The sequence below is a fragment of the Gemmatimonadaceae bacterium genome, from assembly GCA_036003045.1.
Lineage (GTDB): Bacteria > Gemmatimonadota > Gemmatimonadetes > Gemmatimonadales > Gemmatimonadaceae > JAQBQB01.
In genome coordinates this window covers 1-115,343 of sequence record DASYSS010000028.1, presented here as the reverse complement: position 1 = coordinate 115,343, position 115,343 = coordinate 1, and the positions used below count along the sequence as shown (strand labels likewise).

The 115,343-nt window shown below is 65.5% G+C and carries 96 protein-coding genes (1 of these 96 running past the window's edge); 43 read left to right on the top strand and 53 right to left on the bottom strand.

The features are described from left to right. From VGQ44_06530 to topA, 6 genes are all read left to right on the top strand, one after another. Positions 1-729 carry the final stretch of an AMIN domain-containing protein gene (locus VGQ44_06530; protein HEV8446454.1) on the top strand. 1,428 nt of this gene lie to the left of the window's left edge, so 729 of the gene's 2,157 nt are visible here — the last part of the coding sequence; its start codon lies beyond the left edge, outside the window; it ends in the stop codon at positions 727-729. 23 nt (positions 730-752) lie between these two features. Continuing rightward, a complete protein-coding gene (locus VGQ44_06525; GenBank protein HEV8446453.1) occupies positions 753-3,311 on the top strand; it encodes a hypothetical protein in 2,559 nt (852 codons plus the stop codon). A gap of 67 nt (positions 3,312-3,378) precedes the next feature. After that, positions 3,379-4,572 (top strand): chorismate synthase, encoded by a 1,194-nt coding sequence (gene aroC / locus VGQ44_06520; GenBank protein HEV8446452.1) that lies wholly within the window; start codon positions 3,379-3,381, stop codon positions 4,570-4,572. Positions 4,573-4,588: 16 nt separating this feature from the next. Then, positions 4,589-5,092, top strand: a complete 504-nt coding sequence (locus tag VGQ44_06515) for a shikimate kinase (protein ID HEV8446451.1) — start codon at positions 4,589-4,591, stop codon at positions 5,090-5,092. Between the two features lie 189 nt (positions 5,093-5,281). Further along, on the top strand, positions 5,282-5,518 hold the full coding sequence (locus VGQ44_06510) for a DUF494 family protein (protein HEV8446450.1): 237 nt from the start codon (positions 5,282-5,284) through the stop codon (positions 5,516-5,518). Between the two features lie 38 nt (positions 5,519-5,556). Next, positions 5,557-8,010 (top strand): type I DNA topoisomerase, encoded by a 2,454-nt coding sequence (gene topA, locus VGQ44_06505; protein HEV8446449.1) that lies wholly within the window; start codon positions 5,557-5,559, stop codon positions 8,008-8,010. Positions 8,011-8,025: 15 nt separating this feature from the next. On the opposite strand, the gene VGQ44_06500 is transcribed toward topA, so the two are convergent. The 6 genes from VGQ44_06500 to VGQ44_06475 form a co-directional block, all read right to left on the bottom strand. Continuing rightward, positions 8,026-9,285, bottom strand: a complete 1,260-nt coding sequence (locus tag VGQ44_06500) for a hypothetical protein (GenBank protein ID HEV8446448.1) — start codon at positions 9,283-9,285, stop codon at positions 8,026-8,028. A gap of 190 nt (positions 9,286-9,475) precedes the next feature. Next, positions 9,476-9,952, bottom strand: a complete 477-nt coding sequence (locus tag VGQ44_06495) for a DUF6702 family protein (protein ID HEV8446447.1) — start codon at positions 9,950-9,952, stop codon at positions 9,476-9,478. Further along, complete coding sequence (locus VGQ44_06490) at positions 9,946-10,563, bottom strand: HupE/UreJ family protein (GenBank protein ID HEV8446446.1); 618 nt, start codon at positions 10,561-10,563, stop codon at positions 9,946-9,948. Before VGQ44_06490 ends, VGQ44_06495 begins: the two co-directional genes overlap by 7 nt. Next, entirely contained in the window at positions 10,560-11,870 is a 1,311-nt protein-coding gene (locus tag VGQ44_06485; GenBank protein ID HEV8446445.1) for a tetratricopeptide repeat protein, read from the bottom strand. The genes VGQ44_06490 and VGQ44_06485 overlap by 4 nt, the downstream gene beginning before the upstream one ends. Positions 11,871-11,874: 4 nt before the next feature. Continuing rightward, positions 11,875-12,453 (bottom strand): DUF4331 family protein, encoded by a 579-nt coding sequence (locus VGQ44_06480; protein HEV8446444.1) that lies wholly within the window; start codon positions 12,451-12,453, stop codon positions 11,875-11,877. A gap of 54 nt (positions 12,454-12,507) precedes the next feature. Further along, complete coding sequence (locus VGQ44_06475) at positions 12,508-13,242, bottom strand: DUF4331 family protein (protein HEV8446443.1); 735 nt, start codon at positions 13,240-13,242, stop codon at positions 12,508-12,510. 259 nt (positions 13,243-13,501) lie between these two features. Between VGQ44_06475 and VGQ44_06470 the strand changes: the two genes are divergently transcribed. The 10 genes from VGQ44_06470 (at position 13,502) to bcp (ending at position 25,106) form a co-directional block, all read left to right on the top strand. Then, entirely contained in the window at positions 13,502-14,638 is a 1,137-nt protein-coding gene (locus VGQ44_06470) for a hypothetical protein (protein HEV8446442.1), read from the top strand. 70 nt (positions 14,639-14,708) lie between these two features. After that, positions 14,709-16,079, top strand: coding sequence for a methylenetetrahydrofolate--tRNA-(uracil(54)-C(5))-methyltransferase (FADH(2)-oxidizing) TrmFO (trmFO, locus tag VGQ44_06465; protein HEV8446441.1), 1,371 nt, complete (start codon positions 14,709-14,711; stop codon positions 16,077-16,079). Then, positions 16,076-17,011 (top strand): tyrosine recombinase XerC, encoded by a 936-nt coding sequence (locus tag VGQ44_06460; GenBank protein ID HEV8446440.1) that lies wholly within the window; start codon positions 16,076-16,078, stop codon positions 17,009-17,011. The genes trmFO and VGQ44_06460 overlap by 4 nt, the downstream gene beginning before the upstream one ends. Positions 17,012-17,083: 72 nt before the next feature. Then, positions 17,084-17,623, top strand: coding sequence for an ATP-dependent protease subunit HslV (gene hslV, locus VGQ44_06455; GenBank protein HEV8446439.1), 540 nt, complete (start codon positions 17,084-17,086; stop codon positions 17,621-17,623). Positions 17,624-17,626: 3 nt separating this feature from the next. Next, positions 17,627-19,165: an ATP-dependent protease ATPase subunit HslU gene (gene hslU / locus VGQ44_06450; GenBank protein ID HEV8446438.1), complete on the top strand. Its 1,539-nt coding sequence runs from the start codon at positions 17,627-17,629 to the stop codon at positions 19,163-19,165. 80 nt (positions 19,166-19,245) lie between these two features. Beyond that, the gene (locus VGQ44_06445) at positions 19,246-19,680 is read left to right on the top strand and encodes a hypothetical protein (GenBank protein ID HEV8446437.1); all 435 of its coding nucleotides are present in this window, start codon (positions 19,246-19,248) and stop codon (positions 19,678-19,680) included. Continuing rightward, positions 19,658-22,057, top strand: coding sequence for a protein kinase (locus tag VGQ44_06440; protein ID HEV8446436.1), 2,400 nt, complete (start codon positions 19,658-19,660; stop codon positions 22,055-22,057). Before VGQ44_06445 ends, VGQ44_06440 begins: the two co-directional genes overlap by 23 nt. Positions 22,058-22,114: 57 nt before the next feature. Further along, positions 22,115-23,656, top strand: coding sequence for a hypothetical protein (locus tag VGQ44_06435; GenBank protein HEV8446435.1), 1,542 nt, complete (start codon positions 22,115-22,117; stop codon positions 23,654-23,656). 44 nt (positions 23,657-23,700) lie between these two features. Next, the gene (gene argF, locus VGQ44_06430) at positions 23,701-24,624 is read left to right on the top strand and encodes an ornithine carbamoyltransferase (protein ID HEV8446434.1); all 924 of its coding nucleotides are present in this window, start codon (positions 23,701-23,703) and stop codon (positions 24,622-24,624) included. Continuing rightward, positions 24,621-25,106 carry a thioredoxin-dependent thiol peroxidase gene (gene bcp, locus VGQ44_06425; GenBank protein ID HEV8446433.1) on the top strand — a complete coding sequence of 162 codons (486 nt, stop codon included), beginning with the start codon at positions 24,621-24,623 and terminating at the stop codon, positions 25,104-25,106. Before argF ends, bcp begins: the two co-directional genes overlap by 4 nt. Positions 25,107-25,364: 258 nt before the next feature. On the opposite strand, the gene VGQ44_06420 is transcribed toward bcp, so the two are convergent. The 5 genes from VGQ44_06420 to VGQ44_06400 all read right to left on the bottom strand — a co-directional run bounded on the left by VGQ44_06420 (position 25,365) and on the right by VGQ44_06400 (position 31,671). Next, positions 25,365-25,955 carry a GNAT family protein gene (locus VGQ44_06420; protein HEV8446432.1) on the bottom strand — a complete coding sequence of 197 codons (591 nt, stop codon included), beginning with the start codon at positions 25,953-25,955 and terminating at the stop codon, positions 25,365-25,367. A 41-nt stretch (positions 25,956-25,996) separates the two neighbouring features. Further along, positions 25,997-26,368 (bottom strand): VOC family protein, encoded by a 372-nt coding sequence (locus VGQ44_06415; GenBank protein ID HEV8446431.1) that lies wholly within the window; start codon positions 26,366-26,368, stop codon positions 25,997-25,999. Positions 26,369-26,433: 65 nt separating this feature from the next. Continuing rightward, positions 26,434-27,018 (bottom strand): hypothetical protein, encoded by a 585-nt coding sequence (locus tag VGQ44_06410; protein HEV8446430.1) that lies wholly within the window; start codon positions 27,016-27,018, stop codon positions 26,434-26,436. Positions 27,019-27,119: 101 nt separating this feature from the next. Next, positions 27,120-28,556, bottom strand: a complete 1,437-nt coding sequence (locus VGQ44_06405) for a RagB/SusD family nutrient uptake outer membrane protein (GenBank protein HEV8446429.1) — start codon at positions 28,554-28,556, stop codon at positions 27,120-27,122. 28 nt (positions 28,557-28,584) lie between these two features. Continuing rightward, positions 28,585-31,671 (bottom strand): SusC/RagA family TonB-linked outer membrane protein, encoded by a 3,087-nt coding sequence (locus VGQ44_06400; GenBank protein ID HEV8446428.1) that lies wholly within the window; start codon positions 31,669-31,671, stop codon positions 28,585-28,587. A gap of 460 nt (positions 31,672-32,131) precedes the next feature. Between VGQ44_06400 and VGQ44_06395 the strand changes: the two genes are divergently transcribed. Next, on the top strand, positions 32,132-36,043 hold the full coding sequence (locus VGQ44_06395) for a hypothetical protein (GenBank protein HEV8446427.1): 3,912 nt from the start codon (positions 32,132-32,134) through the stop codon (positions 36,041-36,043). A 137-nt stretch (positions 36,044-36,180) separates the two neighbouring features. Next, positions 36,181-39,495, top strand: a complete 3,315-nt coding sequence (locus VGQ44_06390) for a S41 family peptidase (GenBank protein ID HEV8446426.1) — start codon at positions 36,181-36,183, stop codon at positions 39,493-39,495. A gap of 6 nt (positions 39,496-39,501) precedes the next feature. On the opposite strand, the gene VGQ44_06385 is transcribed toward VGQ44_06390, so the two are convergent. Both VGQ44_06385 and VGQ44_06380 read right to left on the bottom strand, forming a co-directional pair. Beyond that, on the bottom strand, positions 39,502-42,924 hold the full coding sequence (locus tag VGQ44_06385; protein HEV8446425.1) for an ATP-binding protein: 3,423 nt from the start codon (positions 42,922-42,924) through the stop codon (positions 39,502-39,504). A gap of 138 nt (positions 42,925-43,062) precedes the next feature. Beyond that, positions 43,063-43,536, bottom strand: coding sequence for a thioesterase family protein (locus tag VGQ44_06380; GenBank protein HEV8446424.1), 474 nt, complete (start codon positions 43,534-43,536; stop codon positions 43,063-43,065). Between the two features lie 169 nt (positions 43,537-43,705). Here VGQ44_06380 and VGQ44_06375 point away from each other — a divergent pair, with 169 nt between their 5' ends. Further along, positions 43,706-44,395, top strand: coding sequence for a hypothetical protein (locus VGQ44_06375; protein ID HEV8446423.1), 690 nt, complete (start codon positions 43,706-43,708; stop codon positions 44,393-44,395). 21 nt (positions 44,396-44,416) lie between these two features. Here VGQ44_06375 and VGQ44_06370 read toward each other — a convergent pair whose 3' ends face one another. The 11 genes from VGQ44_06370 to VGQ44_06320 form a co-directional block, all read right to left on the bottom strand. Then, on the bottom strand, positions 44,417-44,965 hold the full coding sequence (locus VGQ44_06370; protein HEV8446422.1) for a DUF4199 domain-containing protein: 549 nt from the start codon (positions 44,963-44,965) through the stop codon (positions 44,417-44,419). Between the two features lie 118 nt (positions 44,966-45,083). After that, positions 45,084-45,536 (bottom strand): response regulator transcription factor, encoded by a 453-nt coding sequence (locus tag VGQ44_06365; GenBank protein ID HEV8446421.1) that lies wholly within the window; start codon positions 45,534-45,536, stop codon positions 45,084-45,086. 9 nt (positions 45,537-45,545) lie between these two features. Then, complete coding sequence (locus tag VGQ44_06360; protein ID HEV8446420.1) at positions 45,546-47,000, bottom strand: methionine--tRNA ligase; 1,455 nt, start codon at positions 46,998-47,000, stop codon at positions 45,546-45,548. A gap of 178 nt (positions 47,001-47,178) precedes the next feature. Continuing rightward, positions 47,179-47,607, bottom strand: coding sequence for a VOC family protein (locus tag VGQ44_06355; GenBank protein ID HEV8446419.1), 429 nt, complete (start codon positions 47,605-47,607; stop codon positions 47,179-47,181). An 88-nt stretch (positions 47,608-47,695) separates the two neighbouring features. After that, complete coding sequence (locus VGQ44_06350) at positions 47,696-47,884, bottom strand: hypothetical protein (protein ID HEV8446418.1); 189 nt, start codon at positions 47,882-47,884, stop codon at positions 47,696-47,698. Between the two features lie 98 nt (positions 47,885-47,982). Beyond that, positions 47,983-48,615: a hypothetical protein gene (locus VGQ44_06345; protein HEV8446417.1), complete on the bottom strand. Its 633-nt coding sequence runs from the start codon at positions 48,613-48,615 to the stop codon at positions 47,983-47,985. Positions 48,616-48,715: 100 nt separating this feature from the next. Further along, on the bottom strand, positions 48,716-49,114 hold the full coding sequence (locus VGQ44_06340; protein HEV8446416.1) for a DUF3224 domain-containing protein: 399 nt from the start codon (positions 49,112-49,114) through the stop codon (positions 48,716-48,718). A 139-nt stretch (positions 49,115-49,253) separates the two neighbouring features. After that, the gene (locus tag VGQ44_06335) at positions 49,254-49,688 is read right to left on the bottom strand and encodes a hypothetical protein (protein ID HEV8446415.1); all 435 of its coding nucleotides are present in this window, start codon (positions 49,686-49,688) and stop codon (positions 49,254-49,256) included. A gap of 3 nt (positions 49,689-49,691) precedes the next feature. Next, the gene (locus VGQ44_06330) at positions 49,692-50,135 is read right to left on the bottom strand and encodes a hypothetical protein (protein HEV8446414.1); all 444 of its coding nucleotides are present in this window, start codon (positions 50,133-50,135) and stop codon (positions 49,692-49,694) included. Between the two features lie 230 nt (positions 50,136-50,365). After that, a complete protein-coding gene (locus tag VGQ44_06325; protein ID HEV8446413.1) occupies positions 50,366-51,352 on the bottom strand; it encodes a hypothetical protein in 987 nt (328 codons plus the stop codon). Continuing rightward, positions 51,349-51,831 carry a PH domain-containing protein gene (locus VGQ44_06320; protein HEV8446412.1) on the bottom strand — a complete coding sequence of 161 codons (483 nt, stop codon included), beginning with the start codon at positions 51,829-51,831 and terminating at the stop codon, positions 51,349-51,351. Before VGQ44_06320 ends, VGQ44_06325 begins: the two co-directional genes overlap by 4 nt. Before the next feature lie 269 nt (positions 51,832-52,100). Between VGQ44_06320 and VGQ44_06315 the strand changes: the two genes are divergently transcribed. Then, on the top strand, positions 52,101-53,621 hold the full coding sequence (locus VGQ44_06315; protein ID HEV8446411.1) for a hypothetical protein: 1,521 nt from the start codon (positions 52,101-52,103) through the stop codon (positions 53,619-53,621). A 187-nt stretch (positions 53,622-53,808) separates the two neighbouring features. Here the strand turns inward: VGQ44_06315 and VGQ44_06310 are convergent, their stop codons facing one another. The 4 genes from VGQ44_06310 to VGQ44_06295 form a co-directional block, all read right to left on the bottom strand. Further along, positions 53,809-54,081 carry a hypothetical protein gene (locus VGQ44_06310; GenBank protein ID HEV8446410.1) on the bottom strand — a complete coding sequence of 91 codons (273 nt, stop codon included), beginning with the start codon at positions 54,079-54,081 and terminating at the stop codon, positions 53,809-53,811. 317 nt (positions 54,082-54,398) lie between these two features. Further along, complete coding sequence (locus tag VGQ44_06305; protein ID HEV8446409.1) at positions 54,399-54,890, bottom strand: hypothetical protein; 492 nt, start codon at positions 54,888-54,890, stop codon at positions 54,399-54,401. Between the two features lie 348 nt (positions 54,891-55,238). Next, positions 55,239-55,670, bottom strand: coding sequence for a YdeI/OmpD-associated family protein (locus VGQ44_06300; GenBank protein HEV8446408.1), 432 nt, complete (start codon positions 55,668-55,670; stop codon positions 55,239-55,241). A 103-nt stretch (positions 55,671-55,773) separates the two neighbouring features. Continuing rightward, the gene (locus VGQ44_06295) at positions 55,774-56,418 is read right to left on the bottom strand and encodes a DinB family protein (GenBank protein ID HEV8446407.1); all 645 of its coding nucleotides are present in this window, start codon (positions 56,416-56,418) and stop codon (positions 55,774-55,776) included. Between the two features lie 324 nt (positions 56,419-56,742). Here VGQ44_06295 and VGQ44_06290 point away from each other — a divergent pair, with 324 nt between their 5' ends. After that, the gene (locus tag VGQ44_06290) at positions 56,743-59,352 is read left to right on the top strand and encodes an ADOP family duplicated permease (protein HEV8446406.1); all 2,610 of its coding nucleotides are present in this window, start codon (positions 56,743-56,745) and stop codon (positions 59,350-59,352) included. A gap of 63 nt (positions 59,353-59,415) precedes the next feature. Here the strand turns inward: VGQ44_06290 and VGQ44_06285 are convergent, their stop codons facing one another. The 3 genes from VGQ44_06285 to VGQ44_06275 all read right to left on the bottom strand — a co-directional run bounded on the left by VGQ44_06285 (position 59,416) and on the right by VGQ44_06275 (position 63,333). Next, complete coding sequence (locus VGQ44_06285) at positions 59,416-62,115, bottom strand: ADOP family duplicated permease (GenBank protein HEV8446405.1); 2,700 nt, start codon at positions 62,113-62,115, stop codon at positions 59,416-59,418. Between the two features lie 4 nt (positions 62,116-62,119). Then, a complete protein-coding gene (locus VGQ44_06280; protein HEV8446404.1) occupies positions 62,120-62,461 on the bottom strand; it encodes a PadR family transcriptional regulator in 342 nt (113 codons plus the stop codon). Positions 62,462-62,544: 83 nt separating this feature from the next. Next, entirely contained in the window at positions 62,545-63,333 is a 789-nt protein-coding gene (locus tag VGQ44_06275; protein ID HEV8446403.1) for an alpha/beta hydrolase, read from the bottom strand. Between the two features lie 196 nt (positions 63,334-63,529). Between VGQ44_06275 and VGQ44_06270 the strand changes: the two genes are divergently transcribed. Further along, positions 63,530-63,886: a nuclear transport factor 2 family protein gene (locus VGQ44_06270; GenBank protein ID HEV8446402.1), complete on the top strand. Its 357-nt coding sequence runs from the start codon at positions 63,530-63,532 to the stop codon at positions 63,884-63,886. Between the two features lie 50 nt (positions 63,887-63,936). Here VGQ44_06270 and VGQ44_06265 read toward each other — a convergent pair whose 3' ends face one another. Next, positions 63,937-66,384, bottom strand: a complete 2,448-nt coding sequence (locus VGQ44_06265) for an ABC transporter permease (GenBank protein ID HEV8446401.1) — start codon at positions 66,382-66,384, stop codon at positions 63,937-63,939. A gap of 206 nt (positions 66,385-66,590) precedes the next feature. Between VGQ44_06265 and VGQ44_06260 the strand changes: the two genes are divergently transcribed. From VGQ44_06260 to VGQ44_06240, 5 genes are all read left to right on the top strand, one after another. Next, positions 66,591-66,926 (top strand): PadR family transcriptional regulator, encoded by a 336-nt coding sequence (locus VGQ44_06260; GenBank protein HEV8446400.1) that lies wholly within the window; start codon positions 66,591-66,593, stop codon positions 66,924-66,926. 16 nt (positions 66,927-66,942) lie between these two features. Beyond that, positions 66,943-69,627, top strand: coding sequence for an ABC transporter permease (locus VGQ44_06255; protein ID HEV8446399.1), 2,685 nt, complete (start codon positions 66,943-66,945; stop codon positions 69,625-69,627). A 39-nt stretch (positions 69,628-69,666) separates the two neighbouring features. Beyond that, positions 69,667-70,341 (top strand): hypothetical protein, encoded by a 675-nt coding sequence (locus VGQ44_06250; protein ID HEV8446398.1) that lies wholly within the window; start codon positions 69,667-69,669, stop codon positions 70,339-70,341. A 71-nt stretch (positions 70,342-70,412) separates the two neighbouring features. Further along, on the top strand, positions 70,413-70,706 hold the full coding sequence (locus VGQ44_06245; protein ID HEV8446397.1) for a DUF6174 domain-containing protein: 294 nt from the start codon (positions 70,413-70,415) through the stop codon (positions 70,704-70,706). Positions 70,707-70,950: 244 nt separating this feature from the next. Further along, positions 70,951-72,414, top strand: coding sequence for an FAD-dependent monooxygenase (locus VGQ44_06240; protein ID HEV8446396.1), 1,464 nt, complete (start codon positions 70,951-70,953; stop codon positions 72,412-72,414). A 1-nt stretch (position 72,415) separates the two neighbouring features. On the opposite strand, the gene VGQ44_06235 is transcribed toward VGQ44_06240, so the two are convergent. The 7 genes from VGQ44_06235 to oxlT form a co-directional block, all read right to left on the bottom strand. Beyond that, positions 72,416-73,033, bottom strand: coding sequence for an NUDIX domain-containing protein (locus VGQ44_06235; protein ID HEV8446395.1), 618 nt, complete (start codon positions 73,031-73,033; stop codon positions 72,416-72,418). Next, a complete protein-coding gene (locus tag VGQ44_06230) occupies positions 72,921-73,655 on the bottom strand; it encodes a GNAT family N-acetyltransferase (protein HEV8446394.1) in 735 nt (244 codons plus the stop codon). Before VGQ44_06230 ends, VGQ44_06235 begins: the two co-directional genes overlap by 113 nt. Positions 73,656-73,658: 3 nt before the next feature. Continuing rightward, positions 73,659-74,048 (bottom strand): hypothetical protein, encoded by a 390-nt coding sequence (locus VGQ44_06225; protein HEV8446393.1) that lies wholly within the window; start codon positions 74,046-74,048, stop codon positions 73,659-73,661. A 236-nt stretch (positions 74,049-74,284) separates the two neighbouring features. Then, on the bottom strand, positions 74,285-75,460 hold the full coding sequence (locus VGQ44_06220) for an alanine--glyoxylate aminotransferase family protein (protein ID HEV8446392.1): 1,176 nt from the start codon (positions 75,458-75,460) through the stop codon (positions 74,285-74,287). Next, positions 75,460-76,980, bottom strand: coding sequence for an acyl--CoA ligase (locus tag VGQ44_06215; protein ID HEV8446391.1), 1,521 nt, complete (start codon positions 76,978-76,980; stop codon positions 75,460-75,462). The genes VGQ44_06220 and VGQ44_06215 overlap by 1 nt, the downstream gene beginning before the upstream one ends. Positions 76,981-77,011: 31 nt before the next feature. Continuing rightward, on the bottom strand, positions 77,012-78,019 hold the full coding sequence (locus VGQ44_06210) for a 2-dehydropantoate 2-reductase (GenBank protein ID HEV8446390.1): 1,008 nt from the start codon (positions 78,017-78,019) through the stop codon (positions 77,012-77,014). Between the two features lie 19 nt (positions 78,020-78,038). Beyond that, positions 78,039-79,331, bottom strand: a complete 1,293-nt coding sequence (gene oxlT, locus VGQ44_06205) for an oxalate/formate MFS antiporter (protein HEV8446389.1) — start codon at positions 79,329-79,331, stop codon at positions 78,039-78,041. 270 nt (positions 79,332-79,601) lie between these two features. Here oxlT and VGQ44_06200 point away from each other — a divergent pair, with 270 nt between their 5' ends. The 3 genes from VGQ44_06200 to VGQ44_06190 are packed head-to-tail and all read left to right on the top strand — an operon-like array spanning position 79,602 to position 82,653. Next, positions 79,602-80,249: a TetR/AcrR family transcriptional regulator gene (locus tag VGQ44_06200; GenBank protein HEV8446388.1), complete on the top strand. Its 648-nt coding sequence runs from the start codon at positions 79,602-79,604 to the stop codon at positions 80,247-80,249. Continuing rightward, a complete protein-coding gene (locus VGQ44_06195) occupies positions 80,246-81,838 on the top strand; it encodes a DHA2 family efflux MFS transporter permease subunit (GenBank protein HEV8446387.1) in 1,593 nt (530 codons plus the stop codon). The genes VGQ44_06200 and VGQ44_06195 overlap by 4 nt, the downstream gene beginning before the upstream one ends. A 56-nt stretch (positions 81,839-81,894) precedes the next feature. Further along, complete coding sequence (locus VGQ44_06190) at positions 81,895-82,653, top strand: dienelactone hydrolase family protein (protein HEV8446386.1); 759 nt, start codon at positions 81,895-81,897, stop codon at positions 82,651-82,653. Positions 82,654-82,675: 22 nt separating this feature from the next. Here the strand turns inward: VGQ44_06190 and VGQ44_06185 are convergent, their stop codons facing one another. From VGQ44_06185 to VGQ44_06170, 4 genes are all read right to left on the bottom strand, one after another. Further along, on the bottom strand, positions 82,676-83,110 hold the full coding sequence (locus VGQ44_06185; protein ID HEV8446385.1) for a hypothetical protein: 435 nt from the start codon (positions 83,108-83,110) through the stop codon (positions 82,676-82,678). A 61-nt stretch (positions 83,111-83,171) separates the two neighbouring features. Next, a complete protein-coding gene (locus VGQ44_06180; GenBank protein ID HEV8446384.1) occupies positions 83,172-83,858 on the bottom strand; it encodes a hypothetical protein in 687 nt (228 codons plus the stop codon). A 26-nt stretch (positions 83,859-83,884) separates the two neighbouring features. Beyond that, positions 83,885-84,328, bottom strand: coding sequence for a hypothetical protein (locus VGQ44_06175; protein ID HEV8446383.1), 444 nt, complete (start codon positions 84,326-84,328; stop codon positions 83,885-83,887). 33 nt (positions 84,329-84,361) lie between these two features. Beyond that, the gene (locus tag VGQ44_06170) at positions 84,362-84,775 is read right to left on the bottom strand and encodes a VOC family protein (GenBank protein HEV8446382.1); all 414 of its coding nucleotides are present in this window, start codon (positions 84,773-84,775) and stop codon (positions 84,362-84,364) included. A gap of 86 nt (positions 84,776-84,861) precedes the next feature. On the opposite strand from VGQ44_06170, the gene VGQ44_06165 reads away from it, so the two are divergent. Then, entirely contained in the window at positions 84,862-85,737 is an 876-nt protein-coding gene (locus VGQ44_06165) for a sigma-70 family RNA polymerase sigma factor (GenBank protein HEV8446381.1), read from the top strand. A gap of 53 nt (positions 85,738-85,790) precedes the next feature. On the opposite strand, the gene VGQ44_06160 is transcribed toward VGQ44_06165, so the two are convergent. Then, positions 85,791-86,198 (bottom strand): hypothetical protein, encoded by a 408-nt coding sequence (locus VGQ44_06160; GenBank protein ID HEV8446380.1) that lies wholly within the window; start codon positions 86,196-86,198, stop codon positions 85,791-85,793. 113 nt (positions 86,199-86,311) lie between these two features. Here VGQ44_06160 and VGQ44_06155 point away from each other — a divergent pair, with 113 nt between their 5' ends. From VGQ44_06155 to VGQ44_06125, 7 genes are all read left to right on the top strand, one after another. Further along, positions 86,312-87,040 carry a uracil-DNA glycosylase family protein gene (locus VGQ44_06155; protein HEV8446379.1) on the top strand — a complete coding sequence of 243 codons (729 nt, stop codon included), beginning with the start codon at positions 86,312-86,314 and terminating at the stop codon, positions 87,038-87,040. A gap of 475 nt (positions 87,041-87,515) precedes the next feature. After that, positions 87,516-88,463, top strand: a complete 948-nt coding sequence (locus tag VGQ44_06150) for a hypothetical protein (protein ID HEV8446378.1) — start codon at positions 87,516-87,518, stop codon at positions 88,461-88,463. A gap of 178 nt (positions 88,464-88,641) precedes the next feature. After that, positions 88,642-92,409, top strand: coding sequence for a TonB-dependent receptor (locus VGQ44_06145; protein ID HEV8446377.1), 3,768 nt, complete (start codon positions 88,642-88,644; stop codon positions 92,407-92,409). 11 nt (positions 92,410-92,420) lie between these two features. After that, positions 92,421-94,127: a hypothetical protein gene (locus VGQ44_06140; GenBank protein ID HEV8446376.1), complete on the top strand. Its 1,707-nt coding sequence runs from the start codon at positions 92,421-92,423 to the stop codon at positions 94,125-94,127. 154 nt (positions 94,128-94,281) lie between these two features. Continuing rightward, positions 94,282-95,313 (top strand): hypothetical protein, encoded by a 1,032-nt coding sequence (locus VGQ44_06135; protein HEV8446375.1) that lies wholly within the window; start codon positions 94,282-94,284, stop codon positions 95,311-95,313. A 330-nt stretch (positions 95,314-95,643) separates the two neighbouring features. Next, on the top strand, positions 95,644-96,594 hold the full coding sequence (locus VGQ44_06130; protein HEV8446374.1) for a polysaccharide deacetylase: 951 nt from the start codon (positions 95,644-95,646) through the stop codon (positions 96,592-96,594). 89 nt (positions 96,595-96,683) lie between these two features. Continuing rightward, complete coding sequence (locus tag VGQ44_06125) at positions 96,684-97,022, top strand: ClpX C4-type zinc finger protein (GenBank protein HEV8446373.1); 339 nt, start codon at positions 96,684-96,686, stop codon at positions 97,020-97,022. Between the two features lie 36 nt (positions 97,023-97,058). On the opposite strand, the gene VGQ44_06120 is transcribed toward VGQ44_06125, so the two are convergent. The 4 genes from VGQ44_06120 to VGQ44_06105 all read right to left on the bottom strand — a co-directional run bounded on the left by VGQ44_06120 (position 97,059) and on the right by VGQ44_06105 (position 100,669). After that, complete coding sequence (locus VGQ44_06120) at positions 97,059-97,682, bottom strand: hypothetical protein (protein HEV8446372.1); 624 nt, start codon at positions 97,680-97,682, stop codon at positions 97,059-97,061. Positions 97,683-97,701: 19 nt separating this feature from the next. Next, positions 97,702-98,142: a nuclear transport factor 2 family protein gene (locus VGQ44_06115; protein ID HEV8446371.1), complete on the bottom strand. Its 441-nt coding sequence runs from the start codon at positions 98,140-98,142 to the stop codon at positions 97,702-97,704. Positions 98,143-98,270: 128 nt separating this feature from the next. Next, complete coding sequence (locus VGQ44_06110; GenBank protein ID HEV8446370.1) at positions 98,271-100,001, bottom strand: amidohydrolase; 1,731 nt, start codon at positions 99,999-100,001, stop codon at positions 98,271-98,273. A gap of 143 nt (positions 100,002-100,144) precedes the next feature. Continuing rightward, positions 100,145-100,669, bottom strand: coding sequence for a DinB family protein (locus VGQ44_06105; protein ID HEV8446369.1), 525 nt, complete (start codon positions 100,667-100,669; stop codon positions 100,145-100,147). Positions 100,670-100,678: 9 nt separating this feature from the next. On the opposite strand from VGQ44_06105, the gene VGQ44_06100 reads away from it, so the two are divergent. Beyond that, positions 100,679-100,993: a response regulator gene (locus VGQ44_06100; protein HEV8446368.1), complete on the top strand. Its 315-nt coding sequence runs from the start codon at positions 100,679-100,681 to the stop codon at positions 100,991-100,993. A 123-nt stretch (positions 100,994-101,116) separates the two neighbouring features. On the opposite strand, the gene VGQ44_06095 is transcribed toward VGQ44_06100, so the two are convergent. The 4 genes from VGQ44_06095 to VGQ44_06080 form a co-directional block, all read right to left on the bottom strand. Continuing rightward, positions 101,117-101,692, bottom strand: coding sequence for a GNAT family N-acetyltransferase (locus VGQ44_06095; protein ID HEV8446367.1), 576 nt, complete (start codon positions 101,690-101,692; stop codon positions 101,117-101,119). A 16-nt stretch (positions 101,693-101,708) separates the two neighbouring features. Next, positions 101,709-101,885: a hypothetical protein gene (locus VGQ44_06090; protein ID HEV8446366.1), complete on the bottom strand. Its 177-nt coding sequence runs from the start codon at positions 101,883-101,885 to the stop codon at positions 101,709-101,711. Between the two features lie 389 nt (positions 101,886-102,274). Further along, a complete protein-coding gene (locus tag VGQ44_06085; GenBank protein ID HEV8446365.1) occupies positions 102,275-104,863 on the bottom strand; it encodes a zinc-dependent metalloprotease in 2,589 nt (862 codons plus the stop codon). Positions 104,864-105,142: 279 nt separating this feature from the next. Beyond that, positions 105,143-107,872, bottom strand: coding sequence for a DUF5916 domain-containing protein (locus VGQ44_06080; protein HEV8446364.1), 2,730 nt, complete (start codon positions 107,870-107,872; stop codon positions 105,143-105,145). Positions 107,873-108,119: 247 nt separating this feature from the next. On the opposite strand from VGQ44_06080, the gene gcvT reads away from it, so the two are divergent. Further along, a complete protein-coding gene (gcvT, locus tag VGQ44_06075) occupies positions 108,120-109,277 on the top strand; it encodes a glycine cleavage system aminomethyltransferase GcvT (protein HEV8446363.1) in 1,158 nt (385 codons plus the stop codon). A gap of 159 nt (positions 109,278-109,436) precedes the next feature. Here gcvT and VGQ44_06070 read toward each other — a convergent pair whose 3' ends face one another. Beyond that, positions 109,437-111,455, bottom strand: a complete 2,019-nt coding sequence (locus tag VGQ44_06070) for an alpha/beta fold hydrolase (GenBank protein HEV8446362.1) — start codon at positions 111,453-111,455, stop codon at positions 109,437-109,439. A gap of 216 nt (positions 111,456-111,671) precedes the next feature. On the opposite strand from VGQ44_06070, the gene VGQ44_06065 reads away from it, so the two are divergent. The 3 genes from VGQ44_06065 (at position 111,672) to VGQ44_06055 (ending at position 114,984) form a co-directional block, all read left to right on the top strand. Then, positions 111,672-112,169, top strand: a complete 498-nt coding sequence (locus VGQ44_06065; protein HEV8446361.1) for a MogA/MoaB family molybdenum cofactor biosynthesis protein — start codon at positions 111,672-111,674, stop codon at positions 112,167-112,169. Next, positions 112,166-113,749 (top strand): sigma-54 dependent transcriptional regulator, encoded by a 1,584-nt coding sequence (locus VGQ44_06060; protein HEV8446360.1) that lies wholly within the window; start codon positions 112,166-112,168, stop codon positions 113,747-113,749. The genes VGQ44_06065 and VGQ44_06060 overlap by 4 nt, the downstream gene beginning before the upstream one ends. A gap of 428 nt (positions 113,750-114,177) precedes the next feature. Continuing rightward, entirely contained in the window at positions 114,178-114,984 is an 807-nt protein-coding gene (locus VGQ44_06055; GenBank protein HEV8446359.1) for a hypothetical protein, read from the top strand. The last annotated feature ends 359 nt before the right edge of the window (positions 114,985-115,343 follow it).

Below are 115,343 nucleotides of genomic sequence, written 5' to 3'. Positions count from 1 at the left end.
ACGCAGCAGCAGTTCTTCAACGACATCGTGCCGCGCCTCGACTCGACCGGCAAGCCGCGCATCGACCCGGGCCAGATCCTGCTCGGCGGCAACACCGTGTCGGCGATCGCGAACGCGACCGCCCGCATCCCGAGCGCCGCGCTGCAGCTCGTCTATTCGACGGCGATGGGCAACTACAACTTCACGACCTTCCTCGAGGCGCTGCAGTCGAACACACTCCTCGACGTGCAGGCCGAGCCGAGCGCGACGGTCCTCAACAACCGCACGGCGAACCTCACAGCCGGTACGGAGGTTCCGATCCGCGTCATCGACGTCGCCGCCGGGGGCAACCAGACGGGCAACTTCCCTCGCGCCACGGTCCAGTTCCGGCAGACCGGCGTGATTCTCACGGTGACCCCCCAGATCACGGCGAACCACCAGATCCAGATGCGCGTTCACGTCGAGAACTCGGACGTGCAGTTCCAGTCCAACGACGTCGGCGCGGTGTTCCCGAAACAGAGTGTCGACAACGAAGTGCTCGTCGCCGACGGTGAGACGACGGTCATGGGCGGCCTCACGCAGACCAGTGTGAGCGTCAGCAAGACCGGCCTTCCCGTCCTCGTCGATCTGCCGATCATCGGCCGCCTCTTCGGCGTGACCAACCGGTCGGAAACGAAGCGTGATCTGCTCATCCTCATCACGCCCCACATCATCGATGACGGGCAGTCGCCCGACTCGAGCCGCCACTAGCCGAGCCCGGGGACTCTCCTGAAATGAACAGAGCAACTTTGGCCCGGCTGGCCGGGCTCGCCGCAGGTGTAGTCATCGTCGCGAGCTGCGACACGACGGCTCCCGGAGCCGGCGTCAGCGTAGCGCCGAACGGCAACGGTACGGGTACGAATTCGTCCGGCTCGAGCAGCAGCGGTAACGGGCCTTCGATCACGATCGACTCTCCGACGGTTGGAACGTTGATCAACGTCGGCGACTCGGTCTTCGTGCGCGTCCACCTACACAGCGAAAAGGGGCTGAAGTCCGCCTCGATGCAGGGCTTCACGGCGAAAGGCAGCGTCGACCTCGGCACGTTCACGCTGACGTCGCGCTACGGGTTGCTCACGGTTCCGAACGGTGGTGCGTTCCGCACCGGATTGAAGGACACGACGGTCCGCCGCTACCTCAAGCAGTCGAACCCCGCCGATACGACCGTCGATAGCCTCGTCGTCGTCATCGGCGCGACCGACGCCGCGGGCGCGGCCGATACGGCCATGCGCTCCGTGTTCATCGTCGCCGGTCCCAACGTTACGATCGTCGCGCCGAACAACGGCGACAGTATTCCGGCCGGCGTCGGCCTCAGCGTCTCGGCCCGCGCGCAGAGCGGCAACGGCGTCGGACGCATCGACATTCGCGTGCAGGGCGAATCGAACTGGCCGACGAAGCTCGACACGACGATCTCGCAAGTCTTCTCGAACAATCCGCGCGACGTCACGTTCTCGTCGACGGCGCGCATTCCGTCCAACGCTCCGATCCGCGGCAGGATCACGGTCTCCGCGACGTCGCTCGACGGCAACCGACAGCCGGGCTCCGGACCGCCGGTGGTCGCGTTCGTTCGCTCGGCGAACAGCGCGCAGCCGCGCGTCACGCAGGTCGTGCCGGCGAAGATCGAGGCCAGCGACTCGGTGACGGTGAATGCCACGGGCGACGCCATCACGCTGCTCGGCGTCATCGTGCGCGATTCCGCCGGCAACACGTTGCAGACGGATTCGCTCACGCTGTCGGCGCCGTTCAACGCGAACGCGAAGGGTAGCGTCGCGCTCAACCTGCCGCGCTCGCTGCAGGGCCAGCGCCTCGGCATCACGTCGTTCGCGGTCGATCAGGCGGGGCGTGTCGGCTACGCCGTACCGGTCAGCCGCGCGTCGGCCGAGGGCAACATCGCTACCGCGCTGATGGACACGACGTTGCTCGTCTACGGCCACACGTACGCGCTGCCTCAGCAGGGCACGATCGGCGACATCACGGTCGACGCCGCCCGGGGCAACGTCTTCTTGTCGAACACGAACTTCAACCAGCTCAACGTCTGGCAGACCTCGGCGACCGGCAAGGGCTTCTCGTCCGCGCCAATCGCCGTCGGTTCGCTGCCGTGGGGCATGGTGATATCGAACAATCCGGACACGCTGCTCGTCGCGAACTCCGGCGGAACGAACATCAGCCGCGTGTACATCGGTTCGACGGTGGCGTCCAACATGCGCGAGGACCTCGCGCACCGCATCCTCACGCGCAACACATACCTGTACAACATCAGCGTCACGCGCGACGCGCTGACCGGCAAGATTCGCCTGACCGCGAATGGTCCAATCAGCTACTCGGACCGCCCGCAGTACATCGCGCAGGCCAAGACCGGGCGCATCTACTACTCGACGCGTCCGACGCCAACGAACCCCGCGGGAACGCTCCGCTGGCTGGATCCGTCGCTCCCGGTTCCCGATCCGCGCCAAATCTGGCAGTATGGCAAGACGCCGGAATCGACCGTCGAGCAGTATGTGCTCATGAACGTGGACTCCATCGCCATTCTGCAGGCGCTGCCGAACGACACGGCGTCCGACAAGCTGACCGTCTGGGACCATCCGTATGGCCAATTGGCGGGCTCGATCGCCGTCCAGAACGCCGACCCGGTGCTCGCCGTGGCGGCGGCCGTCGCCGGCGGCAGCGACGCCGAGTTGATTTCGCATCTCGACGTGGGCTCGCTCGCGCTCCAGGACACGAACTTCGTCGCGGCCTCGGGCAACAAGCAGTGGATCGCATTCGGTGAAGGCCATACGGGGGGCGCGGGACGCGTCGTGATGGTGGCGGACAGCGCCGGCCTGGTGCCCAACTTCTTCTCGCCGGAGGTCACGATTTCGGATCTCACGGACAACGCGTCCGAGCAGAACTTCGGCATCGCGCTCGACAAGACCGGCCTCACGGTCGCGTCGCACGGTCTGCAGTCGTACTTCGCGATGGTCAGCAACCCGTTCCACCTCAGACTGCAAGGCAAGTATGACTCGTTCGATGACGGCGCCGGCATCGCGTTCCATCCAGGCGCGAACGGCGTGCTCACGCCCCAGGATCAGCGGCTGGCGTTCATCGGCTCGGCGAGCGGCAACATCGAAGTGGTGGACATCGCCTACTACATCCGTCGCGCGCGGCTACAGCTGAAGAACTCGATCTATGGGCCGCTCCGCGTCTCGCTGCCGATGCCGGGCGATCCGCCGGACGTGATTCTCAAGGTCTTCGCGATCAGCCAGCAAGGTCTCGTGGTGGTCGACTTGACGACCGCCGACATCAAGCCGGGTCCGTAAGGAAAAATTGAGTGGCCGCGCTCCGCGCGGCCACGCGGGAGGAAGGTAGGGCGCTAAGATTCACGGCATGACCCTACGCTTTACGACCGCGGGTGAATCGCATGGGCAGGCCCTCGTGAGCATTCTGGAAGGAATGCCGGCGGGCCTGCCTCTGCTTTCGGGGGACGTCGACACCGAGCTCGCGCGCCGCCAGCAGGGCTACGGTCGCGGGCGCAGAATGCAGATCGAGAAGGACGCCGTCGAGTTTCTCTCCGGCGTCCGCGCGGGCGAGACGATCGGTTCGCCAATCGCCATGCTGATTCGCAATCGTGACTGGAAGAACTGGGAAGAGATCATGAGTCCCGCGCCCGACGCCGAGCCGGGCGTCCCCCGCAAACGCGCCGTGACGCGCGTGCGGCCGGGCCATGCCGATCTCACGGGACTCCTCAAGTACGACCGCGACGACGCGAGAGACATCCTCGAGCGCGCGTCGGCGCGCGAAACGACGGCTCGTGTTGCCGCCGCGGCGATCTGCAAACGATTCCTGCGCGAGTTCGGCATTTGCATCGGCAGCCACGTCGCGCATCTCGGCGGCATCGATGCGAATCGCCCCGCGGAGATGCCGGGCGACATCAACGCCGTCGCCGACGAATCGCCATTGCGAACGCTCGACGCCGACGCCGAGAGGCGGATGATCGAGAGGATCGACGAGATCAAGCGCGCCGGTAACACGCTCGGCGGCATCTGCGAGGTCGTGGCCGACGGCGTTCCCGTGGGACTCGGCTCGCACGTGTCGTGGGACCGCAAGCTCGACGGCCGCATCGGCGCGGCGATCATGTCCATTCCCGCGGTGAAGGGCGTGGAGATCGGCATGGGCTTTCAGGCGTCGCGCGTCACCGGCGCCGAGGTCCACGACGAGATCGAGCCCGCGCCGGGGCGCACTCGCACCGGCAACGTCAGGCGTCGAACCAACCGCGCCGGCGGGCTCGAGGGCGGGATGACGACCGGCGAGCCGTTGGTCGTCCGCGTCGCGATGAAACCGATCAGCACCCTGATGCGCCCACTGGCGACCGTGGACGTCGCGAGCGGAGAGTCGGCGTCCGCCGTCGCCGAGCGAAGCGATGTGACGGCCGTTCCAGCGATGGGAGTGATCGCGGAAGCAATGTTGGCGTTCGTGATCGCTGATGCGTTCCTGGAGAAGTTCGGCGGTGATTCGCTCGGAGAGACGCGGCGCAACCATGACGCCTACCTTTCGCACGTCGCCGATCGCATCGGAAGCTGATCCGTCCAAGCCGCACGTGATCCTCGTCGGACTTCCCGGCGCGGGAAAATCCACGATCGGGTCAGCGGTCGCCGAGCGTTTGGGAAGGCCGTTTCTCGACCTCGACGTGGAGCTCGAGCGTCGAGAGGGACGCTCCGTCGGCCAGATCTTCGCCGAGGAGGGCGAGGGCTATTTTCGCCGAAAGGAACGCGAGCTGACTGAGGAGCTCCGGCTGGTCGGGAACATGATTTTGGCCCCGGGCGGAGGCTGGATTGGTGATGCTGGGGTCGTTTCGCTGCTGTGCCCCCCTGGACGACTCATATACCTTAGAGTACGTCCTGCGACAGCACTGGCTCGTTTAGGGCCTAATCGGTCGCTCAGACCACTCCTTTCCAGGCCTGAGCCGCTTGTCGAGCTCGAGCGTCTATACCGGGAGCGAAAGGCCGCCTATGAGGCGGCCGACGAGACGGTAGACACGGAACTACATGGCCTGCAAAGGGTTATAGAGCAAGTGGCAGAACTTGCCTCATCGTATAGGTGATTCTACGTTACCGCGACAGCAGGGCTGATCGTCGGTCCCTGAGGTTGGGTGAACGAAGGATTGATGGATTCCATGGGGGCGGGGAGCGGTGCTTGGGCATCGCGTGTCCTCCCCTTCGTGCTTTCGGGACTGCGCGCCGGCTGCGGCCGCGAGGGTCTCGGCTGGTGAGATAGCGGGGCAACGATTTCGATGAGTTTTCGCGTGCTGGGACCCCACGAGCGGGGGCGTTTCGCTCCCGAGGCGTGGGGACATCTGTTGGCGCTGAGCGGCTCGGGCGCGCTGAATGCGGCCGAGTTGGAGCACATCATAGAACGGGCACTCGTGCAGATCGACGGACGGATCGCGCTCGATGATCTTCGCTCCCTCATGGAGGGGGCCGGATACCTGTCGCGCGGTGACGGCGATCAAAACCAGACGGTCCACTGAACAGATTCGAGATGGCAACGAGAAAGCGTGCGCCAGGAGTGAAATCGACATCAAACGGGGCGGCGGGGAGCCGCCCTTCCGCGAAGCGTGCCGCCAAGCGTAAGGCGACCACGAAGGCGGCCGCGCGGCGCGGGAAAGCGGTCGTCGAGTACTTCGAGGGACCGGCTGCGGCGGGCGGCAGCTCGCTCGTGATCGTCGAGTCGCCGACGAAGGCCAAGACGATCGGCAAGTATCTTGGACGCGGCTACCGCGTTCGGGCGACGGTCGGCCACATCATGGACCTGCCCGAGAAGAAGCTCGGCATCGACGTCGAGAAGGGCTTCATGCCCGAGCTGGTGCCGATTCCCGGCAAGGAAAAAACGATCGCGGAGATCAAGAGCGCGGCGAAGGAAAGCCGCGAGGTGTTGATCGCGACCGACCCGGACCGCGAAGGCGAGGCGATCGCCGCGCACGTGGCGACGCAGATCAAACCGAAGCGGGGCGACGCGGCCGTGCCGATCAGGCGCGTCCTCTTTCACGAGATCACGAAGGACGCGGTCCGGCGGGCGATCGAGAACGCCGGAAAGATCGACGCCAAGAAAGTCGAGGCCCAGCAGGCCCGCCGCGTGCTCGACCGGCTCGTGGGCTACAAGGCGAGCCCGGTGCTCTGGAAGACCGTCAAGAAAGGACTCTCGGCTGGCCGCGTCCAAACCGTCGCGCTGCGACTGATTGTCGAGCGCGAGCGCGAGATTCGCGCGTTTACGCCGGTCGAGTATTGGACGATCGAAGCGTTGCTCGCCAAGGAAGGCCAGGAGTTCACCGCCAAGCTGCACCACATCGACGGCAAGAAGGCGGAGATTCCCAACGAGGCGGAAGCGCAGCGCATTCTCACCGACTTGAGCGGCCGCAAGACGTTCGACGTCACAGAGGTCAAACGGCGCGAACGCCGCAAGAATCCTTCGGCCCCGTTCACGACGTCGACGCTGCAGCAGGAAGCGGCGAAGAAGCTGTCGATGGGCTCGAAGCGGACGATGCGCGTCGCGCAGGATCTCTACGAGGGTATTGAAATCGGCGACGAAGGCGGCGTCGGTCTCGTCACGTACATGCGAACGGATTCGACGCGCGTGGCGGAGAGCGCGGCGCTTGCGGCGCGCGACTACATGCGGACGATGTTCGGCCAGGAGTACGCGCCGGACGCCCCGCGCCTCTACGGTGACTCGAAATCGAAGAACACGCAGGACGCCCACGAAGCGATTCGTCCGACCGATCCGACGCGCCGGCCCGACGCGGTGAAGCGATATCTGACGCCCGACCAGTTCAAGCTCTACAACCTGATCTGGCAGCGTTTCATGGCGTCGCAGATGGCCCCGGCGGTGTTCGACACGACGACCGTCGACTTCGACATCCTGTCGCCGACGCAGCCGGACATCGGCCGCCGCGGCTACCTGTTCCGCGCCACCGGCTCGATCGTGAAGTTCAACGGCTTCCTCGTTCTGTACCGTGAGGGACGCGAAGACGGGGAGCACCGGACGCTCGAGGACGAGCAGGCGCTCCCGGTCGTCGAAGTCGGCGAGCGCGTGCCGTGCAAGTCGATCACGCCGAGCCAGCACTTCACGGAGCCGCCGCCGCGATTCTCCGAGGCGAGCCTCGTCAAGGAGCTCGAGCGGCTCGGCATCGGCCGCCCGTCGACGTACGCGTCGATCATCTCCGTGCTCGCCGACCGGCGATACGTGGAGCTCAACCAGCGCCGGTTCTTCCCGACGGAGCTGGGCGAGAGCGTCGAGAAAGTCATGGTCAAGCAGTTCCCGGACATCTTCAACGTGGACTTCACGTCGGAGATGGAACAGGAGCTGGACAAGGTCGAAGAGGGCGACCTCGGCTGGCAGAAAGTGCTGAAGGATTTCTACTCCCCATTCGCGGCACGCCTCAACAAAGTGGACGCGCCATCGCTCATCGCTGAGGCCTACGACCTGTCGAAGGTGCACGAGCTGCGCTGCCCGGAGTGCGGCGGCAAGCTCGAGCCGCGCGGTGGTTTCTTCGGGCCGTTCCTCGCGTGCGAGAATCACCCGAAGAAGTGCAAGTACACACGGCCGATCAAAGGCGAGAAAGCCAAGCCGGTGATGACGGAGCACAAGTGCCACGTCTGCGGCGCGCCGATGGTGATCCGCACGGGGCGCAGCGGCCAGTTCCTCGGCTGCAGCACGTTCCCGAAGTGCCGCGGCACACGCTCTCTGCCCACGGGAGTGTTCTGTCCCAAGGACGGCGGTGAGCTCGTGGAGCGTCGCTCGCGCAAACGCGGCACCGCGTTCTACGCGTGCGCGAACGAGGACTGCGACTTCGTCGCGTGGAACAAGCCCGTGAACGAGAAGTGTCCCGAGTGCGGCTTCGTCGGCGCGGAGATGAAGTTCAACAAGACGCGCGGCGATTTCCGCAAATGCCTCAAGTGCGGCAACGAATGGGACGCGCCGACGACGGAAGACCAGCCGGAGAGCGCCGAGGCACTCGCCGGCTGACCGATCGTCCCGAGGTCAGTGCGGGACGGGCAGCCCGCCTTTGACGAGGACCGGTGTCGCTTCGGCGACGCCGTTTCCGTCTCCGAGCTCGCCGTGCGCGCCATCGCCCCAGCAGAGCAGTCGCGCCGTGGCATCGATTGCGCAGATGTGCTCGAGTCCAACGTCGAGCGCGACGACGTTCGAGATGCCGGCGATCTTCTCCGGGGTGTAGTCGCACACGAACGTCGTCGGATTGGGGTTGACGACACCGGCCGCCGTGAATGGTGTGCACGCGGAGGTCGCTGGGGCGCCGGCCAGCTGCCCCTTGGATCCGTAACCCCAGCAGTAGACATCTCCCGATGACGTGACGCCGCACGTCGTCGAATAGATGGAATTCACTCGGGAGCTGCGAATGGCGCTGAACATGATCCCTCCGACGACCGGCGTCGGCGCGAGTCGCTGCATGCCGGTTCCCTCGCCCAGTTGTCCGGACGCGTTGTTTCCCCAGCACAGTGCCGCACCGCCATCGGTCAGAGCGCACTCGTGGATCGGCCCGCTCGACAGGTTGTGAAGCTTGAGCGTCCCGGCGGCGGCGCGCGGCACGTTCGACGGGACCATGTCGCCGGTGCCGAGCTCTCCGTACGTGTTGTCGCCCCAGCACCAGGCGGCGCCGTCGGCGGTGAGGCCGCAGACACTCCAGAAGTTGGCGACCAGCGAGGCGAATCGGACGCCGGTCTTCACCGCGGTCGCGCCTGTTCTGCGCACCGTGTCGCCGACACCGAGCTGCCCTTGGGTATTGATCCCCCAGCAGTACGCCGCTCCCCCCGAGTCGAGCCCGCAGCCGAACTTGGCGCCGACCGTGATCGATTTGAACGGATGTGGCGCCGAGACGGACGCGGGAACGGTCCGATAGCTGAGCGGGACCCCTGGCTGCGTCGGGTCGTCGCCCCAACACCAAGCTCGGCCGCCTCGATCGAGCGCGCAGACCGAGAAGTATCCCGCCGCGATCGCGACGAACTGATGTCCGCCGGCCGTCGGCGTCGGCACCAGCTCCGGGTTGAACGACGAATCCCCGAGCTGCCCGCGGAGGTTGTCACCCCAGCAGTACGATTTGCCGTCCGTGGTCAGGACGCATGAGAACTGTTGCCCGGTCGCCAACGCCGTCGTGACCGCAGGTGTGGCGGGAAACGACGGCCCGGCAGAATCGCTGCCGCAGGCCACCGCGCCGGCGACGATGGCCCCGGCGGCGCTCAACGCCATTGTCCGATGGAGGAAGCGCGGCGATTGACGGCGCATGTGTGTTCCTGGGCGGAAGTGGCCTCAATCGTATGACTACCGACACCGCGTGGCAAGACGATATGCGTTCATCGTTTCCTAATGCGCGGCGCTTTCGGCACGACGCGTCGGATCTGACGTTCGACGTCCGACGCACGGTCGGACACCGGGCGCCACAGCGCCGTTCGCATCGATCGACTGCGCGGCGAGGTCAGTCCGCGAGCGGCTTCTCGGAGTCGCCGCGCGTGTACAGCATACTTCGCGTCTTTGCCCCATCGGTCACGCGTACAACGTTGATCTGGTCCGCGAACAGCTCGCACAACATCCGGTCACGAAGCGCGAGGCGATTCGTCGGCTCGGTGGGGATGGCCGCTTCAGCGCAGAGCCAGAGCAGATCGCCCTGGCGACGCGTCCCACAATCGCGCATGGCGAGCGGCTCCCGCGCGTGGGCCACGACCGCGATGGCCCGGCGCACGTAGGCTGAGGCACGCGTGTCCCACGATCCGCTCGTGCCCATTGCCCCGAGCGCGACGCCGAAGTCGTCCGCGAACACACGCACGACGATGCGCAGCGTACCTCGAGGCCGGTCGATCGTTACCTCCGCCATCGTCGTGTGCAGCGGATGGAAGCCGCCCGCCTCCCCCCGACTCGCCGCGAGCGCGGTCGCGAGAAGCAACGCGGCTACCACGGGCTTCGCTCCACGGCCCAGCGGGACGCGACGGCAACCACGAGCAGCGACACGCCCACGATCCGCACGCGCAGCGCCGGCCACCTCGTGCTCGGCACTTTCGAGAATGCGATCGCCGCGTCGATGCCGAGATCGATCGCTGCGAGTACGATCGCCGCCGCGCCGAGAATCACGATCTGGCCGAGCTCGATCCCGACGTTGAATCCAAACAACGGCAGAGCGATGCGCGTCACGAACATCGCGCCCAGGTAGTTGGCGAAGCCGGCGCCATGCACGAGACCGAACACGCCCGCGAACACGGGCCGATACCGGCTCTGGATGCCGGCGCGCCGTCGCGCGCTGGCGATGAGATTCTCGACGCCGGTCGCGACGATCGTCACCGGGATCAGGAATTCGATCACCGCGCTCGGGAAGTGCACGACCCCCGTGACCGCCAAGCCGAGCGTCACCGAGTGCCCGATCGTGAACGCATTGATGACCCACAGCGCCTGCCGCACGTCGCGCGGGCGATAGATCGCCGCGAGCGCAACGAGAAACAGAATGTGGTCCATCGCCGCGACGTCGACGATGTGGCGGAAACCGAGTTGGACGTACGTCGCGAGCTCGCTCATTGTCCCTCCGACCGCGACGCGGCGAAGCCCGGCTCCAGCGCTCGAGCTTGCGCGAACAACGCGTTGGCCGCGGCTTCGTTGCCGAGCGAGTGCTCGATGGCCGCAGCGTGGTGGAAGAGTTGCGCGTCCCGCGTTCCCTGAGCGAGCGCACGAGTCATCGCCTCCTTCGCTTCCGCGTCGCGGCCTTGCGCGTGCAGCGCCCAGGCGAGCAAATCGTATCCGTAGATGTCGCGTCGCGTCTGGAGCTCGACGAGCACTTTGCGATAGACGGTGCCGACGTGCCGGCGGTGGTCGAGCAAAAAGAGACTCCACGCGCGGTGGTAGGCTCCCGGCTGCTTGAGCACGGCGACGTCGAGCGCGCGAGCGTACTCGCGCGACTCGGCGCTGTCGCCGACCGCCGCGTAGGCGTCGCTCAAGACGCCGAGCGTCGCGGGATCGAGCGAGGTGGCGATCGCCTCCTCACCCGCGGCGATCGCGGCCTGCCATTCATGCCGCGTCGCGGCGAGCTTCGCCTGTGCGGCGAGGAGTCGATAGTCCCCCGGGTGAACGGCGAGACCCGCTCGGTATTCGGAGTCGGCCTCGCTGAATTTCCCGCTCCTCAGATCGAGGTCGCCGTTGCGCAGCCAAAACCACGCGACCTGTTCCCGTGGAAGGTGCGGCGTCGCCTGCGCGGTCTTGAGCGCCGTGCGCATGAGCCACCGGGCCTCGCCGGTGCGCCCCTCGATCTCCGCCCATCGAGCGAGCCGCGGCGCGATCGACAAATCATGAGCAAACCCGGCGAGACCATCGAATATCACCCGCGCCGAGTCGTACTGCCCAAGCTCCATCTGGATCTCGCCGACGGCGGCGCGAAGCGAGGGAACGTCCGGGTTCCGATCGCGCAGCGACCGAGCGATCGAAAGGGCTTCGTCGAACCGATGCTGCGCGAGCAGGCTCGCCGATAGGACCTGCGCCGCGGCGTCGTTGCGGGAATCACGGTTGCGAACGGACCGTCGAGCCGCGAATTCAGCGCGAAGTGCGTCGCTCGGGTCGCCGGTCTCACGGGAGCGTCGCAGGTAGAGGCCGGCGAGACGGGCCAGGTCCGTGGCGCCCGTCGGATCGCGGTCGGCGCGCTGCTTATAAAACTCTATATCCAGGTCGAGCACTTCACCTTCGGTAAGCCGCGGTGCGGGCGCCGAGATCGTGCCTCGCGTGTCGGGCGCGCTCCGCGAGCACCCGACCACCGCCGCGCCGGCTGCCAGCGCGGAGAAAACAACGCGGGCGGCCAGGAGCGGCCGGCACAAACGGCGCGACGGAAGTCGTGTCATGGCCCTACTTCGGATTCGCGAGGTACGGGAACGCAGTCTGGAACGTGCTGTGGGAGCCGACGTTGTCCGTGCAGAGCGGGAGCGTGAACGGCTTGCACACCGACTGCGTCGGATCGAGCAGGTCGCTGAAGATCCCCGTGAGCCCCACGTCGACGACGTCGTCGGTGAGCTTTCGGCCGCCCCATCCATTCGAGAGGGCCCAACTGAGCCATCCGGCCGTCGTCGTCGCCTTGTCCGTCTGCACGATCAGCATGTCCGGCAACAGGACCGACGCGAGCGTGTTCTGCAGCGTGGTCGCCTGCGGTCTGAACGCGGCGACGAATCCTTTCACCGTGCCGCCAAACGCGGCCGCGTCGCCATCCGGACCGATCGACCCGTGAAAGCCATGGTCCTTTTTCGCGAGGAAAACCTCGCTCACCAGCGGGTTGCCGAGCCGCTGAACCTGATTGAAAGTGCGGGGCGAGTTCGAGCTCGGACCCGTCGTGTCGTTGTCGTCGGAGCAGCCCACCGTCAGCGCGAGCGCCGACATCGCGGCCGCCAGCGCGAGAGCGCGACCTCGGCTCCGGAGCAAATGCATGGACATTGTGATTCGCCTCTATGAGCGTTGAGTTGTTGTCGTGAGTTGATTCGCCGTCGGTCAGCGGCTGATCGTGCCCCAGATGCCGAGCTTCGCGGATCCGCCCGCGGTCAGCATCGAGGTCGGGAGCTCGACGACGATCGACAACACGTTGAATCCTTTCGTGAAGTCCACCGCCGCGGCGGCGGTGCGGAACGATCCCGCTGTCGCCGTGTCTGGCAGCGCGGACAGCGTTCCGGTCGACGGCTTGCGGTCCGGGATGATGCGGAAGAACTGCTCGAGGTCGATGAAGAACGGCTCCTCGCGCGCGCCGGCGAACACCTGAATTCCGCTCGGCGAGCCGAGTACCTGATTCACCGCGCCGGACACCGCCGGGGACACATTGGCGATCTGGTTGTTCATCGCCCCCGGCAGCGGCGGCGCGACCGGGCCGCGCACTTCGACCGTCTGATTCGCGCCGGTGCCCTTGAAGACGATTTGAATGACCTTGTCTTCCTTGGCGTCGCCGGTGTTGTCGACCTTGAACTGGTAAAGAAGATTCGGATCGAACGAGGTGGACGGCGTCTGCGCCGGCGTGAGAAACGCCCAGCTGTTGAGGACCAGCGCGATCCGGTCGGGCGACGAGCCCGGAAATGCGTAGACGTCGGTCATGTCCATCGCCGGGTTCACCTCGACGAGTGGATTGTCCTGGTGGTCCGACGCGCGCGCGACGCCGATACGGGCACCGGCGAGAATTGCGACCGTTGCGACGGCCGCTGCCAGGCGCGCCCCTGGCGTATGGAAGGGAAACCGCATGGAGCCCTCCTAGTGGGAATTGAGCCGGGGCGCGCGGCCGAAATGCGACGGCCCCAAGCGTTGCACTCGGCCAGTCCGGGCCAAGTGCGGAGGGTACGCCGGCGGTGCGAAATCGGATCTCGGAGGACTGCCGTCGCGAAAGGCGACCGCCAACGCGCGACGGAGGTGACGTGTAGAGCGCGGCGGTGCATTTTGCAGGGAGGCGCGCGGGAAGGGGGCACAGCCGCCGGCGCCAAGCCTTCAAGAACACGAGACCGATATGAACGGACAGAGATGGACCACGCTCGCAGCGGCCTTAGTCATCGCCGCTCCGACGGTCGGGAACGCTCAGAGCACGATCCCCTCGCGGCTCACCGACAAGGAGATTTGGCAGCTCAACGCGGAATTCTCGGAGCCGGGCGGCTATTTCCGTTCCGACAACCTGTTGTCGAACGAAACCGGGTTCCAAGCCGTGATCCCGTATCTCCGCAGCGTGATCAAGCCGGGCAGCGTGTATCTTGGCGTCGGACCCGAGCAGAACTTCACGTACATCGTGTCATTGCAGCCGAAGATCGCGATCATCTTCGACATCCGCCGCGGCAACATGATCGAGCACCTGATGTACAAGGCGTTGCTCGAGACGTCGGCCGATCGCGCCGAGTTCCTGTCGAAGTTGTTCAGTCGGCCGCGTCCACCGGGATTAGACACGACCTCGACGCCCCAACGGCTGTTCGAGGCGTATATCGCGGCGACGCCCGACTCGACGCTCTACAAGAGGAACCTCGCCGCGATCAAGGCGCACCTCGCGTCGCGCGGCTTCACGATGGGCGACAGCGACGTCAAGTCGCTGGAGTACATCTATTCGCAGTTCTACGAGGCCGGGCCGCAGATCAACTACAACTTCTCGAACGGCGGAGGCGGCGGATTCGGACGCGGGAACATGCCCACGTACGCCACGCTTCAGGTGGCGACCGACACCACGGGAAAGAACTGGGCCTATCTCGCGACGGAAGCGAATTTCCGGTGGCTCAAGGATTTCGAGACGAAGAACCTGCTCATCCCGGTCGTCGGCAATTTCGCGGGTCCGAAGGCGATCCGCGCCGTCGCACAGTATCTCAAGGATCACCACGCGGTCGTGGGCGCGTTCTACACGTCCAACGTGGAGCAGTATCTCTTCCAGCAAAACGACGAGTGGTCGCTCTACTATAAGAACGTCGCGACGCTGCCGCTCGACTCGAACAGCACGTTCATTCGCTCGATCGGCGGAGGCTTCCGCGGCGGCTTCAACAACGCGTCTCCGCAGATGCGCTTCGGCGGGCGACTCGCGTCGGTGACGTCGGGAATTCAGGACCTGCTCAAGGCGTTCAACGACGGGAAGATTCAGTGGTACGGCGACGTGATCGGGATGTCAAAGTGAGGTGGCCGCGCCGGCGCTTTTGCCGTCCACCCGTCCACCCGTCCACCTGTCCAACGGTCCACCCGAGCGCATGAGCGATCCGGTTCACATCGTCGGCGGCGGACTCGCGGGGAGCGAGGCCGCGTGGCAGCTCGCCGAGCGCGGGCACGACGTGATTGTGCGCGAGATGCGTGGGGTGCGTGGAACCCCGGCTCACAAGACCGACCGGTTCGCCGAGCTCGTGTGCTCGAACACGTTCAAGAGCACCGAGACATCGAACGCGCACGGCCTGCTCAAAGCGGAGATGCGGCTCCTCGGCTCGGTCGTGCTATGGGCGGCCGACCAAGCACGCGTTCCGGGAGGGACCGCGCTCGCCGTGGACCGCGACGTTTTCTCGGCGGCGGTACACGAACGCGTAACGTCGCATCCGCGAATCAACGTCGTGCGCGAGGAGGTCGTGTCGCTGCCGAGCCCGGGCATCGTCGCCACGGGGCCGCTGACGTCCGATGCGTTGAGTGAGGCGATTCGCGCGCGACTCGGCGTCGAGTCGTTGGCGTTCTACGACTCGATCGCGCCGATCGTCGCGCAGGAGTCGATCGACGAGTCGGTCGTTTTCCGCGCGTCGCGCTACGGCAAGGAGACGATGGACGCCGGCGACGCCGAAGGCGGAGCGTACCTCAACTGTCCGTTCACGCGCGAACAGTACGAGGCGTTCATCGACGCGATCGTTGCCGCCGACCAGCATCACGGCCACGAATTCGACGAAGTGCCGTACTTCGAAGGCTGCATGCCGGTCGAGGAGATGGCGCGGCGTGGGCGCGAGACGCTTCGCTTCGGGCCGATGAAGCCTGTCGGTCTCCGCGATCCGCACACGGGACGCGAGCCCTATGCCGTCGCGCAGCTCAGGATGGAAGATCGCGGCGGGCGGATGTGGAACATCGTCGGATTCCAGACGCGGCTCCGCATACCGGAGCAGCAGCGTGTGTTCCGCATGCTCCCCGGCCTGGAGAACGCCGAGTTTCTCCGTTTTGGCTCGATTCACCGAAACGCGTACGTGAATTCGCCGGCGTCACTCACCGCGCATCTGTCGCTGCGAGACGACCCGGCGACGCTGTTCGCCGGGCAGCTGACCGGCGTCGAGGGATACACGGAGAGCACGGCGACCGGGATTCTCGCGGCGATCAACCTGTCGCGGATATTGGCTGGAGACGCCCCGGTACTGCCGCCGCCCACGACGATGATCGGGGCGTTATATCGCTACCTGCGCGAGGCGGACCCGAAGCACTTCCAGCCGATGAACGCCAACTTCGGTCTCCTCGACGAGTTGCCGGAGCGCGTGAAGGACAAGCGCGTGAAGCGCGAGCGATTCGCCGAGCGCGCGCTCGCCGCGATGGCCGAGTGGGGCGGGCGCGAGTCGGTGACGCTCGCCGCGCTCGCGGCGCCCGAGCGGGCGTCGGCGTGACGGAGCTAGACCCCCGTCGCATAGACGTCCGCGACTTTCTCGACCATCTCGCGAAAGAGCGGGACGTGTCGCCGAACACGGTGCGCGCGTACGACCGCGACCTCACCGAATTCGTCCGCTTTCTGAGCCTCTACTATTCGGGCGGCGAGTGGACGTGGCAGGGCGTCGACCGAATCGCGATGCGCGGCTTCCTCGGCCATCTCGCTCGGCGCAAGCTCTCGAAACGATCGATGGCGAGAACGCTGTCCGGCGTGCGGAGCTTCTACCGGTACCTGCACCGCAGCGAGGTCGTCGACACGAATCCCGCGCGGGCAGTCGGCGCGCCGCGGCTCGAGAAGTATTTGCCGGCGTATCTCGATCGGGCACAGATCGATCTGCTCTTTCAGATGGCCGAAGTGCGCGCGTGGGAAGGGCGCTTCGTGGACGTGCGCAACCTCGCGATCCTCGAGGTCTTTTATTCGACGGGCATGCGCTTGTCGGAGCTCCAAGGTTTGAGCCGCGGCGACCTGGACATGGTGATGCAGCAGGCGAAGGTGCGCGGCAAGGGGCGGAAAGAGCGGATCGTCCCCGTCGGCAATCACGCGATCCTCGCGCTGCGAAACTACGAGTCGAAGCGTGACGAGTTGTTGCGGTCGACGGGGCGCCAGGGAGACAGAAGCGCCGTGTTTCTTTCGCGAAACGGCCGGCGAATCGGCGTGCGGGCGGTCCAAAAGGTCGTGACCGGTTTCCTCAAGCAGATCGACGAAGACGCCGGACTGAGCGTTCACTCGCTGCGCCACACGTTTGCCACCCATTTGTTGGACGCGGGCGCGGATCTGCGGGCCGTGCAGGAGCTTCTGGGGCACGCATCTATCTCCACGACGCAGATTTACACGCACACGAGCGTCGAGCGCCTCAAGACGGTCTACCAGAAGGCTCACCCGCGCGCGTGAGCCGGCCGGGTCGGGAAAGCGGGAGCCCTCGCCGCCCGCGCTAGGTTACGTGGTATGAACGAGCAAGGCGGAATGCTGCCACCCATCCGCGCCACCACGATTCTGGCCGTGCGACGGGGAGGGAAGGTCGCGATCGGCGGGGATGGACAGGTCACGGTCGGCGAGACGGTCATGAAATCGCACGCGCAGAAGGTGCGTGTGCTCAAGGGCGGCAAAGTGGTCGCCGGCTTCGCGGGAGCGGCGGCCGACGCGATGACGTTGTTCGAGAAGTTCGAGGAGAAGCTCGAGCGCTATCCGGGGAATCTTCCGCGCGCGGCGGTGGAGCTCGCCAAGGATTGGCGAAGCGACCGCGTTTTGCGGCGGCTCGAGGCGATGCTGATCATCGCCGACAAGGACCACGGGTTCATCGTGTCCGGCACCGGCGAGTTGATCGAGCCGGACGACGGCATTCTCGCCATCGGGTCCGGCGGCTCGTACGCGCTGGCGGCGGCGCGCGCGCTGGCGGCGGCCACGGAGCTCGATGCGACGGAAGTCGTCAAGCGGGCGATGAACATCGCGGGCGAGATCTGCATTTATACGAATACAAACATTTCAGTTCTAGAAGCATCCTGATCGATGCCGTCCAGTCGCACTCAGCAGGCGCTCGCGCGCCTCGCCGACCTCACCCCCCGCCAGATCGCCGCGGAGCTGGACCGATACATCGTCGGCCAGGCCGACGCGAAGAAAGCGGTCGCCATCGCCCTCCGAAACCGCTGGCGGCGCCAGCGCGCCCCCGACGCGATTCGCGAAGAGATCTCGCCGAACAACATCATCCTCATCGGGCCCACGGGCGTCGGGAAGACGGAGATCGCGCGCCGCTTGGCCAAATTGGCGGGCGCGCCGTTCATCAAGGTCGAGGCCTCCAAATTCACCGAAGTCGGCTACGTCGGCCGCGACGTGGAGTCGATGGTGCGCGACCTGGTCGAGAGCGCGATCGACATGGTGCGCAGCGAGCGGGAGGCCGAGGTCGAGGACCTCGCCCACGAGCGCGTGGACGAGCGGCTCCTCGATCTGCTGCTGCCGCCGCCCGGCACCCAGGCGCCGGCCGCCGCCGCTTCGCAGGCCGCGGGTGCGACGCCTGGCGACGGCGTAGCGCAGGAAAAGCCTGAGCCTCCCCCGCGTCCGGCTCCATCCCCGTCGGCGTCGGCCGTGGACGACGCGCTCGGTGTGTTCCTCGTTTCGGGCGCCGGAACCGTCACGAAGGAAACGGTGGACGTCGCCCAGGAGCGCTACAAGCGGACGCGGGACAAGCTCAAGCAGCTCCTCATCGATGGACGCCTCGAGGACCGTGAAGTCGAAGTCGAAGTGACGCCGCAGGCGGCGCCGATGTTCGACGTGCTCGCCTCGCAGGGCGCGCCGGAAGGGATGGACAACTTCGCCGACATGCTCAAGGAGATGCTGCCGAAGCGCAAGAAGAAGCGCACGGTCAAGATCTCCGAGGCGCGGCGGATACTGTTCGAGCAAGAGCTCGAAAAGTTGATCGACTTGGAGGACGTCACCGCCGACGCGCTCGACCGCGTCGAGAAGCTGGGCATCATCTTCCTCGACGAGATCGACAAGATCGCGGGCGAACGGTCGCAAATGGGCGGGCCGGACGTCTCGCGGGAAGGCGTGCAGCGCGACCTGCTGCCGATCGTCGAGGGCTCCAACGTCCAGACGAAATACGGCATGGTGAAGACCGACCACGTCCTCTTCATCGCCGCCGGGGCGTTTCACGTCTCGAAGCCGAGCGACCTCATTCCCGAGCTGCAGGGCCGCTTCCCGATTCGCGTCGAGTTGAAGCCGCTCACCGAGAAAGATTTCGTGCGGATCATGACCGAGCCGGAGAACGCGTTGACGAAACAGTACGCGGCCCTCGTCGAAGCCGAGGGGGCGAAGCTGGATTTCGCCGAGAGCGGCATCGCCGAGATCGCCCGCATCGCCGCGCTGGTGAACGAGCGGATGGAGAACATCGGCGCGCGCCGTCTTCACACGGTCATGACGACGTTGCTCGAGGACGTGCTGTTCGAGCTTCCCGATCGCGGCAAGGACGCGATCTCGGTGGACGGCACAGTCGTGCGGGACCGCCTCAAGGCGATCGTCGAAGACGAAGATCTGCGAAAATACATCCTCTAATTTCCGCGTTCGGGCTGGCGGCCGGCATCGCCGCCAGCCATCTTCGGGCGTCTCTCCTCTCGCCCCCTTAGAGCCTCCGAGTGGCCGGCATCGCGCCGTGGGTCTCCGTCGAACCGAACGAGAATAAGGCCGCAATCTTAGGCGTGCTTCCGTTTCGCCAAGGGTCGGTGACGTTCCGGATTCCGCCGACCGTCGTTCCCGCCGGCGCCGGCGGAATTCTCGTCTTCGCGTGGACGATCCTGACCGGCGTGAACTCGCCGTTCGCCTACTGGCACTTCGAGTCGCGTGTGGGGGCCGAGCGACAGAACTGGTTTTCGATGCTCGTCGCGGGCGACCCCGCGGGCGGCAGCAAGACGAGCAACTCGCAGGCGTTCTGGCTGCCGATGCCGATCGACCGCAATCTCACCGTGACGCTCTTCATGAACGATCTGACCTCGCACACGAACCGGGGCCAGGTCGAGATCCACGGCTATTACCCCGGAACGAAGCGTCGTGATCGATCCGCCCGACGGTAGTCCGCCGCCGCCCGGATTCTCGCACGACCGCTACCAGATCGTGCGTGAGCTCGGCCACGGCGGGATGGCAACCGTATATCTCGCGCGAGACGCGCGATACCAGCGGGAAGTCGCCATCAAGGTTCTCAGTCCGGAAATCTCGCACGGCGTAGGGAGCGACCGGTTTCAGCGGGAAATCGCCGTCGCCGCGAAGCTGACGCATCCGCACATCGTGCCGTTGCTCGACTCGGGCGAGCACGACGGCGCCCTCTGGTTCACCATGCCGGTGCTCGACGGGCACTCGCTTCGCGACCGTCTCGATCGCGAGCACAGCCTCCCGATCGGCGACTCGGTGCGCATCGCCATCGAGGTCGCGGGCGCCCTCACGTACGCGCACGAGCACGGTGTCATTCATCGCGACATCAAACCGGAGAACATTCTGTTCAGCGGTGGGAGCGCGATCGTCACCGACTTCGGGTTGGCAAAGAGCACGGAGTCGGCCGGCGGCGAGTCGCTGACCAGAACCGGCATGGCCGTCGGCACGGCGCTCTACATGAGCCCCGAGCAATCCACCGGCGAACCGCTCGACGCGCGCACCGACGTCTACAGCCTTGGCTCCGTGTTGTACGAGATGCTCACCGGCGAGCCGCCGTACGTCGGCAGAACGCTGCAGGCTGTCATCGCGAAGCGTCTCTCGGATCCGGTGCCGAGCGCACGCCGGCTGCGGCCAACCGTATCGCCGGCACTCGACGCGATCATCGAGCGCGCGTTGGCCAGACACCCGGCCGACCGTTTCCCGTCGACGGCGGCGTTCGCGGAAGCGCTCTCACGCCTGGCGCCGTACGCGGGAGACGGCGCCTCGACCGATGTGGCGACGACGGTGCCGGTCGCGACGACGTCGCCGCCGGTCGCCGCGCGGGCGAGACGGCGCCGCCGCGTGCTGGCGATGGTCGCGGTCTTCGCGGCGGCGGTCGTCACCGCCCAGCTGGCCCGCGGCTATCGGTCGCGCGCCGCCGCCGCGTCACCGCCGCGTTCGATCGCCGTCCTTCCGTTCACCAACGAGAGCGCCGACAAGGACCAGGAATACTTCAGCGCCGGAATGACGGACGAGCTGATGGGCGCGCTCGCGGCGATCAAGCAGCTGCGCGTTGCCGCGCGTGCATCGTCGTACGCGGTCAAGAACCAGGGGACCGACATCAAGAAGATGGGGCGCGCGCTGGGCGTCGACGCCGTCCTGGAGGGCGCGGTTCGAAAGGCCGGCGACCACGTGCGCGTCTCGGTCGACCTCGTGAACGTCTCGAACGGCAGCATCATCTGGAACGAGACCTACGACAAGAACGTGAGCGACGTGTTCGCGATGCAGGAACAGATCGCCGAAGCCATCGTCGCCGCCGTGAAGATCCAGTTGACGGATCAGCGCGCAATCGTGCCCCGCTCGACCGGCGACGTCGACGCGTACGAGATGTATCTGCGCGGCCGCCACGCCGTGGACATGCGCACGCCCCATGCGCTGGACGACGCGACGAACTGGTTCCGCAAGGCCGTAGACCGCGATCCGCTCTACGCGCGCGCCTGGTCCGGCCTGGCCGACGACTATCTGCTGCAGGCGCTCAACCTCTATGCGGTGCCGAAGGAAGCGTTCGCGCAGGGCGAGGCCGCGGCGCGACGCGCGCTCGCCCTGGACTCGACGCTGGCCGACGCGCACACCTCGCTGGCGACGGTTCTCTTCTTGTCCCACCGCGACTTCGCGGGCGCCGCGGCCGAGTACGATCGCGCCGTCGCCCTCGACCCGTCGTATCCGTCGGCCCACTACTTCTATTCGTTGATGCTCATCGGCACCGACTCCGCACGAGCGGAATCGGAAGCGCGTCGGGCGCAGGAGCTGGACCCTCTCTCGCCCCCGATGGCCCAAGCCGTCGGGATCGTGCGCGTGGGGCTGGCCCACTACGCCGAAGCAATTCCGCCCCTCCGCGCCGCCGTGGCGCTCGATCCCGATTACTACTTTCCTCATGCGTGGCTGTCGATTGCGCTGGCACACAGCGGCGCCGGCGACGAGGCGGTCGCCGAAGCGAAGCGTGCGGTGCAGCTCAACCCCTCGAGCACGCTCGTGCTGGACTACCTCGGCGAGGTGTACGCCGAAACGGGCAACCGCGCCGCAGCGCTCGCCGTCGCCCAGCGCATCGATTCGATTTCCAAGAGCCGTCCGGTGTCCGGCGTCTACACCGCGCGTATCTACGACCGCCTCCACGACGGCGCGTCCGCGTTCCGGTGGCTCGACTACGCGCTCGCCAACGGAGAGGGACAGCTCTCCCAGCTCTTCTACTTCGACAGCTTCCCCTACATCTCGCAGGATCCGCGATTCAAACAGCTCGCGAGGCAGCTCGGGTTGAAGCGGTAGTCCCCCCCCCCACGTGGCCTCCAGGGCTGCGGACGGATCATCCTCAACGAGGGAGCGATGAAGAACAGACGCGCAGGAACCTCATCTGTCGTCCTACTCGCTTTGTCGGTTGCGATCACGATCGTCGCCGCGTGCGGCGGCAACCCACCGCGGTCGGCGGACGCCTCTCACAATCCGGGTGCGCCCGCCGACTCGTACCGGTACACTGCGCCGCCAGCCGTCCGGACGTATCCGTCCCCAAACGCGACGATTCAATCGTGGATCGCCGCGAACAACGATGTCGCCATCCGCGCACACGGCTGGGACATCTGGCAGTCGATCACGACGGCCACGCGGTTCAATCAGATGCCCGTCTGGCAGACGTGGTTCTCGGGATACGAGATCTTCGAGGAGACTACTCAGACGACCCTCTTCGCTCGGTCGAAGCGCGGAGTGGTCCAGTTCGGTGCGCGGAGAGACGTCCCCCGGTTGGCGCCGGTGCCCCGCGGGCGAATGGACAATCTTCCGTACGTCCACGCCGAGCGAGTGTTCGCGTTCAACCGCTTCACGCTGTCGACCGCCTCGTTCATCTATGAGAACAAGTTGAACAAGGCACAGACCCTCTCGGACACGAACGTTGCGTTCGAGAAGCGGAGGACGCCGACTGCTTCCCGCGCGATCCTCACGTCGCCCGACTCGACCGACCGGATGTCGTTCGTGCTCAAGCCGGTCTATCAGTTCATCTCGGGAACGGAGGTGACCGCGGTCCCCTACTGGTTCGGCGACAGCTCCAGAGCGACGACCGATTCGGCGAACCCGATCGCATCGACCTGGCGCCAGGCCGTCGCGGTCGACCCCACTGGGAAGCTGCAGCCGGGTGATTCGGTCTGGTTGCCCGTGAACAATGAGGGCTACAAGAAATGCCTGGTGGTGCCGCTGTCGGCGTTCTACTGGATCCGAATCACGAAAGAGGACTCGATCGCGTTCACCCAGTTCGGCGCGGCGAATGGCGACTTCATCGGCGTCGCGAACGACACGAGCTTCCAGGCGGTGATTCAGGCAGTTCGCCCGGGGAACATCGGCCTGTTGATGGCGATGCACGTCACAGGAAAGGAGATCCCGAACTGGACATGGCAATCGTACTGGTGGTCCATCAATCCGCAGGACCCGCACTTCGGAAGGGACCGGCCGTCGACGATCCCGGCGCCATGGAACCACTACAACATGACCGTCGCGTATTACATGATGCGGAACAACGGGGCTCAGAACATCGCGTACAATCCATATCTCGAGTCGAGCTTGTCCGGCTACCTCCCCAAGCCGGGCGGCAAACCGACCGATTCCGTCTTCTGGACCGGCGTGACGACGAATTGCATGTCCTGTCATCGCCGAGCGTCGGTGGGCTTCTACATGGACCCCAAGGGAGACACCGTCGCGGCCACCGGCGCGCCCTACGGCAATGACATGAACGTGAGCGCCGGCGACACCGTCGTCTTCACGCAGCCAGTCTCCGGCCTGCCGTATCGCATGCCGGTCCTCAAGACGGACTTTCTCTGGTCCGTCGCGATCCGCTGGGGCGGGAAAGTGGTGATCAGGTCCGACCGGGCGAAGACTCCATAGGAGGCCGAGCCCGGGGCGCTGGCGGTGCGCGTTAATTTCCGCGCATGTCCAGGCTGCCCACCGATTTTCTCGCCATTCCGGATTTCACCCGCGCGCAGCTCGACGGGCTGTTCGCGCTCGCCGAGTCGATGCGCGCGGGCAAATACAAGAAGCGTCCGCTCGAGGGAAAGACGCTCGCCATGATCTTCATGAAGGCGAGCACGCGCACCCGCGTCTCGTTCGAGGTCGGGACCTTCCAGCTCGGCGGGCACGCGCTCTTTCTCTCGCCGCGCGACGTGCAGCTCGGCCGCGGCGAGCCGATCGCGGACACCGCGCGCGTGCTGTCGCGATACGTCGACGGCATCATGATTCGGACGTTCGCGCACCAGGACATCGAGGAGCTGGCGAAATACGCGGATGTGCCCGTCATCAACGGGCTCACGGACATGCTGCACCCGTGCCAGGTGCTCGCCGATCTCCTCACGGTTCGCGCGGAATTCGGAGGGCAGATCGCCGACAAGAAGTACGCGTGGATCGGTGACGGAAACAACATGGCGAACTCGTGGATCAACGCGGCCTACCGCTTCGGGTTCGACCTCGACCTCGCGTGCCCGAAGGGCTACGAACCCGCCGACCATCTCCTCGCTCGGGCGCAGAAGGCGGCGAAGGTACGTGTTCTGCGTGATCCCACCGAAGCGGCGGAAGGCGCGCACGTCATCAGCACCGACGTCTGGGCGTCGATGGGGCAGGAGCAGGAGCAGAAGGAGCGCGAGCGAGCGTTCAAAGGATTCACGGTGAGCCCATCACTCATGAAAGCGGCCGACAAGAAGGCGATCTTCCTGCACTGCCTCCCCGCGCACCGTGGCGAAGAGGTTTCGGCCGACGTGATCGACGGTCCGCAGAGCCGCGTCTGGGACGAAGCCGAGAATCGCCTCCATGTACAGAAGGCGGTCATGGCCGCCCTGATGGGCGGAGAAGCGCTGGCATGAGCGCCGCGGGCGATCTCGAGGGCGGACGCGCCCCGGACTTCTCGGGAATCACGGACAGCGGGGAGACCCTCAAGCTCTCGTCCTTTCACGGACAGACGGTGGTCCTGTTCTTTTATCCCAAGGACGATACCCCTGGGTGAACGGTCGAGGCGTGTTCCTTTCGGGACACCCTCCCTCGGTTCGAGGGACTCGACGCGGTGGTGATCGGAGTGAGCCCCGACTCGCCGAAATCACATCAGAAGTTCAAGAAGAAGTACGACCTTCCCTACACGCTCATCGCCGACGTCGATCACGCGATCGCCGTGAAGTACGGCGCGTGGGGCGAGAAGTCGATGTTCGGGAAGAAGTACATGGGAATTTTGCGGACCACGTTCGTCATCGATGCGTCGGGCAGGGTCTCCCGGGTCTTCGAGAAGGTGAAACCCGAAGGACATGGGGAAGAAGTCGCGAAGTTCTTGGCCGTGGAAAAAGCTAGAACTTGAGCGAGACTTCCGGACACCGAGACTTCCCACGTCCGAGACGGCCAAACTCCGAACTGCCGAACTCCGAAACGTCCACACTCGAAACTTTCGAGACTCCGAGACTCCCGAACTCCGAAAAACTACGTTCGGCCTTAGCCGACTTCGGCTTTCGGCGGTGTCGGCCCTCGGCAGTTTCGCCCCTTCGGCCCTCGGCAGTTTCGGAGTTCGGCAGTTTCGGTCTGCAGGCAGTGTCGGCTTTCGGCAGTTCTCATCCCGCCGCTACCGTCGCGCCAACCGTAGCAACAAATGTCTCTTCACGTCGCTCCACTCCGGAGCGATGATGCTGTACTGGTGCGTATCCCTCGCCGTTCCGTCTCGGCGCGCCATGTGATGGCGGAGAACGCCGTCCTTCCGCGCGCCGAGCCGCTCGATCGCGCGCTGTGAAGCGAAGTTGAAGTTGTCGGTGCGCAGGCCGACGACGGCGCACTCGAGCGTCTCGAACGCGTGCGTCAGCAGAAGGAGCTTGCACGTCGTGTTGACGTGCGTGCGCTGAAAGCGCGCCGCGTACCACGTCCAGCCGATCTCCACGCGGTCGATCGGCGCGACGATGTCATGGTATCGTGTACTGCCGATGATGTCGCCGCTGTTCGTGTCGCGCACGGCCCACGGAAGCATGTGCCCTTCGCGCTGGCCGGAGAGTGCGGTTTCGATGTAGGCCGCCACCTGGTCGGGCGCCGGAACCGATGTGTACCAGATCTCCCAGAGATTTCCGTCGGCCGCCGCCGTCGCGAGACCTGCGCGGTGGTCCTGGTGGAGAGGTTCGAGACGAATGCCGTTGCCATCGAGGACGACGGGGCGGGGATGGATCACGTTACGACTTGTCCAATGAAGGAAAGAGCGGCGGACTCGCTTTACGGGCGTCCGGTCGGCTCTTGATATAATCCGAGCACGTTCCCGCCGGGGTCGCGGAATCTCGCGGTCAGTTCAGGAGCGTCGACGCCGAGGGGTTGCACGATCGTTCCGCCGTTCGCCTCGATCGTGCGGCACGTTTCCTCGACGCTGTCGACCATGATGTACACGAGCAGGCCCGGCGTCGTCGACGCGGCGCGTCCGACCACGAACGTCCCACTCACCGCGCCGGTCGCGTCGTCGAAGGCCTGCGTGCCGTTGCCCCGCGTGCGCATTCGCCATCCGAACACTCTCGCGTAGAACGAAGCCGATTGACCCACGTTCGAGGCCGGTATCTCGAGATAGCAAACCTTTCCGTGCGTTGCGCTCGCCATCCGTGCTCCATTCTCGAAGAAACGCCCGTCGGCTCACTCTGAAAACTACGAGGCCTTCAATCCCTCTAGTCCGTCGCTGGAGGTGATCCGATCCACCGTCCGGTGATCGCGTAGGCGAGGGGCAGGGTCGCCAGCCAGCCGATGGTTCCTACGATGAACGCACCCAACGCGGCGATCATGGCCGTGCCGACGACGATCGTCCAGACTCCGACCGCAGCCTCGAACGTGGGGTTCTGTGTTGCCGCGCGGGCGTTGGCGCGCGCCGCCGCTCCTGGGGCGATCCGGTCCAGCCACGCCGGCGCCGGCCGTGGGTGGGCACGCGATGAGTCCATCGCCTGCTGGAACTGCTTTACCGCGTTCCGGTCGATCTTCGCTGCCTGGAGACCAAAGAACCCGATCAGCACCACTCCGACCGCCACCACCGCCGAAATCCAACTCGAGGTCCGCGTGAATCGCTTGCCCCGTTCGCGAGCAATCGCGGCGCCGATGCCCATGCCGATCGCCGCGACCAGCGCGCCGCCGAGCGTGAGGGTGGCCGTCAGCAACAACGCAGCGACGCCGGCCACGCCGGCCACGACGCGTTTCGCGCTGAAACGCCGCGCCGCGGTGATCGTGGGCGCTGCTTCGGTCGAATAGTTGTCGAGGTCCATTGGCCGAGTCGGGGTTCGGTGACCGTCTGGTCCAAAAAAACGACGCCCTCATTTCCAAATGTGGAATGAGGGCGTCGTTTCGTCCAACCCATCGGGTTCCGTTACGATCCGATCCCGGCCGAACGGTCGATGCAGGCCGATGGCGCGCCTTTGGTGAAGAGCGGGTTGTTGTCAGCCTCTTCCTGCGGGATCGGGAGGTTGACGTCCGTCCCGAAGTTGGCGCCCGCTTTCGAGGTGTTGGTCGGCTCGTACGGCCCGGTTGGGAAGACCGCGTCGGCGCTGCGCCCGTACTGCCAGATCAGGCGGCGCATGTCGCCGAGGCGGTGGCCCGTGAGGAACAGGTTGAGCGCGCGCTCGGTAAACAGCAGGTTCTGGCGGCCCGCCACCGACGCCGGAACGTCCGCCGAGTTGAGCGGCGGCGGCGGATCCAGCGGCAGGCTGTTGGCCGCGCCATCGGCCGTGTAGGTCAATGCGTGCGCGCGCGCGTCGTTCAGGTTCGCCAGGAACCCGCCGGCGTCGTTCGCCGCCAGCGCCGCTTCGGCCTGGATGAGCCGCGCTTCGGTACCCAGGGCAAGCGGCGTCGGAGAGCTGCGGTCGCTGTATTTCGTCGTGAGGAACAGTTCCGTCTCACCGTCGAAGCCCGGGCCGGCGTCGATGATCGGCACGCGGGGATCGCCGAGCGAAACGAACGGCAGGCCGTTCGTGCCTTCCTGGTCGCCCACCGCGAACCGGGCTTCGAGATAGTTGAACGCGAAGAGGGCGTTGTTCTGCCGGCCGGTGTTCTCGTCGTGCTGAATGCTGTAGTTGAACGTCGACGGCACCTGCGCGACGGCGACCGCCGCCTGCGCCGGCTGGTTCAAGTCGAGCAGTGCGCGTCCCTTGCCGATCCTGGCCAAGTTGAGCGCCGTCGTACCACCGCTAGCCGTCGCCGAGGTAATGGCCGAATCGAATTTCGCGACCGCCGCGGTGAGGATCTGCCGGCCGGTCTGGGCGGCGCCGTACGTGAACGTGCCGTCGTCATTCACCTTGCTCGACGGGACGCCGTTGCAATAGGTCTCCGCGATCATGACGTACGTGAACGCGGCCAGCGCCTGAACCTCGGCGCCCTGCGGGTTCGTCGGATCGAACTGACGGAACCGGCTCGCGACCAGGTCAGCCGTCGCACGTGCGCGTTGGATGTCCTGAAAGGTCTGGAGCGTGGTGCCGTTGATTTGCTTCGTGGCACGGCGATCGACCTCGATGCGCGTGTTGAACGTTTCGGCGTCGACCAGCTCGTCCGCGAGCAGCCCGGACATCTGCGCGAGCCCCTCGTTGAGATCCAGTCCGGTGCCATAGCCGCCGGCATAGCCGACCTGAAAATCGCCGATGGCCGCGGCGTAGGCCGCGGGGAGCGCGGCCGGTCCGGAGATGTCCGAGGGTCGCACGACGTCGGGCGTCGGCGCGACGAGCAGGCTGTCCTGGTTGCACGCCGCCAAGATCGCCACGCCCGCCAACGCGCCGGCCGCGACGGTGCGTCCGAGGTATTTGGAATGCAGCATTGAAGTTATCATATGTGTCGAATGATCCTCAGAACGAAAGCGCGAGGCGCGCGGTGAAATACCGCACCTGCGGCATCGTCAGGAAGTCGGTGGTCGTGAAGTTCGCCTGCGCGCCGGCGTTGAGCTCGGGATCGAGGCCGGTATAGTTCGTCCACGTGTGCAGGTTGCGCCCGGCGAGCGTGAGCGTCGCGTTCGCGGCGCGCATCTGCGCCGCGAACCGCTGCGGCAGCGTGAGCGTCAGCGCGACTTCGCGCAGCTTCGTGAACGACGCGTCTTCGATGTACCCGCCGGTCGTGCCGAGCGTCGACGCCGCGTCCTGCGCGGCCGCCTGCTGGAACAGGTTGCCGGAGTTCGGCTGCTGCACCGGCGCGCCGTTCAAGAAGATCGCGTTCCGGTAGACGTTGGTGAGGTTGTAGATCTTCTGACCGCCGCGGTGGTCGAACGTCGCGGTGATGCGTGCGAACTTTCCAAGCGACAACGACGGGACGATGTTGAGCTCGACCGTCGGAAACGGAGTGCCGGCGTACGATGCCGAGTCGGCGATCGTGTATTCGCAGCCGGGGCTCCCCGGCCCGTTCGGGCAGGCGATCATGCCGTCGTGGTTCGCGTCGGTCACCGACGTGATCTGGCGAACGTAGTACGCGCCGAGCGGCAGGCCGGGTTTGAAGATCTGGGTGTCGTCGAAGCCGGTCGTGAACTGCGGTATGGGCACCCCGCTCTCGTCCACACCAAGCGCGTCGAGCCGGTTCGAGTTCCACGCGCCGTTGAGCCGCAGGTCGAAGTGGTAGTTGTTGCGGTCGAGCAGGTCCATGTCGAGCACCGCCTCGTGGCCCCAGTTGCTCACCCTTCCCAGGTTCTGGAAACGGTTCGTCGCCGATCCGAGGGATGGCGCGAGCACGACGTTCACCAGCTCATCGCGCGTGACCTTGTTGTAGTGCGTGTACTCGATGCTCACGCGATCGTGGAAGAGCGCGAGATCGAAGCCGGCTTCGGTCTCCGTCGACTTCTCGGGCTTGAGGTTCGGGTTGCCCGCGCCGCCGACCGTAAACGCCGGGACGTCGGTGCCGTTGAGGGTCACCGCCACCGGATTGTAGAACTGTTCCGCGGCGAGATAGCCTGGATTCTGTCCCGCCGAGCCCATCGCCGCGCGAAGCCGCAGCGACGAGATCATCGAGAACCGGTTGCGCGGGAAGAAGTCTTCGTCGCTCAGCACCCACGAACCGCTCACCGACGGATAGTAGACGCGACGGAAGTCGACGCCGAACGCGCTGTTGCGGTCCGTCCGCGCGGCCACCGTGAGGAAACGCTTGTCCGCCCAACCGATCTCCTCTCGGCCGAGGAAGCCGAGCGTCTTCACGTCACTGTTGGTCTCACTGACCGCGAAGCGCGCCGTCGTTCCGGCGAGCGACGACGTGCCGGCGAGCAGCTTCGCGCCGAACGCGTCGGTGCGCGTGAAGCCGACGTCGGAGTACTGCGTGCCGAGCGTGGAGACGAAGCGGAAGTTGTCGTAGTGATACGTCGCCGACGCGTTCGCGTTGGCCGTGTAGTTCGTCACGATCGCGCGCTCGATGCTACGATAGCCGTCCTCGCTGTTCTGGTCGACGTCGAGCACGGCGGGCGGAAGCGTCTCGTTGTCGTTGCGGTGATTGATGTCCGCGCCCAGCGTTCCGTTGACCGAGAGCCAGCCGAGCGGCGTCCAGTTGCTCGTCAGGCCGCCGATGAGGCGCTGCACCTGCTGCCGTGTGTTGATGTTGAAGAACGAGTTCGGATCGATGCCGGGGTTGAAGTAGCCGTGGCTCACCGAATCCGCCCCGCCGGAGCAGAGGCCCGGGTGCTGCTTGGCGCCGACCGGCGTGCAGTCGGCCGCGCGGCCGAGGAGCGACGCCGAGATTACGCCGAACGAGTTGTTGTCGTTCTGCGGGCGGCGCAGGTCGCTGTTGATGTAGCCGACGTTCAGGTTCATGTCGAGCGCCCGCGTCAGCTGCGTCCGGACGTTCGTGCGGAGATTCAAACGCTGCTCCGCGTTCACCGCGATCACGCTCTGTTCGCGCGAGTACTCGCCCGACACGTAATACGCCGCGGCGTCCGATCCGCCGGCGACGCTCGCTCCGGCCAGCCGGCGATCGCCGGTGCTCTCGATCCCCGCCGCCTTGAGCGGATCGTTCGAAACGGTGGAATCGACGCCGACGCACGCATTGCTGGCGCCGGAGGTGCGGCGCGACAGGTTGCAGTTGGTGACCAACGCTCCCGACGACGTGTGGCCGTACGCGCGCAGGTTGAGTGGATAGTCGTTGATGTCCGTCAGGTTGCCGCTCTCGGCGAACGCGTCCCATCGCGTTTGGCCGGCGCGGCCGTGCTTCGTGGTGATCTGGATGACGCCGTTCGACGCGGCCGTTCCGTACAACGCCGCGGCGGCGGGACCCTTGATCACTTCGATTGTCTCGATCTCCTCGGGGTTGATGTCGTTGAAGCGCGAGGGAAGCTGTCCGCCCGTGCCCTGCGCCGACGACTGCGACGAATTGTCCGCGCGAACGCCGTCGATGATGAGGAGCGGATCGTTCGAGAGCGAAATGGAGTTCGAGCCGCGGATACGGATGCGCGCGCCCGCGCCGATCTCGCCGGCGGCCTGTTGCACGACCACGCCGGCGACCCGCGAGCTGAGCGCGTCGGACAGCGTGCTGATCGCGGCTTTCGGGATCGCCGAGCTGTCGATCGTCGCGGTCGGCGCGCCGTTGGCGCGCTTGAGCTGCGTCTCACCCGTCGCGGTGATCGTCAGCGCGTCGAGTGTCGTCACGGCCGGAGACAACGTGAAATCGGCCGTCGTGGTGTTCTCCCCGGCGACGACCAAGGAACGAGATGCCGCGCCGTACCCGATGCGCTGGACGGCGAGCTGGACGGTGCCCGCGGGCACACCCGGGATGCGATATGCCCCCGAGTCGTTGGTCGCGGCGCCGCGCGTCGTGCCGACGATACGAATCTGGACGCCGGCGAGCGGGCGGTTCGTCGTGCGCTCGATCACGCGTCCCACGATGGTCCCGGTGCTCTGAGCGAGCGCGGGCGAGGCAAGAGCCAACGCCGCACCGGCAACGAGCAAACGTCGCACTACAAAACGCATGAGCGTTCTCCTGTTGAACCGTACCGTTGTAAGAAAAGTGCAATGATCACCGGCCACGCCGTGTCCGGACTATTACAACCTGCTGATACGATGCACTCGTCACTTCACGCGGCGGGAACTCACGCGTGCGTGAAAATCGTTTCATGGTGTTGGCAAGTGACGATCGGGCCTCGGCGTGTGCCGAGGAGGTCGCGAGGCGGAGCACGTGGGTGCGCTGCTGACGCCGCCGCGCGGTCCGCTCAAAATCAGGCGGCATTGCCGTTCCAAGAATTGACGGCTCAGTAACGGCCCTCAGCCGCACCGGACAATGACGCGAGCGAGACTTACGCCGCCGCCGGAGAGCGGGCGGGCCGGATCCTGGATAAATCCACACGCAAGGGCGGTGTAAACCGACTATCCAAAAGTGGCCGCGGCACGCACACTTTAGCGTTTAGTCGATACCCCACACCGAGGTCGTCCCATGCGCCGTGTCACTCGGCTCGCCCTCCTCGTTCTGTCGGTCTCGTTCACGCTCGGCATGCGCGCGTCGGCCCAGCCGCTCCAAACCGCCGACGAAATCATCGCGCGCTACCTGCAGCGGGTGGGCGGAGCGCAACGCCTCCGCGCCGTGCTGTCGGTGCGACGGTATGGCCACTTCTATGGCGGCGGAGGATTCGAGGCCGTCGTCGCGTACGAGAACGGCCGGCCGAACAAGGTGAGAGAGGAGTTCACCTTCGGCGGGCTCACCGGAGTTACCGCGTTCGACGGCAAGAGCGGTTGGAAAATCGAGCCGTGGGCCGGGAAAAAAGACGCCGAGCCGCTTGGCGAAGACGAAACGAAGGGCATCGTCGAGGACGCCGAGTTCGAGGACCCGCTCTTCGATTACAAGGCGCGTGGTAACACCGTTACGCTCGTCGGCACGGATCAGATCGAAGGGACCGACGTCTACAAGATGATGGTGGCGCTCGCCAGCAACGGCGACGTGCGTACGTACTATCTCGATGCCGAGTCGTGCGTCCCGATCAAATATGAAGTGAAACGAACGGTGCGCGGGGCCGAGCGCTGGTTCGAGGTGGAGCTCGGCGACTACAAGGAAGTGCAGGGCGTTCTCTTTCCGTTCTCCGTCGCCGTCGGCGCCAAGGGAAGCTCGAGCGCCGACAAGACGCAGATCTCATGGGAACGCATCACCGTGAATCCGGTCCTCGAGGAGCGCCGCTTCACCAAGCCGGCGCCGGGCGACAAGGTCGTCACGGCAGAGAACGTCGTGCAGTCGGGCACGGCGGGGCCGAGTCCGGCTTCGTTGCCGGCGCCGGCGCCGGCCGCGGCGACGGCTCACGCTCGAGACCTCACCGCGATCGCCGACTCGGAAACGATCTCCGGTCTCGGCGCGCGCAACATCGGCTCGGCCGCGATGTCGGGCCGGGTCACGTCGGTCGCGGCGGTGCACGAGGGCGATCGCCTCACCGTGTACGTCGGCGCGGCGAGCGGCGGTGTGTGGAAGTCGCAGAACGGCGGAACGACGTTCCAGCCGATGTTCGACAAACAGGACGTGCAGTCGATCGGCGCGCTCGCGATCGATCCGAAAGACCCGAAGGTCGTTTGGGCCGGCACCGGCGAAGCGTGGATGCGCAACTCCGTCTCGATCGGCGACGGCATCTACAGGTCCAGCGACGGCGGCGAGACGTGGACGAACATGGGTCTCAAGGAATCCGAGCACATCGCGAAGATCCTGATCGACCCGACGAACACGAGCACCGTGTACGCGTGCGTCCCCGGCAAAGCGTTCAGCGACAGCGACGACCGCGGCGTGTATCGCACGACCGACGGCGGCAACACGTGGGCGAAAGTGCTCGCCGGTGCGAACGCGTCGACCGGTTGCTCGCTGATGACGATGGACCCGTCGGCGCCGAAGACGCTGTATGCCGGGATGTGGGACTTCCGCCGCAAGGGCTGGACGTTCCGGTCAGGCGGCGACGGCCCGGAAAAGCCGAGCGCGAGCGGGCTATTCAAGAGTACTGATGGCGGCTCGACCTGGACGCAGCTCGACGAGAAGAGCGCGAAGGGGCTACCGGCGAAGCCCTGGGGACGGGTCGCCGTCACGGTGGCGCCATCCAAGCCGAACGTCGTCTACGCGTTCATCGAAGCGGTGCCGCCGTTGAACGGCCTGTATCGCTCGGAGGACGGCGGCGCGACCTGGGAATTGCGCGACCGGAGTCAGAACATGCTCTGGCGGCCGTTCTACTTTGCCAACCTCATCGTCGATCCCAAGAACGAGAACCGCGTCTACAAGCCCGACGGATCGCTCATCATGAGCACCGACGGCGGCAAGTCGTTCAGCAACATCGCCGGCAGTGCGCACGGCGACTTCCACGACGTCTGGGTCGATCCGCAGAACTCCGACCACCTGATCGTCGGCGACGACGGCGGTCTCTGGTACTCGTACGACGGCGGCGACCGATGGTGGAAGGCGGAGACGCTTCCGATCTCGCAGTTCTACCACGTGAGCGTCGACATGGACAAACCGTACAAGGTCTACGGCGGACTCCAGGACAACAGCTCGTGGGTCGGCGAGTCGCAGTTCCCCGGCGGCATCGCGAAGGGGCAGTGGGAGAACCTCTACGGCGGCGACGGATTCTGGATGTTCGCCGATCCGAGCGATCCGACGTACGTGTACGCCGAGTCGCAGGGGGGCTACATCGGGCGGATCAATCGCAAGACGCACGAGATCCGCGACATCAAGCCGCTGCCCAACTACAACGAGAAGAAGCTCCGCTTCAACTGGAACACGCCGATCCATATGAGTCCCACCAGGAGTGGGACCCTGTACATCGGCGCGCAGTTCCTGTTCCGGTCGCGGGACCACGGGCAGACCTGGCAGCGCATCTCGCCGGACCTCACCACCAACGATACGACGAAGCAACAGCAGGAGCAGTCGGGCGGCGTGACGGTGGACAACTCGAGCGCCGAGATGCACACGACGATCTTCGCGATCGGCGAGTCGCCCAAAGACTCCATGGTCGTCTGGGCCGGCACGGACGACGGCAATCTCCAGGTCACGCGCAACGGCGGAAAGACGTGGACGAACGTCGTCGGAAACATCAACGGGCTGCCGAAGAATGCGTGGGTCTCGAGCGTCGAGCCAGGACACTTCAGCGCGGGCACGATCTACGCGACGTTCGATCTTCATACGTTCGGCGACATGCGGCCGTACGCATATCGTTCGACCGACTTCGGCAAGACGTGGACGCCGCTCATTCGGCCGGGCTCACCCGTGCGCGGCTACGCGCACGTCGTGAAGGAAGATCTGGTCAATCCCCAACTGCTCTTCATCGGCACCGAGTTCGGGCTGTGGGTATCGGTGGACGGGGGAGAGAACTGGGCGCGGTTCAAGGGCGGCAACCTGCCGTCGGTGCCGGTTCGCGATCTCGCGATTCACCCGCGCGACGACGATGTCGTCATCGCCACGCACGGGCGCGGCATCTGGATCGTCGACAACATCACGCCGCTCCGCAAGCTGACGCCGCAGACGCTCGCGCACGGCGGCGCGTTCGTCGAGACGAAGCCGGTCGTACAGGTCCTTTCGACGTTCGGCGGTTGGGCGACCGGCGACGCCGAATTCATCGGGCCGAATCCGACTGGCGACGCCGTGATCACCTACTACCTCCAGAAGCGCCACATCTTCGGCGACATGAAGCTCCAGGTCTTCGACTCGACCGGCAAGCTCATTCAGACGCTGCCCACGGGAAAACGGCGCGGATTGAGTCGCACCGCCTGGTCCATGCGCATGACGCCGCCGCGGGTGCCAACGGCCGCGTCGGCGGCGTTCGTCATCGGACCGCGCTTCCTGCCCGGGCGATACACCGTCAAGCTCACCGAGGGCGACTCGACGTATTCGACGACCCTTCGGGTGACCGGCGATCCGCGAGCCGCCCACTCGCTGGCCGATCGAAAGGAAGGGTTCAAACTCGCAGTGACGCTCTACGATCTCTTGAACCAGATGACATCCGTCGTGGATCGCATGGACGACGTTCGCGGCTCGCTCGACCAACGTGGCGACGGCCTCGCGGCGATGGACACGCTCCTGCACGCGCTCCAGCGTGGATCGGCTCAGGTGGACACGATGCGCAAGAAAATCGTTGCTACCAAGGAAGGCGGCATGATCACCGGCGAAGAGCGCCTCCGCGAGAACCTGGCGGAGCTGTATGGGAGCGTCGTCGGCTACGAGGGGCTTCCCTCGGAGATGCAAGTCGAGCGCACGTCGGCGATCGGACGCGAGCTCGGCGATGTCTCGCACGATTTCGAGCGCTGGATTCAGATCGAATTGCCCAAGATCAACAAGATGCTCGAGGGCCGCGGACTGCCGAAGATCGAGCCGGCGCGCGTAGCGCCGTAGGCCGGTCACGGGTCACCGGATCTTTGCTCTGGCTTCTCGCAGTTGCCGGAGACCCGTGACCGGAGACCGGTGACCGACACGACTTTCTAACACGCCCACCGCTTGCGGGCGCGCACGACCAACTCCCTCTTCCTCACATGACATTCCCCACCTCGATCCGGCTGGCTTCGGCCGTCGTCCTCGCGGCGCTCTCCGCGGCGCCGGCACAAACGAAGCTCCTTCGCTTCCCCGACATCCACGGCGACCAAGTTGCGTTCACGCACGGCGGCGACATCTGGCTCGCCAACGTCAACGGCGGTCAGGCGACGCGACTCACGACGCATCCCGGCGTCGAGGTGTTCGCGAAATTCTCGCCCGACGGGAAATCGGTCGCGTTTACCGGCCAGTACGACGGCGACGAGCAGGTGTACGTCGTGCCGACGACCGGCGGCGTGCCGAAGCAGCTGACCTGGTATCCGACCGGCGCGCCACGCGCCGAGCGGTGGGGCTACGACAATCAGGTCTATGGTTGGACGAAGGATGGATCGCGCATCCTCTTCCGGAGCCAGCGCGCCTCGTGGACGCTGGGCCAGACGCGACTCTACACGGTGAGCCCCAAAGGCGGATCGGCCGTTCCACTCCCGATGCCGCTCGCCGGATCGGGCGCGTATTCGCCCGACGGGCATCGCATCGTCTACTCGAAGGTGTTCCGCGACTTCCGCCCGGAGAAGCGCTATGCCGGCGGGCAGGCGAATTACCTCGCCATCTTCGATTTTGCGAGCAACTCGGCCAAGACGATCAGCAAAGGGCCGCGGGCCGAGCGCGACGCGATCTGGATCGGCAACAAGATCTACTACAACTCGGACAAAGACGGGACGTTCAATCTCTACTCGTACGACGTCCCAACGGGCGCCGTCACGCAAATCACGCACAGCAAGACGTGGGACGTGCGTTGGCCGAGCGGTGATCCGGAGACCGGCAAGATCGTCTACGAAATGGCCGGCGAGCTGTCGATTTACGACACGAAGACCGGCAAAGACTGGCCGATCCACATCACGGTGACCGACGACGGGGTCAACACGCGGCCGTCGCGCGTTTCCGCATCCGGGCAAGTCGAGGCGTTCGGACTCAGCCCCAAGGGTGAGCGTGCGCTGTTCGCGGCGCGCGGCGACATCTTCACTGTGCCGATCGAGCATGGCTTCACGCGCAACCTCACGCACTCGAGCAGCGCGCACGACCGGTCGCCGACTTGGTCACCCGACGGCTCGAAGGTCGCCTACATCTCGGACCAGAGCGGTGAAGAGGAAATCTGGGTGGCGGCCGAGGATGGATCGAGCAAGCCTGTCCAACTCACCACCGGGGGCAAGGCGCAGCGGTTCGGGCCGAGCTGGTCGCCAGACAATTCTCGTATCGCGTTCAGCGACAAAGACGGCAAACTCTTTGTCGTTCGTGTCGCCGACAAGACCGTGACCGAGGTCGCGCACGATCGCGGCAGCCGAATCGGCGACTATGTCTGGGCCCCGATCGGCAACACCCTCGCCTGGAGCATGACCGACTCCGACGAGGTGAGCTCCTCCGTGTACGTATGGCAGGCGTCCGAGGGGAAGGCGCACCGCGTCACGCCGTCGACGTTCAACGAATTCAATCCGTCGTGGGATCCCGACGGCAACTATCTCTACTACCTCAGCAACCGGTTCTACGAGCCGCAGTTGTCTCAGGACGAGTTCAACTACGCCACCGTTCGTCAGACGGGAATTTTTGCGCTCGCGCTGCGAAAGAGCGTCAAGAATCCGTTCCCGATGGAAAACGACGAGGTGACGGTCGACACGTCCGCCGCTCGCCCGGCGGCCAACCCGCCACCGGCCGGTCCCGCTCCCACGCAGGCGGGCGCCCCGAAAGTGATGGATCCGCAAGAGATCCGAATCGATTTCGACGGCATCGAGGCGCGCGTCGCGCGCGTGCCGATCGAGGCGGACAACATCTCACGTCTCGTCGCGACGAAGACCGCGCTGCTGTACGTCGTCAACGGCGCGCCTTTCTACTCGCGGCCGAGCGAGCGACGGCCGGTGCTCACGAGCTACTCGCTCAAGGATCGGCGGGCGAGCGTCATTCTCGACAACGCCGGCAACTTCGCGATGTCGCGCGATCAGAAGAAGTTGATCGCCGCGTCGGGCGGCTTCGCCGTCTACGACGTGGCCGCCAACGCGCAGACGACGCGCAAGCCGGTGTCGCTCGACGGACTCCAGGTGGACCGCGTGCCGCGCGAGGAGTGGGAGCAGATCTTCGACGAAGTGTGGCGCCGCTATCGCGACTACTTCTACGCCAAGAACATGCACGGCTACGACTGGCAAGCGCTCCACGACCAGTACAAGCCGCTCGTCGCCTACGTCGATCATCGCGCGGACCTCAACTACGTGATCCAGGAGATGATCTCGGAGTTGAGCGTGCAGCACACGTACATCGCCGGCGGCGATTTCCAGATTCCCGCCCGCACGCCGGTCGCGCTCCCGGGCGCCGAGTTCACCGTCGATTCGGCGAGCGGCAAGTACAAGATCTCGAAGATCTATCAGGGCGAGAACGAAGAGGCGACCTATCGTTCACCACTCACCGAGATCGGCGTCGAAGCGAAGGTCGGAGAGTACGTGCTGGCGATCGACGGCGACGAGCTGCGCGGCGACGACGATCCGTACCGAATGCTCCGCGGCAAAGCTGACCGGCCGGTGACGCTCACGTTGGCGGCGTCGGCCAACGGCACGGGGAGCCACCGCACGACCTTCCGTCCGCTCGCCAGCGAGACGGACCTCGACTACCTCGACATGGTGCTCGCCAACCAGAAGCGCGTCTCGCAGTTGAGCGGCGGCAAGGTAGGCTACATCCACATCCCGGACATGGGCGCTCCTGGTTTGCGCGAGTTCATCAAATGGTACTACCCGCAGATCCGGAAGGAAGGACTGGTCGTGGACGTGCGCGCCAACGGCGGCGGCAACGTTTCGAGAATGCTCATCGAGCGTCTCCGGCGCGAGCTGCTCGGCATGAACTACTCTCGTACGAGCGAGATTCCCGCGACGTATCCCGACCAGGTCTTCGTCGGCCCGATGGCGGCGATCCTCGACGAGTATTCGTCGAGCGACGGCGACATCTTCCCGTATATGTTCCGCCAGGCCAAGCTCGGACCGCTCGTCGGCAAGCGGTCGTGGGGCGGCGTCGTCGGCATCAACGGCGGCGTGCCGCTCATCGACGGCGGTCAGATCAACGTCCCGACGTCGGCCCTGGCGAGCGCCGACGGCCAATGGGTGATCGAGGGCCACGGCGTCGATCCGGACATCGAGATCGAAAACGACGCGGCCTCGGTGTTGGCCGGAAAGGACAACCAGCTCGAGCGCGCCGTCCAGGAAGTCATGAAGCAGATGGCGACGGTGAAGCACACCCTGCCGCCGCGCCCCGCCGACAAAGTGAGACTGCGAACGCCCTGATCGCGTCTATGCCGCGGGCATGCTGAGCGTGAACGACGAACCCTGGCCGACGCGGCTGCGGACGCGCAGATCTCCGCCCATGCCGCGCGCCAGGTCGCGGCTGATCGCTAGGCCGAGTCCCGTGCCTTCGGTCGGGCGCGTGAGCCCGCGCTCGACCTGCACGAACGGCTCGAAGATCGCCTCCTGTTTGTCGCTCGGAATTCCGGGCCCAGTGTCCGACACGCGCAGGAAGAAGGTCTCAGCCGGCGCCTCGCCTTCGGCACGTGTCGGGGCGTCGACGACGATGCGGCCGCCCGCCGGCGTGAACTTCGCCGCATTCGACAGCAGGTTCAGGAGGATTTGCTGAACTTTGTCGGGATCGCCCCTCACGGCTGCTGCGTTTCGGACGCGATTCTCGAACGACAGGTTCTTTGCCATCAGCTGAGGCGCCATCATGGTGCCGACGTCGATCACGGCCGACGCGAGGGGTACCGGCTTGATGTCGTAGTCCACGCGCCGAGCCTCGATCTTCGCGAAGTTCAGCACGTCGGTGATGAGTGCGAGCAGATGCCGCTCGCTCATTTCGACTCGCCGCAGGACCTGCCGCTGTTCGTCGCTCAGCGGCCCGTGAACGCCCATCGTCAGCAGCTGCACGTACCCGGCGATGGCGTTCAACGGAGTACGAAGCTCGTGGCTCATCGCCGCCAGAAACTCGCTCTTCGCGCTGTTGGCACTCTCGGCCGCCGCGCGCGCGGCCTCGGCGTCACGCCGCGCGTGCACCTGCCCGGTGATGTCGAGGAAGTAGCAGACCACGCCGTACCGGCCGTCGCCCAGCGGAATCCGGCTGATTCGCCACTGATAGAACGCGGTCTCTCCGCTTTCCGATTGTTCGAGCCGCTCCTCCGGTGAGCCGAACGACTCTCCGGTTTCGAGCGTGTGCCGAAAGCGTCGGACCACTTCGTCGGCGCGGTCGTGCGCTCGCAACCGATGCATGACGTCGCCGAAATCCCGGCCGATCAAGTCCGGAATCCCTCCGAAGCTCTCTTGCGCCGTCGGATTCAGCGCGGCAAGACGAAACTCGTCGTCGACGAGATAGACGCCGATCGGCGCGTTGTTGAACAGCGTCTCGACCTGCGCGGTGCGCTGTCTGATGTCGCGTCGCGCCTGCCCGGCGTGAATCGTTCCCTTCACGCGCGCCGCGAGCTCCCGCGCCGAGAACGGTTTGACGAGATAGTCGTCGGCGCCGGCGGCCAATCCTTCGACTCGCGCTTCCTCACCGGCGCGCGCCGACAACAGAATGAATGGAACGTCGGAAGTCCGCTGGTCTGCGCGCAGCTCGTGCAGCAGCGCGAATCCATCGAGGCCGGGCATCATGACGTCGGCCAACACTAGATCGGGCGGCTTACGAAGAGCGGCGTCGCGCGCGGTGCGTCCGTCGGCCACCGCGTCGACCGTCCAACCCCGGGCTCGGAGCAGACGCGTGACGTAGTCGCGCATGTCCGCGTTGTCGTCGACGATGAGAACTCTTCCGTTTGTCTCGGCACGAGCGTCGTCCGGCGCGTCGCCGATCGCCGAATGGCCGTCCGTCTCAGTGGGCGGTTCGCGCTCGGGCAGCCACCGCAGCGCCTCTTCGACGAATGGCGTCGCGCCGATCGAGGCCGGTGGGCGGGGACGTTCCGCGCCCAACTTGTCCTGCGGCAAGTGTGAGGTGCCGAGCGGTATGCGCACCGTGAAGGCCGTTCCCCTGCCTTCGTCGCTGGCCGCGGTGATCGTCCCGCCATGCAGGTGGACCAACTCCTGAACCAGCGCCAATCCGATCCCGCTCCCCTCGTGCGTTCGCGATCGTGTGTTCGGCACGCGGTTGAATCGCGTGAAGACGTTCGCGATCTCGTTCGACGGAATACCGACCCCGGTGTCGCGCACCACGAGCTCGACGTGCGTCTCGTCGGCGTGCAGCGACACGGCGATTTCGCCGTCGAAAGTATGCTTGAACGCGTTCGAGATGAGGTTCAAGACGATCTTTTCCCACATCTCGCGATCCACGTACACGGGTTGTCCGACCGGCGGCGTGTCGATGAGGAGCGTGAGCCCCGCCGCGTCGACCGCCGACTGAAAGTTCGACGCGAGCTCCCTCGTCGATGCCGCGAGGTCGACGCCGTCGTACACGGCGTCGACGCGCCCTGCCTCGATCCGCGAGAAGTCGAGTAGCGTGTTCACGAGTCGTTGCAGGCGCAGCGCGTTGCGTTGGATCACCTCGATGCGGCGGCGGTCGCCCGCCGGCAGCTTCGGATCGGACAGCACTTCTTCCGCGGGACCGAGCAGCAGCGCGAGCGGTGTGCGAAACTCGTGGCTCACGTTCGAGAAGAAGGCGGTCTTGGCGCGGTCCAACTCGGCGAGCGCTTCCGCTCGCCGCTTCTCGTCCTCGTAGGCGCGCGCGTTTACGACGGCCGTCGAGACCTGCCTCGCGACGAGCTCGAAGAACGTCGCGTATTGCTCGTCGAATCCATGGCGCGGGCTCACGCCGGCGACGAGCACGCCGACCGGCCGGTGCGCGATGTTCGACGCGATCGGCGCCACGATGCCGGTGTGCGGCGGGTCGGACCATGGGCCCGGAGGTATGTCCCGGAAGCGAGCGCCGAGGTGCTCGACGATGTGCAGAGCCTCCGCCTCGAGTGCCTCGCGAATCGGCCAACCCATGGGGTCCGACGCCGCGTCGCCGAGGTCGATCGTCTCCGGACTGATCGCGCCGCCTGCCGCCGTTCCCATCGCGCCGGCAAGGCGGACGCGCTTGCCGTCTGGATCGAGCAGATAGATCAGTGCGAACGGAATGTCTCGCGAGTGCTTCGACAGCACGTCCGCCGCCGCCGCACACGCCTGTTCGACCGTGCGTGCTTCCATGATCGACTGCGTGCCGAGGTCTCGCAACGCGAGCACGCGTCGCTCGGCGATGACTTGTTCGGTCGTTTCGGTAACGGTGGCGATGACGCCGCCGATGCCTCGGTCGGCCGTCGGATCCGGAACCGGACTGTACGCGATCGTGAAGTGCGTCTCTTCGGCGAATCCGTGCCGCTTCACCTCGAGGAGAATGTCATCCATCCAAGTCGCCGGCCCACCCTGGAACGGCGTGTCGATGAGGGGACCGATGACGTCATAGATCTCCCACCAGCATTCGCGAACGGGCTGGCCCATCGACCGCGGATGTTTCGCGCCGAGAATCGGCCGATAGGCGTCGTTGTAAAGGCTGATGTAGTCCGGGCCCCACCAAAGGAGGATCGGAAAGCGATTGGCGAGGAGGAAGCGGACCATCGTCTTGAGAGTCGGCGACCATGCGTCGACTGGACCGAGGGGCGTGCTGGCCCAATCGATGGTGCGCATCAACGCGCCCATTTCTCCACCGTGCGCGAGAACCTCGGCGACGCCGGGATTGGGCGGCTCTGAGGGCGCTCTCACCCGTCTCGATTCCACATTGGCGAGCTCGTCCGCCGTCTGAGGTGCCACGCCTCTGTTTTCCCCTTCCGCACGCGTCGGGCCTGCATTCCCCTCGGTCGAGCCAAATAATTCTGCGGGCGGACTCGGCAAGTCGCGGGCCTATCCGGTCTTCGCAGTCGGCAAAGGGAGCTCGATGAATCCGGGGGCGCGCGGCAGGTGCTGTAGGGCCGCCAAAAGGATGGGCGGAGGCGTGACGAGCTTTCGCGTACGGAGGTCGAGCCACCCGCCGGTCGAGCGGACCGTCGCCGCCCGCTCACCCGCGGCCGACCAGATCTCGTTCTCGATCACGAAGCGGGCACCGTCTGGGCTCGACGCGAGCGCCGCATAGGTAACCGTCACGGTGTCGTGGAGGTTGACCTCCCGGAAATACTCCAGCTCTTCCTTGCGGATCACGGGCCCGATGGCGAGCCGTCGCAGCTCGGTCGGCGGAAAGCCGTGGTCGGCGAGAAACGCCAACCGCACGTCGGCGGCGAGGTCGAGGTAGGCGGTGTTCGCCATGTGACCGTTGAAGTCCATGGCGCGCCATCCGACGAGAAAATCCTTGGCGTAACGATCCTTGAATTCGGGAGGCATGGAGAAGAGACGGTATTGGCGGGTCGCGGCGGACGCGGCGCACGACGAACCCGCGAGGGCCGTCGGAAGAGACAATGTGCGTCGCACCTTGGACCAACGTCCACTCCGGTCGCCGCTGCCGCCCAGACTCGCCTGCTCGCGCCTCGTAGAGGAGCCGAGCGCGGCCCGCATGCCATTCGTCGTTGCCAGCATTGCACTCGCCTTCGCGCTGTTCCTCGGGATGCTTTGTTTTCTCGAGATCGGGCGCCGCCTGGGCCGGCGTCGCCTGGCGTTGGGCCCGGAAGCGCGCGCCGGTGTCGGCGTGGTGGAAGGCGCCGTGTACGGTCTGCTCGCGTTGCTCATCGGATTCATGTTTTCCGGCGCTGCCGACCGATTCCAACACAGACGACAACTCGTCGCTCAGCAGCAGAACGCCGCGAGCACCGCGTGGCTTCGCGTGAGTCTTCTCCCCGCCGATCAGCAGCCGGCGGTTCGCCGCGGTTTTCGGCGTTACATGGACGCATTGATGGCGTTCTACGGTTCCTCGAACAGCAGCGTGTTGCTCGGCTCGAGTCCGGAATTGCAACGCGCCGAGAGCGAGCTCTTCTCCACCGCGGTGGCGGCGTGCACGACTTCCACGGGTGAGAGCGCGCGCGTGCTGCTGCTTCCCGCGATGAACGAAATGTTCGGCGACGTAGACATGGAGCGCATGGCTTTCCAGATGCATCCGCCGATCATCAATTTCGCAATGCTCGGCATTGCCGCCACGGTCGCGAGCGCGACCTACGTCATCATCGAGCTCGAGCATCCACGCGCCGGGTTGTTTCGCGTCGACCCGATGGACGAAGTGCTTCGGCAGTTTCGAGCGTCGATAGAGTGACGTCGGCCGCGTCTCACGCCGTCATCCGGTCGCGAGCACTCCCGATGCGCCGTCCGCGGCCGAGCGGCGCCGTCGCAGCGCACCGGCCGACACGAGCGCGATCACCAATCCTACAGGCAGCGGCTCGATGAACGTCATCGCCGCGTTAAAGGCGGGATTCTTGTACAACTCGGCCATTCGCTGCATCTCAGCCGCGCGCTGATCGATCACCGCTTGGCTGGCCCCGCTGGCTTTGACCTTGTTGATCTCGTGCGCCTGATACTTGGTCATGAAGTCCGGCATGAAGTTGAAGTAGACGACTTCCCAGGTGGCCGTGTAGCAAACGCTCGAGATCACCGCGATGAGCGACCCGACGGCCAACGCACGTCCGAACCCGATCGAGCCGTCGCCGACGTTGTCGCGGTAAGAGCGAATTCCGAAGTAGATCAACAGGAATGCGAGCACCATGGTCGTGTAACCGACCGTGAGGCTGTGCTCACCGATCCGGTCCTCGAGGGGGAGCGTGACGAGCATCAGGGCGGAGATGATCGCCCCGGAGATCAGCCCGAACTTCCAGACGGTTTTCTTCACAGGATCAGCGCTCCTTGCGCGGGAAAAGGGTGGAACCGCGCGGCACCATATGTCCAAGCCCGATTCTGCGCGTCACCCGAACGGGTGATTTTGCAGCGGGTCCGCGAAAATCATCCTTTCAGGCGATCAATCCGGCCTCTTTCGCCAGTTGGACGGCCTGCGTTCGGCGTTTCGCCTGCAGCTTTTCGAATAGTCGGCTTGAATGCGTCTTCACCGTGTTCTCGCTGACGAACAGCCGCTCGGCGATCTCGCGGTTGCTCAGCCCAGCGGCGATCAGGCCAAGAATCTCGTGCTCGCGGGGGGTAATCCCGAGCGCCTCGAGCCGCGTTCTATCGACGACGAAGGCAGCCTGCGCCGGCGCAGCCGCGGCCGGTTGGGCCGGCGCGATCGCGTGTCGGGCGCGCGTGAGCTTGAGGCCGAGCCAGATGCCAAGCGCCGAGAAGACCAATGCCACCAGCCCGCCATAGATCTCGAGCGAGTGCTCGACGACGAGGAAGCGATACTCGATGAGCTTGAGCAGCGCGATGAGCCCACCGCCGAGCAGTCCGAAAAGGAGGGTCGTTTTCCGCACGCGACAACGTTATCCCGAATGCCCTCCGGTTGTCACGCGGCGCCGGGGAAACAAGGGCTCCGATCGCCTGATCGACCGCGCCGCCAACTGATCCTGAACCCGTTGCGCAGTGCACGGAAGAAATGGCGACAGCCAGTAAGCGACCGTCGACAGACGCGCGACCACGGGCTCGAGCCCAACTCGTGCTTCGGCGAGTCGTCCGGCCTTTATGTCATCCCACGGTCGCGCCGCGCCCAACTCGCGATTCAGGTCCGTGATCTCGCCCCACAACAGGGCCAGCGCGAGGTCGAAGCGGAACGACTCGACGTGTTCGTGAAATCTGTGCGGCGGCTCACGCGCCGGCGACGCGAATCCCGGAACGTTTGCGCTTTCGCAGAGCGCCGTGAGCCGGGACGTGAGGTTGCCCAGACCGTTGGACAGGTCCGCGTTGTAGGCCGCCGTCAGTCTTTCGACAGAGAAATCCGAGTCCTCGAATGGACGTGCGTGTCGCAGCAGAAAGTAGCGAATCGGGTCGGCACCGAAGTCGTCGACGTACAGCACGGGATCGACGGCGTCTCCGGCCGACTTGCTGATCTTGCGTCCCTCGTTCGTCAGAAAACCGTGAACGATGATTCGATCAGGAAGCTCGAGTCCCGCGGACAACAACAGCGCCGGCCAATACACCGCGTGGAACTTCCAGACGTTCTTGCCGATCACGTGGCACTTGGCCGCCGTGTCCCAGCAACGAATCGCGCCGTCATCGGGAAAGCCGAGGCCGGACAGGTAGTTGATCAGCGCCTCGATCCACACGTACACGACCTGCGACGAATCGCCGGGGTAGGGAATACCCCAACCTTGTGACCGCGTTGCGTCCCGGGAGATCGAGATGTCGGAGAGACCTCGCGCGATGAACCCGAGTACCTCGGCTTCGCGCGCCGCCGGCAAGATGTGAATTCGCCGCGACGAAATCAGGTCGCGCAACCGCGACTGATACGCGCTCAGGCGAAAGAAGTGATTTCGCTCGGCGATTTCGACGAGTGGCGTGCCGTGCTCAGGACAACAACCGTCGATGCCATCGCTTTCGAGATAGAAGTCCTCGCACCCGGGACAATACAGGCCACGATATTCGTCGACGAAGAGGTCATCGGACCGAATGCGCGCGAAGAAATCTTCGACCGCGCGCCGGTGGGCCGGGTCCGTCGTGCGCTGAAAGCGGTCCACCGAAACGTCGAGGACCCGGGTGAGTCGCTGAAAACGGGAAGAGTTCTCGTCGACCAACTGTCGCACGTCGATTCCACGCTGCTGCGCCGAGAGGACGTTCTTGAATGCGTTCTCGTCGGTGCCCGTTTGCAGCCGCACGTCGCGCCCGAGCAGACGGTTGTATCGCGCGAGCGCGTCCGCCTGCACCAGCTCGAGCGCGAAGCCGATGTGGGGCGGGGCGTTCACGTAGGGTATCGTCGTCGTCACATAGATCGGTTTGGTCATGGATCGCCTCTGAAAAACGAAAAAGGCCCCAAGTCGGAGACCTGGGGCCGGTTGCGGAACCTGAAAGGCTTACGCGCGCACTACACCGCTCGCCTCGGAACCGACGTGGCCCGGGCGCGACGCATGCTCGGCACGCGCAGCGAGGAGTGGAGTGTGATGCTCATAGTTGAAAGATAGTCTAGCGATCGCCTTCGCGCTGTGACGAGATCACGAGCCTGAAGCCGTCGGGGTCGCGAAGCCGAAATACTCTTTGCCCCCAAACATCGCTCGGCTCCGTATCCAAAGTGGCTCCAGCCGCCTTTGCGCGGTCGGCGATCGCGTCCACGTTGCCCTGCGTCGTGAACTGAAGGGAGAATCCTTCGCCTTTGGTTCGGTTTTCGCCCTTCGCGCCGTTGTCTTGGGTCAGCAAGACTCGAGCGGCGCCGGCGCGCATCGACGCCGCAAAGAGGTTGCCCTCGCGCTCGAACTCTCGATCGAGGGTGAAGCCGAGGACTTCGCGATACCAATCGCGACTGCGGGAAACGCTCGCCACCGTCAGCGATGCCCCGAGGTCCGTCGCCGTGAGAGACGTCTGATCGGTGACCCGTTCCGAAGATTGGCGGCTCATCTCAGCAACATACGTCGACCTGACCGGCACGAGCCAACCGCCGGGGCGCGGTCGTTCATGGGAGGGGCCGCGCTGACCTGAGACGGGCTCACCCGTCGCGCGCCGACGACGAGCAGCCAAGGACGGCGGCCAACTCGCCTTGGATGAGAATCATCCCGATGCGATCCACGCTGGCCACGTACGACGGAAACCCGATGTAAGCCGCGCTCATCCCGGTATAGCCGACGCTGGCGATCAACAGCAGCACGCCGATGGTCCTGCTTTGGATCGAGCTCATGGTGGCCTCTGGGTTGACCTATGGGTAACCCATACGGGGCGAGGCCCGCGCTCGTTTCAGCGATCTGGGCGCGCTCATCTCGATGTCGAAGCCCGAATTCAATCGGCCGTAACTTGTCGATGCCACCGGCCCGCGGCGAAGTAGAAGGCTTCGGCGGCTTTGCCCTCGAATGCCTGTTCGATCGCGTCGTGGTCGACGGGCTGCGGAATCGTGTGTCCGTCGATGTCGTGCCTCCACGCGCGAATCATTCGCAGGGGCCGAACCTGAAGAAGACGCGAATAACCCCAGCGAACTCCGCCAACTCCCTGCATCCACCCGAGGTCCGCCGCTCTCTGCAACGAGTCGATGGCGGTACCGCCTCCCGCTCGATACACCAGGATCTGTGAAGTGTCTCGCGCGGAGCAGAGCACGGCCCACTCGTTCGCGCGCGCGGTAGTGAACGAACCGTGAATCACATTGGCCGAAGTGGTTTCGTCCCAAGGCTGCGGCACGCGGCAGCCGCGCGTCTCGAGATCGCGGCGAATTTCGATCGGCAGCTTTGGGAAGGCCGACGGGGCGAGCCGGCGAATCGAATCGGGAGAGAGGCTCGATTGGCCAGGCGCGGACGAAACGACCCAGAGCGACAACGCCAGCACGAGCGTCACCCACCGCGCGAGGACGACGGTGCTGAGTCCACCGAGCACGAGCATGATCGCGACGACGACCGCCGCAAAGCGCCAGATCCGGTCCATTCGTTTTGAAAGGTGTGTATCCGGTGGATAGAGAGAGGCAAAAACAGAGACTCTCGTCGCCATCGACGGGCAACTGCGATCGCCCTCTAGGTCCGCCGCGTCATTCCAGCTCGTAGCTGAGCGTGAACGGATGTTCCATGCCGTGTCCGACGGAGGTATACCCTTCGCCCGCGAGTCCGCGCAGTTCGCCCGTTCCCGAGCCCGACACGACGGTGTAGGTCTCCTTCGCCTGGCCGCCCTCGAACGCGCCGTTGCGCTGTAACACGAAGGATCCGCTCTTGCCGTCGATTCGCGCGTTCACTCGCTCGAGGCCCACGAACGTCGCCGTGCCGTCGCTCCGGTACATCATGAGATACTCGACGTGGCCCTCGCCTTCGATGTCGCCGGTGAGCGTCTTGCTCACGCTGGCGCGAGTCAGCTTCGGCAACTCCGGACCTTCGCTGTACGGCTTCTCGTCCCAGTTCTTGATGGCGAAGCGGGCGTTCGCAGTGCGTTTCATGTGCGTCGTCCTTGGCTTGGCTCGGGTCTTCCTTTACGCTACTCGCCCCCGGCCTCTCGCGCACTCCAGCGACGGCGGTTCGTGCTCATGGCGAGGCCACTACGCGTTCTCAGTCCCTGCCCCCAGCGACCGTTCCGCGCTATGAGTCCGCCAAAAAGGTCAGGACGTCCGAGAAGGGAACCGCCCACTCCGAAACCGGCTCGCCGTCGTCGCTGCGAGTTCGGCGTTCGCCGACTGCAGCGTAGAAGTGAGCGGCGACGTGCGGTTCGGTCACGGCCTCGCCGGGAACCAAATGTTCGTGGAATACCACCTTGTCGTCCACGCGCCACATGGGCCACATCCAGTGAAAGGCGGCCGTGGGCCCTCCGTAGGACGTGACCAGCGCACTCGAGCGCTCTCCCGCGGCTAGCCGCGCGATTCCCTCGCGCCATTGCGCCTCGTAGTCCGCGAGCGTCCACGCGGCGAGATCGGCGTAGAAGCTATCCGAATCTGGTCCGAGCTCGATGCCGCCGACGGCGTGGCGCCATCCCTCCCCGTCAACTCGAGGGCCGGACTTGAACCCGATGTAGAACACCGCTTAGCGGGCGCGCGACTGGACGTTCCACCGCCTGAGCGCCGCGGTGATCACGATTCGAAGCCCGCCCGTCGAGATCAGGGTGCCCAACAGCGGAGCGAGCGCTCCGCCGCGGAAAAACTGATACCGGTCGCCGAGCGTCGCGACATCCAGCGTCACGATCCACGCACCGGTCAACAGGCCGAGCGTCGCCCGATCGTCGACAGGCAGCCAAAACCTTGTGAGCGCGAGCAGGCCGCCGAGTGGCAGAATCGACGCGATGAGCACGATCGGCGTTAGAGCCAAGCTCGCGAGGAGCGCAGCCGCGGCTACCGGGTTGTGCGGGACGAGCGTCCGGGGGAGGGTCGCCGCGTTGAGGAAGGTGTCGAAGTAAGCGACGAGGGAAATGATCCAGGCCGTGAACAGGACGACGAGCGCCGTCCTGGTGGCGATTCGTCTTACGGGCACGCGTCGCGCCCGAATGCTTTGCGAATCGCTGAGGCTCGTCGCCATCGAACCGCGCTTCGTTGAGTGGACGGTCGAGATCGCCATCGCCGGAGGACCTTCAGCGCCCGCCATTACGTCGACTCGCGCTGACGTTGTAGCGTCAACGGCGCCGCGAAGTTCCAGCCGGTGGTTGGTGTCGCGAGCAGGTCGCGTACCGCGACGTTCGGCGAGCCCCAGCGGCGATTCGCATATCACGTTCGACGCGACTGCCAGTCGAGCACGCGCAACGCGCGCATCGTGATCCAGCGACTGGGCGCGCCGACGGCGCCGGCGAGCTCTTCGTAGAGCGTGCCTTGGTGCCGAACGTCGAGCGCCCACCGCCCATTGTCCTGCACGCGCTCGACGATCGCGACCGCGCCGTTGATGCGCTCATCCGGCCGAACACCAGCCGCGCGGAGGTAGTCGAGCGCGCGAAGGATGTCGTAGTGCCAGAGCGGCGGAAATGAAAACCGTGTCCACGACGGTTCGATGATTTCGCCGGTCGACAAACGCCGGAGCAGCCGACGCTCGAGGAGATACTCGTGCGCTCGCGCTCGAGCAGCGGCCACCGACGGCGCGACGCCGAACGCCGACTCGAACGCCGACAGGCCTTCGAGCACGCAGATTGTCGTATGAAACGACGAGCGTACCGATCCGCGCTCCGCCTCGCAGTTCCAGCCGCCGTCGTCGAGCTGCTCGCTCAACAACCGGTCGACGAGTCCGTCGCTGCGCACGCCGAAGTAGGCGCCGAGCGCCACGACGCGGCCGTTGATACACGGTTCGACCTCGCCCTCGAACAAGGGCGAGTTGCCGAACTCCGGTCCCCACGTGACCCGTTCTCGAACCCGATCGATCGCGCGGCGCGCCGGCGGGCTGTCGGGGTCGATCCCCAGGTCGCGGAGCCAAACCAGCGTGTACATGTTCGTCCACCAGAACGGCGTGGCGATTCCATCACCCCACTGGCCGTCCTCCCGTTGCTGCTGCAACAGCATCGCGCCCCAGCCCTCGGAGGCAACGCGCGATCGCTCGGCCGTGACGATATCCGCCGGCGCCCGGGAGAGATCGCGTAGCACCTGACAGCGAATCGACGGATCGGAGTCGAGCAGCCAATCGATGACCGCGCCGCTCGTGTTTCGAGCAGGCGTTTCGGTCGGTTGGTTCGCCTCCCCCCGTTCGGCGATTCCACGAGTCGGATTCATGGTCGAGACGACCAAGGCCGCTGCTGGGAGCGTCGCAGTCTGGCGATCAACGCCGCCGGATCCGCGACGCTCAACAGAATCACGTACCGGTCCCGCGTGGGCACGTAGGCGACGCGCGACGGGTCCGTCACATAGAGAAGCGCGCGCTGTCCGTTTCGCAAAGAGAACCAGCCGGATCGATAGCCCGGCAGAGCCGTTCCGACGGAACGACGAACGGGTTGGAGATCGCGATCGCGAGTCAGGTCGACGGGGCGCGCTTGATCGAGTTGCAGCGACGCCGCCGGCACCATGCGACCGTACAAGTCGCCGCGAAGACGGAGACCGGACGCGGAGACCTCGAACCGCGCGTTCCGCGCGCCAATGAGCGAAAGTGTCAGCGCGCCGCCGGCGCCGAGGATCGCGACGAGAGGCAACAGGAGCAGCAGGAATACCCACACGCCGCGAATTTGACCGGGAATGATCGCGAAAGTTTCCGTCATTGGACCGTGAGATCAGGAGATCACGACGCTGCGAGCGCATCACTGAGAGCGCATCAATTGAATCGCGTCGCTCGAACGACGCCACCTCCGCAGTCGCGGTTGACATCGACGGCGGGCCGCTCGATACTGCGGATAGCGCGCTGACAGGGCGCCACCCACCCGCGGCAAGGGAATAATTCCCACCTGATTCGGCCTGAGTCGTGTGCGCAGTGCACCTTCTTTCAGCCTGGCTTCAGCGGGGTACAGGCGATTCATGAAAGGAGGTCACAATGAAGTCGCTCCCCGCTCGGCCCTCGCTCGAGTCCCTCCGAAAACAGGCGAAGCAACTCGCGCGCGCCGTCGCCGCCGGTGATGCCGCCGCCATCGCGCGTGTGCGAGCGCACCTGCCTCGCGCCGAGCCGCCGCTGACGCAACGGAACGCCCAACTCGTGATCGCGCGCGAGTACGGCTACGCGGGCTGGCAAGACCTCGCGGCCGAAGTGAGCAACCGCACGGGCAATGGTCTCGAGTGGGCCGCGACGGAAGCCAAGCGCGCCATTCACAACAACGACGTCGAACGCGTCAAACAGTTGCTGGCCGAGTCTCCGGCGCTGTTGTCTTGGCAAGGCGACGCCGACCACGACGGCCTGCTCGGATTCGCGACCGGCGCGTACGGCGACGCATTCGGCGAGGAGAGGGAGCGGTGGTTCACGCGGGCGGCGAGCGCCGAGCTGCTCATCGACGCGGGTGCGGTCGTGACGCCCAAGGTTGTCGATGGGCTGATCGTTTCTCGTGCGAAAGGCCTGCTGGAGCTGTTTCGGCGCAAAGGGCTGCTCCCGCCCACGCTCAAATTCGGCGCAGCCCTCGGCGACGTCGACGCTGTTCGCGCCGCGCTCGATGAGAATGCAACCGATCCGACCATCGTCAACGACGCATTCATCACCGCCTGCCGGCTACACCATGAGGCGGCCGCGGTTCTCTTGCTGGATCGCGCCATCGCGCTCGACGCGGAACTGGGCGAACACGTCGATCAAGGTCCGGGCCGCGCGGCGTTCATCAAGCAGTTGATCGAAAAAACGCCGCTGGATCGCGACCCAGTCCCGATCGGCCCTTGGAGGAAGTTTGTCATGGGCCGGGTCCGCAACGCCCTTCACGACGGCGAGATGGCGGAATTCGTCGGCGGGCTGCGGCAGAACGCGTGGCTGCTCGGTGACGACTACGTGGATTTTCAGCGCGGCCTGATCGAGAACGCGGCGGTTATCGGCCGCGAGCCGTTTGTCATCGCTCTATTCGATCTGAATCCCGCGATTCTGCGGAGCCACCCGCCGCCGCGATCGCAGGCCATCGAGTTCGCGCTCACGTACGCCCACCCCGATCTCATTCCGCTGCTCACGCGGATCTGGCCGCTGCCCGACGATCTGCCGACCGCGGCCGGCACGGGCGGCCTCGCGCGTGTGGAGCGATGGTTCCGTGAGAATTCACGTACACCACAGGCCACGCTCGACGAGGCGCTCGCGTACTCGGTCCTCAACCACCACTTCGACGTCGCGGACGTTCTCCTCGCGCACGGCGCCGACATCAACACCAGATGGAACTCGCACGAGCCGGCGAGCATCCTGCACACGCTCGTCTTCGAGGACGACTACGTAGCGATGCAATTCCTCATCGATCGCGGCATCGACATGAGCATCAAGGACTACCGGTGGAACAGCAACGCCGTCGGCTGGGCGCGCTACGGCAAGTCTGATGAAAAAATGGCCACCTGGCTGGAGGAGGCCGAACGGCGTCGCAGCGGCGCTCGATCGCCGTGATCCGCGCGACGCCGTCGAGCCTCGTCAAGGCTTCAGTGGATTCGTGCACTGTGGCTTGAGAACGGCCATGCGCACGCGTGACGTCGAGTCGGGCCGCTGCGTCGGAGTCGTCACTGCCCAGCACGGCCGGGTTTACCGACTCTCGCTACGCAAGCTGCAATATGAGGGTGCTCGCGGACGCCGGTCTCTACGAACGGGCGGCGCAGCGAGCGACAGCCGGCAGGGTCTCCAGCGGGCCGTTCACGTCTCGCGAGAGGGCGCGCAACCCGACGGTGACGGTATCCGTCTGGTGTTGCGCCACGTCAACCAACACCGTCCGTCCTTCGTATCCGGTCCGCCTCAAAACGAGTTGATAGCGGCCGGGCCGAACGCGTGCGATGAACAGGACTGACTGCCGCGTCGAGTCGCTGCACGCGACCGTGTCCTGTTGCGGGAGCGGCCCGATCAGTCGCACGCGCACCGCGAGAAGCGGTTGCGCGGAGCCGGTCGAGTCGACAACGCGTAGTGCCAGACTAACCGTGGGGACCGGCGTGGGAGGTGGCGCCTGGTGCCTACACGCCGCGACCATGACGCCGAGAGCAGCGACGGCGCCATGCGCGGAGACTCGCATCGAAAGAACACGCACGCGATACCGCCTTTCCTCGAGACGCGCGTTCGGGGTGGCGGGAGCAGGGATTCTGCGCCCCTCAGTCCGGTTCGCCGGTTCGAAATCCTGGCGTGCTCGTATGCAAAAAACGCCCCTTTGACGGGTGATGGTGCCGCTCGGTCGTCCAGGCGTCAGCCGACCGCTTTCTTGAGCAGCGCGACGATTCGCGCTTCGTCCGCCGCGGTCAGTTGCGTGAGCGCGAACGCGACCGGCCACACGTGCCCGTCGTCGAGCTTTGCCTTGTCGCTGAAGCCGATTGTCGCGTACCGCGTCTTGAATTTCTTCGCGTCCTGGAAGTGGCAGACGACGCTGCCGTCTCTCGCGTAGGCGGGCATCCCATACCAGAGCCTTGGCGCCAGATCCGGCGCGTTCGCTTTGATGATGGCGTGGATCCGCTCGCCCAGCGCGCGATCGGCCGGCGCCATCGCGGCCAGCTTCTCGAGCACCGCGCGTTCGTCGTCTTCCTTTCCGCCGCTCGCTTTGAGCTCCTTGACGCGCTCCCGCATCGCTGCTCGCTCTTCGGCCGTAAACCCCTTCGACGTTCCCCCGCGCCCGCGATCGTTCGCCGTGCTGCTCCTGGCGGTCTTATGCGTCGCCTTCTTTGCGGTCCTCTTTTCAGCCATGTGCGTTGACCTCGGAGACGTATCGGTTGAATCAGGAGCGCGCGGCCAGCTGTTCGCCATAGATCGCGTGCGATGCGCGGTCCCTCACAGGATGGTACAGGCGACCGGGAATCATTTCCTCCACATTGTGCGCCGTGGCCCAGTGAACGCCCGACAACTCCTCGGCGCGGATGATCTTTCGCCCGTTGTGAAGAGCGAGCGTGTGAAAGAGGTACTCGATGAGAGATATCTCGGGAAGCCCTTGAACTCACCGACCATGCGCTTGAACTTGAGTTTTCTCACCAAGCGCGAGAAGGGCACGATGGGAGCGATCTCGCGGTGACGATGGCCAGGTCTCCGGTCGGCCGCTCATTTCAAACCGAGTTTCTTTCCCGCCGAGAGTAGCTCGATCGCCTCACGAATGCGCCGTTCCCGCGTCTCCGGGCGTTTGGCGACGTGAATCCAGACGACAAAATCGCGCCGATGTGTCGCGGCGAGCGCCTGAAAGCTTCGCCACGCCCTGGCGTTCGCCTTGAATGCCTTCGCGATGTAGACCGGCAGCACCGGCACCCGTGGACGCGGAGCGTAGCTGTTGCTCGTCGGAGCCGCCGCGAGTCCCGGTGCCGCGAGAAGACCAGCCTCTTTGAGCCGCTTCCAGCGGTCGCGGTTCAAGTCGGACCATCTGCTCGTCGGTTTGCGCGGCGTCACTTTGATCGCGTAATGGTCCTCGTCCAGGCGTTTGATCAGGCTGTCGACCCACCCGAAACAAAGCGCTTCGCACACGAGGTCGTCGTACGGCATCGATTCGACGCCCGTATGCTGCTTGTGTCGAACAAGCCAAATGCCTTGACTCGACGCGTGGTGGGTCGAAAGCCAACGCCGCCAGCGCGCCCGCGTGCGCACGTCAAGTGTGGCGAGATCCATTGTCGGAGCGACCACCCGTCTCTTCCGAGGGAATCGGAAACTCACGCATCAACAGCACGCGACGTGCTTGCTCGAAGTGCCGGCGATCGTGAGCGGCCAACAGCCGGCACCCGTCCAGGACACTGTACGTCACGAATCGAACGAACGGTGAAATCATGATCGAGCGGGCCGCGTGACGTTCGTCGACCGTTTCCATCCACTGCGCAGCGTCGACCTGTTGGCTGGCAAACTGCTCGATGATGCTTCGAGGAATGTCGGCCCCGGTGGGCCTCGCTCTCGTCGGTGCGGTGAATTTCCACTTCGAGGCCGGACCCTGAGAACGGACCAGCAACTTGCCGAAGAGCCGCGGTAGAAGAGGTAGCCGCTGCCATACGGAGTGTGCCGGCCGTTCGGTGGCGTCCTGCGCGGCGCGATGTACCAGGCGATTTCCAGTGAAGAGATGGGAAAAGCACTGCGCGACACTCCACCCGGCATCGCCTGGATGCCAGTTGAGCTGGCCTTCGTCGAGGTCGCCAAAAGTCGACCGCGCATCTCGCGCGACGTTCCGCAGCTCGGCGCTCACTTCGGCAAGCGACAGCCCGGAGTAATCCATTCCGCGATCGTACGCGCGACTCGAGTGCGGCATTTTCTGGCGTGACGAGCATCGACTCGTCCAGTTATCCGATGTCCAAATTCCGTCACGGCTGGACCCGACGATAGGGGGGCCGACGATAGCGATACCGGGAGGGCCCCAGCGCGGCTTCAAAGTGACCGAGCGCCCGCTCGCCGAAGACGTGGGCCGTCTGGCGGATGGAAGCTCCGGCGCGCGAAACCTTCTAGTTGACAGTCTACCAGACGAGATTGAATACTCTGGTAGAATGGCGACTAGAACCAGCTCGGCTCGGCGGGACCGAGTCGTCGATCGCCCGCGTGCAGATCCCGGTCTCCACCCAGTTTCGGAGAGTGCCTGATGCTCGGCCGTCGCTCACAAGGTGACTTCGAGGACGAGATTCGCTCCCATCTCCGAATGGAGGTAGACCGTCTCGTCGCGCAGGGAATGTCTCCGGCTGAAGCGGAACGGAAGGCACGGCGCACTTTCGGCAACATTGGCGTGGCCGAGGATCGGTTTCACGAGGGCCAGCGGTTTGCGTGGCTCGAAGATGCCGGTCGAGATCTGCGACTTGCCTGGCGCTCATTGCTGCGCACGCCCGGGTTCCTGGTCGCGTCGGTCGGCACGCTCGCGCTCGCGATCGGCGCCGTGGCCGGGATGTTCAACGTCGTGCACAAGGTACTGCTCCAACGACTCCCGTTTCCGCAGCCAGACCGGCTCGTGTTCCTGAGGGGCACGGCGCCGGGTTCGGATCTGCCCGCTCGCTACGACCTGGGCAACGAGTTCTACGTCCACTACAAAGACCGCTCGAAGCTCATCGATGGTCTGTTCACGTTCAGCTCGGGAACATCGACCTTCCGCACTCAGGATCGGGTCGAGCGCATTCCCATGGCGTGGCCGTCGAACGACATGTACGCCACGCTCGGCGCCCGCCCGCAGCTGGGGCGCCTCCCCGTTTCGTCGGACAACGACGACGTCGTGGTGATCAGCGATCAGATGTGGAGCAGTTGGTTCAGCCGCGACAAATCCGTGATCGGTAAGTGGTTTTTCGTTTCGGACAGTCTCAAGCAGGTCATCGGCGTGATGCCGCCGGAGTTCAAATTTCCGAGCGACAACACGATGCTCTGGGTGTCGGGCGAGATTCGGGCGGATCAAGTGCGGCCCGGCAATCTCGGCGCCCCGATCGTGGCGAGGATGAAAGCCGGCGTCACGACCGATCAGCTGGCGGCCGAGCTCAATGGGCTCACGAAAGAACTGCCTGGGCGATTCGGCGCGTCGCCGACGTACACGCGCATCATCAGCAAGCATCGGGCGTTGGTCGTCCCGATTCTCGATCGCATCGTGGGGCCAACGCTCAAGACGTCCCTCCTCGTGCTGCTTGGCGCCGTCGCGGTCGTGCTGCTGATCGCGTGCGCGAACGTCGCCAATCTGTTTCTCGTCCGCGCAGAGTCTCGGCGACGCGACCTCACCGTGCGCCGGGCGATCGGCGCGTCACGCGCGCAACTCATGCGCTTTCAGATGGCGGAGTCGTTCGCCGTGGCGTTGGCGGCCGGCGCCCTGGCGGTCGTGCTCGCGACCGTGTCCCTTCCGCTCTTTCTGCGCGCCGCCCCAGATGGCATTCCGCGTCTCAACGAAGTTCGGATCGACGCGCCGACGCTCGCCGCGACATTGGCGCTCGTGCTGGTCGTCGCTCTCGCGTGTGGCATTGCGCCGGCGCTGCGCGCTTCGTCCCCCGATCTCTCGTTCCTCCGCGAAGGGGGTCGCGGATCGACCGGCCGTCAAAAGTGGGGACGTGACTTGCTCGTCGTCGGACAGACGGCGCTTGCCCTGGTGCTTCTCATCGGCTCAGCGCTGCTCGTAGAGAGTTTCCAGCGGCTTCGTCGTGTAAACCCGGGCTACGACATTCGGAACATCTACACGTTTCAGTACGCGCCGGACCAGCCTGGGCTGCGCGACGGACCCTCGCTCGGTCAACTCCATCTGAACGTGATGAATCGGCTGCGCGCCATGCCCGGCGTGACCGTCGTCGGCGTCGTCGACAACATTCCACTCGACGAAGGAACACGCGGCATTCGCGTCCGAACCGACGAGATGTCGAGCGACGCCCAGCCCGCGCTGCTCCAGCTGAACTTCACCGGCGGCGACTACTTTCGCGCGTTGAGCATTCCGGTGCTCCAGGGCCGCACCTTCACCAACGACGAGGCCATTACGCCGAACAACAGCGTGATCGTCAGCCGGTCGGCGGCGGAAAAGCTGTGGCCCAGGCAGAGCCCGCTCGGGCATCGAATCCGGCCTCAGTTCGGCCGCCAGGACAGCCTGCAGTTCACCGTGGTCGGCGTCGTGGGTGACGTGAAGCAGGACGATTGGCGCGATGCCGGCGAGGCAATCGTGTATTTCCCGCTCACCGGTCCAGCGCCGACCGCGTGGGGCTTGGGCTCACCGGCGTACGTCGTGAAGTCCACGCGCGCCGAATCGATGCGCAACGAGGTCCGCGCACTCATTCGGGAATTCGCGCCGGAGGCGCCGGTCTATCGCGAGTTCACGATGGAGTTCCTCGCGCGGCGCTCGATGATTCAGCTCTCGTTCACGACGTTGACCCTGGGTGTCGTGTCCGCGCTGGCGCTGCTGCTCGGCGCGGTCGGATTGTACGGCGTGCTGTCCTACGTCGTGGCGCAGCGCACCCGTGAGATCGGCGTGCGCATGGCGCTTGGTGCGACCGTGGGCGCCGTACGACGCCAGGTCGTGTCGCAAGGCGCGAAGGTGGTGTTGGTCGGCGTGGTCATCGGTGTCGTCGCAGCGGTTGCGTCGACGCGGTTGCTCGGAACGCTGCTCTTCGGGGTGAAAGCCGTGGACCCGCTCGTCTTCGCGGCGATGTCGGCGACGATGATCGCGATGGGTGTGCTCGCGAGCTACATGCCGGCGAAGCGGGCGAGCGACGTGGATCCCATCGTCGCGCTGCGAAGCGATTGAACAGGCATCGCCCTAGTCGGCGAATCGAGTCACGGACAACAGATTGCCCTCGGGCGCGGAACGCTATTCGCCGCGCAGCACCACGGCGGGATGTGTCCGCGCCGCCCGGCGCGCGGGAACGAAGGTCGCGATCACCGTCACCGCGATGAGCAGTGCCGTCGCCGCGCTGAACTCCGCGGCGCTCGTCGGTTTCACCTCGTACAGCAATGCGCGCAGAAACCGCGTCGCGCCCAGCGCCGCAACCAGGCCGACACCCGCGCCGGTAGCGACGAGTCTGAGTCCGTCGCCGAGTACCATGCCGCCGACATGACTGGGTGCGGCGCCGAGCGCGATCCGGATGCCGAACTCCCTCACGCGTCCATTGGCCGCGTAGGAAACCACGCTGTACACGCCGATCACCCCGAGCAGCAGCGCGGCGCTTCCCGCGATGGCGATCAGCAGCATCGTGAGCCGTACGCGAGCGGTCGCATCGTCCACCAGCGATCCGAGTGTGCGGACGTTCGCCGCGGGGATGCGGCGGTCGAGTGCCTTCACGACTTCCTGGATCGTTGCCGCCGACGGCAGCCGCGCCCCTCTGATGGTGTATCGCACCTCGTAGGGATTGCGGTGAATCGGATTGCTATCGGCCGGAAGTCCATCGGCGTCGCGGAGCAGCGGAAGGTAGACCGTCGGCACGTCGCCATCCTCGATTCGAGCCCACGGCACATCGCCGGCGACGCCTATGATTGTGAACGGTCTCAATTGCATGCCGGCGAAAGCTTGTCCCTGAATCTGCTTTCCGACGACGTCGGTCGCTCCGAACAAGCTCTTTGCGAGTCGCTCACTGAGAATCACCGCCGGTGCGCCGCGCAGGTCGCCGGCGCGGAAGGTGCGTCCGGCGCGCAGCGGAATTCCCGCCGCGCGGAAGTAGTCGGTGCTGGCAAGGTTGCCGGACGCCGCGACGATCGATCGTCCATCGGGGGCTTGGAGTTGCGTCACGAGCTCCGGCGCGCCGGAGTTCGCCAACGGAAACCATTGCGCGACGCCCGCCGATGTCACCCCCGGAAGTGCGGTCAGTCGATCGACCAGCTTTGCATGGAATTCCGCCTGCGCACCGTACGAGGTGTAGCCGTCCCAGGGCAGTGACACGTGAAATGTCAACGCATCAGCGGGCTCGAACCCTATCCGCGCGTTGAGCAGATTCCAAAAACTGCGCCCCAGCAGCCCCGCCGCGATCAGCAGCACGAGCGCGATCGCCACCTGGAAGGCGACGAGACCGTTCTGCGTGCGCCGCCAAGCGAGGCTCGAGGCAGAACGTGAGGCGCGCAGACGGTCGAACACGCCGGAAATGTCGGTTCGCCCGACCGCGATCAGCCCGACGACTGCGCCGACGACGATCGCGGAGCCACAAACGAGCGCGACGGTCTGCCAGCTGAATGAGACTTCGTGTAGTCGCGGGATCTCCCGCTCGGTAAACCCGAACTTCGTCGACAGCGTGAGCGCGGCCGCCGGGAGCGCGACGATCGTCGACGCCACGCCGAGCAGGACGCCTTCGACGACGAACCGCTGCGAGAGCGCGACCCGGCTTGCGCCGAGGGAAAGCGCGATCGCCGTCTCCTGGCTCGCGCGCTCGGCACGGAGCAAAAAGAGATTCACGACGTTGGTCGTCGCGATGAGTAGCACGATCGCGACGAGGACGCCGAGAAGAACGAGCTGCGGATGAACGGCGGCTACAGTCGCCGCCTTGAGCGGCTCGACCGTGGCACGCGCTCGGCTGCGCCGCAGCATGTCACGCGTGATGTCGGGGAACCGGCCCGACATCGACGGAATGAGCGCGTTCAATTCCGCCTCGGCTGCCGACGGGGTGACGCCGTCGCGCAGGCGGCCGATCGCCGTGAGATAGCCCAATCCGAGCTGCGGGTGTCTGATTGGAACCGGGGCAGGGTAGTAGAGATCGATCGATGGCGACGGGAAGCCGAACGATCGTGGAAGAATGCCGATGACGATGCGTGCGCCGCGATTGATCTCGATCTGGCGTCCGATGACCGACGAATCCGCGCCGAACCGCCGCCGCCAGAACCTCTCCGAGATGAGAATCGGGATTCGCGGATTCTCGGTCCACGACGTGTCGGCCGTTCGGAATAGCTCGCCGAGGATAGGGCGCACGCCGAGGAGCGTGAGCAAGTTCGGCGACAGAAACGCCACGGTGACATATTCGGGGGCGTCGCCACCGGTCACGCTGAAGTCGTCACTGGTTCCATAGTCGCCAAGCTCGGTGAACGAGCGGGGGGCGCTCTTGGCGAAGTGAAAATACTCGGCGGGCGTCAGCAAGTCGCTCGTCGTCGCGGTGCCTTCCGTGACAAAACCGACGCGCACGAGTTGGGTGGGCTTTTCGTAGGGGAGGTCGCGAAGAAGCACGTCGTAAACGATCGTGCCGATTCCGGCTGCCGCTCCAATTCCGATGCCGAGCGTCGCGATCACCCCGGCCGTGAACGCCGGCGCGCGTCGCAGGCGACGAAAGGCGAAGCGGGCGTCGCGGGCGAGGTGGTCAAACGCCGCGATGCCGCGCGCGTCGCTCGTCTCCTCCCGGAAGCGCTGCGCGCCGCCGAAGCGGAGGAGAGCAGCGCGGCGAGCGTCGTCCGGGCTCATGCCCCGACGAACGTTCTCCGCCGCTTCCATCTCGATATGGAAGTCGAACTCGTCGTCCTGGTCGGCGGCGAATTGCGAACGACGGCGGAACAGCTCCATCATACGCGCGAACGTGGCTCGCAGCTGATGCGGCACGGGGTCAGCTCCCCGCAGCCAGCACGAGACCGACCGCGCTGACGAAGCGATTCCAGGACGCGAGCTCTTGGCTGAGCGCGCGGCGCCCGGCGGCGGTGAGGCGGTAGTATTTCGCGCGCCGGCTGTTCTCAGTGACGCGCCATTCCGTGTCGATCCAACCGCGCTGCTCGAGCCGAACGAGCGCGGGATAGATGGATCCTTGGCCGACCTGCAGCGCATCGCGCGACAGCTGCTCGATGCGGTGAGTGAGTCCCCAACCGTGCATCGGCGCGAGCGACAGCGTCTTGAGAATGAGCAGGTCGAGCGTGCCTTGCAGGACCTGTTCATTGCTGGTGGGCTTCGCCACGGTCTCCTCCCGAATGCCAGGAGGAAGGTTACGTCACTCCTCCCGAATGTCAATAGGAGGGATGACCGCGCCGGGACCTGCCGCTACACCAGCGAGGCTAGAAGCTCGGCCAATTCCGCTGGCTGATCGATCATCAGATCGTGCCCGCACGACACTTCCGACGTCTTCCAGCCGCGATCGGCGCGGACGCGTTGATACGCGGCATCAAACGCCGGGTGTGCGTACGCCGGGACCCGAACGAAGACCTTTTTCGCGATCCTCTGGTAGGCATCGGTCACGCGGAGCGGCTCCGTGAAGCACTTCGTCGGCTGCGGCGTGAGCTTGCTGTTTACCCACGCAAGGTCCTTCTCGTTGACCTTGAACGTCGCGGCGGCGGGCGGAGGTACCATCGGTGTCGGGTACGGCGCTGCCGTCGGCCCGCGGAGCGCGACCACTGACTGTCCGTCGCGTGGAATCATCGCATCGAGATAGACGATCGCGGCGATTCGCTCCCGTAGCTTTTCAGCCACACCGGTGATCACCATGCCGGCGTACGAATGCCCGACGAGCACGAAGCGATCGAGATCCTTCCAGGTTATCTCGTTGACCACGTCGTCGACGTGGGTCGCCAAGGTGACGGCGTCACTCGCCAGGTGCGCACGCTCGCCGACGCCGGTGAGCGTCGGCGCGGCCACGTAGTGGCCCTTGGCGGTCAGCCGGTCGGCCACGCGTCTCCAGCACCAACCGCCGTGCCACGCGCCGTGCACGAGCACGAACGAAGTCGCCGCCTCGCGTTTCGCCGCCGGAAGGGCGGCAAACGTGCTCGCCGCTCCCAGCGCGGCCACGTCATTGAGAAATTCCCGGCGCGAGCGATGACCCGATTCGTTCGCCATCGTCCGAAACCCGCCAGTCGGTAGTGAAGGGAGCCGCCACGCGGAGTCCGCGTCGGAGGTTGAATTATCCGGCAACGGTACGTGGCGAACCCCGCCGTGGGCAAGCGAGCCCGGCGATCGCGCCACCGTCACGGGCACGGCCGATGCAGCGGTACCACCCCCTGAGTTTCAAATACCGCCTGCCAAAGAGGAAGAAATGAAGACTCGTGATGTGCTTCAGCGCTATTTCGACTCTCTCGCGCGCCGCGACGACTGGGCGTCATGCCTCGCCGACGACGTGGTGTTCACGAGCTTCACCAGTCCCGTGAAAGAAGCCCGCGGCAAACAGGCGTTCCTCGAGGCGACGAAGCGCTTCTACGGAACGATCGCCAAAGTGAACGTTCGCGACATCATCGTGGACGAAGACCGGGCATGCGCCCTCACCCACTACGAGCTCCAGCCGCCCGGTGGGGCGGCCGCGTTCACGAGCGACGTCGCCGAAATCTTCACCGTCCGCGACGACCGCATTACGTCGTTTGCGATCTACTTCGATACCGCACCATTTCCGAAATGACGCGTCGGGTGGCTGCGCCGCAGAAGGAACGGGTAGGGACTGAGTCCCGCTCACTCCGACTGCAGCGCACTGGCCGGATTCAGACGCGACGCGCGAGTGGCCGGAATCGTCGTCGCGAGGAACGTGATCGAAAAGATCAGCAGCGTCGCGATCGCCAAGATCACGGGGTCCGACGCCTTGATGGCGTACACGCGACTCGACACGAGCTGCCCCGAGAAATATGCCAACCCGATACCGATGGCGGCGCCGATGAAACCGAGCGTCGCGCCTTGCCGCATGACGAGCAAGAACACGGAGCGCGGCGACGCGCCAAGGGCGAGACGCGTGGCCATCTCCTCTCGACGCAGCGACCCGGCGTATGACACGACACCGTAGATCCCGACCGCCGCCAGCACGATCGCGATGCCCCCGAAGATCAGCATCAGCGTCATGCCCAACTCTTGCCGGCTGAGCGTTCCGCCGATGATGTCCGACGCAAGCTCGAAGTCGAGCGCCATCGTCGGGTTGAGCTTTCGCACTTCCGTGCGAATCGCTCGCTCGACTCCGGCGATGTCGCCCGATCCGGACATCGATACGACGGCCGTCGCGCGGCGAAATGGCGCCTGCGTCAGCGACGTGTAGAACGACGGCTCCGCCGGCTCGCCGAGAGATTTCTGTCGAACGCTGCCGACGACGCCGACGATCGTCACCTCGTTCCTTGGATCCGGCGCTGGATACCCGGCCGAAAACTGCACGCCAATCGGATCGCGTCCCTTGAGGTACTTGTCGACGAACACCTGGTTGACGATCGCCACCGGCGCCGTGTTCGGGAGGTCGCCGCTTCCGAAGTCACGACCTTTGATGAGCGGAGTTCCCATCGCGGCGAAGAGGCCCGGGCTGACGAAGCGCTGGCGCGTGCCGGGCGGATTCGCCGGGTCGAACGGTTCGCCGTGAAATTGCGCCAACAGCGAATTCTCGATTCGCACGCGCGTCGGGTACGCCGAGACGAGCCCGACGTCGGCCACGCCGTGGATGTTCTTGATGGTGCTCGCGAGATCGGTCTGCGCCTGGCGCACGGCATCCGGGTTCGGATATCGCTGCCCCAAGAAGGACACGTCGAAGATCAACCGCTTCTCCGGCACGAAGCCGGCGTCGGTGTTTCGGAGATTCGAGAATCCTCGAACGAGCCAGCCCGCGCCGGCCACCAACATGATCGCCAACGCGACTTCGGCGACGGTCATCGCCATCAGCCATCGCGCCGTACCACGGCCGGCGGTCGCCGAGCGTGAGCTGTCGTTCATGAGGGTCTTCACATCGCTGCGGAGCAGGCGAATCGCGGGAGCAAGTCCGATGATCGCGCCCGTGAGGACCAACATGGCCAACGAGAAGAGCAGCACTCGGCCGTCGAACGTCACCGCGTCGAGGCGGGGCAGCTTCGACGCGCCAAGGGCCAGCAACGCGCGGAGGCCCAGCGCTCCCACGCCGACTCCGACGATGGTACCCGCGACGGCGAGCACCATCGACTCGGTGAGGAGCTGTCGCACGAGCCGGCTCCATCCCGCGCCGAGCGCCGCGCGCACGGCCATCTCACGGGCACGCGCGGCGCCCCGCGCGAGCAGGAGGTTGGCGACGTTCACGCACGCGAGCAGGAGCAGCAGCCCGGTCGCCGCCATGACGATGATCAGGATCGGCCCCAAGTCGCCGACGATCGAGTCGACGAGCGGCCGCGTGACGTAAACGCGGTTCTTGTCCGCCGCCGGAAAGTCGGTGGCAAGACCGTTCATGACGGTCGACAGCTCGCCCTTCGCGCGCTCGATCGTCGAACCGTGGCGCAGCCGGGCGAACGCCTCCTGTCCGTGGTTGATGTCGGCGGGCGGAGTTCGCTGGGCGATGAAAATGTCGCCGGCATGCGGGATGTCGAGATCGCGCGGCGCGACGCCGGAAATCGTCGAGTTGAATTCGGCGAAATGAATCGGCTTCCCGACCACCGCGGGGTCGCTGTTGTACAACTGCTTCCACATCCGAGTCGAGATGACGATCGCGGGAGCCGGCCCGGGCTGCGGGGGCGCGTTGGGGCTCGGCGGCGGAAGCGGAGTGAAGTCATCGTGCTTGAACCCGCCGATGCTCATCGGAAGCCCGAAGAGCTCGAAGAACCCTTCGGTCACCGCGTAGACCTGCACGTGCGACGGCGTTCCATCTGTCGCAAGCAGCGTGAGGTCGCCCGGAATGAATCCCGCCGCGCGTTCGACGGACAGCTTGGGATCGTTGAGCCGGTAGATCTCGCCTCCGGACAGCATGCCCGTGGTGACACGGCCGTCCGTGAGGGCGGTTCTGAGGCTGTAGAGGTCCTGCGAGTTGGGATATGGAAGCGGCTTGAGAAGGACCGCGCTCAGCGTCGTGAAAATCGCGGTCGTCGCGCCGATGCCAAGGGCGAGCGTGGCGATCGCAGTGAGGGGGAAGCCCGGCGAGCGGCGGAACGCGCGAAGCGTGACGCGGACGTCCTGGAGAAGCGTTTCCATTCCTGGACTCCTGACTGCTACATCGAGGTGGGGGAGAGGGACCGATTGATAGTAGTGCGCGGTGGCGAGCCCGCAACAGAATCGGGACAGACGGGCCTCGGCATCGGTCGGTGTTGCGGGCGCGCGTCGCGCGAGCCTTTCCCTATTGACTTCTAGGAGAGTCGTGGTACGTTGGTCTTCCCTAGAAGCAAAGAGGAGCGCGCGCGATGAAGCAGAAGCCCGACCTCCCCCAAGGCACCCTCGACCTGCTGGTCCTCAAGGCCCTGAGCCTGGGCGAGACGCACGGCTATGGGGTGGGTCTGCGCATCGCGCAGCTCGCCGACGACATGCTCCGCGTCGAAGAGGGCACGCTCTATCCCGCCCTGTACCGCATCGAGCAGATGGGCTGGATCGACAGCAAGTGGGGGATCTCGGAGAACAACCGGCGGGCCCGCTTCTATCGGCTCACGCGCGCGGGCTTGAAGCAGCTCGGCATCGAAGGTGAGCGCTGGGACCACATCACGGCCGCCGTCGCGAAAGTCATGCGGGCCACCACCGCCTGATCGAATCGAGATTCCAATGAAGACTCTACGTGTCCTGCGCGACCGGCTTCGCGCGCTGTGGCGCTCCGACCGCGTGCAAGACGAGATCGCCGAGGAGCTTCGCTTTCATGTCGAGATGCGCGCGCGCGACAACGAGCGCGCCGGCATGAGTCCGGCCGATGCCCGACGCGAAGCCGAGCGTCGATTCGGCTCCGTGGCGCTCGCGGCGGATGCCGGCTACGACGTGCGCGGTGGCGGGTGGATCGAGACTCTTGTGCGGGACGTGCGCTTCGGCGCGCGTGTCCTCGCCAAACACAAGATCTTCTCGGCGGTCGTCATCCTGACGGTCGGCGTCGGCATTGGCGCGAACGCGACGATCTTCACGCTCGTCGATCGCGTGCTCCTGCGTTCACTCCCGGTTCAGCATTCCGAGGAGCTTGAACAGGTCACGCTGCCGAACGACTGGTCGACGTTCAGCGAGCCGTTCTTTCGGGATCTGCGCCGCCGCACGGATATTTTCTCGGGCGTGCTCGCGCGCACGGTCGTTCCGGCGACGATCGCACGGTCAGGCGACGCGAGGCGCGGTGTCGTCGAGCTGGTGTCGGGGAATTACTTCTCCGTCCTCGGGACGCGGGCCGCGCTCGGACGCTTGCTGAGCGATGTTGACGATGTCGTGTTGCGGGGCGCGCCGGCCGCCGTCGTCAGCGATCGCTTCTGGCGAAACAGCCTTTCGCGCAATCCGGACATCGTGGGCACCACGATTCAAATCGACAACCAGTCCGTCACCATTATCGGGGTCGCGGCGCCGGACTTCTTCGGCATCGAGGTCGGGGTGTCACCCGACGTGTGGGTGCCGCTCGCCATGCAACCGCAGCTGCTGTACCAGGGTGACGCGCTCGCCGACAACCGCGAGGCCAATTGGCTGGAGGTCATCGGGCGAAGAGCTCCGGGAATCACACACGCCCGCGCGGAGTCGGGGACGTCGTTGGTGTATCAGCAGTCGCAACGCGCGATCGGTCGTCCGGCGCCAAACGATTGGCCGACGACCGTCCGACTCATCGACGCCGGCCGGGGCCTCTCGCGGCTGCGAGAACAATACGCGACCTCTCTCCGTCTGCTGACGGGCCTCGTCGCGATCCTCATGCTGGTCGCGTGCGCGAGTCTGACGACGCTGCTGATGACGCGATCGGCCGCGCGACGACAAGAGATCGCAGTTCGGCTGACGCTGGGCGCTTCGCGCGCGAGACTGATTCGACAGTTGATGACCGAGGGCGCGCTGCTCAGTCTCTGCGGCGCGGCCGTCGGGCTGGCGATCGCGCGCTGGGGTATCGGCCTCCTCATCCACTTGCTGCCGCGCGAGCGCATTCCTCTGGCGATCGACGCGGCGGTGGGCGCGCGTTCCTTGGTCTTCGCGCTTGTCCTCTCGATGCTCACGGCGGCCTTGTTCTCAGCGGGGCCTGCGTTCCGGTTCACTCGACCCGATCTTGCCCGAGCCCTGAGGGCCGTGAACGACTCGAGCGCGAACGTCGCCGGGCGATCCTTCGACGTGCGAAGGGCTCTCGTGAGCGTGCAGGTCGCGCTTTCGCTGGTCCTCGTGATCGGCGCGTCGCTGTTCGTACAAAGCCTCGCCCGTACCGCGGCGATCCCGCTCGGGTTTCAGACTGAACATGTCGTCATCGCGTCGATCGATCCGTCGTTGAGCGGCTATTCGCCGGACGGCGTGGAGCGGTTCTATCGGGACGTCGAGTCGCGGCTGCGCAAGGCCACGGGCGTGCGCAGCGTCGGTTTTTCCGCATGGCCGCTCCTAGGCGGCGAACTGAGCATGATGACGGTCCGCCAACCGAACGTTCCGCGACCTCCGGACCCCAGCACGTGGCTCATGTCGATGAACGTCGTGACTGGCGACTTTTTCGACGCGGCCGGCGTCTCGATGCAACGCGGCCGCGCGTTCAGTCAGGCCGATTCCGCCGCGGGCTCACACGTCATCGTCCTCAACGAGGCGGCGGCCCGTAGCTACTTCGGCTCGGATAACGCAGTGGGCCGCACGCTGCTTGTAGGGCGCTCGGCCGCGACGGTCATCGGCATCGCGAGCGACTCCAAGTACGCCGCGGTGCGCGAGGAGACTCGTCGCATCGTGTATGCGCCGTTCGGCCGCGACGTTCAGGTATTCGTCGGCAGTACGGGAGAACGAACGATCTACGTCCGGACCAGCGGCGACCCGTCCCGATTCACCGGCGTCATCGCGGGGGTCGTTCGTGCCGTCGACAAACGCGTGCCGGTCTACAACGTCAAGACGTTTGCCGCGCAGAAGGCGGAGTCGCTGGCGCGTGAACGCTTGGTCGCCGCGATCGCCGCGTGGACGGGAGCGATCGCGTTGGGCCTGGCCGCTCTGGCGCTCTACGGGCTGGTGAGCTTTGGCGCGGAGAGCCGCACTCGCGAGATCGGCATTCGAGTTTCGCTCGGCGCCGACGCGCCCCACGTCGTGTGGCTGATTGTGCGCGGCGCGATCGGAATGGTCGCCGCCGGATGCATCGCCGGCGTGGCGCTTGGGCTCGGCTTGTCGCGCTTCGTTCAGTCACAGCTCTACGGCGTCCGCGCGACGGACGTGACGACGATCGGCACGGCGGTCGGGATTCTGCTGATCACCGCGCTCATCGCCGCGTTGGCGCCCGGGCTGCGGGCATCGCGCATCGACGCCACGACGGCGTTGCGCTATGAGTGACGTCGCAAGCCACGTCAGAGAACCGAGAGAGGCTTCGTCATGAAGAGCATCCGGTCGACCCGACTCACCGCCCTTGTTTCGTCGCTCATCGCGATCGCATCGATCGCGCCGATCAGCGAGGCACAGAACGGGCCGGGGCATGCCGAGATCAGTCAGTGGATCGGCCGCAACCACCCGAATGTCATCGCCGGCGACCCGCGGGTGAACGCGGTGCTCATCGTCGTGGACAGCGCGAGCCGCTACGTCGCGAGCGTCGCGGACTCGCTTCCGCCGCCGGTCATCGCGGCGATCGACTCGATATTCGCTTCGGTCGGCGCGCACAACGAAATCGAGAGCATGGCTCACGAGCTCCTGGCGGGCCGGTTGCGCGTGCCGAACGGGGACGGCAGCCAGCCGATTTACGTCGTCGATGGCGTCCGCGTCGGGCGCGTCGACTCACTGATGGAGAACGCGGTCAAAAGCATTCAATTCATGAATGGCGCCGAGGCGGCTTCGAAGTACGGGGCAGACGCCGCGAAAGGGGGCGCAGTTCTGGTGACGATGATTCACGACGAGGGCTGGAGCCAACTCGTTCAGGCGAGCCATCGCGAACGATTGCGTAAGGTGGGGATCGAGCCGGAACGGATCGACTTCGGGAACACGCAGATGATGCAGGTCAGGGCTGGCACTTTCGGTCCGTATCGAATGAACGTCACGATTCTGCGATTGAAATGAGAGCTGATTCGCAACGACCCCGCGGTTCGAACGTCCAGTGATGCTCTCACCGAGCGCCCGGTTATGCTCACATGAACACAGCGCGATATCGCCTCTTCGTCGTCGTGCTGAGCGACACGGTGGCGGGTGTGCTCGACTTGGAGACTCAGACGAGCGTGGACCCGCACTTGGGCCAGACGGTCGACGATCTCTTCGCGTTCATTCAGGACGCGATCGACCGTCCCGCGCAGTGGATTCACGCGGAGTACGACCCGCTGAAGGGATTTCCGACCGCGATCGACTACGATGGAGCGGCGTTGATCGCGGACGACGAGATCTCGTTCCGCGCAAGCGACGCTCATCCGATCTCCCCGCCGCCCGGGTGAGCGCCCTGGGATGAAAGAAAAACGCTGCTCGAGGGTTCTCGAACAGCGTCCGTCGATCGGTTCAGCGGGCTGAGCTGATTGCGAGGATGTGCCGTCTCCCCGCCACAATGAGGATATAAGACAGCCCCGGGCTTGCGACAAGGCCGGGGACACCCCGCAGACTTGCCGGCCCGGAAAATCGTGGCCGAGATCAAATCTGAATAACGGGGGGACGGATGCGTGTGTTGTCGACGAAAGGTTTGCGATGACCAGGCACGCGGTAGTGATCGCCGGTGGAGGTCCGACCGGATTGATGCTGGCCGCGGAGTTGGCGCTCGCCGGCGTCGACGTCGCGATCGTCGAGCGGCGGGCGAACCAGGAGCTCGCGGGCTCGCGCGGCAGCGGGCTGCACGCACGCACGATCGAAGTGTTCGATCAGCGAGGGATCGCCGAGCGGTTTGTGTCGCAGGGACAGAAACATCCGGCCGTTGGCTTTCATCCGGTCCCGTTGTCCGTCACGGACCTTCCCACGCGGCACAACTATGCCCTCGGACTGTGGCAGAATCAGATCGAGCGCATTCTGGCCGAGTGGGTGGGTGAGCTGCCGGTGCGGTTCTATCGTGAACGTGACGTGATCGGTTTCGCGCAAGACGACCGCGGCGTCGACGTGGAGATGTCCGACGGTCAACACTTATGGGCGGAGTATCTCGTCGGCTGCGACGGCGGACGCAGTCTGGTCCGCAAGAAGGCGGGCATCGAGTTCCCGGGGTGGGATGCGACGACGAGCTGGTTGATCGCCGAGGTGAGTTGGACGGAGGAGCCGGCGTGGGGACTGCGCAACGACGCGGTCGGGATTCATGCGATCGGCAAGTTGGAGGACCCCAAGCGGGCACGCATGGTGTTGACCGAAGCGCGTGTCGGCGCGGACGCCGAACCGACGCTGAACGACGTGTGCGAAGCGCTGGTCGGTGCGTATGGAACGGACTTCGGGATCCACAACGCCACCTGGGTTTCCCGCTTCACCGACATGACTCGCCAGGCGGCGGCCTATCGTGCGCGACGCGTCCTACTCGCCGGCGACGCCGCGCACGTGCATCCGCCGATTGGCGGGCAGGGCCTCAACATCGGCGTGCAGGACGCGGTGAATCTCGGTTGGAAATTGGCGCAAGTGATCAAGCGAACGTCGCCGGAGACACTTCTCGACACGTACCACGCGGAGCGTCATCCCGTCGCCGCGCGCGTGCTGCGCGACACGATGGCGCAAGTCGCGCTTCGCCGCCAAGACGCTCGAACGAAAGCGTTGGCCGACTACGTGTCGGAGCTTCTGAACATGGACGAGCCTCGCCAGAAAATGGGGACGGAGATCTCCGGGCTCGGCGTACACTATGATCTGGGCGAAGGCCATCCGCTGTTGGGACGTCGAATGCCGGACCTCGACGTGGTCACCGCGAGCGGACCGCGGCGAGTGTTCTCGCTCCTTCATGAGGCGAGACCGGTGTTCCTCAACCTCGGTCACCCCGGTGCGTTCGACATCGCCCCATGGTCCGATCGAGTCAAATCGATCGACGCCACGTACGACGGGGTTTGGGAGCTTCCCGCGATCGGCACGGTCGCCGCTCCGACCGCCGTGTTGATTCGGCCTGACGGATACGTCGCGTGGGTCGGCGATAAAACCGGCGCGGCGCCGTTCGATGCTCTGGCGAAGTGGTTCGGTCCAGCCCTCCGGTGACTCACACTCCGATCGACGGCGCCGTCACCGCCGAACGAATCGCTTGAAGTTGGGGGTAGAGATAGACGTCGGAAGCGATTCCCGACGGCCACATGCCCTCGTTCACGACCGAGATCCACGCCACATCGATCAACTCGGCGGCGCTTCCCTCCCCGCCGCCTGGTGCCGCTTCACCGCCTTCGGCAGTGCAGAGGTAGGTGCGCCATCGAATGTACGTTCCATCCGGAGGCTCCGCCGGTCGATCGAACAGAAGGCGCTCGACGCGAACTTGGAGGCCTGTCTCCTCGAGCACTTCACGGGTAACGCACGACACTTCGTCCTCGTCTTCCTCGCGGCCGCCCCCGGGTAGCATCCACACTGTCGGGCCGTCGCGAAACGCGCATCGCACCAAGAGAACCGGTCCATCGCGAAGAACGGCGGCTTGATATCGAGTGTGGCGCAGCGTGACCAAGACTATGGGCTCCGCGGATCGACGGTGGATGCGTGTCTCGACCTGCGGGTGGATCTCAGGTGAGATGCAAGTCGTTACCAAAGTGCACGAGTCGAAGCTTGCACGCGACGGTTCGCGACGCGGCGTTCTCCCAGCTCGTGCTATAGAGCGGCTCGACGCCGAGCGCACGCACGCGCTTCGCCCAGGCCGCCACCACGCGCGCGGCGTATCCGCGACCGCGATGGGCCGGCGCGGTCTCGACGCCGGCTTCGTGCGCGTGAGCGGTGATGCGAACGCTCCCACACACCGCCACCGCCTGATCTCGAAGGGTCAGAGCGAACAGCGGCGGCGAGTTGTAGATGTCGGGCGCCCACGGCTGAAGGAGAGGGTCGAGCACGCCTACGTTCGCATCGGTCACTTGAACGATTGCGCCGTCGTCGGAATCGAGCGTCGGCACCTCGTTAGGAAACGCGAATGCCGGCCCGGCCGACGTGTTCGTCACGGGCGTCGACCGATTGAGTATCGCCGCCAGGCGGCTCAATTCCTCCCGCGCGTCGTTTCCGCCATCGGTGGGAAAGGCGACGATCGGCGTTTCTGCCACAGCGGCCTCGAGCTCGCGGCGGATGTCGAGCGGCACGTCGACGCGAAAGCGGTGCGCGACGCCGATGGCTCCTCGGCACACGAAGAAGCGCGGAGCCGGACCGCCGTTGGGCTCGCGCACGCGCAGGAGTCGCCCGGCCGAATCGGTCGTGTACAGCGCCTCGATGTGGCGCTCGATCAGAGCGTGATCGCGGAGTGCGCCTTCGAACAACGTCTAGCGAGTACCGGCGATCAGGGAAACGCCGTACCCGTCGACTCGCGCGCGACAGCGGTCTAGCTGGCAGCCCCAACTGAGCGTCTTCCACGCGGTGCCGGTTCGCGCCGTCGCGCGGACTTCTGCGGCGGTGCGCTCCACTATGAAGCGAAACGCAGCCTGGTCGAGCTGCGGCGTGGCGAGCGTCACGACGCCATTGGCATCGACGATGGCGCCGCAGGCACGCTCGCAGTTGAACGAGAGCTCGTGCCACCGGCAACCGGAGTCGCAGCGAGCGGCCCATCCGGTGGGAGTCGATTCGAGCACGAGGCTGAAGGCGGCTGGAGCCCGGGTCGTCGCGGCGGCTGACGTAACGACGAGGGCAATGCCGGAGACGAGCGCTCTAAACATCGATCCTCCGTGAGATCGTGGTCGCTGACACCGAAACGCCAGTGAACCTACTAAAGGACAAATTAGAGTGTTCGGAAGCGCACGCAACCGGCGTGCCGGCCGCCTCCCCGTCGCGGGATCCCATGGGGTGCCTACGCGGTCATGGCGATGTGGTCTCGTGAGTCGCCTGGAGAACCATGACGATCCCGACGAACATGTTGATGAAACCTTGAATTCGATGACCCCTCATGCTCGTCCTACTTCCAGCCCTCCGCGCGTAGCGCTTCCTCGAGCGCGCCGAGGAACTTCTCGACGCGCGGCGTCTGAGCGTTGTAGCCCATCACGCCGATGCGCCACACTTTGCCGGCGAGCGTGCCGAGTCCGCCGCCCATTTCGACGCCCATGTCGAGCAGGCGCTTTCGCAGTTTCGCTTCGTCGATCCCCGCGGGCGCAGACACGAGATTGATCGTCGCGCAGCGATTCGCCTCGGGAGTGAAGAGCGCCAGCCCCAGCTTCTCGAGGCCCCGCACGAGCACGTCGTGCGCCGCCTCGTGCCGAGCGTAGCGGTTGTCGAGGCCTTCCTCGAGTACGATACGCAGCGCTTCATGAAATCCATAAATGCTGGCGATCGGCGCCGTGTGGTGGAACGCTCGCGTCCGCGACGCGGTCTCTTCGCCCCAGTACTGAAAGAGAAGGTTGTAGTCGAAGTACCAGGTCTGCGGCTTCGCCTTGCGCGCGCGCACTTTCGCCATCGCGCGTGGACCGACGGTGATCGGCGCGAGGCCCGGCGGTGCGCCGATGCACTTCTGGCTGCAGCTGCCCGCCGCGTCGACGCCCAGCGCGTCGATGTCCAGCGGAAGACCGCCGAGCGACGTCACGCAGTCCATAGCGACGAGCGCGCCGTGCTTGCGCGCGACTTCGACGATCGGCTCGATCGCCTGGCGGGCGCCCGTCGTGGTCTCGATGTGCACGAACGCGACGACGTCGGCCGCTTTCTCGCGCATCAGCTTCTCCAGCGCCGCGGGGTCGGCGATCTCGCCCGGGGCCGACTCCAGCACGCGAACGTTCGCGCCGGCGCGTCGTGCCATCTCGGCCAGGCGCGCGCCGAAGTAGCCGTTGACGAGAACGACCGCTTCGTCGCCCGGCTCGATCAAGTTCAGCGTGATCGACTCGAGCCCGGCAGAACCGGTGGCCGAGATCGGAATCGTGTGGTGGTTCGTCGTGCGAAAGACTTTTCGCAGCGCGTCCATCGTCTCGTCCATCACCTTCACGAAATACGGATCGAGGTGGCCGACGGGATTGGCCGTCATCGCCTCGAGCACGCGCGGATCGGGATTGCTCGGGCCGGGGCCCATGAGCAGCCGCTCGGGCGGATTGATCGGTGCCGGCGCGCCCGACGTCTCGGCCGGCCTGCTCTTCTGTGCAGTCGCCATCACGACAACCCCAATTTCTGTGCGAGACCGATGCGCTGCAGCTTGCCCGTAGCGCCCACCGGTATCTCCGTGAGAATGAGAATCTTCCTCGGCACCTTGAACGGCGCCAACCGAGAAGACGCGAAATCGCGCAGCTCGCGGTCAGTCGCTTGTGAACCCTGTTTTAACACGATCGCCGCCGCGACGTCTTCGCCGAGCATCTCGTGCGGCATCGCGAACGTCACGCACTGGTGCACGGCGGGGTGCTCCATGATGATCTCGTCGACTTCACGTGGGGAGATCTTCTCGCCGCCGCGGTTGATGATTTCCTTCAGGCGGCCGACGATCGCGACGTAGCCGTCCTCGTCCATCACGCCCTGGTCGCCGGTGCGGAACCAGCCGTCGTAGAACGCGTCGGCGTTGGCCTTCGGATTGTTCTCGTACTCGCGCATCACGTTCGGTCCGCGAATCACGATCTCGCCGGGCGAACCGGTCGGCACCGTCGTTCCCGTCTCGTCGACGACGCGAATCTCCGGGCCGCCGGACGGACCGACGGTTCCAGGCTTGCGCTTGCCCGGGGGCAGCGGGTTGCTCGCCATCTGGTGCGTCGCCTCGGTCATGCCGTACGCCTCGACCACCGGCACGCCGAACACCCGCTCCAGCTCGGAGATCACCGTCGGCGGAAGCGCGGACGACGACGAGCGGATGAAACGAAGACGATGCCCCTTGAGCGAGTCGGGATTGTTTGCCGCGCGCAAGAGAATGGCTTGGTGCATCGTCGGTACGCCGGTGTACCACGTCGGGCGCACGTCGGAGAACCACGAGAAAAACTTGAGCGCGTTGAATCCCGGCGAGCAGCACACCTCACCACCGGCGGACAGCGGCGCCGAGAGCGCGGCGATCAGGCCGTGGATGTGGAAGAGCGGCATGATCACGAGGCCGCGGTCGTTCGCGGTCAATGACAGCGTCCGGCGAATGTTCGACGCCGAGGCGGCGATGTTCTTGTGCGCGAGCGGCACGATCTTCGGACGCGAAGTCGTGCCCGAGGTGTGCAACACCAGAGCAATGTCATCCGGAGTCGCGGCGCGCGGTTTCGCGTCGGAGCGAGCCCTCGCTTCGTCGAACTCGAGGCCGAAGCTGCCGGCGCCCTTTTCGGGCGTCGGCACGAGGCGGGCGATGGGAACGCCGAGCTTCTGCGCGACGCCGATGGCCGGCGAGTCTTTGCTCTGCGCGGCGACGAGCAGCTTCGCGTTCAAATCGGTGAGATAAAACTCGAACTCTTCGGCGCGATAGCTCGGGTTGAGCGGAGCGGCGGTCGCCGCCGAGCCGATGCCGAGGAACGCGGCCGCCATCTCCGGGCCGTTGTCGAGCACGATGCCGACGCGGTCGTTGGCGCCGATGCCCTGAGCGTTGAGCGCGCGCACGACGTCCGCGACGTGTGCGCGGAGCGCGCGATATGTGAGCGGAACGCCGCCCGGCGAACCGAGCGCCGTCGCGTCGTCTCTTCCAGCCTTCAGCAGATCCTGAATCGTGGAACTCATTTACCTCACTCCGTGAGTCACGTCTTGAATGTCACATCCTAGCGACGGCCAGCCGGCCGTGCTGGTCGGCAAGCGTCTTCCCCAAGAGACTCGCGCACGCGTACACCGCGTCGATGTGGGGCGTCGGCGTCTCGGTGAGACGGCCGAGCTCGACGACGGCCCCGACCAATGCCTCGAGCTCGATCGCTCGCCCCGCTTCCACGTCCTGCAACATCGACGTCTTGTGCGCACCCACCTTCTCGGCACCGGCGATTCGCTTGTCGATGCCAACGCGAAAGGTGATGCCGAGCTTCTTGGCGATGGCCTCCGCTTCGCGCATCATCTCGATGCTCAACTGGCGTGTGAGCGGAAACTGCAGCAGATCGACGAGCGTCGCGTGCGAGAGCGCGCTGATCGGGTTGAAGCTCAGGTTGCCCCAGACCTTGAGCCAGATCTCGCCGCGGATGTCGTCCGTGATCGGCGCCTTGAAACCCGCTCGCGTGAACGCGGCGGAAATCGCCTGCGCGCGCGGCGAGGTCGAGCCGTCCGGCTCGCCGAGCGTGAAGCGCTTTCCCTCGACGACTCGGACGACGCCTGGTGACTCGAGCACCGCGGCCGGATAGACGATCGAGCCGAGGATGCGATTGGGATCGATCGTCTTGGCGATCGAGCCGTCGGGGTCGGCGGCGTGAACGGGTCGTCCGTCGAAGGGGCCGCCCTGTTTGTGGAAATACCACCAGGGGATCCCGTTCTGCATCGTCACGATCGTCGTCTCGTCGCCACAGAGCGGAGCGAGGTCGCCGGCGATCGCCGCGACTTGATGCGCCTTGACCGCGAGCACGACGACGTCCTGCACGCCGGCGTCGGCCGTCTTCTGGTGCGCGGCGACAGTGCTCGCGACGATTTCGAGCCCGTCTTCGCCGATGACGCGCATGCCGCACCGGCGGACCGCGTCGAGATTGGCGCCGCGCGCGATGAAGGTGACGTCCTCGCCCGCCGCGGCGAGCCATCCGCCCACGTATCCGCCGATTGCGCCAGCCCCGACGACGGCGATCTTCACCTGGTCGCGCCTCGCGAGCTCACTTGGTGCGCGCTCGCATACGCGCGAGCATTCCTCCAGCGAGTCCCGCGGCGACGAGATTCATGACCGCCGTCGCGATGAACACGGCGTGCCATCCGATGCTGGTAGCCGCCACGACACTGGCCACCGGAACGAGCAGCGACGCGACTCCTTTCGCCGTGTAGAGCAGACCCGCGTTGGCCGATGCGAACGTCTTGCCGTACACGTCGGCGCAGATGGCGGGAAAGAGGCTGTAGATCTCGCCGTAGGCGAAGAACGCGAGTCCGCTCAGAATTACGAACAGCACCGGGATCTTGCCGAACGGAATGAGCAGCAGCAAGAAGACGCTCTCGAGCGAGAACGCCATGAACATCGTGCGCTCGCGACCCAGGTGATCCGACATCCATCCGAAGAACGGCCGGCTGACCCCATTGAGCACGCGGTTCATCGATAGCGCAAACGGGAGCGCCGCCAGCGTAATGCCGAGCAGCGCAACCGGAGCCTCGGCGACCGCGAAATCCTTCGCGATCGGCGTGAGCTGGGCGGTGAGAATGAGGCCGCCCGTCGCCGTCAACATGAACATCGCGTACAGCAGCCAGAACACCGGCGTCTTGAGCGTTTCCATCGGCGTGAACTCGCGCGTCGCGACGCGGAACCTGCCCGTATTCGTCGCCTTCGGCAACGAGGCCTCGGTCTTCGCATCCGGCGCGCGAAGGAACCAGCTCACCAGGAAAACGACAATGCCCTGGGCGATGCCGAACTTGAAAAATGTCGCTTCGTAGCCCTGCGACTTGATCATGTTTGCGATCGGGAAAACCGTCAGCGCCGACCCGGCGCCGAATCCCATCGCGGTGAGTCCGGAAGCCAACCCGCGCCGGTCGGGAAACCACTTGAGCGCGTTCCCGACGCACGCACCGTACACCGCGCCCGCGCCGATTCCGCCGACGACAGCGCCCAGGTAGAGCATCGGCAGCGAGTCGGCCATCGAATTGATCACCCAGGCCAGCGCGACGAGCAATCCGGCGACGACCCCGACGAGCTTCGGGCCGATCTTGTCGACGAGGTATCCCTCGAACGGGACCAACCAGGTTTCGATGACGACGAACACGGAGAAGGCGAACTGAATCGCCGAGATGCTCCAGCCGTGCTTGTCGTGGATCGGATTGACGAAGAGCGTCCAGCCGTACTGCAGGTTGGCGATCATCGACATGCAAACAATTCCGAGCGACAACTGCCACCACCGGCCTCGGAGGATGGCGGGCGCCGCGTCTCGCGCGATTGTCCGTGATGCCGCTTCAGCTGCCTCAGTCACCGGGGCAAACCCTTCATATGAGTGGGCGAGTGGTTGGGGTGGCGCAAAGGTTATCACATGGGCCGCGATTCGCCTAGCGGCCAGGACTGGATTTTGGATACGAAAACGGCCTTGCGTTCCGGAGATCGTTTGGGTACGCGGACTTAAGCAGAGGCGGGACCCTCCGCGCCGCGCGACGCTCCGTGTCGGGAGGGCGCGCCCCAGCCTCAACCTGTCAGCGCTGGAAGAAAGCCCAACCGAGTAACATACTCGTGAGTATATTATTTCCAGATGCCGCGAACCAAGTCCAAGATCCTGCGCTGGGAACGACGTCCGGCCGAACGGCCCGGCGAGCTGCTCGAGGCAGCGCTCCGCGTGTTTGCGACTCGGGGCTATCGAAGCGCGACGCTCGAGGAGGTCGCCGCCGCGGCCGGCGTGACCAAGGGGGCGGTGTATCACTATTTCGACAACAAGGAACAGTTGCTGTCGAGCGCGCTCGAGCATCATCAACAGCGCGCGTTCGCGCGCCTCGAGGGCGCGCTCGACAGCGAGCACGGGTCGGCGACCACTCGCATTCGCCTGCTGTTTCGCAGCGCGTTCGGCGGCGATGATCCGATTCGCCGCGACGTGCTGCTGCTCCTCCACGCGATCGCGCACGAGGCGCCGAACGTCTACCGCCACTGGGTCGCCAACGGCCCGCTGCGGTGGTGGCGCGTCGTGGAGTCGCTGATCGTCGAAGGGCAGCGCAGCGGAGAGTTTCGGCGCGACGCGGACGCCGAGGTCACGGCTCGTATCGCGCTCGTGGGAGTGCTCGCCCAGTTCGCGTGGCAGCGCTACGCCGACTCAGTGCCCGGATTGGCGATCGACCGAGAGCGGTTGGTCGACTCCGCCGTGGACATGTTGGTCGCCAGTCTACAGCCGCCGGAAAAGCGCGCGTGACGACCGCAGTGCGACCGCGGGCGCGCATCGCGCGCGCGGAAGCGGTGAAGGTGCCGCCTCACAAGTGGGTGATCGCCGGCACCGTCCTCACGGCGACGATCATGGCGGTGCTCGACTCGAGCATCGTGAACGTCGCGCTGCCGGACATGTCCGGCAACCTCGGGGCGACGCTGGAAGAAATCACGTGGGTCGTCACGTCGTACATCCTGGCGCAAGTGATCGTCATGCCGATCACCGGGCTGCTCTCGGCGCGGTTCGGCCGCAAACGCTTCTACATGGCGAGCGTCGTGATCTTCACGCTGGCGTCAATGGCCTGCGGGCTGGCGCACACGCTCGGCGAGATGATCGCGTTCCGGATCGTACAGGGATTCGGCGGCGGCGTCCTGCTCACCGTGTCGCAGGCGATTCTGCGCGAGAGCTTTCCGCCGGAAGAGCAGGGAATCGCGATGGGTCTCTACGGACTCGGCGCCGTGCTCGCGCCGGCGTTCGGGCCGACGCTGGGCGGATGGATCACGGATCAGTATTCGTGGCCCTGGGTGTTCTACATCAACGTGCCCGTCGGCATCGTCACGCTGATTCTGCTCTCGCGTTACATCGAAGATCCGCCGTATCTCATTCGTGAGAAAGGCTACATCGACTGGCCGGGGCTGGGGCTGCTCGTCGTCGGCCTGGGATCGCTCCAGTTGTTGCTCGAGGAAGGCGAGCGGCACGACTGGTTCCAGTCGGGCTACGTGATTCGACTCGCCGTGGTCGCCACGTTCGGTCTGCTGCTCTTCGTTTGGCGCGAGCTGACCACCGAGAAGCCGGCGGTGAACTTGAGGATCTTGAAGAACCTCTCATTCAGCTCGGCGACGATGCTCGGTGGAGTACTGGGGCTGGCGCTCAATGGGAGTCTGTTTCTGCTCCCCGTGTTCCTGCAGCGCCTGCTGGGATACAACGCGATGCAGTCGGGCTTCACGCTGATGCCGCGCAGTCTAGCGATGGCGGTGCTGATGCCGATCGGCGGACGTTTTTACAATCGGCTCGGGCCGCGCGTGCTGGTAGGGACTGGGCTCGTCATCGCGGCGATCGGGTTCTACGGAATGGCGCGCCTCACGGCGCAGGTTGGCTATTGGGATCTCTTCTGGCCCCAGCTGTGGCAGGGCGTGGGGTTCAGTTTGATCTTCGTCGCGTTGAGCACCGCGGCGCTGTCGACGATCTCGCGCGCACGAATGACCGCCGCGGCCGGGCTCTACAACGTCGTGCGCCAGGTGATGGGCAGCGTCGGCATCGCGATCGCCGCGACGACGCTCGACACGAGCGCGGTGCGCTATCACGCGCTGCTTTCGGAAGACGCCGGCGCGTCGCGCATGGGATCGGCGATGGTCAGCGGACTGGCGAGCGCGATGCAGAGCAAGGGCGCGGACCACTACACCGCGACGCAGCAGGCGATGCACATCATGGACAACATGATCGGCCGCCAAGCGAGCGTGCTCGCGTACAACCACGTGTTTCTGCTGGTGACGTCGCTGTTCGTGATCGGGCTTCCGCTGGTGGTTCTGTTGCGGCGGGGTGCGCCGTCGGCGGAAGCGGAGGTGATGGTCGAGTAGGGTTCGCCGGTAGGCCGGCGGGCCGGTAGTCCGGAACAACTGAGATCGGAGGGGTGATGTCGCGACAGGAAGTCAGAATCGAGACGGAAGACGGCGTCTGTCCGGCCAGCGTATTCGAGCCCTCGACCGGCACGGGGCCGTGGCCGGGAGTGCTCATGTACATGGACGGCGTCGGAATTCGGCCGGCGCTGTTCGACATCGCGCAGAAGCTCGCGGACGAGGGCTACGTCGTGCTGCTGCCGAATCTCTTCTATCGGATCGCGTTCACAGCGGTCGATCCGAAGAAAGCCTTCACCGATCCCGACGTGCGTAAGGATCTCATGACGCGAGTCATTCCGTCGGCGACGATTCCGAACATCATGCGGGACACGAAATCGTTTCTGGCGTTCTTGTCGAACTCGCGCAAGGTGACGGGATCGCGGATCGGAATGACCGGCTACTGCATGGGCGGCCGGCTCGCCTTCGCGGCATCAGGGACGTTTCCGGAGAGCGTCGCCGCGATTGCGTCGTATCACGCGAGCGGCCTCGCGACCGACGATCCGAACAGCCCCCACCGACTGGCGCCGAAGATTCAGGCGCGCGTGTACGTCGCGGGCGCGATCGACGACGCCGGGTTCGACGACGCACAGAAGGCCCGGCTCGAGCAGGCGCTCACCGACGCAGCCGTCGATCACGTCGTCGAGACATATCAAGCGCGTCACGGGTTCGTGCCCGCGGACATGCCGGTGCACGACGCGGCGGCGACTGAGCGTCACTGGCGGACGTTGGTCGCGTTGTTCCGGGAGAGCCTGGCGGGTACCCGGGCCGCGGAATAAGAGTCGGTAACCCGATCTCCGATCACAGCGTCGATTCAGCGTCTCCAACTAACTGCGCGGACTTCGCCGTCCCGGACGTAAGCGCCTCGGCGAACGCGGTCACGGACTTCGCAGGGCAAACGAACTGCGTCTCGGCGCGATCCCACTGATCAGTACGAGCGCCTGGACTGGCGACGCGGATGCGAATGGTGCAGGCAGCGGTGGTCCCGGCGCGCGTCACTTGAAGACGCAACCGTTCGCTGGCGGCGTCCCAACCGCCGATCAGCTGCGCCTGGTCGGCGTCTCGGCGGTGCAGCGCGGCAACTTCGGCCGCGAAGGCGGAAAGGTCTCGACGCGCGATGGCGAATCGCGTCGCGCCGGTGAATCCGCGGCACGACACGCCCGCGGTCACGTCGACGAAGTCGCCTGACGTTCCTGGACTGTCCGCGATGAGGCGAAAGAGCAGTTCGGCGGTCACGCGCCAACTTCTCGCGCCGATCGCCCGGAGTCAACTCGCTCCCGCGCGAGCGGCCGACCACTCAGTCATCTCGTCCTCGCGTCGCGGATACGTTGGATTTCGTCGCGGCAATTCGGGCACGAATGTTTCGCGCTCGCGCCCGAAGCGCCTTGCTCGACGAGCGTTCGAACGCGCGCAGCTTGCGGTCGACCGTTTGGCCGAGGCGCGGTTTTCGAGCCGACAGCGTGGCCAGGCTGTCGAGCGCCCACGCCCGAACGAACGTCTGCGGAAAGTCGACGTTCTCCATCAGAATGTCCTCGACGCGGCGCTCCTGCGCCGGCGTCCAACGAAAGAGCGGCAGCGCGCGGACGATCTGGAGCCTGACCTCCCACTTGTCGCTCTCGGCGAGCGGGCCGATGAACACGCGTTTGTTCGGCTCGACCCATTCGGGGTGGTCGTGCGCGAGCTTCTCGAGCAGATCGAGCGCACGCTGCGAGACGAGCCAGTCTTCGTCTCCAGTCAGCGCGGCCAGCGTGTCGACGAGCGACGGATCTCCTTCCACGAGCGCTCGGACCTTGTTCGAGCCCGCGATCCCGCGCCGGTCGCCGCCGCTCAGCAATTCGCGGATGGAAAAGCGCGAGCCTGTTGTTGAAACCGAGGATCTCGCGGCCAGCTGCTTGAGCCGGGCAGGAATCGGGCGGCACTGGCAGAACCTTTGATGCTCGAGGTGCCACGCAAGCCTCTGCCGCGTGCTCGCGTTCTTCGGCATTCGATTGTCACGATGCCATTCGACGTTCACTGACGCCGCTCCCACCTCACCCGAAGTCGACCCGAGATGAATTGGGCGTCGGGCCCCTTTCCGGAAATCCTAGGGTCGACCAACTGGATTCTGATCGTGATCGGATACCCCTTCACGTCGAGGAGTCGCTGATTTGGGAACTGCTTCTCCGCCACGTGCCACGCTTCGACGTCTGACGGATCCGGCCCGTGGAGCGCCTCATAAACGAGATTCCTCGAATCGATCGTGACGGGACGGCGTAGTACTTCCACTTGCCACCCTTGGTGCGCGTTGCCAGCGCTCGTATTCTCGAGACGGAGCAAGAGCGCCGAACTGATCACGCGGCTGACGACCCGACGATTGTCGAGAAGATCGACCGTGATCGCGGATCGATCGCCGCGTTGTGGCTGGGGGCCGAGCAACGCGGCGATCGTTCCTGCAACGAGGGGCGCCGCTCGCATTTCAGGAATCTGGCGCCTCCCTCCCTTCCCGTGCTATTCGGCGTTGAAGGGCTGATCGCCGCTGCCGCCGGCCACCTTCCACAGGTAGCCGTCGGGGTCGGCGAAGTAGCCGAAGTAGCCGCCCCATTGAGCTTTCTGCGCCGGTTTGACGATTTTCGCACCGGCTTTTTCCGCCTCCGCCATCACGCGGTCCACCGTCTTTTCATCGCGAACCGTGTAGGCGAGCGTCACGCCGCGAAAGCCCGTGCCGTCCGCGCCGACGCCAGCTTCCGCGGCCAACGCCTTCCAAGAAATGATCCCGAGCATGGACGATCCGCCGTCGAGGCCGAACGCCACCCACTCGCCGTAGTCCTGCAAGGCGGGCCAGCCGAGCCCGTCGTGGTAGAATTGTTTGGCCTTCGCGACATCCTTCACTCCGAGCGTGATGGCGCTCACGTGCGGTTTCATGGTCGTCTCCTGGTCACATCCGTTGAATTGGTTTCGTCATCTTCGTGTACAGCGCATTGACGGATCCCAACCAGGAAATGTGACGCATGGCTGACCGCGACATGCTGGCGAAAGCCTTCGAGGAGAATCGCAAACGACTGCGCTCGGTCGCATTCCGGATGCTCGGTTCGAGAGCGGAAGCCGACGACGCGATACAAGAAGCGTGGCTCCGCCTCAGTCGCGCGGAGGCTGACCAAGTCGAGAACCTCGGCGGCTGGCTCACGACAGTCGTGGCGCGCGTGTGCCTCGACATGCTCCGCTCGCGCCGCTCGAGGCGCGAGGAGACGCTCGAGGATCCGGCGCTGGAGTCAGCCGCGAATCGCGAAGCCACGCTCGCGGCCGATCATGAGCTCGTGCTCGCCGACTCCGTGGGTCTGGCGATGCTCGTCGTGCTCGAGACGCTGAACCCCGCCGAACGCGTCTCGTTCGTATTGCACGACATGTTCGATCTCCCCTTCGAGGAGATCGCGCCGATCGTCGGGCGAACGCCGACCGCGGCGCGGCAGCTGGCGAGTCGCGCGCGTCGACGAGTCCAGGGCACGAGTGAAGACGCCGATGTCGACCGCGAGCGACAGCGGGAAGTCGTCGACGCCTTTCTGCGCGCGGCGCGCGAAGGGGACTTCGAGGCTTTGCTTGCCGTCCTGGATCCCGACGTCGTCGCGCGGGTCGGTACGGCGGCGGCCGCGCTTGGATCCGCCGAGGAAGTCCGAGGAGCGAGCGACGTCGCGAAGATCTTCGTCGGTCGTGCCAAGGGCGCGCAGCCGGCGCTCATCGACGGCGCACCCGGACTAGTTTGGGCGCCGGGCGGCCACCCGCGGATGGTGTTCAGCTTCACGACCGCCGATGGAATGGTGACGTCGATCGAGTTGATTTCGGACGCGGCGCGGCTCGGCGCAATGGATTTGGTGATCGCGGACGCGTGACCGCGCCGGCGTCCGCGATGGGCGCCGGCGTGGCGTCCGCCAGCCGCACATACCTAGGGTGTCGGCGGCTTGGCGGGTGCGGGCGGCCGCTCCGCGGCCGGGGTCAGCGATCCGTCTTGTCCGACGTGCAGCGTTACCGTCGCGCGCTGGGCAACCGGCTCCATTTCCTCGGCTTCGACGCGAATGCGGCCGGATCCAACACAGCTGATCGTGACGCGCGCTCCTTCGTGCATCCCCTTGATGAACGGCTCCAGCTTCTTCGGCTCGGCGAGCATCGTGGTCGCGCTATGGCCCGGATCGAGCTCGTGCGGCGCGGTCGGGCTCATCTTCAGCCCGAGCTTGTCGCTCACGCTGCCGACGGGAATCGGATCCGCCGGTGGGGGAAGAGGAGTCTGCGCGAACGACAGCGCTGGGAGCAACGCGCACGCGGCCCAAGCGAACATCAGGCGGCTTCGAGTCATGGACCCCTCGTCGTAGTAGTAACTCTCCCTACTGTGCCGGCAAGAGAGTCGCGCGTCAGTAGGGAATTGTGCGCACGTTTGACGGGGAGTCCTGCACAGTAGGTTTGAAGGCCATGGATCGCCCCACCTTCGCGAGCCGCGCGCTTCAATTCTATCGCCGCCTGTCGACGCCTGCCGTTCCACCGGGCGTCGAGGTCATGAATCCATACAAGAGCCGCCGCGTGATGGGATACGTGGCCGACTTCTTGGACCGATACTTCGCCGACGCCGCGCCTCGCGTCCTCGTGTTCGGCATCAACCCTGGCCGCTTCGGCGCCGGCATCACAGGCATCACGTTCACCGATCCGGTCGCGCTCGCGGACTTCTGCGGCGTCGCCAACGACCTGCAACGCAAGCGCGAGCTGTCGTCGATCTTCATCTACGACTTCATCGAACGCTACGGCGGCGTGCGGGATTTTTACCGCCACTTTTTTCTTACGGCGATGTGCCCGTTGGGATTTACGCGCGGCGGGCTGAATCTCAACTACTACGACGTCCCCGCGCTCGCGCGAGCCGTGGAGCCGTTCATCGTGAAGTCGATCAAGGCGCAGATCGCGCTCGGCGGGCGAACCGACCACGCGATCGTGATCGGCAAGCACAAGAACCTGCACTTCTTCGAGCGTCTCAACGAGCGGCACGGTTTCTTCGACACGATCGAAGCCGTCGAGCACCCGCGATCGATCATGCAGTATCGCCGGCGCCATCTCGAGCGATATCTCGAGGAGTACGAGACGGTTTTTCGGCGGGCTGTGAAGAGACGGTCAACCGGGAGACCCGGCACCGCGATACCTGGAAAGCGTTGAGTGGTGACCGGCGAACGCTGTTCCGGTACCCGGTGACCCTGTGTCCCGGTCCGCGGCTCCGGGCTCGCTCCGCGCGTCGTTGTCGGGGTTCGTCTTGACGGGCTAGGCCCCCCGATCACCGGTCACCCGACGACCCGAATGTCCCGGTAAGACTGCCAACGGCGTTCTCAGTCTGTGCAGATAAAAACTGAGAACGCTGACATTTTGTGGGCAGTCATTTCCCGATCCTTTGTCGCCTCGATCATCGTCGTCGCCGCCTGCGGACCGGCGACGACCGATGCCGGTGCCCACGGCGTGGGTACGGGAACGGACACTATCCCTCAGGCGATTAGTTCAGTCGTCGCGGCGTCGCATACGTGCGCGCTGACGGTCGCCGGCGCGGCGTACTGCTGGGGTTATACCGTCGAGCAGCCCGACGGAACCGACAGACTGGTCGTGACCCCCACGCCCGTGCAGGCGCCCAACGGGGGGGGGCATCACTTTCCAGTCGCTGTCGGTCTCGAAGGTCGAAGACGTCACGTGCGCCGTCGCGACGACTGGCGCCGCCTATTGCTGGGGTGAGAACGATCACGGCCAGCTAGGGGACGGCACGACGACGCCGCATGCGGCTCCGACGCTCGTCGCCGGTGGGCTTACCTTCAAGAGCATTGCCGTCGGGGATGCCCACGTCTGTGGCGTGACGACGAGCGGATCGCTCTACTGTTGGGGCTTCAGCGCGAACGGTGCGTTCGGCGACGGCTCGGTCGGCGAGCATCGCACGCCGACGCCGAGTGCGGCGGGGCTCACTTTCCAAACGGTCGTCGCGGGCAGCGACTTCTCTTGCGGTCTCACGACGGCCGGCTCGGCCTACTGTTGGGGGCTCGGTAACAACGGACAGCTTGGAGACGGCAACGGACGAACGAATCGGAGTCCGGTCGCCGTCACGGGCGACCAGAGGTTCGAGAGCATCGTCGGCGATGGGCAGGGTGCTTGCGGCCTGACCGACGCCGGCAAGGCGTACTGTTGGGGCAGCGACTTCTTTGGAACGGTGGGCGATGGCTCCAGCGCTACCACGGACGGGGTCATTCGTCGCGTCGCTCCCACCGTGGTCGCCGGCGATTTGACCTTTGCTACTCTGGCCGCGGGATATCTGACCGTGTGCGGCATCACCGGGTCCGGCGCCGGCTATTGTTGGGGGGCCAACGACGGCGCGATCGGCGACGGAAGTCTCGAGCAGCGCTCGTCGCCGGTTGGAGTCTCCGGCGGCCTGACTTTCCGCAGCATCTCGAGCGGCACCGGCTATAGCTGCGGCATCACGACCTCCAGCGCGCTGTACTGCTGGGGCGACAACAGCGGTGGCGGCCTCGGCGACGGTACGACCGTCTCTCGGCCCGCTCCGGTCCCGATTTCTTGGCCGCGGACCGCGGAAGGAAACGCGCGCTGACCGAGCGCGAACCAAACGGGATTCTGACGTGTCCAACGGGATCGAGCCGCGCGCCGGTCCCTGCCATAGCGACCTCGCATTAGCACTTGATTAAGATGCGAGAAGGGGAGAGGCGACGCCTTGACCGGCCAATAGGGCGCTCGTAGCGTGGCTCGCAACCTTCATTGTTGAGGGCTTGATGCGTCGGATGCCCACCCCGAGGGTCGTCACTCGCCTCTGCCGCCGCGTCGCCATTTTGGCGTTGCTTGGCGTCGCCGGACTCGCGGCCTTCGCTCCGCCCGCTCACGCGCAGACGGACGTGATTCGCGGCCGCGTGCTGACGGTCGAAGGTCTGCCGCTGCAGAACGTGCGCGTGACCGCCACGTCGATCCCGGGCAACGTGACGCGCGAGGCGCGCACGAACAGAGACGGCGGCTACCAGATCGCGTTCGCCAACGGCCCCCACGACTACATCATGGGGTTTTCCCTCATCGGCTACGCGTTCAAGCAGTTCGAGATCAAACAGGTCGCCGATGAGGACGTTCTGATCGCCGACGCTCGGCTCTCGGTGGTGCAGCTCGACACCGTCGTCTCGACGGCGTCGAACCAACAGCGCGTGAGCCGCAACAGTCAGACGCCCGATGTGAGCGGCACCGAGCAGACGGTCAACAACACCAACCTGCCGCCGGAGCTGCAGGGCGACCTCGCCGCGATGGCGGCGTCGCTCCCCGGCGTCACCCTGATCCCCGGCCTCGACGGACAGGCGGACGGTTTCTCGGTGCTCGGACTCGGCGCCGACCAGAACACGACGACGATGAATGGCATGTCGTTCAACTCCGGCAACCTTCCGCGCGACGCGCAGGTGCAGTCGTCGCTGTCGACGTCGACGCTGGACGTATCTCGCGGCGGCTTCAGCGGCGCGAACTTCAACCTGTCGGCGGCGTCGGGTTCGAACTTCCGCACGCGCGGCACCAGCTTCGTCTTCAACGCGCCGGCTCTCGAGTGGACCGACCGCGCCGCGCAGGCCGTCGGCACCGAGTACACGAACCTCTCGCTCGGCGGAGTGATCTCGGGTCCGATCACTTACAACCAAGCGTTCTTCAGCCTGTCGTATCAGCTCGGACGGAATTCTCGCGACAACGCGACCCTGCTCAACACGAACGCGCTCGGCCTTCTCACCGCCGGCGTGGCGTACGACTCCGTGCAGAATCTGCTCGGCATTCTTCGCCAGCGCGGGCTCAACCCGACCGTCGGCGGATTGCATCAAACGCGGCTCTCCGACAACGGGTCGGTCTTCGGGAACGTCAGCTTCTCTCCGCCGCAGTCGACGACGGGCCAAACCTTCGGCCTGACCTACAACGCGAACTGGTCGCGCCAGGATCCGGCCGGCGGCGGCGCCACGTCGCTCGCGTCGGCGAGCGGAGATCGAACCAACTGGGGCGGGGGACTCCAGGCGCGTCACACGGCCTACATCGGCAATACGCTCAGCGAGACGCAGCTGAGCGGCAGCCTCTCGCGCAACTACGGCACACCGTTCCTCGTGTTGCCGGCGGGCAACGTGCGCGTGAGCTCGGACCTTCCGGATGGCGCGAGCGGCGTTTCGAACCTCGTGTTCGGCGGCGGCCAGGCGTTCGGTTCGACGTCGCAGTCGAGGAGCGCGGGCGTCCAGAACACCCTCTCGTGGTTCGACAACGCCAACAAACATCGCCTCAAGCTGGAAACCGAGATCAACTACAACGGTTCCGCGGTGAATCAGTCGTTCAACCGCCTCGGAACGTTCAGCTTCAACTCGCTCTCGGATCTCGCGAACGGAGTCCCGGCGTCGTTCACGCGCAGTCTGTCGGCGTACGACCGGTCGATCAATCTGCTTCTCGCCGGCGCGTCGATCGGCGACTCGTACCGCCGGAATCAAGATCTGCAGATCCAATACGGCGTCCGCATCGACGGCGCGCACTATCTGACGTCGCCGACCTACAACGCCGACGTCGATCACCTCTTCGGACTTCGCAACGACCACGTTCCCAATCCGATCTCGGTCAGCCCGCGCATCGGCTTCCAAAAGACGCTCGGCCAGGCACCCGAGATCTTCGCGTTCACCGGCGCGCAGCGCGCTCCGCGCGCCATCCTGCGGGCCAGCGTCGGCGTGTTCACGAACAACCCGAGCGTCGGTCTGATCTCGTCGGCGCTCGACAACAATGGCTTACCGACCGGCGCGCAGCAGATCTCGTGCGTCGGCCCGGCGGCGCCGATTCCCAACTGGGCCGGATACGAAACCGATCCGGCTTCGATTCCGACGACCTGCGCCGACGGCACGCTCGGAACGCCGTTCGCGACGTCGGCACCGAACGTCTACCTCATTTCGCCCGATTATCACACGCCGCGTTCCGTGCGCGCGAACGCGTCGTGGAACGGAAGCCTGTTCGACGGCCGTTTCGCCGCGGGGATCAACGGAACGTACTCGCTCAACGTCGACCAGCAGCGGTCGTTCGACCTCAACTTCAAGCCGGCGCAGCAATTCTCGCTCGACGACGGCCGGCCGGTGTTCGCGCAGGCCGCGAACATCGTTCCGACCACCGGCTCGATCGCGCCGGGCGACGCCCACGTCACGACGTCATATACGCACGTGTACGAGACGCGCTCCGACCTCAAGTCGCACACGTCGCAGATCCAGGTCTCGCTTTCGCCCATTCCGCACGGCCCGACCAAGTTCACCTGGTCCACGACCTATACGTACTTGCACACGCGTGAGCTCGTCTCCGGATTCCAAAACACGGCCGGCAATCCGCTCGATCTCCTCTGGTCGACGAACGGCCAGGGTCCGCACCAGATCAGCTACAGCCTTCGCTACAACCTGTTCAACGCCGCGGCGATCTCCTGGAACGGCTCTTTCCGTTCGGGCAACAAGTTCACTCCAATGATCGCCGGCGACGTCAACGGCGACGGCTACTCCAACGACCGCGCGTTCGTCTACAACCCCGCCAGCCTCGGGGCGGGAGACAGCGCGCTCGCCTCCGGCATGCGGCAACTGCTCGACAATTCGACCGGCGCGACACGAGATTGCCTCGAGAAGCAGATCGGCCACATCGCCACACGGAACAGTTGCCAAGCGCCGTGGAGCTCGAACGCGAATATCAGCGTATCGCTCGATCGCGCGAAGTTCCGTATGCCGCAGCGCGCGAACGTCTCCTTCTCGCTCAACAATCCGCTCGGTGCGGCCGACCTCGCGCTCAACGGCTCAGGGCATCTCAAAGGCTGGGGACAGTCGTACGCGCCTGACCAGAGCCTGCTCTATGTGCGCGGGTTCGATCCCTCGACCAAGCGGTTCACGTACGAGGTGAACCAGCGCTTCGGGGCGACGAGCCCGGCGCTCGTCGTGCTTCGATCGCCCGTGGTGTTCACGACGCAAGTCCGCGTCGACGTCGGTGCGATGCGCGAACGGCAGACCCTCGGCATGCAGCTGGGCGTCGGTCGCGTGCTGCCGGGCACGCGCGCGCCCGAGGCTCTGTTCCGAGCCATCGGCGTGAGCAGCATCAGCAACCCGATGGGGACGATCATTCGCCAACAGGATTCGCTGCACCTCACCGTGGTCCAGGCGGACAGTCTCGCGGCGATGAACCGGCGCTACACCTACCGGTGTGATTCGCTCTGGGCGCCGATCGCTCGATACTTCGTGCAACTTCCGGAGCGCTACGACGAAGGCGAAGCGTACGATCGCTACCTTCGCACTCGACGAGCTCAGATCGACATGCTGAGCCAACTCGCGCCGACGATTCGCGCGCTGCTGACGCCCGAGCAGCTGCGCAAGGTCCCGCAGTTGACGCTCAACACGCTCGATCCATTGTATCTCGCATCCGTGCGCGACGGCACGTCTCTCTATGTCGGCGGCATCGCACCGTTCTTCGGCGCCCCGATCTTTATTGGCGGTGGCGGATACGAGATGGCCGCCGTGGCGTTCACGCGGTTTTGAGGACGTCGACGATGCTCTCCACTCGAAGCCTCATCGCATTGACCGCGGCGCTGGTCGCACCCGCCGCCGCCGTCGCACAAGGCGATTCCACTCACAAGACGGATACGACCCACAAGGCGGCACCCGTCGGTCCGGCCGTCCGCCGGATCTCGACCGCGTCGGCGCTTTCGACCGCGGACCTCGGCGGAATCAACAACGTCGTCGAGCTGAAGGACGGTCGCGTACTCGTCAACGATGGAACGCGTCGCCGTCTGCTCTTGATGGACACGACACTCAATGTCGTGGAAGTCGTGCTCGACTCACTCGCCGAGGTCGCGAATACGTACGGCACGCGAGCGGGCATGATGATTCCGTATCGTGCCGACTCGATTCTCTTCGTCGATCCCGCGTCATACGCGGCACTCGTCCTTGATCCGTCGGCTCGCATCGCGCGCGTGCGGTCGGCGTGGAATCCGGACGATATCTTTTCGTACACGAACGCCTCCGGCACGTTTGGCTGGCCGGCCACCGACGGCCGCGGACGAGTCGTCTATAGAATCTCGGCGCGTCCCGGACCGCCGAAGGTCGCGCCGCCGCCGGGCGTTCCGTATTTCCCGTCGCCGCCCGACACCGCGTTCATCGTCGCGCTCGACCTCGACACGCGAAAGCTCGACACGCTCGGCGCGGTCAAGATCCCAAAGGTCGATTATCAGATTCACATGTCGGCCGAAGGCTTCTTGTCGATCAGCGTGATGAACAATCCGCTTCCGACGACGGACGAGTGGGCCGTGATGCCGAGCGGTGCCGTCGCGTTCCTGCGTGGCCGAGATTATCGGATCGACTACAAGCAGCCCGACGGCTCGTGGACGTCGTCGCCGAAGATTCCGTTCGACTGGCAGCGACTGAACGACGTCGACAAGCAGAAGTTCGTGGACTCCGTGAAGGACGCGAACCGCCGCTCGCAGATGGGCGCCTACGTCTCGGCGATGATTCGCTGGACGAATCTCTACAACAAACCGTATCCGAAAGACCTCAAGATCCCTGCTGGATTCGTCCCGCAGAACGGATTGGCGAGGAGTTGGAAGCTTCCGCCCGACATGACCCTGCCGGCGAACTACATCTACGCGTGCGCCCCCGGCGAAGAGGCGAAGATCATCGCGTCGGCTCCGGCACCTGGTGCCACGGGTGCACCGGGTGGAGCGTCCGCGTCTCCGGCCGATCGTGATCGCGCGGCCGCACTCGGTGGCGCGGCACGCGCGGCTGCTCCTGGCCCCCCCCCGACGCCGGGCGGTGCTGCTGTCTCGGGCAGCACCGCGTTGCCGACCGGGATGACGGTCACGCCCGGCGGCCCGCTCATCGGAGGTGCTCCGGTGCCGGTGGGTGGAACACCGTCGTGCATTCCGTCTCCGATCGTGGTGAGCGGTGGAGTCGCGCCGCCGATGCCGACGATTCGCGAGCTCTTCGTCGTGCCGCCGGACGAGCTGCCCGACTATCGTCCCCCGTTCATCGCCGGCGCGGCGCGCGCCGACGCGGATGGCAACCTCTGGGTGCGCACGCAGCCCGCGAAGCCGGTTCCAGGCGGACCGATTTACGACGTCATCAACAAAGAGGGCGAGCTGGTCGATCGCCTCCAGGTGCCCGTCGGTTACACGCTCGTTGGATTCGGGAAGGGCAAAGTCGTGTACCTCTCGATGCGCGATCCGAAAGGAATTCATCTCGCGCGTGTACGGTTGAGGTAGCGAACCCAACGCATCGTTGATACGGAACGTGACAGCGGGCTAGACGAGCTCGCTCGCTGTCTGCGCGATCAGTAGTTTCTGATGCCTCGGACGCTCATCGCCGGGCGTTCCGCGCAGGGCCGCGCCGAGGCTCGCTTCCTCGCAAGGAAGCTCGATGTTCGCATTTGGAGTCGCCGCCGCGATGCTCGCGATGTCGTCATCGCGCAGTATCCGCCAGTACCTCGTCTCCGGCGAGTCTCACCCGGAGCAGATCGTCGTCAACGACAATCGGCGTGCGGCGGGATCGATGACCGGCCGCACGGTCGACATTCATCTCGAGATTCGTCGCGGCGTGTGGCATCCGACCCGCGACGACGGCGGCGGGCCCGGCGTCAGCGTGAACGCGTTCGCCGAGGAAGGGAAGCCGCTCAGCGTGCCAGGCCCCCTCATTCGCGTTCCGGCCGGCGCGATCGTGCACGCGTCCGTGCGCAACACGCTCTTCAACAGCGTGGTCGTCTACGGCCTCAGCGCGCGCGGCGCGGGCACGCCGCGCGCCGAGGACACCGTGCAGATTCGCCCCGGCGCCGTTCAAGAAATCTCATTTCCTGCCGGAGCGCCTGGGACGTACTACTACTGGGGGAAATCGGCTCGGGACACATCCTCGGCCGACCCGCTCGCCCGCGCGCCCGTCGACGCCCAGCTCGGCGGCGCGTTGATCGTCGACCAACGGGACACGTTCGGTTCCGAGCGCGATCGCGCGTTCGTGTTCAACTTGTGGGACCCGTCGCCACAGTCCGGCGCGGGCAGCGCCGTGCCCGACGTCGAGTCGGTCTTCTGGTTCACGATCAACGGAAAGGCGTCGCCGTACACCGAGCGACTGTCGTTCGCGGTCGGCGACACCGTTCGCATGCGATTCGTGAACCTGACCCTCGCGTCTCACCCGATTTCGCTCGGTGGAGTGTTCTACAGCGCGAATCGGGGCGACGGGATGCCCGGAGATTCGACCGTGGCCGTCTGGCGCGCGATCGCGAAGAACGCAACCGCTCTGCCGCCCGATTCGGCGAGCCCACGCCCGGCGTTTCAGCAGCTCGAGAACGGCGCGACATACGATTTCGCCCTGACCCCTCCGGCGCCGGGAGACTTTTCGTTCGTCGTCAAATCGGCGAACGGAACGCTCCTCGCGCGCTTCCCGGTTCACGTCCGCTGACGACCGGCCGGCTTCGCGCGTGTCCGGGTCACAGCGCCTCGACGCGATCGCTGCGCGGGACGATCCCTCTAGTCGTCAGCGACAGGCGGTAGCGTCAGGAAGAGCGCGACACAGCGAACGTGTGCGGTCGGCGGAGGGCGAGGGGCGGGACTGTCTGGAGCGGAGCCGAGGAAGTATTGCCGGGCAGTGTCGGCAATACTTCACTGGTCCGCGGAAGACAGTCCCGCCCCTCGCTCCATGGGACAGGAAGCCGTGTTACGCCACCACGACGCCCTTGCCGTCGCGACCGCCACGAGGGATCGTCTATCGCGCCCAAACTCGGGGACTCTCATGCGCCGCCTCGCCCTGCTTGCCGCGCCGCTCATCGCCGCCAACCTCGCCGCCCAAGTCCGCCCCGGCGTGAAGCCGGGTTGGGAGTGGTCCGACGACTCCGTTTTCGCCGTCGTGAACGCCGTCCGCGCCGGCAAGAGTCTCAAGCCGAAAGCATGGCCAAACGGGGCGAAGGTCGCGGTGCTCTTCTCGTTCGACGTAGACAACGAGACCGTCTCGATACGCTTCGGGGAGCCGACGATCGGCGGTCTGTCGCAGAACGAATACGGCGCGCGCGCGGGATTGCCGCGCGTCGTCGCGCTCTTCGACAAATACAAGATCCCTGTGACGTACTTCATTCCGGCGATGAGCGCGCGGATCCATCCAGAGATGGTCGATCTCATCCGCAAATCCGGGCGCAACGAGATCGCGGTGCACGGCTGGATCCACGAGATGAACTCGCAGCTTCCATACGCGACGGAAAAGAACCTCCTTCAGCGAGCCGTCGACTACTGGACCAAGACACTTGGCCAGAAGCCGACCGGATATCGCGCGCCGAGCTGGAACTTCTCGCCGAACACGCTGCGCATTCTGCGCGAGATGGGGTTCAAGTACGAGAGCTCGATGATGTCCGACGAGAGCCCGTACGAGCTGCTCGAGAAAGGCAAGCCGACGGGCATCGTCGAGCTGCCGGTCGAGTGGATCATGGACGACGCGCCGCTCTACAATCCGCAGGGGAACGCCTACGCGTCGCCTCGGGAGGTCGCGCAAGTCTGGATGGACGAGTACGACAAGGCGTTGGAGGAGGGCTCGATGTTCATCCTCACCAACCATCCGCACATTTCGGGGCACCGCTCACGCGTCGTGGCGTTGGAGATGCTGATTCAGCACATCAACGCCAAAGGCGGCGCCTGGTTCGCGACGCACGACGCGGCGGCGAACTACGTCAAACAGCAGGCGGGGATGAAATAGCGTCGGGCTCGGCAGGTCAGCCCCCTTGCGCGGACACCGCGTCGGCGGCGAACCTCACGCAGGACGATCTGTCGCGCTACGAGGTGCTCGTGAACATCGTCGCAATGCTTGCCAAACGAACCGTCGCCCGCTTCATCCCCGGCGCGAAGGCGACCGTGCGTTGCAGCGCCTGTCAGAGGGAGCGGAACGGCAGCGTTCAGCTGATCGCCGGTCCCGGCGTGTATCTCTGCAACAGCTGCATTCAGCGCGCGTCGCGGCAACTCGCGCCGCGGCGACCGGCGCCGGATGCGATCCGCTGTCGCTTCTGCCGTCAGCTCCGGCCGCCGCCGGAAGTCACGCACGTCGAGGGCCTCGCCGTGTGCGCCGACTGTCTCGGCCTCATGGAGCACATCCTGGAGACGGCCGACACCTCGCGAACGGTCTCCTGAGACGTCGACGCGCCGCACTCGGGACACCGCGTCATGTCACCGCGCGAATTCGCGCTCGCGGATGGTCAGCAGAGCGCCGGCAAACGCGAAGCTCTTTCGATTGCGATCGACGCCGAGCTCGGGGCGGTACTTGCGTGACATCTCGGCGAGCGGTGTGATCATGGCGTGCTTCACCTTGCACGTTGTCTCGAACAGAAACGCCTGGCCGTTTCGCCGAAACACGACCCACACGTGACCGCGATCGTCGCTGGGCTCTCTCGGCGTCCAAGGAAGGCAACGCCCCTCGATGAGATCCGCGTCGATCCCGAGCTCGACCAGCTTGCGCCACGCCCAGATCGCGTGGTCTTCGCAGTCGCCGCGTCTGATTTGCTCGAACGTCCGAGGATGCTGCCAGTAGTCGGGCACGCGAAACAGATCGGGGTCGGAGACATATTCGCAGCCGAGCAGCCACTCCTGAATGTCGTCGACGTTCGACGTCGCGATACCGCTCGCCCCCTCGAAGTACCAGGCGAAATCGTGGATCGACCCGGCGCCGTACCGCTTCACCGGCACGCGATAATTGATTCGCTCCCACGGGTCGGCCACCGACACGCCGCGGAGCACGAGTCGCCACAACGGCCGCAACGGCCAGAACAACAAACCGCGAGCTGTGACCGTCACGATGTGCGTGACGTGCGCATCAACCGGGCGGCTCGGTGTGCGTGCATCCCGTCGTGCGCCGCGAGTCCGAGAGCTGCGTGATCTTCCACTGCGCCCCGACCTTCCTCAGCATGAACGCGTCGACGCCGCAGTGCGAGAATTCCTTGTTGCGGTGGAACGTGAAGTACGCCCACACCTGCGCGACGTCGCCGTCGATCCGAACCTCGGGATCGAAGATGCGCTCGTTCCACACGTCCCCCGCCGGAGATCGCACGATCGCCGCGCCGAACTGAGACGGAGCCAATAACGTCACCGACGTCACGCCGTCGCGCGTTCGCACGCCAGTAAGCCGGGCACTCGTATCGAACGCGACGCTGAGCAACGACGTATCTCGCGTCCGCATGGCGTCGAACACCTTCTGCACCACCGCCAACACCGCCGCCTTCTCCGATTCCTGTGCCCGCGCCGGCGTCGTGCTCACGCATAATCCCAACGCCGCGGCTACAAAGTAAACTCGCCTCACGATGAGTCCCTCGCTCCTTTTGACGTTCCGTCCACCCGTCCACCCGTCCACGCGTCCACCCGTCCACGCGTCCACCCGTCCACCGCCTACCCCTGATACGCCGTCGCTCCCCCGACCACCGTCCTCACGATCTGAATGTCCTTGATCTTCTCCGGACTCACTGCGTGCGGATCGTCGGCCAGCACCACGAAATCCGCCAGCTTTCCGGCTGTGATCGAGCCTTTCGTGGCTTCTTCGTGCGAGTTGTACGCGCCGTTGATCGTGTTGACGCGGAGCGCCTCGTCGACCGTGATGCGTTGATTCGCGCCCCACGTCTTTCCGTCCCAACCGGTGCGCGTCACCATCCCCTGAATTCCCATCAGCGGCGCGAACGGTCCGGGTGAGAAGTCGGATCCGGCCGCGGCCCAGACGCCCGCGTCGATGAACGTCCGATACGCCATGCTCCGCTTCATCAAGTCTTCGCCGTAGAACACGAACTTGTCGGAGTTGTAGTACGCGTACGTCGTGAACATCGCCGGTACGGCACCGAGCGCCTTGATGCGGCGCACGAGGTCGTCGTTGATGAGCGTGCAGTGCGTGATCTTCGGCCGCGCGTCCGCGCGCGGGAACGCCTTCTGCGCGCGCTCGACCGCCGTGAGGAACATGTCGATCGCCACGTCGCCGTTGGCGTGACAATTCACCTGGATGCCCGCTCGGTGCACGCGCTCGATCCACGCGTTGAGATCGTCCTGCTTCTCCGTGATGTTGCCGCGATAGCCGGACTGCAAGCCGGGGTAGGGAATGCTCAACGCCATCGTGCGCTCGGAGAACGACCCGTCCACCGTGTGCTCCGACGTCGCGCCGAACTTGACCCACTCGTCGCCGAAGCCGGTCATGATGCCGCCGTTGATCATCGAATCGAGCACGCGGCCGCTCGCCTCGTAGCTCACACGATGCAGCAGTTGTCCGCGAGCGCGCACCTCCTGAATCGCCGAAAGATCCCCGCCTTCGTGGTGCACGCTCGTCAGCCCGTAGCGTACGAACTGCTTCGAGATGTGCGCGATGCCGTCGCGTTCGCGCTGCGCTTGTTGCTCAGGCGTATATCGCGTCCGGTTGCCGACGCCGTTGAACGCGCCGCGCGCGCGGTCGGTGACACGTCCGTTCAACTCCCCGCTCTCGTCGCGGTCGTACGTTCCGCCCGGAGGGTTCGGCGTGCTCTTGTCGATCTTGGCCAGCTGGAGCGCCTTGGTGTTGTAGAACGACGTATGCCCGCCGCGGTGGTGCACCACCACGGGATGTTCGGTCGACACTTTGTCGAGATCGCTCGCGACGAGCTGCCGCTTGTCCTTCACCTTCGTGTCGTCGAAGAAGTATCCCTCGACCCACGTGCCCGGCGGCGTCTCCTGCGCTTTCGCGCGTAGCTTCTGCACGATGCTGTCGATCGTGACGAACTCTACCTCGAACGGATTCCCGACGAGCACCTCGTAGAGGAGCGTCGTTCCGCCTGCGTGGTTGTGGCAGTCGGTGAAGCCGGGCACGATCGTCATGCCCTTGGCGTCGTACGTCTGGCTGCCCTTGCGCGCGAGTCCGCGCACGTCGGCGCTGTTGCCGACGGCGATGATCCGCCCGCCGCTCACCGCGAACGCCTCCGCTCGAGGCATCGCCGCATCCATCGTGTAGACCTTCGCGTTCACGACGATCAGGTCGGGATCGGCCGCCGTGGAGAACGGCGACGCAGTAAACGGATGCCCGTCGCTGAACGTGGGCCGCGTGAGAATGCCCGCGGCGCTCGCCGCCGCCAGCCCCATGAATTCCCTGCGGCTCTGATGTTGGGTCATCGGATCTCCGGTGGACGGGTGGACAAGTGGACAAGAGCTTGCGGCCGGAACGCTTGGCGAGTGGGCGGCCAACTGATCGACGGCGCCGCTGATAAGCGTTTCGCTGTCCACCCGTCTACCCGTTTACCCGTCCACCCGTCCACCTACCTGTCGACGACGGGAAGATACGCCCGCCACGGCCCGATCGCACTTCGGTACTGTTTCGCCATCACGCGCGCGATCTGAGCGATGTGTCCCAGGTCGTGAACGACCCAGGTGGAGAGCAGTTGTTGAAGCGTGACGAGTCCGAACGCCGGATGCTCGGCCTCGAGCGAAAGGTGCTTCTCCGTGAGCTTCCAGTCGGCAAGCGTTCGCAGGCTGTCGGCACGGAGCGCTTCGAACTCGTCGAGCAGTTCGGCCAACGATTTGCCTTCGCTCTCGCGGAACTGCGCCTCCCGATCGAAGGGAGTGAAGCGGCGTTGCGGACCCTGCGCGAGAATGATCGTCGCGCGCGGAATCCAGTCGGCTCGTTCGCCATGGATGAGGTGCCCGACGATGACGTACGGACTCCATGTATCGGGGCCCTCGTTCGCGTTGGTCCACCCGGGCGACAACCCGGCGAGCATCGAGCGCAACGTACTCGGCGTCCGCTCGAGCACGCTGACGCCCATCGGTAGGTCAAAGTTCAAGAGGTCTCCCTGTCCACCTGTCCCAGCCGGCACCACCGTTCCCCTTTCGGTGCCCTGAGAGCCGCTGTCTATTGGAAGCTAGCAAGTCGGTCCCGGCCACTCCGGTCTCTCGGCGAATCGAGCCTCGATGCGACGCGCGCCCTCCGCGTGGCGGGGAGCCGCGTGCCGATCGTGGCGATCAGCGCCGACGCGACGCCCGGCGCGCGAACGGAGGCGATGAGCGCGGGCTGCAACGCGTTTCTCTGCAAGCCGTTCGATTCGGGAGATCTGGTCGCCGCGATTCGCTCTCTACACTCGGGAGTCGAACCTCTCGCGCCGGCCTGACCGAACGAAATCCGCGGACGCCGCAGAGAAACGCGCGCGTCTCATCGGCTTTCGTGGAGTACATCAACGCGTGCAGTCCGATGATCGCCATGGCGCGGTCTCTATCCGTGCGCTGGCGTCGCGCTAGTCGATGTCGCGGTGCCAGAGCAGCTGCGTTTCGTCGGGCAGGTCAGGGTACGCGCCACCGTTGGCGGCGTCCAGAACGAAGCCGTTCTTGGAGTAGAATCGACAGGCGGGGACGTTGATGTCTTGTGTCTCGACGAGAAGGCGCCGCGTGCCGCGCGCCGCCGACCATTCGACGACCGCGCTCAACAGTGCGCGCCCGACGCCGCGCTGTCGCATCGACGGATCGACACGGAGATCGAAGAGCAGGGCAAGGTCGTCGTGGCCGTCGAGTGCCGTGATCGCGCCGTCCCGCGCGGCGACCGCCGCGCCGCCGACTCGTTTGCCATCGATGCGCGCGGCGAAGAATCCCCAGCGGTCGAGATCGAATCGCGTCGCCCAGCGGTGCGGGCTATTGTCGGGGTAGGCGTCGTAGTCTTTGAGGCAGGGCCTTGCGATGGTGCGCGACTCGACGCGAGAGCCTCGGCTCGCCAGAAGCGCGTCCACGTCGACGACACTCTCGACACGAAAGGCGATCGGAATCGACGCATACTCCGCGATCGCACGCGCGTTCTCCATCCTGACGTCGACGCTCACGAACCGATGGCGCCGCTCAGGGGACGACGTTCAACACCATCGCTCCCTGCACCGCCGGATTCACCGTCAGGCTCGCGACGATCGTCGTGTGACCGGCTGCACGCGCTCTCACTAGCCCCGTCACCGAATCCACGGTGGCGACGGTGGCGACCGTCGTGTCGGCGGCACGCCACCGGAACGTGACATCCGCCAACGGATCTTGCGGACAGGGCTCGATGTTTGTAGGAGACTCTCATACTGACCTCAACATAACACCAGAAACGACGGCGGATCATCGCTTCCGTAGCCCGCCGGCACGGGCGACGCAACGGCTCGGTAGTGCCAGTACAGCCAGATCCTCGCGGCCCGGCAGCACGCAAACAGCCCGGGGACCAAAGCGACGAGTCGAAGGCGGGTGCGTCTGTTCATCGATCAACAACGATCGACAGCCGCTTCCGATCACGTCGGAGACCGTGACGCGAAACGGCGCTGACACGAAGTCAGCGCCGTCAGGAAGTCCGCGCTCCTAGGGCGTTGGCGCTCCCAGGAAGTCAGCGCCTTAAGGAAGTCAGCGCTCCTAGGAAGTCAGCGCCCTCACAAGGCCTACCGCTTCGGATCGAGTATCTCCCCAATCCGATGATCCACGCCCGCCAGATGCAGCCTCGTCTCCCGATCCGTCGTTCTCCCCTGCGCCGCACGCACCTTCTCCCGCAGCGCGACTATCTCACCCCGAATCTCCGATCGCGCGTCTTCCGCCAGCGGCGCGATCGTGATCCCGAGCGCCGCGAGCTGCTGGATCTGCGCCAACTGCGCGGCCGGCGGATTCAGCTTGTTGTTCATCTGCGTGAGGTAGCTGTTCTGGAGCGTGCGCCGGTATGGATCGATCTTCGGCGACGGCGCCGACAGCTCGGACCAGATCCCGTTCTGGAGATCGTCCAGCATCTCGGCGAGCGTGTAAACGTCGCCTGGATTCTTGGCCGTCGCCGCGCCCTCGAGCAGGAAGTTGAGCCGCTGGTCCACGAGCACTTGCGAGAGCACGCGGGTTTGCGCGTTGCCGATGCGCGTCAGCATCGCGCCCGGCTCGATGCGGGCCGCGATCTCCGGATGGATGAGATACGTCGGCGTCGTGAAGACGCTGTCGTTCAGGAAGTGCATCGCGCCCTTCTGACGGGCTTTGGAGATCGCGGTGAACACGTTCCCCTTCTGGCTTCCCGACTTGTAGACGACCGTTCCGGCGCCGATCATCGTCGCCGGGTGCACGGCTTCCGTCGCCCACTGGCCGACCGTGCGATCATAGAGATTCTGCAACAGCGTATTGTCGTCGCCGGGCCGAGTCCCGGCCGCCGCGACGTAGCCCATGACCCGCGCGATGTTCTTGAAACCGAGGCCCGTGGACTTGACGGGGTCACCGTCGCCGACGGCTTCGCTCATCGTGCCGTAGCCGCCGAACGAGTTCCCGGCCGAGAAGCGATACCACGGAATCGAGTCCTGCATGTCCGACCACTTCTCGAGTGTCGCTCGCTCGGCGTCGGGATTCTTCGCGTTTGGAATTTCCTTATAGCCCCACATGATCGAGTACTTGTCCCACGGACCAACGCGCGGCAGGATGTCGTCGAGCGCGACCTTGTCTTCGGGCTGGGCGACGTAGTTCATGCGCGAGTAGTCCATGATGCTCGGGCTGTGGCCCATGCGGTGCGTCCACGACGGGCTGCGCAGCGAGTCCGCCGGGTACGTCGAGCTGCCGATCTGGTCGTGCTGGAGTCCAAGCGTGTGGCCGATCTCGTGGGCGACGCCGAACTCGATCAGCTTGCCCATGAGCGAGTCGGGGAAGGGAATCGTGCGCGCGCGCGCGTCGAGCTGCGATGCCTGGGTGAAATACCAGAACTCCATCAGCTCGATGAGGTTGTGGAAGATCATCGACGAGCCGTTCAGCGTCTCGCCCGTGCGCGGATCCTGGATGCTCGGGCCGACCGAGTTCTCGACGGTGGAGGGCAGCCAGCGCACCATCGTGTGCCGGATGTCTTCCGGCGACCAATCCGGATCGTTCTTCGGCACTTCACCCGGGATGATGCCATCCTTGAACCCCGCTGCCTCGAATGCCGGCTGCCAATCGAGAATCGCCTTGCGGATCCAGGGCTTCCACTGATCCGGCGTATCCGGATCGACGTAGTAGACGATCGGCTGCTTCGGATAGCAGAGGTTTTCTTCCCTTCGGTCGGAGCACTCGAGGCGCCACCGCGTGACGTAGCGCTTCCGCTTCGCAACCTGTTCCGACGTGCTGAAGTCCACCGTGCCGACCGTGAAGAATCCGGTTCGCTCGTCCGCGTAGCGCGGCTTCATCGGATGCTCGGGCAGACGCACGATGCTCCAGTGCGCGATGACGCTCTGCGCCGGCCGAGCCGCCGTGGGCAGGCCCGGCAGGGTGGGGCCATTGGCGCCTGGTGTGCCGGTCTGCGTCGCTTCGATCTCGACGTTGTCGGGGAACGCGATGTCGCGCTCGATGAACGAACGGGTCGGGTCCACCGCGGTCGGCAGATTGCTGCGAATCGCCGCAAACTCAGGCACGTTCGTGGTGAACAGACGCGTCACGTCGATCACCGGCGCGCTGTCCGGCCCGTACGCATCGACGGGGAACGTCGCGATGATCGGCGCATAGTTGGAGTTCTGCACCGATCGATACACCGCGTTGCCCGTATCCGCGCTGATCGCGTACGACGGCGAACGCAGGATTACGCGGTTGCCGACTCGGTCCCAACGCAGCGTGCGCGACGCGAACTCGTCGCCCGCGTAGTCGCCGAATCCCGGATTGCCGGGACCAGGTGTCTGATTCCCCGCCGGTGCGCGCGCGAGCCGTCCGACCATCAGCTGATCCTTGTCGAGCTCCTTGGCCGGAATCTCGAACAGCAGCCGGTCACCGACGCGGTGCACCTTGAACATCCCGACTCGCGTCTTGGCGTCGGGCGTGACCACGCGGTTGTATGGTCGTGGCGCCGCCGCCGCCGCCGCCAATGGATTCACCGCGCCACGTCCGCCGGTCGTATCGCCGCCAGGATTCGTCGGCAGACCGCCGCGTCCGGCGTTCGGAACCTGAGCTGTGGGCTGCGCGGGGGCCGGGCTTGGAGCCGGCGCCGGGGCGGGTTTCGAGCACGCCAAGCCCAAAGCGGCGCCCGCCAGGAAGTAACGCAATCGCATGTGTTTTGGGGTGAGGGAAGCGGCCTAAACCTGCGGCTGTGCTCGTCCCCGCGCAACAGCCTCGTACGTTGGCGTCTCAGCGCGGACCGAGTTTCCGCAGCGTGGTGGCCGCCCCTCACCCGTCATGTGGCGCTCGCACAGGCTGAGGCGAGCGGGTGGGACTGTCTGGAGCGGAGCCGAGGCAGTATTGCCGGGCAGTGTCGGCAATACTGCGCTGGTCCGCGGAAGACAGTCCCACCCCGAGCCTTCCCCCGACGAAAAGCGCCGTTCACGCCGCCGTCATCGGGGCAGCCACCACGACGCTTTGACGAGGAAAATGTTATCCGGCCGCGCCGCGAACAGCGCGGATCGGTCGCGGCTGAATTCGAAATCGCCGAAGTTCGAGTCGGCGAGCCGCGACTGCGTCCAGGCGACGTACAGCACCGACCCCGGCCGGTACTCCCAGCGGAACACCGCGTTCCCGCGCAGCGATTGCTCGCTGAAATCGCGATTCGGAATGACGATCGCCGACGCCGGGCCGGCGCCGTCGGGATCCACGCCGTAGAATGCGATCGCGCCGGTCGTGTCGCGCGTCGCGGTGATCGTGCCGCGGTCCTTTCCGTACGTCGCCAAGATGTCGGTGCGCGGCGCGACGTATTCCTTGTAATCGTAGAAGTGCCCCGCCGCGAAGAACGGTTGCATGTACAACTCGAGCGACATCGTTGGCGAGAACGTGACGTTGAGCCGCGTGTCGAGGCCGAGGGTGCGTTGCTTGAGCGTCGACACGACGTACCGCGTCCCGTAAAACGCCTTCGCCGTGCTGTCCGGGAATGCGCCGACGTACATCGTTGGGTTGCGGCTCGGACTCCACGACGGGCCAAGTGACATGCTGACGTTCGACACGGGCCGATACGTCGCGCTGACCGACACGCCCGGATTCAAGCCACCGAGCGCGTCAGAGTAGCGGCTCAGACTGAGGTTCCCGATCAACTTCGTGCGTGAATCGCTGGAGACGTCCAGCTCGACGTATTCGCTGCGTGGCGCGATCACCGCGGGGCCGCCGCGCAGCGCCTTGTCGTCGACGACGGATGGCCGATGGATGCCGAACACCGTCACGTTCCAGAACTGCGGCGTCGTCTCCGACCAGTAGGCGTGGAGCTGCTGCTGCGTGCGGTCGCCCTCGAAGTTCCGTTGATCCTGCCCGCCGGCGATCGTGACGATCTGCCGGTACCAGTTCGTCGGCTTGGTCCAGAGTCGGCCGATGTTGCCGTTGAACCAGATGTAGTCGGCCCGCTGCTGGAACGCGTAGTCGTTCGTCTCGTAGCCCGGCGTGCGCATGTTGGTCTGTAGCTCGCCAAACCAATCGCCCGTTTGCTTCGAGGCGCGCACATAGAGCCCCGCGCCGCGCATCGCCGTCGCGTTCGAATCCAGGCGATTCGAGAGAAAGCCGCTGGACCCCGCGCCGCGATCCGGCCGCTGGAGATAGCGAGCGCTCGACTCCTGTCGCAGCAGGATCTCGCGGGCGTCGCCGGACACGTTCGTGACGGCAGCAGACGCCTGGAGCAAGTACATCTGCTGCTTCCACGTGTACACGACGTCGTTGCCGTACATCTCGGCGTGGCGCGCGAGGAGCGGAGCAAACGTCGTGTCGAGGCTGCGCTGAAGTCCGCTCGCCACCGCGCCGACGACGAGATTGCCGTTCATGTAATCGTGCTTGATGCGACCGACGAAGTAGTTCGCGAGCGGCTCGACCTCTTGCGTGCCGCGCACGCCGCCCGGCGTCTCGATGCGCGCATTGGCCCGGCCGGTGACCGCATCGAGGAGACCGATCGTATATCCGCTCGCCGTGCGACCGGTGATCTTGCCCGCGCCCCAGATCGTCGTCGCATCGGGCACGTCGGAATAGAGATTCGCGTCGGTGGCGAGGAACGAGCCCGTCGGCGCGCGTCCGACGCGTCGCGAATAGAACGCGCTCATCGACTCCATGTTGCTGCAGAAGTTGCAGCCCGCGCTGCCGAAGTCGAACACTTGCGAGCCTTCGATGAAGAACGGCCGCTTCTCCTGATAGAAGGTCTCGAAGGCCGACAGATTGAGCACCGCCGGATCGACTTCGACCTGGCCAAAATCAGGATTGAACGTCGCGTCCAGCGTGAGGTTCGACGTGAGGCGATCCTTGAGATCGAGCCCCGCGCGCATCGTCGGACGGCCATGCGTGTTGAACGGATCGCCCGGCGAATCGGCCACGGCCGACGACTTCGTCACGACATAGGGCAGCAGCTCGAGGTGGCCCGTGGCCGCGGGGATGTGCAGCCCCTCGAGATGTCCGAAGCGCTGCGGGCCGCCCGCTTCGGTCTTTCCCCACCACGACCACTGATCCTGTTCGTTGTTCCGCTTGATGAAACGCCGCACCTGAAGTCCCCACGTCTGCACTTCGGCCCGCGGAAAGCGAAGTTGGCTGTATGGAATGCGGATCTCGGCCGTCCATCCGTCTTCGTCGATGTGCGTCACGCCTTCCCAGACGGGATCCCATCCGGAGTCGCAGCACGACGTGCCGATGCCGATCTGATCGCCCTTCGACCCGGATGGGTTCAGGTCGAAGAACGCGCGGCTCAAATGGTCGTGATAGCTGTCGATGACCAGCTCGAGGTAGTCCGAGTCGAAGTTCCCGTCGCGGCGCACGAGTCGCGTCATCACACCCTTCGCACCCTCGGTGTCGTACATCTTCGCGCCGACGTACAGCGCGTCGTCATCATATAGGAAGCGGACTTCGGTGCGCTGCGATCCCTTCTCGCCTTCGTTGGGATCGATCTGCCTGAAATCCGTGATCGGCGTCGCCGCCTGCCACGCGTTCTCGTCGAGCTGTCCGTCGAGAACGATCGCGCCATTGCGCTTCACGGCCACCGCACTCGGCACCGCGACTTTGTGTCCGTAGGCCAGCGTATCCGCCGGCGCTGCCCTTTGGCGCACTACGCCCTGCGCGGCGACAATCGCAGGGACAAATAGAAAGCAGAGGGAGAGGAGTCTGGGCATGGGGGGCTGCTCGTCGTCCTGTTTGGGGGTGGACAGGTGGACGGGCAACAGCCTGAGCTGCGCTAACTGCAGTTGCCGTCCATCCGTCAACCGGTCCACCTGTCCACCACTACGCGGCTTAGACGCGGGACGATTCGTCAGAGTTGTGAGTCGGCTCGAACCCGGACACGATTCTTACAACGGCGGTACCGCGGCCTATCCCCACGACGCGCTTCACCCTAGGACACGCGGTCCCCATATTCCCCGCATGTCCACTACATCGGCTCCCCCGACCACGACGCCCGCGGCTGCCCCGGTGACACCGCAGAGCGCGCTCAAGCGTACGCCCTTCTACGAGAAGCACGTCGCGCTCGGCGCGAAGATCGTTCCGTTCGCCGGATACGAGATGCCGGTCCAGTATCCGGCCGGCATCACCGTCGAGCACAAAGCCGTCCGCGAGCGATGCGGTCTGTTCGATGTATCGCACATGGGCGAATTCATTATCCGAGGCCCGGGTTCCTCGGCCGTCGATTTCGTGAACTACGTGACGACGAACGACGTCGCGGCGCTCACGATCGGCCAGGTGCACTACTCGACGATCCTCAACGACCGCGGCACGATCGAGGACGACTGCCTCGTCTATCGCTTTCCCGACCGCGTGATGATGGTCGTGAACGCGTCGAACGTCGCCAAGGACTTCGCGCACATCGCAAAGCTCGCCGACAAGTTCGGGGTGCAATTGACGGACGTGAGCGACCAGATGGGCCTTCTCGCCCTCCAGGGGCCGCTCGCCGCGTCGATACTTCAGCCGCTCACCGACGTCGACCTGTCAGGGATCGGCTACTATCATTTCGCCGAAGGCAAGGTGTCCGGCATGCCGATGATCGTCTCGCGCACCGGCTACACCGGCGAAGACGGCTTCGAGCTCTATCACGACGTCCAATACTCGACGCGCCTCTGGGACGCGCTCATGGGCGCCGGCGATGTCACGCCCGCGGGACTTGGCGCGCGCGACACGCTGCGACTCGAGATGGGAATGGCGCTCTACGGCAATGACATCGACGACACGGTCACGCCGCTCGAGGCCAACCTTGCGTGGCTCGTCAAGCTCAAAAAGGGCGAGTTCGTCGGCAGCCCGGTGCTGAATCGACAGAAGGCCGAAGGGCTGACCAAGAAGCTTGTCGGATTCACACTCGGCGACCGCAACATTGCGCGACACGGCTATCCCGTGTTCGCCGACGGCGCGGCGAGTGGCGTCGTGTGCAGCGGGACGATGAGCCCGACGCTCGGAATTCCGATCGGGACGGCGTACTTACCGACCGCTCTGGCGAAGGAAGGGACGGCGTTCGAGGTGGAGATTCGAGGAAAGCGAGTGCCGGCGAGCGTCGTGAAGATGCCGTTCTACAAGGAAGGGAGTCACCTGTAAGAACAGGGCCGAGGTCTCAGTGCTCGGCTCTGAGTTCTGAGATTCGTTTGAGTTCGACGCAACACTCTGGCATCTCGAAGCTCCGGGCGAGCCAAGCCCCGAGCAACAGCTGTGAGCATGAGCCGCGAGCCCTTACGCTCGCGGCTTCTTTTTCAGCGATTACTTGTCCACCTGACGGGTGGTGCACCCGGCTTTCTGCGGCTTGTTCTCCAACCGCTCTTGCGTCCACTTCACCAGCTCGGGCCCGACCGGCGACCGTGGCGCATCCATGTTTCCGTGATCGAGGCCGGAGAACGTGATGTACTCGATGCTCATCCCCGCGAGACACTGCTGCTGAACGAACCGGCTCGTGATCTCGGGACTCACCATCTGATCCGCCATTCCTTGCACGACGAGCAGCGGAGCGGCGATGGGGCCGTTGGGGTCGTTCTCGCGAAGACGGTTGCCTAGTCCGTCGCTGTCCGGGTTCGCGAGGAGCGGTGCGCCGACGAGTTGCATGAGAAGCGGCTGAGCCGCGCGCATACCGTCGTCGTCGAAGCAGAGCTCGGACATCTTGCGCGCAGCGGCCTGGCCGTTGCGGCGCACGATCTCGTTGAACTTCACGTCCGAATAGAACTGGCTGTACGCCGTCGCGACGAACGAGCCGACGCTCGCTTCGACCGGGTCGCCGCGGTGGATCGTGAGCAGGGCGCCCATGTCCGTCGGGGGCGAGTCGGCGACCACACCGATGACGTTGGCGTCGGGCGCGTATTTCGGCGCGATGATGCCCGCCCAGAGCGCCGCGTGTCCGCCTTGCGAGTGCCCCCACACGACGGTGCGCGGATCCAATGAGAGATCTCGTATCTGGTGCGCCGCGCGCACCGCGTCGAGCGCCGAGCGCGCTTCGCCCTGCCCGATGAGATACGGATTTGGCGCGACGGTGCCGAGTCCCGGGTAGTCCGGTGCGACGAGGACCCAGCCCCGCGAGACGATCTCGTTGATCGCCGGCACGTCGTCGATCGGATTCGGCCGCAGCGACGGCGCGCAGCGGGGAACGATTCCCAGCGAGCCGTGCGCCCACGAAATCACGGGCCGCTCGCGGTCGCTCGGCGCAATCGGCACGAGCACTGTCGCGCTCGCGACGGCCGACGTGCTGTCGTTGAGCGTGGTCGTATAAAGAATTCTCCAAGCCTTCGTTCCCGCCGGAATCTTGCGGCCCGTCAGCAATTCGGCTCGGATGAGTCGCCCCGGCTGAGAGGGCACCATCGGCGGCGGATCGTAGAAGGGCTCCGGAGCGGCGATCGTTCCGGCCGCCATCCTGATCTCAGGCGTCCCTCGGCTTCGGAACTTCGCTTTCTCGTCCATCAACCAGATGCGATATCCGTCGGGATCGACCCAGGCGCGAACGCCGACCGTCGCGACACGGGCTCGCTTTCCCTCGAAGTTGAACGATGCCGGACGCGTCGCGAGCCAGATGTCCGGATGCAGCGTCCCCATGTCGGTGAACGCCTCGAGATAGTCGGGGTTGCTGCCGTTCCACCGATACGACGCGTTCGCGACGATCTGCCGAGTCGATTTGACTTCCGTGCAGCAGGGGAACGCGACGTCGTATGACCGGTCGGCTCCGTGCACCGTGGTCGTCCATGTCGTCGCGCCGGCGGTCTGTCCCGCGCCGGCGTGCGCTACGAGCGTGACGTCTCCAAGCGAGACCGTGTCACCCACGTGCAGAATCCGGTCGGGCAGAACCGGCGGGAAGTAGAAGCTCGCGAGCGAACCGTACAACGGGTCCGAACGGCCGCCGGTCGCGAGCTCGGTCGAATCGGCGTCCATGACCGCGACACTCGCACCGGAAAGCTTCTTGAAGTGCGCGAGTGTCCCGGCGTTGTCGATGCGGGCCTGCGAGACGAGCAGCAGGCGAATGTCCTCTGGCTTGAACCCGGCGGCGCGAATCGCCTGCTCGAGTTCATCCGCCGACTCCGGCAGCGCACCGTTGAGCAGGATGTGACCAGCCGGCGTCGCGATGAGATACGCTGCCAATCCGCGCGTCCCCACGTAGTAGACCGGTCCGACGATGTGCTGGGGGGGCGTGGACTCCGTCCACGTCTTCTCGTAGCCCAGTTGAAGTAGTGGCTGCTGCTGTTGGGCGGTAACCGCGGCTGCCATCCCGAACTGGAGCGCAATGACGAATGCCGTTCGCATCAAGGTTCCTTCTAGAACTCCTGGAAATCGTAGGTATTCATCACCCGGGCCAGTGAGAGGACGAGGGACGTATAAACGGGTGGACGGGTGGACGGGAACAGCCGCGCCTCTCAGGCAGTTCCCCGTCCACCGGTCCACCGGTCCTCCTGTCCACCTGTCCACCAGCCCGCCCTCACGAGCCTTTTCCGCCGGCCCGGGGGCCCGCAAATTTGGCGCATGCGGGTTGCCATCCTGACAATCTCCACCGCCGCCGCCCGCGGCGACCGGGCCGACACGTCCGGCGATACTATAGAAGCGTGGGTTAGCGGCCGAGCCGACGCCCTCGCCGCGCGGACAGTCGTCCCCGATGACACCGTCCAAATCGTCTCGGCCCTCGCCACCTGGGCGGACGGCGACGAGGCCGATCTCATCCTCACCACCGGGGGGACGGGTCTCAGCCCCACCGACCAGACCCCCGAAGCCACTCGCGCGGTCCTCGACCGCGAAGCTCCGGGAATCGCCGAGCGGATCAGGGTTTTGGCGATCCAATCCCAGCCGAGGGCGGCGCTGGCGCGCGGGGTGGCGGGAGTGCGTAACAAAACTCTCATCGTGAATCTGCCCGGCTCGACGACCGGTGTGCGCGACGGGCTCGCCGCGCTCGACCCGATCGTCGGTCACGCCGTGGCGATCATCCGCGGCGCGGCGACCGACCACTCGCCGGCGGTGTCGTCATGAGAGCGCTGCTCACGCTGCAGGACGTCGAGCCCGCGGTTCGCATCAACGCCGTACTCGAGCGCGAAGGAGTCGAGACCGCGCTCGTCTCGCCGCTCGACGACATTCGCTCGACCATCAGGCGCCAAAAGCCCGACGTCCTCGTGTTCACGGGCGACCTCACCGATCCGCTCACCGTCTCGCTCGTCAAGGAGCAGCTCTGGGACGGCGCGCCGTCGGTCGGCCTCGCCGAGTCGTCCGATCCCGGGCTGATGGTTCGTCTGCGGGCGATCGGCTTCGTCGAGATCTTCAGCAAACCGGTGAACGTCGACGAAGTCGTCGCCGGCATCAAACGCGTCCTCGAGCGCCGGCGTCTCCAGCGTCTCACTGGCCTCATCGGCGAGAGCGACGCGATGCGCGAGGTGATGGTGCAGGTGGAGCAGATGGCTCCGGTCTCGAGCACCGTTCTCATCGAAGGCGAGAGCGGCACGGGGAAGGAGCTCGTCGCGCGCGCGATCCACATGCTGTCGAACCGCCGAGCGAAGCCTTTCATCGCCGAGAACGTCGGCGCGTTGCCGGAGACGCTCCTCGAGAGCGAGTTGTTCGGCCACGAGAAAGGAGCGTTCACCGGCGCCGCCGAGCGGAGACTCGGCCGGTTCGAGCTCGCCGACACGGGAACGTTGTTCCTCGACGAGATCGGCGAGATTCCGCCCGCGACGCAGGTCAAGCTTTTGCGCGTGCTCGAGGAACGCGAGTTCATGCGCGTCGGTGGTGTGTCGCGGATCTCGGTCGACGTGCGCGTCATCGCCGCGACGAACCAACCGATCCGCGAGCTGGTCGACGACGGGCGCTTCCGCGCCGATCTGTTCTACCGCCTCAACGTTCTGCGCATCTATCTCCCGCCGTTGCGCGAGCGCCCCGAAGACATTCCCATGCTCGTTCGCCGCTTCATCGGCGACTACTCGGCGCAGCACGATCGCAAATTCCACGGCATCTCGGCCGACGCGATGCAGCGCCTCGCCGAGTATCCGTGGCCGGGGAACGTGCGCGAGCTGCGCAATCTCATCGAGAGCATGGTCGTCCTCGCCCCCGACCACGAGATAGAACCAAACGATCTGCCTCGCCACATCCGGGAGGGCGGGGGAGCCCGGTTCCTGCCCGTGCACGTCGGCCCGATTCTCCGCGCGCAAGACGCGGCGACGGCCGGCGGGCGCGAATTGGAATTCATCGTTCGCAGTTTGCTCGAGCTCAAACTGCAAGTCGAGGAATTGCGACGTCGCATCGACGATCGCCCGCACGACGGGTGGATCGGCGAAGTACCGGCGAACGCAGTGCCGAGCGTCGCGAACGCGAACGCATTGCCCACGCCGACGCCGAGCTCAGTCGGCGCGATCGAACCGCGCGATCAACCGCCGCCGCCGAACGTCGTGAGCATCACGCCGGGCATGACGATGGCGGAGATCGAACGCGCCGCGATCGAGCTCGCGCTTCGCGAATCGCGCGGCAATCGCCGCCGCGCCGCCGACATGTTGGGGATCGGCGAGCGAACTCTTTATCGGAAAATCAAAGAGTATCGAATGCCGGAACATCCGGAGATCGAGTAGTACCGTACGCCGAGACTTCCGAACTCCGAAACGGCAGAACTCCGAAACTTCCGAATTCCGAAGCGGCGAACCTGACGGAGTCCGACAACTGCCGCACTCCGAAACTACCGAACTCCGGACTTCGCCACTCAGCGAAGATTTCGTTGCAGCTGCCGTCCACCGGTCCGCCTCTCCACCCCGTCCACCTTGTGCGCAGTTATTCACACCCGTTACACGCCATGCGGTCACTTATTCACATTTCATGTTGACAGCGACCTTTTTCGTTGATGTAAGGGCATTTACGCTTGCCAAAAGCAGTCAATAAGGGGCATATTCACGCCCCTCTTAATGTCGAGTTCGGGCGAAGCGGCTCGTTTTCGGCGTGACGGCGGGCCGGTGCCGTCGTCTTTACCGGGTAGTTCCTGCCTAACCGACGCCGGAGTACTGCGTTGCCGCTCCCCAACAGCAATTCTGCGCCAACGGCCGAGTCGTCTCTCATCGCCGGAAGCGTCCTTCCCATTCAGCGTGCCGAGGAGTTGCTCGCCACGCTGCCGGGCGTGATGTCTGCCCGCATCGTCGCGAGCCCGAACGGGGCCGTCGACGAGATTCACATTCTCACGACGACGGAATTCACGCCGAAGCAGACGGTGCGGAACGTCGAGAGTGCGTTGATTGCGCACCTCGGCATGCACGTCTCGCATAAAAAGATTTCGGTGGCGACGTCGGACGATGGCCAGAAGAATTCTCGCAACGGAAATGCCGGGAACGGCGCGACCGCGTTGCCGTTGAAGACCGCCGCGACACAACCGGCCATTTTGTCCAGTGCGCCGCGCGCGTTCACCGCGGCGACGACGGATGCGATCGCGGTGATCAACCGCCGGCGGATCTACTTCGAGGACGTCGAAGTGCGCCGCTCACGCACGCGCGGTGTGACGTGCCGAGTGACGCTGCGTAAAGGCGACCAATCGTACGTTGGCGAGGCGGAAGGCATCGAGAACGAGCGCCTTCGCATCGAGCTCGCCGCCCGCGCGTCGCTCACCGCGATCAAGCTTGCCGAGGGCGACGAGCGAGTGCTGGGGTTGGAGGGCTGCCGTTTCCTCGAGGCCTTCGACCGCAACTTCGTGTTCGTGGGCGTCTCGACGAAGCACGGCCGCGACACAGCGTTGATGACGGGTAGTGCCGAGGTGAGAGAGAGTCCGGAGACGGCGAGCGTCCTGGCGGTGCTGGACGCGACGAACCGTTGGTTGGACCGGTAGCACCCTTTAAACCCCGCGAGGCGCGGGGTTTTCGGCCTCTGATTACAGAATTGTAGCTTAACGGCGAAAGTAGTAACAAAGTGTATCATCGTGGGGCGAGTAAAGCTCGGATCACGATACTAAAGGAGAACGGCAGAACGACCGGGCCCGCCGTGGGGCGCGAGGTTGCGTCGCCGAAGGTGGGTTCGCGCGTCAGCGGAAGCAAGCACGGCGAACTGTTCACTATCCTCTCATTTCACATCTTAGACAACTAGAAAACGACCCCCTCCCTCGCTAAAGCGAAGACGAGCGGAGGACAAATCCGTCCAGTGTAGTTGAGCGAAGCTCACTTTGGAGCACGGGAAGCCAACCCGTGACTG

What these genes read in the sequence shown, in the direction of transcription:
- VGQ44_06525 (HEV8446453.1), top strand. Translation starts at nt 753, where the DNA reads ATGAACAGAGCAACTTTGGCCCGGCTGGCCGGGCTCGCCGCAGGTGTA.
- aroC (HEV8446452.1), top strand. Translation starts at nt 3,379, where the DNA reads ATGACCCTACGCTTTACGACCGCGGGTGAATCGCATGGGCAGGCCCTC.
- VGQ44_06510 (HEV8446450.1), top strand. Translation starts at nt 5,282, where the DNA reads ATGAGTTTTCGCGTGCTGGGACCCCACGAGCGGGGGCGTTTCGCTCCC.
- VGQ44_06500 (HEV8446448.1), bottom strand. Translation starts at nt 9,285, where the DNA reads ATGCGCCGTCAATCGCCGCGCTTCCTCCATCGGACAATGGCGTTGAGC.
- VGQ44_06490 (HEV8446446.1), bottom strand. Translation starts at nt 10,563, where the DNA reads ATGAGCGAGCTCGCGACGTACGTCCAACTCGGTTTCCGCCACATCGTC.
- VGQ44_06485 (HEV8446445.1), bottom strand. Translation starts at nt 11,870, where the DNA reads ATGACACGACTTCCGTCGCGCCGTTTGTGCCGGCCGCTCCTGGCCGCC.
- VGQ44_06480 (HEV8446444.1), bottom strand. Translation starts at nt 12,453, where the DNA reads ATGTCCATGCATTTGCTCCGGAGCCGAGGTCGCGCTCTCGCGCTGGCG.
- VGQ44_06475 (HEV8446443.1), bottom strand. Translation starts at nt 13,242, where the DNA reads ATGCGGTTTCCCTTCCATACGCCAGGGGCGCGCCTGGCAGCGGCCGTC.
- VGQ44_06470 (HEV8446442.1), top strand. Translation starts at nt 13,502, where the DNA reads ATGAACGGACAGAGATGGACCACGCTCGCAGCGGCCTTAGTCATCGCC.
- trmFO (HEV8446441.1), top strand. Translation starts at nt 14,709, where the DNA reads ATGAGCGATCCGGTTCACATCGTCGGCGGCGGACTCGCGGGGAGCGAG.
- hslV (HEV8446439.1), top strand. Translation starts at nt 17,084, where the DNA reads ATGCTGCCACCCATCCGCGCCACCACGATTCTGGCCGTGCGACGGGGA.
- hslU (HEV8446438.1), top strand. Translation starts at nt 17,627, where the DNA reads ATGCCGTCCAGTCGCACTCAGCAGGCGCTCGCGCGCCTCGCCGACCTC.
- VGQ44_06435 (HEV8446435.1), top strand. Translation starts at nt 22,115, where the DNA reads ATGAAGAACAGACGCGCAGGAACCTCATCTGTCGTCCTACTCGCTTTG.
- argF (HEV8446434.1), top strand. Translation starts at nt 23,701, where the DNA reads ATGTCCAGGCTGCCCACCGATTTTCTCGCCATTCCGGATTTCACCCGC.
- VGQ44_06415 (HEV8446431.1), bottom strand. Translation starts at nt 26,368, where the DNA reads ATGGCGAGCGCAACGCACGGAAAGGTTTGCTATCTCGAGATACCGGCC.
- VGQ44_06410 (HEV8446430.1), bottom strand. Translation starts at nt 27,018, where the DNA reads ATGGACCTCGACAACTATTCGACCGAAGCAGCGCCCACGATCACCGCG.
- VGQ44_06405 (HEV8446429.1), bottom strand. Translation starts at nt 28,556, where the DNA reads ATGCTGCATTCCAAATACCTCGGACGCACCGTCGCGGCCGGCGCGTTG.
- VGQ44_06400 (HEV8446428.1), bottom strand. Translation starts at nt 31,671, where the DNA reads ATGCGTTTTGTAGTGCGACGTTTGCTCGTTGCCGGTGCGGCGTTGGCT.
- VGQ44_06395 (HEV8446427.1), top strand. Translation starts at nt 32,132, where the DNA reads ATGCGCCGTGTCACTCGGCTCGCCCTCCTCGTTCTGTCGGTCTCGTTC.
- VGQ44_06390 (HEV8446426.1), top strand. Translation starts at nt 36,181, where the DNA reads ATGACATTCCCCACCTCGATCCGGCTGGCTTCGGCCGTCGTCCTCGCG.
- VGQ44_06380 (HEV8446424.1), bottom strand. Translation starts at nt 43,536, where the DNA reads ATGCCTCCCGAATTCAAGGATCGTTACGCCAAGGATTTTCTCGTCGGA.
- VGQ44_06375 (HEV8446423.1), top strand. Translation starts at nt 43,706, where the DNA reads ATGCCATTCGTCGTTGCCAGCATTGCACTCGCCTTCGCGCTGTTCCTC.
- VGQ44_06360 (HEV8446420.1), bottom strand. Translation starts at nt 47,000, where the DNA reads ATGACCAAACCGATCTATGTGACGACGACGATACCCTACGTGAACGCC.
- VGQ44_06355 (HEV8446419.1), bottom strand. Translation starts at nt 47,607, where the DNA reads ATGAGCCGCCAATCTTCGGAACGGGTCACCGATCAGACGTCTCTCACG.
- VGQ44_06350 (HEV8446418.1), bottom strand. Translation starts at nt 47,884, where the DNA reads ATGAGCTCGATCCAAAGCAGGACCATCGGCGTGCTGCTGTTGATCGCC.
- VGQ44_06345 (HEV8446417.1), bottom strand. Translation starts at nt 48,615, where the DNA reads ATGGACCGGATCTGGCGCTTTGCGGCGGTCGTCGTCGCGATCATGCTC.
- VGQ44_06340 (HEV8446416.1), bottom strand. Translation starts at nt 49,114, where the DNA reads ATGAAACGCACTGCGAACGCCCGCTTCGCCATCAAGAACTGGGACGAG.
- VGQ44_06325 (HEV8446413.1), bottom strand. Translation starts at nt 51,352, where the DNA reads ATGAATCCGACTCGTGGAATCGCCGAACGGGGGGAGGCGAACCAACCG.
- VGQ44_06320 (HEV8446412.1), bottom strand. Translation starts at nt 51,831, where the DNA reads ATGACGGAAACTTTCGCGATCATTCCCGGTCAAATTCGCGGCGTGTGG.
- VGQ44_06315 (HEV8446411.1), top strand. Translation starts at nt 52,101, where the DNA reads ATGAAGTCGCTCCCCGCTCGGCCCTCGCTCGAGTCCCTCCGAAAACAG.
- VGQ44_06305 (HEV8446409.1), bottom strand. Translation starts at nt 54,890, where the DNA reads ATGGCTGAAAAGAGGACCGCAAAGAAGGCGACGCATAAGACCGCCAGG.
- VGQ44_06300 (HEV8446408.1), bottom strand. Translation starts at nt 55,670, where the DNA reads ATGCCGTACGACGACCTCGTGTGCGAAGCGCTTTGTTTCGGGTGGGTC.
- VGQ44_06295 (HEV8446407.1), bottom strand. Translation starts at nt 56,418, where the DNA reads ATGCCGCACTCGAGTCGCGCGTACGATCGCGGAATGGATTACTCCGGG.
- VGQ44_06290 (HEV8446406.1), top strand. Translation starts at nt 56,743, where the DNA reads ATGCTCGGCCGTCGCTCACAAGGTGACTTCGAGGACGAGATTCGCTCC.
- VGQ44_06275 (HEV8446403.1), bottom strand. Translation starts at nt 63,333, where the DNA reads ATGGCGAACGAATCGGGTCATCGCTCGCGCCGGGAATTTCTCAATGAC.
- VGQ44_06270 (HEV8446402.1), top strand. Translation starts at nt 63,530, where the DNA reads ATGAAGACTCGTGATGTGCTTCAGCGCTATTTCGACTCTCTCGCGCGC.
- VGQ44_06265 (HEV8446401.1), bottom strand. Translation starts at nt 66,384, where the DNA reads ATGGAAACGCTTCTCCAGGACGTCCGCGTCACGCTTCGCGCGTTCCGC.
- VGQ44_06260 (HEV8446400.1), top strand. Translation starts at nt 66,591, where the DNA reads ATGAAGCAGAAGCCCGACCTCCCCCAAGGCACCCTCGACCTGCTGGTC.
- VGQ44_06255 (HEV8446399.1), top strand. Translation starts at nt 66,943, where the DNA reads ATGAAGACTCTACGTGTCCTGCGCGACCGGCTTCGCGCGCTGTGGCGC.
- VGQ44_06250 (HEV8446398.1), top strand. Translation starts at nt 69,667, where the DNA reads ATGAAGAGCATCCGGTCGACCCGACTCACCGCCCTTGTTTCGTCGCTC.
- VGQ44_06245 (HEV8446397.1), top strand. Translation starts at nt 70,413, where the DNA reads ATGAACACAGCGCGATATCGCCTCTTCGTCGTCGTGCTGAGCGACACG.
- VGQ44_06240 (HEV8446396.1), top strand. Translation starts at nt 70,951, where the DNA reads ATGACCAGGCACGCGGTAGTGATCGCCGGTGGAGGTCCGACCGGATTG.
- VGQ44_06225 (HEV8446393.1), bottom strand. Translation starts at nt 74,048, where the DNA reads ATGTTTAGAGCGCTCGTCTCCGGCATTGCCCTCGTCGTTACGTCAGCC.
- VGQ44_06220 (HEV8446392.1), bottom strand. Translation starts at nt 75,460, where the DNA reads ATGGCGACTGCACAGAAGAGCAGGCCGGCCGAGACGTCGGGCGCGCCG.
- VGQ44_06215 (HEV8446391.1), bottom strand. Translation starts at nt 76,980, where the DNA reads ATGAGTTCCACGATTCAGGATCTGCTGAAGGCTGGAAGAGACGACGCG.
- VGQ44_06200 (HEV8446388.1), top strand. Translation starts at nt 79,602, where the DNA reads ATGCCGCGAACCAAGTCCAAGATCCTGCGCTGGGAACGACGTCCGGCC.
- VGQ44_06190 (HEV8446386.1), top strand. Translation starts at nt 81,895, where the DNA reads ATGTCGCGACAGGAAGTCAGAATCGAGACGGAAGACGGCGTCTGTCCG.
- VGQ44_06180 (HEV8446384.1), bottom strand. Translation starts at nt 83,858, where the DNA reads ATGCCGAAGAACGCGAGCACGCGGCAGAGGCTTGCGTGGCACCTCGAG.
- VGQ44_06175 (HEV8446383.1), bottom strand. Translation starts at nt 84,328, where the DNA reads ATGCGAGCGGCGCCCCTCGTTGCAGGAACGATCGCCGCGTTGCTCGGC.
- VGQ44_06170 (HEV8446382.1), bottom strand. Translation starts at nt 84,775, where the DNA reads ATGAAACCGCACGTGAGCGCCATCACGCTCGGAGTGAAGGATGTCGCG.
- VGQ44_06165 (HEV8446381.1), top strand. Translation starts at nt 84,862, where the DNA reads ATGGCTGACCGCGACATGCTGGCGAAAGCCTTCGAGGAGAATCGCAAA.
- VGQ44_06160 (HEV8446380.1), bottom strand. Translation starts at nt 86,198, where the DNA reads ATGACTCGAAGCCGCCTGATGTTCGCTTGGGCCGCGTGCGCGTTGCTC.
- VGQ44_06155 (HEV8446379.1), top strand. Translation starts at nt 86,312, where the DNA reads ATGGATCGCCCCACCTTCGCGAGCCGCGCGCTTCAATTCTATCGCCGC.
- VGQ44_06145 (HEV8446377.1), top strand. Translation starts at nt 88,642, where the DNA reads ATGCGTCGGATGCCCACCCCGAGGGTCGTCACTCGCCTCTGCCGCCGC.
- VGQ44_06140 (HEV8446376.1), top strand. Translation starts at nt 92,421, where the DNA reads ATGCTCTCCACTCGAAGCCTCATCGCATTGACCGCGGCGCTGGTCGCA.
- VGQ44_06135 (HEV8446375.1), top strand. Translation starts at nt 94,282, where the DNA reads ATGTTCGCATTTGGAGTCGCCGCCGCGATGCTCGCGATGTCGTCATCG.
- VGQ44_06130 (HEV8446374.1), top strand. Translation starts at nt 95,644, where the DNA reads ATGCGCCGCCTCGCCCTGCTTGCCGCGCCGCTCATCGCCGCCAACCTC.
- VGQ44_06110 (HEV8446370.1), bottom strand. Translation starts at nt 100,001, where the DNA reads ATGACCCAACATCAGAGCCGCAGGGAATTCATGGGGCTGGCGGCGGCG.
- VGQ44_06085 (HEV8446365.1), bottom strand. Translation starts at nt 104,863, where the DNA reads ATGCGATTGCGTTACTTCCTGGCGGGCGCCGCTTTGGGCTTGGCGTGC.
- VGQ44_06080 (HEV8446364.1), bottom strand. Translation starts at nt 107,872, where the DNA reads ATGCCCAGACTCCTCTCCCTCTGCTTTCTATTTGTCCCTGCGATTGTC.
- gcvT (HEV8446363.1), top strand. Translation starts at nt 108,120, where the DNA reads ATGTCCACTACATCGGCTCCCCCGACCACGACGCCCGCGGCTGCCCCG.
- VGQ44_06070 (HEV8446362.1), bottom strand. Translation starts at nt 111,455, where the DNA reads ATGCGAACGGCATTCGTCATTGCGCTCCAGTTCGGGATGGCAGCCGCG.
- VGQ44_06065 (HEV8446361.1), top strand. Translation starts at nt 111,672, where the DNA reads ATGCGGGTTGCCATCCTGACAATCTCCACCGCCGCCGCCCGCGGCGAC.
- VGQ44_06060 (HEV8446360.1), top strand. Translation starts at nt 112,166, where the DNA reads ATGAGAGCGCTGCTCACGCTGCAGGACGTCGAGCCCGCGGTTCGCATC.